The organism is Enterobacter cloacae complex sp. SHL018, assembly GCF_049237905.1.
Lineage (GTDB): Bacteria > Pseudomonadota > Gammaproteobacteria > Enterobacterales > Enterobacteriaceae > Enterobacter > Enterobacter hormaechei_C.
In genome coordinates this window covers 230013-345355 of the sequence record NZ_JBMKJE010000004.1, presented here as the reverse complement: position 1 = coordinate 345355, position 115343 = coordinate 230013, and the positions used below count along the sequence as shown (strand labels likewise).

The following is a 115343-nucleotide window of genomic DNA, read 5'->3' as shown; positions in this document are numbered from 1 at the left end:
TTCGCTGAGAACAACATCGTATTCACTCAGCATATGAGCTCCGGTAATTCGACCGACGCGGGTATTTTCGGCCTGTTCTATGGCATTTCACCGAGCTATATGGACGGCGTGCTGTCGGCCCGTATTCCGGCGGCATTGATTACCGGGCTTAATCAGCAGGGCTACCAGCTGGGGCTGTTCGCCTCTGATGGTTTCAACAGCTCGCTGTACCGCCAGGCGCTGCTGTCTGATTTCTCACTGCCAGCCGCGCAGAGCCAGTCTGACGATCGGACCGCTGACCAGTGGATAGACTGGCTGAAGCGCTATGCGCAGGAAGATAACCGCTGGTTCTCCTGGGTTGCGTTTAACGGCACAACGCTTGATGACAGCAATCAGAAAGGCTTCGCGCGCCGCTATAGCCGTGCGGCGGGCGATGTCGATGCGCAGATCGGCCGCGTGCTGACCGCCCTGCGCGACGCGGGCAAGCTGGATAATACGGTCGTGATTATCACGGCGGGGCATGGCGTGCCGCTCGGCGAAGAGGCGAAGGGCATGGAGTGGTCGCGTCCGAACCTGCATGTTCCCCTGGTGATCCACTGGCCGGGCACTCCCGCGCAGCGCATCAACATGCTCACCGACCATAAAGACGTCATGACCACGTTAATGCAACGGCTGCTGCACGTCAGCACACCGGCAATTGAGTACTCGCAGGGACAAGACCTCTTTAGCGCCACGCAGCGTCATAACTGGGTCACGGCTGCTGGCGGAAACACGCTGGTGGTGACCACGCCAACGTTGTCACTGGTGCTGAACAGCAATGGCAATTACCAGACGTATAACCTCGAAGGTGAGAAGCTGAAAGACCAGAAGCCGCAGCTCAGTTTGCTGTTGCAGGTGCTGACAGACGAGAAGCGCTTTATCGCTAACTGATTATTTATGAATCAGTTAGCGTTGCTTGCCCCTTGCATTCAAAAAGGAATCGAGTAGTATTCCTTTTATGCGTCGGCACGTAGCGCAGCCTGGTAGCGCACCGTCATGGGGTGTCGGGGGTCGGAGGTTCAAATCCTCTCGTGCCGACCAAAACTACACAAAAAAACCAGCCGCTTATGGCTGGTTTTTTATTGCCTGTCTCCGCATGCGCAATGCTTAGTGTTTTTCACGCCCACCGAGAAAGAAAATCCCCAGCGGAATCGCCAGCAGGACGGTGAACACCAGGCTGTAAACAAAGATCATCGCCGATTGCAGGACAAACATGCTGGTTGTCCAGGCAGAGAGCGGGATGTTGTACTGCTCAATCACACCGACAATGGTTGCTCGCCCCACGCATGCAGCAGCAATCATAAACACAACCAGTAACGCCAGCAGGAACTTGCGGCCTTCAGGTGTCTTCAGTTTTTCACGTACCATCTCCCCTCCCTTTACAGATGAATAACAATAATTAACGCGTAAAATAACACGATCGCCGCATCGACCCCAACACAGCATTAAACACCAATAAATGAACATAAAAGCAGTGCATTACTCCGTTTAAAATGAAAATATGAGTAAATTGCGCCAACTATTCACGTGCTATATGTTAGTCTTTCCAGGATCGTTTTAACAAAAAGGAATGACAGTGAAAAACGCACCTAAATTTGCCATCGCCCTCATCGCCGCTGCGTGCGCCAGCACCAGTGTTTTCGCCAGCGAAACCCGGAAAGAGCAGCCGCTGGAAAAAGTTGCTCCGTATCCGCAAGCGGACAAAGGGATGAAGCGCCAGGTTATTCAGCTCCCGGCTCAGCAGGATGAAGCAAATTTCAAAGTTGAGCTGTTAATCGGCCAGACGCTGGAAGTGGACTGCAACCAGCATCGCCTGGGCGGCCAGCTGGAAAGCAAAACGCTGGAAGGCTGGGGCTATGACTACTATGTCTTCGACAAAGTAACCTCGCCAGTCTCCACCATGATGGCGTGCCCGGACGGCAAGAAAGAGAAGAAATTTATTACCGCGTATCTGGGTGATAACAGTCTGCTGCGCTATAACAGCAAGCTGCCGATCGTCGTATACACGCCGGAAAACGTGGATGTGAAATATCGCGTATGGAAGGCGGATGAGACGGTAGGACAAGCGGTAGTTCGTTAATAATAAGTCGGGTGGCGCTCTCGCTTACCCGACCAGGAAAGGGTGCGTTCTGGTGCCCTCACCCCAACCCTCTCCCACCGGGAGAGGGAGAAAACACTAAAAACGGTAACGGATGTTACCGTTTTGCGTTTACCTTACAGCGCGATATCCGCTACCGGCTTGCTTTCCGCCTGAGGCTTCAGCTCTGCCTTTGGCGCAGCATCCGCAGCCTGCGGTTTGACGTATTGCAGTTGCAGAACGCGGCTGGTGTATTCCAGCTCTTGTTCCGTGGCTTCAACGTTACCGTTCAGCTTCGTACCGTAGGATGGAATAATGGTTTTCAGCTTCGCCTGCCATTCCGGGCTGGATACTTTGTCCTTAAACACTTTTTCCATCAGGTGCAGCATGATTGGCGCAGCGGTAGACGCCCCCGGAGATGCCCCCAGCAGCGCGGCAATGGTGCCATCCTTATCGCTTACCACTTCGGTACCCAGGCGCAGCACGCCGCCCTCTTTTGGATCGCGTTTGATAATCTGCACGCGCTGACCCGCCTGCCACAGACGCCAGTCTTCTTTCTTCGCCTGCGGATAGTACTCTTTCAGCGCCTCGAAGCGTTCTTCATCAGAGAGCATCACCTGGCTAATCAGGTATTTCACCAGATCGAAGTTATCCAGCCCCACGTCCATCATTGGCTTAACGTTTGACGTCGTGGTCGCGCTCAGCAGATCCCACAGGGAACCGTTTTTCAGGAATTTGGTGGAGAATGTGGCGAACGGCCCGAACAGCACTACGCGCTTACCGTCCAGCATGCGGGTGTCGATATGCGGAACGGACATCGGTGGTGCGCCCACAGAGGCCTGACCGTACACTTTAGCCAGATGACGGTTAACCACTTCCGGGTTTTCCGACACCAGGAACTGGCCGCCGACCGGGAAGCCCGCGTAGTCGTCCGCTTCCGGAATACCGGACTCCTGCAACAGTTTCAGCGCCGCGCCGCCCGCACCAATAAACACGAACTTCGCCTTAATCACATGCTCGGCTTCGTTGTTTTTCAGATCGGCAACGGTCACGCTCCAGCTGTTATCCGCGTTGCGCTTGAAACCACGCACTTCGGAGCTGAGTTGCAGGTTAAAGTTCTCTTTTTTCTTCAGAGAGGACACCAGCTGACGGGTGATTTCACCGTAGTTAACGTCAGTACCAATTTCAGTGCGGGTCGCCGCTACTTTCTGGTTCGGATCGCGGCCTTCCATGACCAGCGGTGCCCACTCTTTGATTTGAGCGTGATCTTCAGAGTATTTCATCCCGCGGAAAAGCGTGCTCTGTTGCAGGGCAGCGTAGCGCGCGCGCAGGAAGTTGACGTTTTGATCGCCCCACACAAAGCTCATGTGCGGTACGGTGTTGATGAAAGAGTGCGGATTGTGCAACACACCGCTGTTCACCTGGTGAGACCAGAACTGACGTGAGATCTGGAACGCTTCGTTGATCTCTACCGCCTTCTCGATACTAATGGAACCGTCCTTTTTCTGCGGCGTATAGTTCAGTTCCATGAGTGCCGAGTGCCCCGTCCCGGCGTTGTTCCAGCCGTTAGAGCTTTCCTGTGCCACGCCATCGAGGCGCTCGACCATGGTCATGGACCAGTTCGGCTCTAATTCCTGAAGGTACGTTCCCAGCGTGGCGCTCATGATGCCGCCACCAATTAAAAGGACATCCGTTTCCTGCTCTTTTGGTGCGTCAGCCTTCGCCGCCAGCGAGACGACGTTCAGCCCCACGGCCAGAGAAAAGAGCACGGCAGTCATTTTTTTCATCATTTATGCCTTAGTTGAATAGTGCTTGATGCGTGGAAATTACAGGTGAAACACGCTGCGGTGGCACGGTAGCAACTTTTAAATATTGTTTAAAGGTTACGAAATTATTGTAATTGTGAAATTTAATGATGGATTGTTTGTAGGGATTTGGCAGACAGGCTGGCACCCGACGATTTTCCTGGCTATCATGCTGCACTTTGTGATCGCGCGCACGGAAGCCTGCCCCTACCAGCGAATTGTTATGTCATTACCCCACTCGTCTGTACCTCAAGAAGGCCATGTCGCCACTGTTTTACGTTCGCCTCACCGTCTGATGCGCGAAACCCTGGCCGGTGTGATTACCGCGCTGGCGCTGGTCCCGGAAGTGATTTCGTTTTCCGTGGTCGCGGGCGTGGATCCGAAAGTGAGCCTTATCGCCTCCGTGGTGCTCTGTTTCGCCCTTTCCCTGCTCGGCGGGCGTCCGGCCATGGTGACGGCGGCGGCAGGTTCCGTCGCGCTGGTGATTGGGCCGATGGTCCATCAACACGGCGTACAGTACATTCTGCCCGCGGTGGTGATGGCAGGCATGATTCAGATCCTGTTCGGCGCGCTGGGTATGGCGCGGCTGATGCGCTTTATTCCCCAGTCGGTGATGACCGGGTTTGTTAACGCCCTTGGCATTTTGATTTTCTTTGCCCAGGTGCCCCATTTCTGGAGCCGAAGCCCGCTGATTGTGGGCCTGTTCGTGCTGACGCTGCTGATTGTGCTCTGGGTGCCACGCTATATCAAAAGCGTGCCCTCCCCGCTGATTGCCATTGTGCTGCTGACTTTGTTCACCGTCACCAGCGGGCAAATCCTGCCGACGGTAGGGGATGAAGGTTCCATGGGCGGCGGTTTGCCGGGCTTTACGCAACTGCTGGTGCCGCTCAATCTGGAAACCCTGAGCATCATCTGGCCGTGCGCGCTAAGTATCGCTTTCGTTGGCCTGCTGGAATCCTTGTTGACGGCAAAACTGGTGGACGAGCTGACCGCTACCCCCTCCAGTAAGCGCCGCGAGAGCATCGGGCTGGGCGTGGGCAATATTATGGCCGGGTTCTACGGCGGCATTGCGGGCTGCGCGATGATTGGGCAGACCATCGTTAACGTGGAGATGGGGAAAGGCAGAAGCCGTATCTCCCCCCTTGCGGCGGGCATCGTACTGCTGGTGCTGGTTACGGCGCTCAGCGAGGTGATGGCCAAAATCCCAATGGCGGTACTGGCGGGTATTATGGCCATTGTGGCCGTCAAGACCTTTAGCTGGCATAGCGTTCAGCCCGGAACGCTGAAAAACGCGCCGGTGGCTGAAACCGTCGTGATGCTGGTGACGGTTGTGGCAACGGTTTTCACCGGCAACCTGGCGATTGGCGTGCTGGGCGGGATTGTGATGATGTTCATCCTCCCTGCCCGACTTAAGCAAAAAGCGCTGGCTACAGAAGAAAAATCGTCGCCAGTCCAAGAAAAATAAAGAAACCGCCGGTATCGGTAATGGCGGTGATCATCACGCTCGATCCCACCGCGGGGTCGCGCCCCAGCCGGGTCATGGTCAACGGGATAATCACGCCCATCATCGCCGCCACCAGCAGATTCAGCACCATCGCCAGCATCATGACCCCGCCCAGCGCCATATCATCATACAGCCACCAGGTAATGCCGCCCATGATGCCGCCCCAGACCAGGCCATTAATAAGCGCGACGCCCATCTCCCTGAAAATCAGCCACGAGAAATTACCCGGCTGAATGTTTTCCAGCGCCAGGGCGCGAACGATCATGGTGATAGTCTGGTTACCGGTGTTCCCGCCGATCCCCGCCACAATCGGCATCAGCGACGCCAGGGCCACCAGCTGGGAAATGGTATGTTCAAAGCCGTCAATAACGCGGGACGCCACGAACGCGGTGCATAAATTGATGGCGAGCCACGCCCAGCGGGTTTTGACGGCCTTGCCGACGGAGGCATGAACGTCATCTTCGGCACTGATCCCGCCAAGGGCACGCAGGTCGTTATCGGTCTCTTCATAGACCACGTCAACGATCTCATCGATGGTCAGACGCCCCATCAGCTTGCCCACCGAATCCACCACCGCCGCGCTCACCAGGTCATCACGTTCGAAGGTACGCGCCGCTTTTTCGGCATCGTCTTCCGGCGAGAAGACCATCGGCTCGGTTTCCATGACCTCACTCACCCGCTGCTGAGTGCTGTTAAGCAGGATCGTTTTCAGCTCCAGCTCCCCGAGCAGGGTTTTATCCCGCGAGGTGACGAACAGTTTATCGGTGTTGTCCGGCATACTGCCCAGGCGACGAAGATAGCGCTGCACCGTACCCAGGGTAACGTCCGGACGCACGGTGATGACGCCAAACTCCATGATCGCGCCGACGCTGTTTTTCTCGTAGTGCATCACCTGACGCACGCGCGCCCGCTCTTCGGCTGGCAGGGAAGCCAGCAGGCGTCCGGTCAGGTTGCGCGGAAGATGCTGAACGAGGTAAATCTGCTCATCGATATCCAGCGTTTGCAGGGCGTCGAGAATGTCCCGGTCGCTCATCTCATCGATAAGGTCATCCCAGACGTTTTCCGAGGCTTCAAGCAGCACCTGACCGCGCTCGTGATCCTGCACCAGCCGCCACAGGGCGTGGCGCTCCTCGGAAGGCAATGCCTCCAGGGTGTCCGCCAGGTCCGGGGGCGGTAAATGTGCAACCAGCGCACCTACCTCAGCAATATCGTCGGCCAGCGTGCCGACATCATATTGCTCAGCCAGGGTTAGCTTACCCAATAACGTTGACGTGACCGCTTTATCGGTCGTCAGGAGCCAGATGAGCCGCGCACGCTCCTGGTCACGCTGCCTGGCGCTGTTTTTCTTTAATACCGACATCAATCATAAATCCATTAAATGAGTTGGCGTTAAGCATAGCGCGGGGATATGTAAATAAGAATAAACGGCGGGTCGGGATGGAGAAAAAAACGGCATATATGAAAAATTAGTGTGCCGGGCGCCACCCGGCACAATTGCAATCAGGCCGTACGCGCCACCGCGTCCCGTGAGGCCGCATCGCGCTCATCGCCGGTCAGCTCGCTCAGCTTGCCGTCGCGCATCTCCAGCAGACGATCGGCGTGAATGAAGTAGTGATCGTCATGGCTGATGGCAAAAATGGTTTTTCCCATCGCCTGCATCAGCGGCAGCAGGACCTGATAAAACTCGCGACGGAAGTGCGGGTCCTGATCGGCGGCCCACTCATCCAGCAGGATGATGTCGCGCTCTTCGGCCAGCGCCAGCAGCAGCGCCACGCGCTTCTTCTGCCCTTTCGACAGCTTGAGATTCAGGATTTTGCCATCCTGTAGCTCCAGCTTGTGCGACATTTGCAGGTGCGCAAGCCACTTTTCCACCAGCGCCGGATCCGCCTGCTGCCCTTCCGGTCCCAGCAGCCGGTCGAACAGCCAGACGTCGGTAAATACCGCCGAGAAGAGCTTGCGGTAGTCCTCCGGTTTCTCCGCGCTCAGCGCTTTACCATCCAGCAAAATTTCACCCGCCTGCGGCTGGTAGAGGCCCGTCAGCAGCATCGCCAGCGTAGATTTGCCGCTGCCGTTGCCGCCGATAAGGAACAGCAGTTCGCCGCGATGAATGGTCAGGTTTATCGGCCCTACGGAGAAGGCGTTATCCTGATAGCGGAAGGTAACGTTACGCAGCTCCAGCGTTTGCCAGTTCGGGAAGGCCTGCGGGCGCGGGAACTCAGCCTTAAACGGCGCAAGGTCGAATTTCTTCAGCTTGTTGAAGGCCACCTGAGCGCTCAGCAGCGTCGGCAGTGCGCCAACGGCCGACAGCAGCGGCGTGCGTAAAAACAGCAGCGTCAGGGAGTAGGTTGCCGCCACGTTGGTATCCGCCCACCCCAGGCTGTTCGCCATCCAGAACACCAGGCCAATCGCGCCCAGCATCATGATGTTGGACCAGTTCACGGCGCTCAGGTGGAACGTATCGGCGCGGATAATGTGATGACGATATTCGTGCGCATCCGGAATATAAAGATGGTTGAAGATATGCTCGGCACGCTCGCGGTTCAGCGTCAGCTCTTTGCGCCCTTCCAGCACCGTCTGATAATCGTTATAGAGCTTGTCTTCCGTTTCGCGCAGCACCGCCATGTGCTTATAGACGCGTGATACCAGCAGGAACCCGCCCCAGATGGTAATAACAATCCACAGCGCCGTCACCGCCAGCATTTTGCTGGAGAGCCAGGCGAGATAGGCTGCCGAGCCAAATGTCAGGATGATCCCCTGCACCAGCTCCGGCAGGCGCACAAAGGCGATGGTAATGGCGCGCACATCGCTGGTCAGCCCCGCCAGCAGAGAGGCACTTCCCAGCTGTTCGATGCGTTCCACCTGAGTATCAAGGATCCGTTTGATGAACTCACTGCGCAGACGGAAAACGAAATGGTGGCCGAGGGCGGTCAGCGCCAGCTGTGACCCGAGCGTGACTGCCATCAGCAGCAGCAGTAAACCCAGAAATTCCGGCAGGACTGAGAGTGACGTGTCGACCATTTCGATCAAACGCACGTTAATGAAGGCAATCAGGCCGATCCCCAGCGCCGCGCTGGCAAGGCTTAACGCCATCACCGCGATAAAAGGCCAGCGATACTGCCGCCAGACAAGAAGAAGTAGTTGCATGCAGAGCAATCCGGACAAGAAAAATCAGCCAGCAGTGTAAACTGCCTTTCACACACATCAAGAATAATTCTTATTTTTATTCTCTGTATGCCGCCTGACGGAACGTGAGGTTGTAGCGAAACGCCCCCGCCACCGGGTGATCGCCGGGTTTAAGCGGCTGAATACCGTGGTAAAAAAGCCGTGATTCACCGCCCCAGACCACCACATCACCATGCTCCAGCATCAGCCGTTTGAGCGGGTCGTTGCGCCGCAGGCCGCCAAACTGAAAGACAGCGGGCAGCCCAAGGGATACCGAGACGATCGGCGCGCGCAGGTCCGGCTCGTCCTTATCCTGATGCAAGGAGAGCTTTGCCCCAACGGCATAGCGGTTGATAAGACAGGCATCGGGTCGAAAATCAGGATAGCCGGCCGCCACGGCGGCGTCATGACACAGCGCCTGAAACGCCTCCGGCATCGGCGGCCACGGCTGATCCGTCAGCGGATCGTTCGCGGCATATACATAGCCCCGCTCATTCGTCGCCCATCCCAGTTCGCCGCAGTTGGTCATCGCCACGGACATGGTATACCCGCCCGGCGTAACCATATGGCGAAATGGCGAACAAGCGGAAACGGCATCAATACCGTCGAACAGCGCCGCCGCGCGGGAAAGCGCGAAGCATCTCAGGATCGTCGCCCCCGGCGCGAGCGGCTCGTGCCAGGGTTCAGCATCAGCAAAAAGATCGAGCATTATCCCTCCGGGTTGTTCGCCTCACGTTTCAACAATAGCATCTTACGCGCTGCTCCCCAGCGATAACCCGACAGCGCACCGTCGTTACGCACCACGCGGTGACAGGGGATGACTATCGCCAGTTTGTTGGCACCGCAGGCCCCCGCCACGGCACGTACGGCATTGGGTTTACCAATGGCCTTCGCCACCTGCTGATAGCTTGCCGTTTTACCGCAGGGGATATCCCGCAGCGCCTGCCAGACCTGCTGCTGGAAGGCGGTACCACGGATATCCAGCGGCAGCGTCAGCGGCGTCGCGCGGCTGTCGACAGAGGCAATAACCTGCCGAACACGCCCGGCAAACGCGCCTTCCATCGGTTCACGGACGGCAAGCGGAAACAGTGACAGCAGCTCAGCCGTCAGCCCGGCGTCGTCATCACCCAGCAGTATTGCGCAGATCCCGCGCTCGCTTTCCGCCACCAGACAGCGGCCCAGCGAGCAGTCACTGATGGCATAGCGGACCGCAGCCTCTCCGTTGCGGTACTGTTTTGCCGTCATGCCCAGCGCGCCGTTGGCTTTACGGTAGTAGCTGCTGCCGTCCGGAAAGCCAGCGGCCAGTACGGCGTCGGTGATTTTACCGCCCTGTGCAAGCAGGGTGCGCAGGCGTTGTTCACGCGCGGCCTGCTGCCATGCTTTAGGCGTCATGCCGGTGACGGATTTAAACAAGCGGTGGAAATGGAACGGACTCATGGCAACCTGCTGCGCCAGTGCCTCCAGGTTCAGCGCGGCATCCTGTTCAAGCAGTCGACAGGCCAGCGCAATGTTGGCCATTTTCTGCGCCATAGGGTCGACCTGGTCCGGCCTACAGCGCTTACAGGGGCGGAAACCCGCCTGCGCTGCCTGGTGAGCGTCAGGATAAAAGCAGACATTTTTACGCAGCGCGTGGCGGGCGCGGCAGGACGGACGACAATAAATGCCGGTCGTCTGCACGGCAAAGACAAACTGGTTATCCGCACGCGGATCGCGGGCCAGTACGGCCTGCCAGCGATCCTCATCGGTAAGATAGGTTGTGTTTTTCATTATCGGCTCCTCTTACAAGCATACGCTCAGCTTGCCTGAACGCCACCGAACAAAAACCCGCAACCTTGCTTTTTAATTTTTTTCGCTCACCAGGAAGCTGTTGAACTGCGGCGAACTCCAGGTTTTAAATCCGTCAGCCTCTTTGGTGATCATATAGACGGCCAGCCCTTCCTGACGCACCACCTCTTTGGCCTTCTCCGTGCCGAGCACCATCAATCCAGTATCCCAGGCATCCGCTTCCAGCGCGGTTGGGGCTATCACCGTCACGGACACCAGGTTGTGGGTAATCGGGCGTCCGGTTTGCGGATCAATCACGTGCGAGATACGTTTGCCATCCAGCTCGTAATAGTTGCGGTAGCTTCCGGAGGTGCTGATACCATGCCCGTTGATGTCGACAATCGCCTGCACCGCGTTCTGCTGATCGGTTGGTTTTTGGATGGCCACTCGCCACGGCCTGCCGCTGGCGTTCATGCCCCGGCTGACGAGCGCGCCCCCGACGGAAACCAGATAACGGGGAATGCCTTCCTGCGCCATCAGGGCCGCGAGATGATCCGCAGCATACCCCTCGCCTACCGTGGAGAGATCCACAAACAGGTCGGGAATATCTTTTTGCAGGTATTGCTGACCGTACTGGGAGATCACCGCCAGATGCTGTAACCCTGTACGGGCGCGGGCGTCGTCGATGGCGGCTTGATCGGGTGTAGTCACCGGCTGCTTGTTGGGGCCAAATCCCCACAGGTTCACCAGCGGCCCCACGGTCACATCCATTGCGCCGTTGGTTTTGTAGCCCACGCGCATCGATTCCGTGACGATATCGGCCATCGCTTCGCTCACCGGCCACAGCGAGGTGCTGCTGGAGCGATTGAAACGCATCAGCGCTGAGTCATTTTTATAGGTAGAGAGTAGCTGATCGTCGGCATCCAGCTGCGCCTGAATTTTACCGCGTAATTCTTCAGCGCGGGATTTATCAATATCCATCACGCTGACGCGCCAGAAGGTCCCCATGGTTTTCCCTTCCAGCACCGTCGCGGCGGGTGCGTCGATTTTTGCGGGCTGTGTGGAAGAGTCACACGCGGTCAGGAGTAAAAAAGTCGCCAGAACGCTGGCGCGTAAAAAAGTCATATCCATTGGTTATTATCCTCATGCCAGGGCGGCAAGAGTACACTAAAACAGCGTATTTGTAAGACCCTAAAAAAGCATGAAAAAAGGGGCCTGATGGCCCCTTTGTCGCTGTATGAGCAATTAGAACTGGTAAACCAGACCCAGCGCGACGATATCGTCAGTACCGATACCTGCTGCGCGAGTGAAGTCGTTCTCATCAACCAGGTTGATTTTGTAATCAACGTAGGTGGACATGTTTTTGTTGAAGTAGTAAGTCGCGCCAACATCAACATATTTCAGCAGATCCTGGTCGCCGTAGCCGTTTTCCAGGTCCTTACCTTTAGATTGCAGGTACGCCACGGATGGACGCAGACCGAAGTCGAACTGATACTGCGCAACCACTTCGAAGTTCTGCGCTTTGTTAGCCCAGCCCAGGTCGCCCGCACGGGTCGCGTTGTAAGTCTGAGTATACTGTGCAGCCAGGTAGATGTTGTTCGCGTCATATTTCAGACCACCGGTGTAGGTCTCAGCACGATCGCCGTTACCGTAGGCCATGGCGTTCTGGTCATCAGTACGTTTAGAGCTGGTGACCGCCGTACCGAGTGCGAAGCCTTCGCCCAGATCGTAGGTCAGAGAGCCACCGTAGCCATCACCGTTCTGACGCAGTGCCTCACGACCGTTGTTGGTCTGGCCTTCGCCGCTTGCGCTGCCGTTTTTACCCTGGTACTGCAACGCGAAGTTCAGACCATCAACCAGACCGAAGAAGTCCTGGTTACGGTAGGTCGCGAAGCCGTTACCACGCTGCTGCATGAAGTTGTCAGAACCGTAGGTATCGCCGCCGAATTCCGGCAGAACGTCGGTCCAGGAAGTCACATCGTAAACAACGCCGTAGTTACGACCGTAGTCGAATGAACCCGCATCAGCGAATTTCAGACCTGCGAACGCCACACGCGTCCATGAGTTGTTTTCGTTCTCACCAGAGTTACCCTGGATCTGGTATTCCCACTGGCCGTAACCGGTCAGCTGGTCGTTAACCTGAGTTTCACCTTTGAAGCCCAGACGCATGTAGGTCTGGTCGCCGTCTGCACTGTCGTCATCAGAGAAATAGTGCAGACCATCCACTTTACCGTACAGATCTAATTTGTTGCCGTCTTTGTTATAAATTTCAGCCGCATTTGCTGCGCCTGCCACCAGCAGAGCTGGTACCAGGAGGGACAGTACTTTAACTTTCATTTTATTAACCCTCTGTTATATGCCTTATTATTTACCACTGCTTACTGGTCAACCCTCTTAACCAGTCGGCAAGTTCATTCTCCTCAAAAATGCAGAATAATCCAACAGGAATATGATACGAAAACTTTGAAGATGTTTCACTTTACCATCAACATGTTTCAATTTGTAAATTTGAAGGAACTTTTACAGAGCATAAATAGTTTAAAAATATAGCACGGATAATCAAAACAAAAATATATTCTATTTAATACAAGTGATTAGCTTAAAAAACAGTACAGCACTGAATGACAAAAAAATTCCCTTCAACACCACTAAAATAACTCTCGCTATCATCATTAACTTTATTTATTACCGTCATTCAGTTCTGAATGTCTGTTTATCCCTAATTGAACCGGATGCTTCGCATTCGGTTTTTTTTTACCTTTCTTTACGTCAGCCTACATTTTATGTGCTACCCCTCAGAAATGATAACGACTATTAACTAAATCCAGCTTTCGGCTTTCGCTGAATTCTTTTTTATGCTATTGAAATTAATTTCTTGTTTATTCGTGCTATTTTCCTGCCGGTGCGATCGCGTATTTATACATTTCACGGGGTTTTGTACACCTTTCATCCGGGGACGTTGAAGCCGGTTACCCGGATAAAAAGTCAAGGTCATACCGTTAACGACGCTGGAAATTCAGTTATTACCCTTTATACTGCCCTATCCCATTACCGCGCGGCCATTACGGGTTAAACACATCGATGAGTCAGACTGAAACTACCGCCCCGAGCAAATTCTCCCTTCTACCGGGCAGCATCACCCGTTTCTTTCTTCTGTTGATCGTTGTGCTGTTAGTCACAATGGGGGTGATGGTTCAGAGCGCCGTTAATACCTGGCTTAAAGATAAAAGCTATCAAATCGTCGATATCACCCATGCGGTGCACAAGCGCATTGATACGTGGCGCTATGCGACCTGGCAAATCTACGACAATATCGCTGCCGCGCCTGCCACCTCGTCAGGCGAAGGGTTGCAGGAAACGCGCCTTAAGCAGGATGTGTATTACCTTGAAAAACCGCAGCGCAAGACGGAAGCCCTGATTTTCGGCTCGCACGACAGCGCAACGCTTGAGATGACGCAGCGGATCTCCTCGTATCTGGACACCCTGTGGGGCGCCGAGACCGTACCGTGGTCAATGTATTACCTGAACGGTCAGGACAACAGCATGATCCTGATCTCAACCCTGCCGCTTAAGGATCTCTCCTCCGGCTTTAAAGAGACCACCGTGGGCAGTATTGTGGATTCCCGTCGGGCAGAAATGCTGCAACAGGCCAACGCGCTGGACGAGCGAGAAAGTTTCTCGTCACTACGCCGTCTTGCCTGGCAGAATGGCCACTACTTTACGCTGCGAACCACCTTTAACCAGCCGGGCCATCTGGCGACCGTGGTTGCCTTCGACCTGCCGATTAACGATCTCATCCCACCGGATATGCCGCTGGACAGTTTCCGTCTGGAGCCAGACAACAGCACCCAAAATATGCGCACGCCGTCGGATAAAGAAGGCGCGGACAGCGTAGCGATCTCCTTTAATGGCTCAAAGATTGAGATTGCCTCATCGCTCAACTCAACCGGTATGCGTCTGGTGTGGCAGGTGCCTTTTGGCACCCTGATGCTTGATACTCTGCAAAACATTCTGCTGCCGCTGTTGCTGAATATTGGCCTGCTGGCGCTGGCGCTGTTTGGCTACAGCACCTTCCGTTTCCAGTCGGGCCGCCAGAGCGACTCGACGTCGGTATCAGCCGGGACCAGCAACGAGTTGCGCATTCTTCGTGCCCTGAATGAAGAGATTATTTCTGTGCTACCGCTTGGGGTGCTCGTTCACGACCAGGAGGCTAACCGCACGGTAATGAGCAATAAAATTGCCGATCACCTTCTGCCGCATCTTAACCTGCAAAATATTACGGCCATGGCGGACCAGCACCAGGGCGTTATTCAGGCCACCGTTAATAATGAACTGTATGAGATCCGCCAGTTCCGCAGTCAGGTCGCCTCGCGCACGCAAATCTTCATCATTCGCGATCAGGATCGCGAAGTGCTGGTGAATAAAAAGCTCAAGCAGGCGCAAAGGCTGTACGAGAAAAACCAACATGGCCGCGCGGCGTTTATGCAAAATATTGGCGATGCCTTTAAACAACCGTTAAAGTCACTCGCCACGCAGATTGCTGATCTGAGCACGCCGGAAAGCCGACAGCTCAGCAGCCAGGCCGACTCCCTGGTTCGTCTGGTGGACGAAATCCAGCTTGCGAACATGCTGGAGAATGACATCTGGAAGGGCACCCCTACGCTCTTTTCCATCCAGGACCTGATTGATGAGGTGGTGCCGGAAGTCCTGCCGGTGATCAAGCGCAAGGGACTCCAGCTGCTGATCAACAACCATTTACCGGCCAACGACGAACGTCACGGCGATCGCGATGCCCTGCGTCGCATCCTGATGATGTTGATACAGTATGCCGTCACCACGACGCAGATCGGCAAGATCACCCTTGAAGTCAGCACCGATGAGTCCACCGACGATCGTCTGACGTTCCGCATTCTGGATACGGGCGAAGGCGTCACAGTGAGCGAAATTGATAACCTGCACTTCCCGTTCCTGAACGATACCCAGCGCGACCACTACGGCAAGGCGAATGCCCTCACCTTCTGGCTCTGCGATCAGCTGGCGCGTAAGCTGGGCGGTCATCTGAACATCAAGGCGCGCGAATCCCTCGGCACCCGCTACTCTTTACACGTGAAAATGGCGGCGAATCCCCAGGAAGAGGATGAAGAGCGTCTGCTGGACGATGTGGTGGTGATGGTGGATGTGACCTCCAGTGAGATCCGTAATATCGTCGTTCGTCAGCTGGAAAACTGGGGGGCGTCCTGCATTACCCCGGACGAAAGGCTCGCGAGTCAAGAATTTGATCTATTTTTAACTGATAATCCGTCTAATCTTACTGCCTCAGGCTTGCTTTTAAGCGATGATGAGCCAGGCGTGCGGAAAATCGGCCCTGGGCAGCTGCGCGTCAACTTTAATATGAGCAATGCAATGCAGGAAGCTGTATTACAACTGATTGAAGAGAATCTGGCGCAGGAAGAGATCCTGGAGTCACCGTTAGGCGGCGATGAAAATGCCGAACTCCATGCCAGCGGATATTATTCGCTCTTCGTTGATACAGTACCAGATGATGTTAAGCGGTTGTATACTGAGTCCGCTGCGCAGGATTTTGCAGCGCTGGCACAGACAGCACACCGGCTTAAAGGGGTGTTTGCCATGCTTAATCTGGTTCCCGGCAAGCAGTTATGTGAAACGCTGGAACATCTAATTCGTGAGAAAGATGCCTCTGGCATTGAAAAATACATCAGCGACATTGACGCTTACGTCAAGAGCTTGCTGTAGCAAGGTAGCCTTATACATGAACAATATGAACGTAATTATTGCCGATGACCATCCGATTGTACTGTTCGGTATTCGCAAATCACTTGAACAGATCGAGTGGGTGAATGTAGTCGGTGAATTTGAAGATTCCACAGCCCTCATTAACAATCTGCCTAAACTTGATGCGCACGTGCTCATTACCGATCTCTCCATGCCTGGAGATAAGTACGGTGATGGGATCACGCTCATCAAATACATTAAACGCCACTTCCCGGACATTTCGATCATTGTTCTGACCATGAACAATAACCCGGCGATCCTGAGCGCCGTTCTGGATCTCGATATTGAAGGGATTGTGCTGAAACAAGGCGCACCTACCGATCTGCCAAAAGCGCTGGCGGCGCTACAGAAAGGGAAGAAATTCACTCCTGAGAGCGTCTCACGCCTGCTTGAAAAAATCAGCGCGGGTGGCTATGGCGACAAGCGTCTCTCGCCTAAAGAGAGTGAAGTTCTGCGTCTGTTCGCTGAAGGTTTCCTGGTCACTGAAATCGCCAAAAAGCTGAACCGCAGTATTAAAACCATCAGTAGCCAGAAAAAATCCGCAATGATGAAGCTGGGTGTGGATAACGATATCGCCCTGCTGAACTATCTCTCTTCCGTGACGCTGAGCGCAACGGACAAAGATTGATCTTCGCTGTCTACGCCGGGTGGCGCTCGCGCTTACCCGGCCTACAGCCGCCGGAGAAATAAAAAAGGCCCTTTCGGGCCTTTTTTATTGTCTCGCTTTTCGTACCCGCTCCGCATACACGGATAGCGTCTGCTTCAGTACATCCAGCGTGACCGGCTTCGACAGGCAGCTGTCCATTCCCGACTCCAGACAGCGCTGCTTCTCCTCCGCCAGCGCGTTGGCTGTCACCCCTACCACCGGCAGCGTCAGCCCCAGCTGTCGGATACGCTGCGTCAGACGGTAGCCGTCCATGTTAGGCATGTTCACATCGCTGAGCACAATATCAATATGGTTCTTACTTAAGACATTCAGGGCATCCACGCCATCATTGGCCGTTTTACACTGATAGCCCAGAGAGCCAAGCTGATCTGCGAGCAGACGACGGTTAATCGGATGATCGTCGACGACCAGAATCATCATATCGTCGTTCACCGACGCCAGCTCATCAGGGGAAGCCAGCACGGTGGCGCCGTCGCTGTCCTCAAGCTGCACGCTGTAAATACGCGCCAGCAAGCCCAGCAGCTCGTGCGGTGTCGCCACGCTGTGCACCCATACCCCAGGCGAACGCTCAAGCGGAATACCGATATGACGGCGGCAGAACATCACTACGCCCCGCCCCGCCCACGCCTGCTCCGGCTCAACGTCGGTGATCAGCATGTCATCCGCGTCCGGCGTCTGGCCTTCGTAGCGTGAAACCCGCACGCCGCTGCTGGTCAGCATCGAGGTCAGGAAATCATGTAAGGAGGCGTTGTGCACCGCCAGCCAGCAGTGCTTATCGCTCAGCCCGTCGACGGTGGTTTTCGCCGGATAGTGCGCCGAATAGAGCGGAATACGAATGGTGAACTGGCTGCCCATGCCTGGCTCTGTATCGACGGAGATATCTCCATCCATCATACTGATAAGCTTCTCGCAAATCGCCAGACCTAGCCCGGTCCCCTGGAAATTACGCTGGACGCCGGTTCCCACCTGGAAGAACGGATCGAACAGGCGAACGACCTCTTTCGCCGGAATGCCAACACCCGTGTCGCGCACGCGAATGGTCAGGTACTCCCCTGCCCGACAGACGTGCAGCACAATACAGCCGATATCGGTGAATTTGATGGCGTTGCTCAGCAGGTTTGAGATGACCTGTTGCAGACGCATCGGATCGCCATGCAGCGTCAGCGGCACATCCGGCTCGATAAAGCAGTACAGCCCAAGCTGTTTACGCACCACCAGCGGCAGGTAGTTAGCGCAGATATGGTTCATCACTTCGCGCGGGGAGAACTCGCGCGGCTCTATTTTCAACTGCTCGGATTCAATTTTAGAGAAATCGAGAATATCGCTGATGATTTTCAGCAGCAGGCTGGACGAGTTGTTCATGGCCGTCACCAGCCGGTCGACGCCTTTCGGCAGCTCTTTGGTCTGGAGCAGATCGAGGTTACCGATAATGCCGTACAGCGGCGTTCGCAGCTCATGGCTGACGGTCGCGAGGAACATCGATTTCGACTGACTGGCCTGCTCCGCCGCCTGCGCCATATCCTGCAATGACTCTTCCATTTTCACGCGCGCAGAGACGTCCACCAGCACGCAAATGGCCACGTTTTCATTGCGGTAGCGAGAATGGACGAAGCTGATTTGCAGGTTGGTGTGGGTGCTGGTCAGCACATCCACAAAGTTAACCTGCTGACCGCAGATGATCTGCGTTAACCGCTGGCGGTCTTCATGCGTGAGCATGTTCAGGTAGTTATGGGCAAGCTCGTTACTGAGGATATTTGTCCCGTCCTGAGTACGCAGGATGCAGATCCCTACCGGCGCCGAGGCGACAATTTTACGGTTAAACTGCTCATGCTCTTCCAGACGCTGAGCATCCGCTTCCGCCGGAATAAAGATCCGCCGCTCATACATTCTCGCCAGCATAAACAGCGCGACGCCTACCGCGATGTTCAGCAAAATGGCGTTAAGTATCAGGATGCGAATGCGCTCCAGGACCTTGTCCACCGGCAGCGAGTAGACAATGCTCAGCGACGATGGCGGTAAACTTTTCTTCAGCACCAGCTCGCGGAACCCGGAGGTATAGCCAAACCATGACCGCTCCTGCATCCAGCTGGGTTCAACCTTCAGGCGGTTTTCAGGCCCGGTAAGGGAGATGAGCGGATGGCCGTTTTCATCCAGAATGGTCACGCCCATCGGCAGACTGCCCGGCGTGAAGAAGTTTTCCATGCGGATGGTTTGTTCAATCCCCAGCAGCGCTTGCAGGCGGTTTCCGAGGTAAACCGGAGTCAGGGCATAGAAATAGCCGACGCCCATGCGCGGCCCCTGGCTTATCCAGAAGATGTTGTTCCCGCGCTCTTCCTGAGGCGCATTGCGGTATTTCACTATACGCTCATGCAGGCTTTTCAGCGCGTCTTCGCGTTCGACGGGCATATCCCGCAGGCCGAAATCCGCCATGCAGAGATTTTCGTTGCCAATCAGGTAGACGCGGTTCAGGTCGTAGGCGGCCGAGAAGTTATCGCGCCAGTAGCGCATAAACCATGACAGGGACTCCAGTGAACCACGCCAGGCTTTGCCCATGGCGGAACAATCGGAGTCCGGGAAGAGAGGTTCGAAATCAGGTACTTCGGTTTTTTCATCCCGACCGCGGATGGCAAGAATGCCGTTCTCCGCCGTGAGTCGATTCTCAGCAATATACTTAAGCTCTTTCATCACGTCAGAGGTGCGCTGGATATAGCGCTGGGCCTGATCCGAGCTTAAGTTAAACTCCTGGCGGATCTCCGCTTCTTTCTGGTGTAACGCGTTAACGATGTAAAACACCGAGAGCAGTGCCACCAGCAACCATAGCAGTAGCGCAAGCGCCCGAAACAGATAGCGAGAGACTTTTAACGTGGTACGAAAGGAGACGAGGTATTTCAAAGGGGCGAGGCTCCGCCGTCGGGGTCAAAAAGAATGTGGTTAAGGTAGCGGTAAACGCGGCTTGTCGCAACGTTCACTTGTCTGCTTGCGCAAAACAAAAGGGCCGGAAACCGGCCCTTAATGCGTCAGGAGACGTTACTCGTCAGCGTCATCCGCTACTTCATCATCGGTGTCCGCTTCCGGGGCGATTTCATCATCCCCTTCCGCAACGCTGCCGTCGATAGAGTCGAGCTCTTCGTCATCCACCGGCTCAGCAACGCGTTGCAGACCGACGACGTTTTCATCTTCCGCAGTGCGGATGAGGATTACGCCCTGGGTGTTACGACCCACCACGCTGATCTCAGACACGCGGGTACGCACCAGCGTACCGGCATCGGTGATCATCATGATCTGGTCCGCGTCGTCCACCTGCACCGCGCCAACAACGGAACCGTTGCGCTCGGTCACTTTGATGGAGATAACGCCCTGCGTGCCGCGAGACTTGGTCGGGTATTCGCTTTCCGCCGTACGTTTACCGTAGCCGTTCTGGGTGACGGTCAGGATTGCGCCTTCGCCACGAGGAACGATCAGGGAAACCACGCTGTCTTCACCCGCCAGCTTGATACCACGCACGCCGGTCGCCGTACGACCCATTGCGCGCACGGCGTTCTCTTTAAAGCGCACCACTTTACCGGCGGCAGAGAACAGCATGACTTCATCAGAACCGGAGGTCAGATCCACGCCGATCAGCTCATCGCCTTCGTTCAGGTTCACCGCGATGATCCCGGCAGAACGTGGACGGCTGAACTCGGTCAGCGCGGTTTTCTTCACGGTACCGCTCGCGGTCGCCATAAAGACGTTCACGCCCTCTTCGTACTCGCGTACCGGCAGAATAGCGGTGATACGTTCGTTCGCTTCCAGCGGCAGCAGGTTGACGATAGGACGACCCCGCGCGCCACGGCTCGCTTCCGGCAGCTGATAGACTTTCATCCAGTACAGACGGCCCCGGCTGGAGAAGCAGAGGATCGTGTCGTGGGTGTTGGCCACCAGCAGACGGTCAATGAAGTCTTCTTCTTTAATACGTGCCGCAGATTTGCCTTTACCGCCACGACGCTGTGCTTCGTAGTCGGTCAACGGCTGATACTTCACGTAGCCCTGGTGAGACAGCGTCACTACCACGTCTTCGCGGTTGATCAGATCTTCAATGTTGATATCAGAGCTATTGGCTGTGATTTCGGTGCGACGCTCGTCGCCGAACTGATCGCGAACCAGCTCCAGCTCTTCACGGATCACTTCCATCAGGCGCTCTGCGCTACCCAGGATATGCAGCAGCTCGGCAATCTGCTCCAGCAGCTCTTTGTACTCGTCGAGCAGTTTTTCATGCTCAAGGCCGGTCAGTTTCTGCAAACGCAGATCCAGAATCGCCTGGGCCTGCTGTTCAGTCAGGTAGTACTGACCGTCACGCACGCCGAATTCCGGTTCCAGCCACTCAGGACGCGCAGCGTCATCACCGGCACGTTCCAGCATTGCCGCCACGTTGCCCAGATCCCATGGACGCGCAACCAGCGACGCCTTCGCTTCTGCCGGCGTCGGCGCACGGCGGATCAGCTCGATGATCGGGTCGATGTTCGCCAGCGCAACGGCCAGTGCTTCAAGGATATGGGCACGGTCGCGCGCTTTGCGCAGTTCGAAGATGGTACGACGGGTCACCACTTCACGGCGGTGACGCACGAACGCGCTCAGGATCTCTTTCAGGTTCATGATCTTCGGCTGGCCATGATGCAGCGCAACCATGTTGATACCGAAGGAGACCTGAAGCTGAGTCTGGGAGTAAAGGTTGTTCAGCACAACTTCACCCACCGCGTCGCGCTTGATTTCAATCACGATGCGCATACCGTCTTTATCAGACTCGTCACGCAGCGCGCTGATGCCTTCAACGCGTTTTTCTTTTACCAGCTCGGCGATTTTTTCAATCAGTCGCGCTTTGTTCACCTGATACGGGATCTCGTGAACAATAATGGTTTCACGGCCGGTTTTAGCGTCCGCTTCCACTTCGGCGCGGGCACGGATGTAAATCTTGCCGCGACCGGTGCGGTACGCTTCTTCAATACCGCGACGGCCATTGATGATTGCCGCCGTCGGGAAGTCCGGGCCCGGGATGTGTTCCATCAGCCCTTCAATGCTGATGTCTTCATCGTCAATGTAGGCCAGGCAGCCGTTGATCACTTCCGTGATATTGTGCGGTGGAATGTTGGTTGCCATACCGACGGCGATACCGGACGAACCGTTCACCAGCAGGTTTGGGATCTTCGTTGGCATAACGTCAGGAATTTTTTCCGTGCCGTCGTAGTTATCAACGAAATCAACCGTCTCTTTTTCCAGGTCAGCCATCAGCTCATGGGCAATCTTCGCCAGACGGATTTCCGTATAACGCATTGCCGCGGCGGAGTCGCCGTCGATAGAACCAAAGTTACCCTGACCATCTACCAGCATGTAACGCAGCGAGAAGGGCTGCGCCATACGGACAATGGTGTCGTACACCGCGGAATCACCATGAGGATGGTATTTACCGATTACGTCACCAACGACACGGGCAGATTTTTTGTAGGCTTTATTCCAGTCATTGCCCAATACGTTCATGGCGTATAGTACGCGACGGTGTACCGGCTTCAGGCCATCGCGGACGTCCGGCAGCGCACGGCCAACAATGACCGACATCGCATAGTCCAGATAGGAGCTTTTCAGCTCTTCCTCGATGTTAACCGGTGTAATTTCTCTCGCAAGGTCGCTCATCTAACCGCTATCCCTCTACTGTATCCCGGATTCAAAGGTCGCAAATTATAACACAGCCGCGGTGATACAGGTAAACCTATACGCTTTATTCACAGGGATTGCCTGATATACTCATTTGTCTTGCTAAATAAGGAGTAAAAGCGCCCATGAATGCCGAAAAATCCCCGGTGGCTCACAACGTTGACCACGAAGAGATTGCCAAATTTGAAGCGGTGGCGTCCCGCTGGTGGGATCTCGAAGGTGAGTTCAAACCTCTGCATCGTATTAACCCGCTGCGTCTGGGCTATATCGCGGAGCGTTCCGGCGGTCTGTTCGGTAAGAAAGTGCTCGACGTCGGCTGCGGCGGCGGCATCCTGGCGGAAAGTATGGCGCGTGAAGGGGCCACCGTCACCGGTCTGGACATGGGCTTCGAACCTCTACAGGTTGCGCGTCTTCATGCGCTGGAGTCCGGCGTACAGGTAGAATATGTCCAGGAAACCGTGGAAGAGCACGCGGCAAAACATGCGCACCAGTATGACGTGGTGACCTGCATGGAGATGCTGGAGCACGTTCCCGATCCGCAGTCGGTGGTCAGCGCCTGTGCAAAACTGGTGAAACCGGGTGGACAGGTCTTCTTCTCGACCATCAACCGCAACGGCAAAGCCTGGCTGATGGCCGTGGTAGGCGCGGAATACGTGCTGCGCATGGTGCCGAAAGGGACGCACGACGTGAAGAAGTTCATCAAGCCTGCCGAACTGCTGGGCTGGGTTGACCAGACATGGCTTAAGGAGCAGCACATGACGGGCCTGCACTACAATCCGCTGACGGATAAATTCAAACTTGCCCCAGGTGTGGATGTTAACTATATGTTGCACACAACCGCCAAAAACGACTAACGTCATCCGTTATTCTTATAATGATTGCGCGACATCATGTTGCGCAATTCTGACCTCCCGTTGAAGAAATCAGCACTCGATCAAATTTTGAATTTTTTTTCTTAATTATTGACATCTCTTCCAGGCCTTACGGCACGAGGACTTAGCCTTTTTTACCCTTTCACAACCTCAATTTAACGTCAAAATCAACCCTTGTGCTGAAAAGATTCGATACTAGAATACTCACCATATAGCGTTCTTCTTATCGCAAAACCCCTATATGTAGTATTTATCCACAGAGTTAGTCACAAGACGGTTCTGTGGATAAGCGGGGGATATTTTTTTATTTCACGGACAGGTAAATACCCACATGAATCAGAGTCTGCTGGTGACAAAGCGCGACGGTACCACCGAGCGTATCAATCTGGACAAAATCCATCGAGTTCTCGACTGGGCAGCAGAAGGACTGAACAACGTATCTATCTCCCAGGTTGAACTGCGTTCTCACATTCAGTTCTACGACGGCATCAAAACGTCTGATATCCACGAAACCATTATCAAAGCCGCGGCAGATCTGATCTCCCGCGACGCACCGGATTATCAGTACCTCGCTGCGCGTCTGGCGATTTTCCACCTGCGTAAAAAAGCCTACGGCCAGTTCGAGCCGCCGAAGCTTTACGATCACGTAGTGAAAATGGTCGAGCTGGGCAAATACGACACGCATCTGCTGGAAGACTATACGGAAGAAGAGTTCGAGCAGATGAACGGGTTTATCGATCACTGGCGCGACATGAACTTCTCCTACGCGGCGGTGAAGCAGCTCGAAGGCAAATACCTGGTTCAGAACCGTGTGACGGGCGAAATCTACGAGAGCGCCCAGTTCCTCTATATTCTGGTGGCCGCCTGCCTGTTCTCTAATTACCCGCGTGAAACCCGTCTGGACTACGTGAAGCGTTTCTACGATGCGGTCTCTACGTTCAAGATTTCTCTGCCTACGCCAATCATGTCTGGCGTGCGTACCCCTACCCGTCAGTTCAGCTCCTGCGTACTGATCGAGTGTGGTGACAGCCTGGATTCCATCAACGCGACCTCCAGCGCCATCGTGAAATACGTCTCCCAGCGTGCCGGTATCGGCATCAACGCCGGTCGTATCCGTGCGCTGGGCAGCCCGATCCGCGGCGGTGAAGCGTTCCACACCGGCTGTATTCCGTTCTACAAACACTTCCAGACGGCAGTAAAATCCTGCTCTCAGGGCGGCGTGCGTGGTGGTGCAGCGACCCTGTTCTACCCAATGTGGCACCTGGAAGTGGAAAGCCTGCTGGTTCTGAAGAACAACCGCGGCGTGGAAGGCAACCGCGTGCGCCACATGGACTACGGCGTGCAGATCAACAAGCTGATGTACACCCGTCTGCTGAAAGGGGAAGACATCACCCTGTTCAGCCCGTCCGACGTCCCGGGTCTGTACGACGCGTTCTTCGCCGATCAGGACGAATTCGAGCGTCTGTACACCAAATATGAAAAAGACGACAGCATCCGCAAGCAGCGCGTGAAAGCGGTCGATCTGTTCTCCCTGATGATGCAGGAACGTGCTTCTACCGGCCGTATCTACATCCAGAACGTTGACCACTGCAACACCCACAGCCCGTTCGATCCGGTGGTTGCACCAGTGCGCCAGTCCAACCTGTGCCTGGAGATCGCCCTGCCGACCAAACCGCTGGAAGACGTGAACGACGAAAACGGTGAAATCGCGCTCTGTACGCTGTCCGCGTTCAACCTGGGTGCGATTAAGAGCCTGGACGAGCTGGAAGAGCTGGCGGTGCTGGCGGTTCGTGCGCTCGACGCCCTGCTGGATTACCAGGATTACCCAATCCCGGCGGCAAAACGCGGCGCAATGGGCCGTCGCACTTTAGGTATCGGCGTGATCAACTTCGCCTACTGGCTGGCGAAAAACGGCAAGCGTTACTCCGACGGCAGCGCCAACAATCTGACGCACCAGACGTTCGAAGCGATCCAGTACTACCTGATGAAAGCCTCTAACGAGCTGGCGAAAGAGCAAGGCGCGTGCCCGTGGTTCAACGAAACCACCTACGCAAAAGGCATTCTGCCGATCGACACCTACAAAAAAGACCTGGATGCGATCGTCAGCGAGCCGCTGCACCTCGACTGGGAAGGCCTGCGCGAGTCCATTAAAACGCACGGCCTGCGTAACTCCACGCTCTCTGCCCTGATGCCGTCCGAGACCTCTTCCCAGATCTCCAACGCCACCAACGGTATTGAGCCACCGCGCGGCCACGTCAGCATCAAAGCGTCGAAAGACGGCGTGCTGCGTCAGGTGGTGCCGGATTACGAAACGCTGGGTGACAACTACGAGCTGCTGTGGGAAATGCCAAACAACGACGGCTATCTGCAACTGGTGGGTATCATGCAGAAGTTTATCGACCAGTCGATCTCTGCCAATACCAACTACGACCCAACGCGCTTCCCGTCTGGCAAGGTTCCGATGCAGCAACTGCTGAAAGACCTGCTCACTGCCTACAAATTTGGCGTGAAAACGCTGTACTATCACAACACCCGTGATGGTGCGGAAGACGCCCAGGACGACCTGGTGCCGTCAATTCAGGACGATGGCTGCGAAAGCGGCGCATGTAAGATCTAAGCACTTCGCCGGGTGGCGCTACGCTTACCCGGCCTACGGTTTTGTAGGCCCGGCAAACGCAGTGCCGCCGGGCAATAAAATCTCAACAGGACTCACCGCAATGGCATATACCACCTTTTCACAGACGAAAAACGACCAGCTCAAAGAGCCGATGTTCTTCGGCCAGCCGGTCAACGTGGCACGCTACGATCAGCAAAAATATGACATCTTCGAAAAGCTGATTGAAAAGCAACTCTCCTTCTTCTGGCGTCCGGAAGAAGTTGACGTTTCCCGCGACCGTATCGATTTCCAGGCGCTGCCGGAACACGAAAAGCACATCTTCCTCAGCAACCTGAAGTACCAGACGCTACTGGACTCCATCCAGGGCCGTAGTCCGAACGTGGCGCTGCTGCCGCTGATCTCGATTCCTGAGCTGGAAACCTGGGTAGAGACCTGGGCGTTCTCCGAGACGATCCACTCCCGCTCTTACACCCACATCATCCGCAACATCGTGAACGATCCGGCGGTGGTGTTTGACGATATCGTCACCAACGAGCAGATCCAGAAGCGCGCGGAAGGCATTGCGCACTACTACGACGAGCTGATCGAGATGACCAGCTACTGGCATCTGCTGGGCGAAGGCACGCATAACGTGAACGGCAAAACCATTACCGTAAACCTGCGGGCCCTGAAAAAGCAGCTGTACCTGTGCCTGATGAGCGTTAACGCGCTGGAAGCGATCCGCTTCTACGTGAGCTTCGCCTGCTCCTTCGCCTTTGCCGAGCGCAAGCTGATGGAAGGCAACGCCAAAATCATCCGCCTGATCGCCCGTGACGAAGCCCTGCATCTGACCGGGACTCAGCACATGCTGAACCTGCTGCGCAGCGGCGCGGACGACCCGGAAATGGCTGCGATTGCCGAAGAGTGCAAGCAGGAATGCTACGATCTGTTCGTGCTGGCCGCCCAGCAGGAGAAAGAGTGGGCAGACTACCTGTTCCGCGACGGCTCCATGATTGGCCTGAACAAAGACATTCTGTGCCAGTACGTGGAGTACATCACTAACATCCGCATGCAGGCTGTGGGTCTCGATCTGCCATTCCAGACGCGCTCTAACCCGATTCCGTGGATCAACACCTGGCTGGTGTCCGATAACGTGCAGGTTGCGCCGCAGGAAGTGGAAGTGAGTTCTTATCTGGTCGGTCAGATTGATTCTGAAGTCAACACCGACGACCTGAGCGATTTCCAGCTCTGATGAGCCGCGTAACGCTGAGCCTTTCTGGTACAGAGGTGTTGTGCCAGGAAGAGCACCCTTCTCTGCTGGTGGCGCTTGAAGCGCATCAGGTAGAAGTAGAGTACCAGTGTCGTGAAGGCTACTGCGGCTCCTGCCGCTGCCGTCTGGTCGCAGGCCAGGTAGACTGGCTGACCGAACCGCTGGCCTTTATCAGTGAAGGGGAGATTTTGCCCTGCTGCTGCCGGGCAAAAGGCGATATTGAGATCGAGATGTAATTATGTCGGGTGGCGCTTCGCTGACCCGACCTACAAAACCGCAGTTCGTAGGCCGGGTAAGGCGCAGCCGCCACCCGGCAATTTCAGCGTTTATCCTTCAAAAAGCTCACCGCTTTATCCGGGAAATCCGTAAACAACCCGTCCACATCCGCCTGGTTATACAGCACGTCGTAAAGCTGATTCACGTCCGTCGCATACTCCGGCAGCTGGTCTGCGCGTACGGTATACGGATGCACCTGCATCTTGCTCGCATGCGCCTCTTTCACCATCGCCGTCAGCTTCACGTGACCCGGCGTTGAGCCTTCCACCACCAGCATGTGGTAATCCGGCCCGATGCCGTCGGCGTACTGCGCAATCTGCTTCATCGCGCCCGGCTTAAACATCCAGTCGTAGCTGTAGTTCACCCACTTCCCGTCCGGCTGTTTTTCCTGGGTTTCATTCCAGTCGGTATACGCAATCAGCTGCACCAGATTGAGATCCATCCCCATTTTCGGCTCCAGCTCGGTTTTGATGCGCTTCAGTTCCGCGGCGTCGAAACATTGCAGGAAAACCTTATCCTGCTTTCTGGTGTAGCCGTACATTTTCAGTACCTCCAGCGTCTTCGCGGCAATGTCCTTCCCTTCCTGATGGTGGAACCACGGCGCTTTGATTTCCGGGTAGATACCGATATTTTTTCCTGTCGAGTGGTTCAGCCCCTGAACAAACTCGATCTCCTCTTCGAAGGTGTGAATACGGAAGTCAGACTTGCCCATCGGGAAACGTCCCGGATAGACCTGTACCTTCTTACCGTTTTCAATCTCGAAGCCCTCGGTAAACTTCAGCGAGCGGATCTCCGCCAGCGTGAAGTCGATGGCGTAGTAGCGACCATCTTTACGGGCGCGATCCGGGAAACGTTCCGCCACGTCCGTCACGCGGTCAAGATAGTGGTCATGCAGAACGACCAGCTGGTCGTCCTTCGTCATCACCAGATCCTGCTCCAGATAATCCGCGCCCTGGGCATAGGCCATCGCTTTTGCCGGCAGCGTATGCTCCGGCAGATAACCGCTGGCGCCACGGTGGGCGATCACGATCTTATCCGCCGCCAGCGCGGAGCTTGTCATCAGGCCCGCCAGCAGCAGACCTGTCGCTAACTGAGTTAATTTCATCGCAATGCTCCTTATTGACGACGCGCCAGCACTTCGGCGTGGTGACGTTTTTCACCAATCATCACAACAACCAGCAGCAGAACAGCCAGCACGCTGCCGCCAATCATCACCATAAAGCCGCCGTCCCAGCCGAAGAAGTCGACGGTGTAACCGACGATGGCACTTGCCGCCACTGAACCGCCGAGGTAGCCAAACAGACCGGTAAAGCCTGCCGCCGTGCCTGCCGCTTTCTTCGGCGCCAGCTCCAGGGCATGCAGACCAATCAGCATAACCGGACCATAAATCAGGAAGCCGATGACGATCATACAGGCCATATCCACACCCGGATTACCCGGCGGGTTTAGCCAGTAAACGACCGTCGCGATGGTGACCAGCGTCATAAAGAACACGCCCGTCGCCCCACGGTTGCCCTTAAACACTTTGTCCGACATCCAGCCGCAGATCAGCGTGCCGGGAATGCCAGCGTATTCATACAGGAAATAGGCCCAGGAGGATTTATCCAGCGCGAAGTGCTTCACCTCTTTCAGGTAGGTTGGCGACCAGTCGAGGATGCCGTAGCGCAGCAGGTAGACAAATACGTTCGCCACCGCGATGTACCACAGCAGCTTGTTCGGCAGCACGTACTTCATGAAGATCTGCTTTGCCGTCAGCTCTTCTTCGTGCTTCTCGCTGTAATCATCCGGGTAGTCGTTTTTGTACTCTTCAATCGGCGGCAGGCCGCAGGACTGTGGGGTGTCGCGCATCAGAGCGAAGGCGATAATCGCCACCAGAATGGCGCCAAAGGCTGGCATATAGAGCGCGGCATGCCAGTCGTTGAACCAGGCCATCCCCAGCAGGAACAGCAGCGGCGGAAGCCCGCCCCCGACGTTATGCGCGCAGTTCCAGACCGATACAATGCCGCCACGCTCTTTCTGTGACCACCAGTGAACCATGGTGCGTCCGCATGGCGGCCATCCCATCCCCTGGAACCAGCCGCAGAGGAACAGCAGCACGAACATGATGGCAATGCTGGAGGTAGCCCACGGCACAAAGCCCATGAACAGCATCACCGCTGCCGCGAGGATCAGACCGGCGGGCAGGAACACGCGCGGATTCGAACGATCCGACACCGACCCCATAATGAACTTCGAAAAACCGTACGCGATGGAGATCCCCGACAGCGCAAATCCCAGATCGCCGCGTGAGAAGCCCTGCTCCACCAGGTACGGCATGGCGAGCGCAAAGTTTTTACGTACCAGATAGTACGCCGCATACCCGAAGAAGATCCCGAGGAAGATTTGCCAACGCAGACGGCGGTAGAGAGGATCAATCTCTGCCTCTGGCAGTCGCGCCCGATGTGGCGCAGGTTTAAAGATACTGAGCATAACAGCCTCCGTGGCCTTTCAAAAAATGACCGGGCATCTCGCGCCCGGCTACAGAGGCGGCGATGTTAAGAAATCACGGTGAATGTTACTGTGAATCAACGCACAGATTGTTACAGAAATATGACAGAATGCGCAAAAAAGCGCATGAAATCACGTTTCACTTTCGAATTTCGCGCGTTTATGTTCGAAATCAAACAAACCACACGATCAATGTGGCTAAATGCTAAAAAACGAACATAGAGGAAAGGCAATGACAATTCACGATCCGCGCTTCAGCGATGTGATTATCATTGGCGGTGGCGCGACGGGTGCCGGCATCGCACGCGACTGCGCCCTGCGGGGATTGAGCGTCACGCTTCTGGAACGCCACGATATCGCCACCGGCGCGACGGGACGTAACCACGGTCTGTTGCACAGCGGCGCCCGCTATGCGGTCACTGACGCTGAGTCAGCACGCGAGTGTATCGCTGAAAACCAGATCCTCAGGCGCATCGCCCGCCACTGCGTTGAACCGACCAACGGTCTTTTTATCACCCTTCCAGAAGATGACCTCGGCTTTCAGCAAACCTTTATCACCGCCTGCACGGCGGCAGGCATTCAGGCCGAGGCGATCGATCCTGCGCAGGCGCGCCGTCTTGAACCCTCGGTAAACCCGGCGTTACTGGGCGCGGTAAAAGTACCGGACGGAACCGTTGATCCTTTCCGCCTGACCGCCGCCAATATGCTCGACGCGCGGGAACATGGCGCCCAGATCCTGACCGGGCATCACGTCACCGGGCTTATTCGTGAAGGTAATACCGTGCGCGGAGTGCGCGTGTTTGATGCGCAGTACAACGAACACCGCGAGCTGTATGCCGCCGTCGTGGTCAACGCGGCGGGGATCTGGGGCCAGCGCATCGCGGAATACGCGGACCTGTCGGTGCGCATGTTCCCGGCGAAAGGCTCGCTGCTGATCCTCGACCACCGCATCAATAACCATGTCATCAACCGCTGCCGTAAACCGTCTGACGCCGATATCCTCGTGCCGGGGGACACCATTTCGTTAATCGGCACGACCTCAATGCATGTGGACTACAGCGAAATTGATTACAACCGCGTCACCGCTGAAGAGGTGGATATCCTGCTGCGCGAAGGGGAAAAGCTGGCCCCGGTGATGGCGCAGACGCGTATTCTGCGTGCCTACGCGGGCGTGCGTCCCCTTGTCGCCAGCGATAACGATCCGAGCGGGCGTAACGTCAGCCGCGGCATCGTGCTGCTCGATCACGCCGAACGCGACGGCATGGACGGGTTTATCACCATTACCGGCGGCAAGCTGATGACCTACCGGCTGATGGCCCAGTGGGCCACCGATGCCGTCTGCCGTAAGCTCGGCAACACCGCACCGTGCGTGACGGCGGAACAGGCTCTGCCCGGCTCGCAGCAATCGACAGAAAAAACGCTGCACAAAATCATTTCACTTCCTGCCCCGCTTCGCGGTTCAGCGATTTACCGCCACGGCGACCGCACCCCAACCTGGCTCGGTGAAGGGCGACTCAGCCGCAGCCTGGTGTGCGAATGCGAAGCCGTGACCGCAGGCGAGGTGCAGTATGCCGTGGAAAATCTGACGGTGAACAACCTGCTCGATTTACGCCGCCGCACGCGCGTCGGGATGGGCACCTGTCAGGGGGAGCTGTGCGCCTGCCGTGCCGCCGGGCTGCTGCAACGTTTTCACGCCACCACGTCAACCCAGTCGCTTGCCCAGCTCAGCGATTTTTTAAACGAGCGCTGGAAAGGCATTCAGCCCGTCGCCTGGGGCGATGCCCTGCGCGAAAGCGAGTTTACCCGCTGGGTCTATCAGGGGCTTTGCGGTCTGGAGAAGGAGCACAACCATGAAATTTGATACCGTGATTGTGGGTGGGGGACTGGCGGGCCTGCTGTGCGGCCTCAAACTGACGCAGCGGGGTCTGCGCTGCGCCATTGTCACTCGCGGTCAGAGTGCCCTGCACTTCTCTTCCGGCTCGCTGGATTTACTGGGCGCGCTATCGTTCGCCGATCTGCCGCCTGAACATCCCTACCGCCTGACGGGCGCAGAGAATATGGCCCGCTTTGCCAGCGAAACCGAACACCTGCTCACCACCTGCGGCGCACGCATGCAGGGTGACGCCGAGCAAAATCATCAGCGCGTCACGCCGCTCGGCACCCTGCGCGCCGCCTGGCTTAGCCCGGAAGAGGTGCCTGTCGCCCCCATCGCTGCCGAGCGCGTGCGGGTGGTGGGGATCAGCGGCTTCCTCGATTTCCAGCCGCATCTGGCCGCCGCGTCTCTCAGACAGCAGGGTGTTCAGGTGGATACGGCGGAGATTGATCTCCCCGAACTCGACGTGTTGCGCGAAAACCCCAGCGAGTTTCGTGCGGTGAACATTGCCCGCCTGCTGGATAATGAAAGTTACTGGCCGCAGCTGTACGCGGCGCTTCAACCGCTCGGCGAGACCTGCGACGCCCTGTTTATGCCCGCCTGTTTTGGCTTAACGGACAACCGGCTCTGGCGCTGGCTCTCGGCGCGCCTGCCCTGTACGCTCGGTTTACTGCCGACGCTCCCCCCTTCCGTGCCCGGCATTCGTCTGCACACCCAGCTTCAGCGTCAGTTTGTTGCCCAGGGTGGCGTCTGGATGGCAGGCGACGAGGTGAAAAAAATCATCCTGGCTGAGGGCGCGGTAAGCGAAATCTGGACCCGCAACCACGGCGACATCCCGCTTCGCGCACGCTTTACGGTGCTGGCAAGCGGCAGTTTCTTCAGTAACGGTCTGCTGAGCAGCCGGGATGGCGTGCGTGAGGCGATCCTCGGTCTGGACGTCCGGCAAAGCGCTTCCCGCGCGGACTGGTATCAAAGCGATTTCTTCACCCCGCAGCCCTGGCAGCAGTTCGGCGTGATCGTCGACAGCCAACTGCGCCCGCGGCTGGGCGGGGAACCGGTTGAAAATCTTTACGCCATCGGCTCGGTTCTGGGCGGGTACGATCCCGTGGCGCAGGGCTGCGGTGGCGGCGTCTGCGCCGTCACTGCGCTGCATGTCGCGGAGCAGATTATCCAGCGCAGGGAGGGAGCACAATGAACGACACCCGATTTGAAAGCTGTATCAAATGCACGGTCTGCACCACGGTTTGCCCGGTCAGCGGCGTCGATCCGCGCTATCCCGGCCCGAAACAGGCCGGTCCCGACGGGGAGCGTCTGCGCCTGAAGGATGGCGCGCTCTACGACGAGGCGCTGAAATACTGCATCAACTGCAAACGCTGCGAAGTTGCCTGCCCGTCGGACGTGAAAATAGGCGATATCATCCAGCGCGCCCGCGCCCGCTACAGTACGCAAAAACCGACGCTGCGTGACGCGATACTGAGCCACACCGATCTGATGGGTAGCCTCTCGACGCCTTTCGCGCCGGTCGTCAATGCCGCCACCGCCCTGAAGCCGGTGCGCAGGCTGCTGGATGCGACGCTCAAAATCGACCATCACCGCAGTCTGCCGAAATATTCTCACGGCACCTTCCGCCGCTGGTTTAAATCCGTGGCGGCAGAACAGGCGCAGTTCTCTGAGCAGGTCGCCTTCTTCCACGGCTGCTACGTGAACTACAACCATCCGCAGCTGGGGAAAGACCTGCTGAAAGTCCTGAACGCCATGGGAACGGGCGTTCAGCTGCTGAGCAAAGAAAAGTGCTGCGGCGTTCCGCTGATTGCCAACGGCTTCATCGACAAAGCGCGCAAGCAGGCGAGCAGCAACGTCACCTCTTTACGTGAGGCGATCGTCGACAAAGGGATACCGGTACTGGCGACGTCGTCAACCTGTACCTTCACGCTGCGCGATGAATATCCGCATCTGCTGGAGGTGGATAACACCGGCCTGCGCGAGCACATTGAGCTGGCGACCCGTTTTCTCTGGCGCAAACTGGACAGCGGGCAGACGTTACCGCTGGGCAAATTGCCGCTGAAGGTGGTGTATCACACGCCATGTCATATGGAGAAGATGGGCTGGTCGATCTATACGCTTGAGCTGCTGCGTCTGATCCCCGGGCTGGAGCTGACGGTGCTGGACTCACGCTGCTGCGGCATCGCAGGCACGTACGGCTTCAAGCGTGAAAACTACCCAACGTCACAGGCCATTGGCGCGCCGCTGTTCCGGCAGATTGAAGAGAGCGGCGCAGATATCGTGGTGACGGACTGCGAAACCTGCAAGTGGCAGATCGAGATGTCCACCAGCAAACGCTGTGAACATCCCATTACCTTGCTGGCAAAAGCGCTGGCGTAACCGTTGCCGGGGACACGGCCCCGGCACACTCTCACTCCACGAACAGCGATTCGACGACGTTGATCCAGCCGTGCTCGCTGGCGACCTCTTTCCCGTTCAGCCAGCGGCGCAGCATGTTCAGCGCCATCATCGCGCACACCTCCTGACGCACGGCCAGGCTGTGGCGGGTAATGCTCATCCTGACCCGCAGGGCGTGCGTCCCTTCCGGCGTTGCAAGGGCAAAGTTGAGATGCTCCTCATCCAGCCCGCCCACAAACAGCGCCAGCCCGGCGAAATGCTTCACTCTGCGCTCGGACGCCCAGCGCGCGGTCTGCGCCAGCGTCTCCTGCTGGAACGGCACCACTTCACTGGCCAGCAGCGGCGCACCCGCCCGGGTAAGCTGGAGCGCCAGAAGCCCACCGGTAAACTGCTCGCTTAACGTCACGCTCAACTGGCGGGACTGCAAATGCGCTGCGATCTGCGCCGGCAGCCCTTCCGTTCCTTCGAAAATCAGGCTTTCCCCGGCGACGCGCTGCACTTCCGGCCACAGCGCCAGCATGGCGGCTTTCTCTGACGCCGGTCCGGTCAGCTTCAGTTCAATAATCGGCATGGAGGAGCGATAGCCCATCGACACGCCAGGAGGCAGTTGCAGGTGATCGAGGCTCTGGGCCAGATCGCTTTCCGAGCAACCAAAGGTGGTCAGACGCAGGCACAGCGGCGGTTCAGGCAGCGTAAAGCGCGCGCGCAGGCGCGGCAGGATCTGCTGCTCGACCATCACTTTAAATTCCGACGGGACGCCCGGGGTGAAGAACATCAGGCAGCGGTTCAGCTGAACGGCAAACCCGCAGGCGGTGCCGACCGGGTTATCAATCAGTTCCGCGCTGGCGGGAATTTCAGCCTGCTTGCGGTTGCTGGGGGCCATCACGCGGCCACGCCCGGAGAAAAAGCGCTCCATCTGTGCCAGCCACGCCTCGTGCAGAACCAGGCCTTCGCCTTTGGCCGTGGCGGCGGCCAGCGCGCTGAGATCGTCGCTGGTGGGTCCCAGCCCGCCGTTCACAATCAGCACGTCGCAGCGTTCGCTGCGCTCGCGAAGAACGTTGACCAGCGACTCAAGATTGTCACCTACGGTGTTGCGGCGCGTTAACGGTAATCCTTGCTCAAAGAAGAGATCGGCGAGCCAGGCGGCATTGGTATCAATGATTTGCCCATGCAGCACTTCGTCGCCAGTGGATAACATTTCCACATTTATCATTGTGTTCTCCCATTTCAATGGTCAAAACACTATAGCGCAATCGAAGACCGGGGGAAGAGAGAAACTGGCGCGACTGAACGCCGCGCCGAGAGGATTAGAAACCGGCGCTCACGCCAATGTACGGGCCGTCTGCCAGGGCGTTGTCGCGGTTGCCGTCTTTACCGGCCAGGTTCAGATAGCGATAGCCCGCTTCGATGGTGATCGGACGCATGATGGTCCAGCGCGCGCCGGCATTAGCTTCCTGATAGCTGTCGATACCGCTGGAGAGGGAATCCGGGGAGTAGTAGTACTCACCGAACAGGCCAAAGCTGTCGCCAATTTTCCACTGCAAGCCGCCACCCACTGCCGCCGCGTAGCCTTCGTCGCCGTCGTTCGGGTTGGTGTAAATGCCTTTACCGCCGACGGTCGCCAGGAAGGGACCCAACGGCACGTTGAAGCCGAGGCCTAGGCTTGCCGCATCCCCATCGTCGTCGTTGTGCGTCCAGCCGCCGGTCATTGCCAGGCCTGCGCTATCCGTGCCAAGACCAAAGCCCAGATGGGTATAATCTTGTCCCGCCGAGCCGTTGAAGGAAATTGCGTTTGCCGCTGCTGAAACAAACATCAGGCCGCTTAAGCCCATTAATGCCACTTTTTTCATTGTCGTGATCCCGCACAATTTATTCAGAGATGTCCAAAAACCGCGAGATTTTAACCTGACTGCCTGTGTGATCAATGGACTCCGCGTGCGGCGGGCAATTAGTTTGTAACGATTTGATAATATCGGCATTTATACCAGCATCAGAAAGCGCATTTTCACGCTCAGCCCACCCAGATTTTCACTGGGCATCAGCTGAAGATGGCTGCGGTGCAGGCGGGCAATATCGTTAGCCAGCGCCAGGCCAATGCCGGACCCGGCGGCATCGCCCACGTTATCCAGCCGATGAAACGGCAGCATGGCCTGGGAGATCTGGTCTTCAGCAATGCCCGGTCCGCTGTCCTCCACGCTCAGCTCAACGGCATCGTTAGCCGTGCGCAGGTACACCGTCACGACGCCCTGCTCCGGTGTGTATTTGATCGCGTTCTCCAGCAGGTTGGCGCAAAGTTCGCCCAGCAACACGTCATCCCCCTCAATCATTACCGGCTGCTGTACGCCGTCATAACCGAGATCGATACCCTTGCTGCGCGCCTGCGCCAGCCGGGAAAAGCAGCAGTTTTGCACCACCTGTACCAGATCGACAGGCGCAAACTGTCGCTCCCCCTGCTCTTTTCGCTTCACCGCCGAAAGCTGCAACAGCCTTTCCGTCAGCACGATGGTGTTATCCAGCGTGACGTTCATCGCCCGTAAGCTCTCCTGCCACAGCGCCGGATCGTTACGCGTCAGGGCAACCGATACCTGGGTTTTCAGCACCGCCAGCGGCGTTTTGAGCTGGTGTGAGGCGTCAGCGTTAAAGCGCGCCTGCCGCGAAAGCACGCCACGTAACCTGTCGATATAGCGGTTAAATGCCACAATCAGCAGCCGCGTTTCCGACCAGGGCAATAACTCCGGCAGCGGAGCCAGCAGCCCCGGCTCACGGCGCACCATCAGGGACGAGAGCTGCCGCATCGGGCGCAGCACGCGACGCAGCAGCCAGGCGGTCAGGACCAGCGTCAGCAGCACCAGCAGCCCCTGCGACACGAGCGAGGAAAACAGCAGCTGAGTGGCCAGATAGCGCCGCGACTGCAACGTTTCGGCGACGTAGATTTCCGCCATGCCGAACACACTGTCCTCGTTAACCGGCTGGAGCAGCTTCGCCACGCGGATCGCCTGCCCGCGATACTCGGTATGATAAAACCACGCCAGCGCCGGATAGTGGGAGGTGCGCGACGTGGAGGGAGGCATATTCGGCAGATCGTCGTAGCCGGAGATCGTCCGCCCGTCAGGGTCCACGACCTTGTAGTAGAGGCGATCGTTCATGTTCAGCTCGAAGCTGTCGAGCACGACCCAGGGCACGTTCACCTGGAGTTTACCATTGTGCACCACCAGCCGCTCTGACACCGTGCGCGCCGAGGATAACAGCGTGCGGTCATAGGCCTGCGTCGCCGCCTGTAACGCGCTAACGTAGCTGTTAAAGGCTGACAGCCCCCATAACAGCAGCAGCGGCAAACCCAGAAAAAGCAAAAGTTGCAGGTAAAGCGACTGCGGCTTAACCCACTTCATCGCCGCACTCCAGCACGTAGCCCAGCCCCCGGAGGGTAATGATCCGCACCCCGCTGCCGGTCAGCTTCTTACGCAGGCGGTGAATATAGAGATCGATGCTCTCGGGGCTGACGTCGTCGTTCAGGCTGAATACCTGGTCGAAAAGCTGTTGCCGGGAGACGGGACGGGTCCGGCGGTGCATCAGCACCTTCAGCAAAGAGAGTTCGCGCGGCGTGAGGGAAAGGGGTTCATCGCGCAGCAGAAAAAAGCCTTCATCATCGTACTCCAGCTCTCCCAGCCGCTGGCGCTCCTGGGTTCGTCCTTCGCTGCGGCGCAGCAGCGCGCGCAGGCGGGCATCAAGCTCCTCCAGCTCGAACGGTTTCGGCAGGTAGTCATCCGCCCCGGCATTCAGCCCCTTCACCCTGTCTGCCACGTTGCTGCGGGCGGTAAGAAACAGCACCGGCAGCGTCTGCCCGCGCTTTCTCAGGCGATGCACCACCTCCAGCCCGTCGAAGCCGGGCATACCGATATCAAGGATCGCGACGGCATAGTTTTCTCCCTGCAAAAGATGATCGGCCGCCCGTCCATCGTTGACGCAATCCACGGCAAATCCGTTTTGTACCAGCGCTTTTTCCAGCCAGTGAGCCAGCTCACGATTATCTTCCGCCAGTAAGAGACGCATATCACATCCTGTAAAGTTGGTGTCGCAGTGAAAGGGAAATGAAAGGTTATTGTTTTAACAATCACGCAACGGAACCGCTACAAGGTGGTTCACATAATCAGAAAAAATACACCCGTACCCGTACTCCCGGTTCTCCGGCGTGAGGATAAACGATGAAAAAACAATTACTTTCTACCCTTGCTGCAAGCGTATTGCTGTTGAGTGCCTCTGTCGTCCAGGCGCAGGACGCGCCATCCCGTACCGAATGTATCGCCCCGGCCAAACCCGGCGGCGGCTTCGACCTGACCTGCAAGCTGATTCAGGTCAGCCTGCTGGAGACGAAGGCCATTGAAAAACCGATGCGCGTCACCTACATGCCCGGCGGCGTGGGCGCGGTAGCCTATAACGCCATCGTCGCGCAGCGCCCTGCCGAAGCGGGCACCGTGGTGGCCTTCTCCGGCGGTTCGCTGCTGAACCTGTCGCAGGGGAAATTTGGTCGTTATGACGTGAATGACGTGCGCTGGCTCGCCACCGTAGGCACTGATTACGGCATGATCGCCGTGCGCGCGGACTCCCCGTGGAAATCCCTGAAAGATCTGCTGACCGCCATGGAAAAAGATCCGAACAGCGTGGTCATTGGCGCGGGCGCCTCTATCGGCAGCCAGGACTGGATGAAAGCCGCGCTGCTGGCGCAGCAGGCCAAAGTGGATCCGCACAAGATGCGTTACGTGGCCTTTGAAGGCGGCGGCGAGCCGGTGACGGCGCTGATGGGCAATCACGTCCAGGCGGTATCGGGCGATCTCAGCGAAATGGTGCCCTACCTGAGCGGGGATAAGATCCGCGTGCTGGCGGTCTTCTCGGAAAACCGTCTGCCGGGCCAGCTGGCAGACGTCCCAACCGCCAAAGAGCAGGGTTATAACCTGGTCTGGCCGATCATCCGCGGCTTCTTCGTCGGGCCAAAAGTGACCGACGCCGAGTACCAGTGGTGGGTGGATACCTTCGCAAAACTTCAGCAAACCGAGGAGTTCAAAAAACAGCGCGATCTGCGCGGGCTGTTTGAGTTCAACCTGAACGGCAAGCAGCTGGACGAGTATGTCAAAAAACAGGTGAATGACTACCGAGAACAGGCGAAAGCCTTTGGTCTGGCGAAATAACCGGAGGCGCTATGAGCGATCGCATTTTTGCCGGGATATGGCTGCTGCTCTGCATTGGCGGCATGTTCGTCGCCTGGCAGATCCACAGCGAATACAGCTATGAACCCGTGGGGCCACGCCCCTTCCCCGTCGGCATTGTCGGCCTGATGCTGCTCTGCTCGGTGGCGCTGCTGCTGCGCCATCCGGATACCGTGGAGTGGCCGCCACGCCGTACGCTGCAACGTCTGCTGGTAATGGTAATTGTCCTGCTGATGTATGCGTGGGGCTTTGAGTGGCTCGGCTTCCCGATTGCCACCGCCCTGCTGACGATGGTGATTGGCATACTGTTTAACGCCTCGCTGCCTGCGGCGGGGATCTCCGGGGTCGTACTGGGCATTTTACTCTGGTACGCCTTCGACCGCCTGCTGGACGTGACCCTGCCGCTCGGCGCATGGTTTAACTAACGGAGCACGCTATGGATACCTGGATCTATCTCTCTCAGGGGTTCGCGGTAGCGATGACCCCGGAAAACCTGGTGATCGCCCTGATCGGCTGTTTCGTCGGGACCATCGTCGGCCTGCTGCCGGGCCTTGGCCCTATCAACGGCGTGGCGATTTTACTGCCGCTGGCCTTTGCGCTACACCTGCCTGCGGAATCGGCGCTGATCCTGCTGGCGACGGTCTATATCGGCTGCGAATACGGGGGGCGTATTTCCTCGATACTGCTTAACGTGCCCGGCGATGCCGCCGCCATTATGACCGCGCTGGATGGCTACCCGATGGCGCAGCAGGGACGCGGCGGCGTGGCGCTCTCTATTTCTGCCGTCAGCTCGTTCTTTGGCTCCCTGATCGCCATTGGCGGCATCATCCTCTTCGCCCCGGCGCTGGCCCAGTGGTCGCTGGCGTTTGGTCCGGCCGAGTATTTTGCCCTGATGGTGTTCGCCATCGCCTGTCTCGGCAGCATGATGGCGCAGAATCCGCTGAAGTCGTTTTTGTCTGCGTTGATTGGCCTCAGTCTGGCGACCGTCGGCGTGGATGCCAACACCGGGGTTTATCGTTTTACCTTCGACAGCGTTCATCTCTCCGACGGCGTGCAGTTTATCGTCGTGGTGATTGGTCTGTTCTCTGTCTCAGAAATCTTACTGATGCTGGAGCATACCAGCAGCGGGCAGACGCTGGTGCGTAAAACCGGACGTATGCTCTTTAATGCCAAAGAGGGGGCGCAGTGTATTGGCGCCACCCTGCGTTCGTCGGTGATCGGTTTCTTCGTCGGCATTCTGCCCGGCGCGGGGGCTACTATCGCCAGCGCTATCACCTACATGACCGAGAAAAAGCTGAGCGGTAACAGCGACAGCTTCGGCAAAGGCGATATCCGCGGCGTGGCGGCGCCGGAGGCGGCGAATAACGCCTCGGCCTGCGGCTCGTTTATCCCGATGCTGACCCTCGGCGTGCCGGGCTCCGGCACCACGGCGGTAATGATGGGCGCGCTGACGCTCTATAACATCACCCCGGGTCCGGCGATGTTTACCGAGCAGCCCGATATCGTCTGGGGTTTAATTGCCGCCCTGCTGATCGCCAACGTGATGTTGCTGGTAATGAACATCCCGCTGATCGGCCTGTTCACCCGCATGCTGACCATTCCCCTGTGGTTCCTGGTCCCGGCCATCGCCGCCGTCTCTGCGGTTGGGGTGTACGCGGTGCACAGCACCACCTTCGACCTGGTGTTGATGGTGCTGCTCGGCGTGCTGGGCTACATTCTGCGCAAGATGCACTTCCCGATGTCGCCGCTGATTTTAGGGTTTGTGCTGGGGGAAATGCTGGAGCAGAACCTGCGCCGCGCCCTCTCCATCAGCAATGGCAACATGGGGATCCTGTGGGAGAGCAGCGTGACGAAGATCCTGCTGGCAATGGCGATTATGGTGATTGTCGTGCCGCCGGTGCTGCGCTGGATCCGCCGACGCCAGCACAAACCGCAGCCGGATATCGGCTGATTAGCCCCTCAACAGGGCATTGACCCACTGCTTTAACGCCTGGCGGGAGATTTTAATCCCGCCATTTTTCAGTTCTGACGGCAGCGCCAGCCAGTGTACCGGCTGCTCAAAGCGCGCCAGCCTGCCCTGAACCCACTCCGGCAGCAGCGTAATATCCGTGCCCGGCTCGCATTCCACTACCGCCACCGGACGTTGCCCGTACTCGGCATCATCCAGCGGAACGACAAACGCCTGGCTTACCTGCGGATGCGTGGCGATAACGCGCTCCAGCGCTTCGGGCTGGATCCCTTCTCCGCCGCTGAAAAAGAGATTGTCCATTCGGCCCAGAATGGTCAGGCGTCCGTCATGCCACTCGCCGCGATCGCGGGTGGCAAACCAGCCCTGCTCATTGACCAGCGGCAATAATGCGCCGTCTCGCCAGTAGCCCGCCGCCATGCTTTCCGCCCGGAGCCAGACTTCACCGTTCACCACCTGAACGTCTCTGCCCGGCAGCGCGCTGCCCACGTCCGGCGCGCCGTCGGCCTCTTTGGCGCAGACGGTGGAGGCGAACTCGGTCAGACCGTAACCGCAGAACGTACGGATCCCCTGCTCGCGCGCCTGTTCGGTCAGCGCAACGGGGATTTCCGCCCCGCCGAGCAGCACGGCTTTCAGCGCGACGGGATGGTGTGAATTAAGCAGCCGCCACAGCTGCGTTGGCACCAGCGAGGCGTGGGTACAGCCCTGTAGCGCCTGCTCCAGCGGCTGTTTTTCACGCACGGTGAGACGGCCTCCGCCCTGCAACCAGCGCCACAAAATCCCCTGACCGGAGACGTGAAACAGCGGCAGAGAGAGCAGCCAGTCATCGCTACCGCCGTAAGGCATCAGCGCCAGCACGCCCTTTGCGCTGGCAAGGTGCGCGGCACAGGTGTGCACCGCCGCTTTCGGCAAGCCGGTGGAGCCAGAGGTGAGCGTCATTGAGGCCAGCCGTTCTGCCCGCCACGTCACGCCGCCCTGCCCCTCGCCCTCTCTTAATACCAGCCCGGGCAGACCGTCATACTCACCGTTAAGCACCAGCGCAAAACGCAGGGTCATCTGCGGCAGGAGGACGTCCAGCAGCGGACGGGGAAGCTGAGGGTTCACCGGCAAAATGCGGGCGCCGCACTGAAGCAGCGCCAGCCAGGCCAGCAGGGTCTGCGGGTGGTTGTGGGCGAGCAGCATGACGCCGTCACCGTCCGTAACGCCCTGAGACTGAAAACCGGCTGCGAGACGATCGATACGCTCGCCCAGCTGAGACCAGCTGAGCGTTATATCGTCTAAACGCAGCGCGGATTTATCGGCACGCCGGGTGCGCCAGTACCGCCACGGCCAGTCGGTAAAACTCATCGCAGTGGCTCCAGCGCCCCGACGTCGAGGCACGGCAAGGTGCTGCCAGGCCACTGGCGAATCAGCTGGGCCTGCATCAGGTTTAGCGTATCGAGACCGGGAACGGTGTCCGGCGTTAACCATGCAGCGATGCGCGCCAGCTGCGTCAGGCCGAGGCTGGATTCGATGGATGAACTGATCACCGCCGTCAGCCCTGCGGCATGGGCCGCCGCAACCTGCTCGCGCACCTTGTCGAGGCTGCCGGTCAGCGTTGGCTTAATCACCACGGCCCTGACGCCCGGCTCGGCGGCAAACGCGAAATCGGCTTCGCGCAGGCTCTCATCCCAGGCGATGGCAATGCCGGTTTCCCGGGCAAAGGCGCGCGAGTCGTCGCGCGTTTTGCACGGCTCTTCGAGAAACGCGATGCGGCTGCGGTACGCCGGGTTGACGTACTTCGCAAACTGCTGCGCCCTGAGCGGCGTCCAGGCGCGGTTGGCGTCCAGGCGCAGGTGCAGATCGGGAATGGCTTCCAGTAACAGGTTAACCACCATTCCGTCGCGCACCGCTTCGTACAGGCCGACCTTTATTTTCGCCACCTTTTCGCCAGGCATCGCGGAAAGGAGCGCGAAAAGTTCATCCGGATCGCCGGTACAGAGCGGCGCGGCGCGATAGTTCGCCGCATCCGGTAAACTGCCGTCCAGCTCTGCCAGCGCACAGCTGATGCCGAACGCGGCGGAAGGAACGTCCGGCAGCGCCGGGTCTGCTCCCTCACGCCATTCGTACGTCCAGGCCATCAGCGCAGCCTGCGCCTCGTCCGGCGTTTCCAGGCTAAAGCCCGGAAGCGGGGCGATTTCGCCCCACCCTTCCCGCTCGCCCTGCCGGAGATGCACGAAAAAGCCGTCACGGGTTTTTAACCGCCGTTCACGCAGCACCACGCCCGCGTCCATCGGTATCTGCCAGCGGTAAACCTGCGCGCAACGCATTACGGGTTCCGTTTGTATTTGCTGAAGTCCGGCTGGCGTTTTTCGTTGAACGCGTTGCGCCCTTCCTGACCCTCTTCGGTCATATAGAACAGCATGGTGGCGTTACCTGCCAGCTCCTGAAGGCCCGCCTGACCGTCACAGTCGGCGTTGAGGGCCGCTTTCAGGCAGCGCAGCGCCATTGGGCTGTTTTGCAGCATTTCGCGACACCAGCGCACGGTCTCTTTTTCCAGATCGGCGATCGGCACCACGGTGTTAACCAGCCCCATATCCAGCGCTTCCTGGGCGTTGTACTGACGGCACAGGAACCAGATTTCGCGGGCTTTTTTCTGACCGACAATGCGCGCCATATAGGACGCGCCCCAGCCGCCGTCGAAAGAGCCGACTTTCGGGCCAGTCTGACCGAAAATGGCATTTTCCGCCGCGATCGTCAGGTCACACATCATGTGCAGCACGTGACCGCCGCCGATGGAATACCCTGCCACCATCGCGACCACCGGTTTTGGACAGGTGCGGATCTGGCGCTGGAAATCCAGCACGTTCAGGTGGTGCGTGCCCGCATCATCCTGGTATCCGCCGTAGTCACCGCGGACTTTCTGATCGCCGCCGGAGCAGAAGGCTTTCTCCCCTTCCCCGGTGAGGATGATGACGCCGATAGTGTCATCGTAGCGGGCATCCGCCAGCGCCTGGATCATCTCTTTTACGGTCAGTGGACGAAACGCGTTGCGCACCTGTGGACGGTTGATGGTGATTTTGGCGATACCATCGGCGGATTTGTGGTAACGAATGTCGGTGTAGCCTTCGGAGCAGTCCTGCCATTCAACCGGCGCGTAAAGCATGTGTTCATCAGGATAGATCATAGCGTGTCCTTTGTTCGATAACGCAGTATCTGAGCCAGACTCGCGGCAACCGCGTCCGGGTTGTCCCGGTGGGCGTTGTGTCCGGCGTGAGGGATAGCATGACGCGTGGCGTTAAGTTCAGCGGCGATAGCTGCAAACTTCCCGTCACGTTCGCCATAGAGATAGTCAAAAGAAAAATCACGCGCGATGAGCGCGGGACGTAAATCAGGCTGAATGGCAAGCGAGGTGGCTTCCAGCATCTCTGCCAGCCTCGGGCCGTTGTTCCGGCTGCGCAGCGCGATCAGCGCCTTGCGCTGATCATCTGTAAGGGAGGCAAAGACCGGCTGTTGATACCAGTCGGCAAAGACGTCCTCCAGCGGCTCACTGCGAAACCGTGATGCCCAATGACGGTCAGAGGTCAGCCGGGCCTGGCGCGCATTGGCGTCTTGCAGGCCCGGGTGCCCACCTTCCACAATCACCCCGTCTAACCCCGCAGGATGCTGACAGGCATGGAACATCGCAGTGCGGCCGCCGAGGGAGTACCCCACGAGCCAGTATCTTAGTATGTTGTAACTAACAAGGGTATGCGAGAGCAATTCACTTACCTCTGCAAACCCCGTCACGCCCGTATCCGCTGAACCACCGTGCCCAGGCAGGTCAATGTAGAGCCGGGGGTAGTCATGCAGCGACGCCCCGACAGCCTGCCACTCGCGACAGTCGCCGGAAAAACCGTGCAGGAAAACCAGCCAGGGGTAGCCTGGTTTTCCTGGCTGGGAGACGCCTGCGAGGATCACAGGTGACTCACCTGCGCAAGCAGATGTTGCAGCTTCTGCGCGCCGTCAGCATCGTTTACCACCAGCTCAATCAGCGTCGCGCCAGGCTGCCGCCAGGCGGTGTTCAGCGCCGTCTCCAGCGCGTCCCAGTTTTCCGGGCGATGGTACTTCAGGCTGAACATGGCGGCGGCGTGTTCGAACTGCACGTTTTGCGGCATCAGATAGAAGCGCTCACGCTCGCTTTGCGGCGTCGGCAGCAACGAGAAAATCTGCCCGCCGTTATTGTTCACAACAATCAGCACGAACGGGGCCGACGCCTGACGCAGGAGCGCCAGCGCGTTGAGATCGTAGAGGGCTGAGAGATCCCCCACAATCGCCAGCGTGGATTTCGCGCTGGCCCGCTGTACGCCAGCGGCGGTGGAGATCAGGCCGTCAATGCCGCTCGCACCCCGGTTGCTGTACACCGGATAACCCGCCGGCAGCTGCGAAAAGGCGTCAATCAGGCGCACCACCAGGCTGTTACCGACAAAAAGTTGTCCCTGCTCGGGAAGATATTTGCGGATACGGTGCGCAAGCCCGGCTTCACTGAACGCCTCGCACTGCGTTTTGGTGAGTTCCCACGCCTGACGTGACAGCGCCGGGATCTCCACCGCCCAGGGTTTGCGTTTTTCCGCCGGATGCAATTCCAGCCAGCTGTCAATGTTGCTCACCAGGCGGCGGCCGCGATGGTGCGCCGGGTCAAGGCGTCCTTCGAGCGGATCCACCAGCCAGTACTCTTCTGGGGTACAGGTGGCCTGCCACTGGAGCAGACGCTTCCCCGTCAGGCTCGATCCCAGCTGGACGACAATCTGCGCCTGCGCCAGCTCGGTAACCGCTTTCGCGTTCCCCAGCCAGAGGTCGGCGCAGGGCAGCGGCTGGCCCGTCTGGGAAAGCACGTCACCAATCAGCGGCCAGCCAAGCGTTTGTGCCCACTCCGCCGCCAGCTTGCCTTCCGCCGCACTCATCCGCCCGGCAATCACCACGCCGCGCTTCTGGCGCCAGAAGAACCAGTCGCGCTGTTTTGCGCTTTCCAGATGCGTCTGCTCGCGCAGCCAGGGTTTTTCGCTCTCCCACCAGTCTCCCAGCTGCTGTTGCCAGACGAGGCCAGTATCGTTCATTTCACCGTACAGCGGCTCGGCAAACGGGCAGTTAATGTGCAGCCCGCCGCTGCGCAGTGCGTTCATGGCGTGGTCGAGGGTTGAGACCAGCCAGCTGGCGGGAATATCCTGGGTGGGGCGCGGCAACGAGACCGCCTGTGAAGGATGCGAGGCAAAAATGCCAGGCTGACGAATCGCCTGATTAGCACCGCAGTCAATAAGTTCCGGGGGACGGTCGGCAGTGAGTAAAATCAGCTTTTCGCCGGTTAATCCCGCTTCTATCAGCGCCGGATAGAGGTTCGCCACCGCCGTGCCGGAGGTGACTATCACCGCCACGGGCGCTTTGCTGACTTTCGCCAGCCCGAGCGCCAGATGGCCCAGACCCCGCTCATCAAAATGGGTGTGGTGAATAAAAGCCCGGTTTTCCGCGGCAGCAAGGGTGAGCGGCGTGGAGCGAGAGCCCGGGGCAATACACACATGCCTGACACCATGACGGGTCAGGGCTTCAAGGATCACCGCCGCCCAGCGTCGGTTAAAAGAACTTACTGACATGAGATTGTCCAGTATCAAGAATGCGACACAGTATAAATAATAGAAAAAGTCAGAATTTTGATATGAATCGGGATTGCACGAATCAGTATTAATCCCTTAGGAGAAGGGAACGCAGCCCGGCTGCCTTGTTTTCGATCTCCTGCCACTCCTGCTCCGGATCGGAGCCGCTGACGATGCCCGCCCCCGCATAAAGACGCAGCGCAGCGTCGTGAACGCGGGCGGAGCGTAATGCCACACAGAATTCGCTTTGATCGCGCGATAAATAGCCCGCCGACCCGGCGTACCACTCCCGGTCAAACGGCTCCACTTTCGCAATAAATTCTCGCGCCGCCTGTCGCGGCAGCCCGGCCACCGCCGCCGTCGGTTGCAGAATATGCAGGCACTGCTCGTCGTCAGGCTGTTTAAGTTCGGTCCAGATACAGCGACGTAAATGCTGCACCTTGCGCAGACGCAGCACCTGCGCAGGCAGGATCTCCAGCGTCCGGGTATGGTGCTGAAGACGCTGGCAGATATCTTCCACCACCAGCATATTTTCCCGCTGATTTTTGTCGTCATTCATCAGCCAGTCGCCCAGACGCTGGGCCTGCTTATCGTCAGAATGGCTGGCGACGGTGCCTGCCAGCGCTTCAGTGCGCAGCAGCGTGCCGCGTCGCCGCCACAGGCGTTCAGGCGTCGAGCCGAGGAACGCGTTGCTGGCGTCAAAGACCATACAAAAATGATAGCAGTTGAGGTTTAGCGCGCGGCTGGCAGCCATCAGCGCGATGGCGTTCACGGGCTGCTGGCAATGCACGTCTGTAGCACGTGCGAGGACCACTTTCTCAAAATCGCCGCGAGCAAGGGTATCCGTCGCCTGACGAATCAACGCCAGCCATTCCGGTTTTTCCGGATGATGGGTTTCCTGCACAATCTGCACGGACAACGGGCGGATCGGCGCGGCGTCGCGCAGGTTATCGACAAAATTCAGCGCCTCACGGGCATCTTCCCGCAGCGACGTTTCGCTCCACAGTTGCAGACGCAGCGTGGCGACCCCGCCAGACCGTCGCCAGAGAAGGCGCGGTAAAAACAGCTTGCCCTGCGCCGGGTTGAAGGCGTTCAGGCCGCAGATACGGGTGTCATTGGCTACGTCGTGGGTGTGCAAAAACCGCGAGGCCGAGGCCAGAGAATCAAAATGGGCGAGGCTTCCGAGCGCGGCAAGTTCTTCATCGCCGCTGCGCTGTTGCCAGTAAAACTGAGGATAGTATCGCTGCACACCGAGCCAGGCCAGCGGATCGAAGGCGTCGTTTAACGGGAAAGAGACATCGAAATGGCGTAAACCGGGTGTAGCTGGCAACGCTTGCGCAAGCTGAGTACGCAGGCTTTGCAGCGCGAGGAAAATCGAGTGCACGCGAACCTCTCCCTGTTAAAGCCTTATATTATACGGGGTACTGACGATAAATAGCAGTACCCACGTGTAGGGAGTGGTTTACCGGCTTAACGACGGGCTAACAGCAGACCCAGCACCAGCCCTACGGCCGCACCGACCCCAATGCCCTGCCACGGTTTTTCATGCACATAATCGTCGGCACGATAAACCGCCTGCTTGGCGCGGTAGTAGTAATTGTCGGATGCGTTACTGACGCGGTTTTTCACGTCATGCAGCGCCTGCTCGGCGCGGGCTTTGAGCTCAATGTACTTCTGATCGGCAGGATCGCCTGAAGAGCGCAGCACTTCTTCCAGCGTTTCGCTTAGCAGCGTCAGGTCGTCGTCGACTCGGGTATCCCAGGATTGAAATGACATATTTTTCTCCATGTTAGTACACCAGTCCGGTAACTATAGACAACGTATTGCTATTGCGCCTGTTTCGCTTCGCGTGCCATGCCGATGTGTGGGATGCCGTCTTCGTCGTAAATGTCCGTGACCGGGGTAAAACCAAAATGGCCATAGAATGATTGCAAATGCGCCTGCGCGCCCAGGTATAACGCCTTGTCCGGCCACTGTTTCTGGCATGCGTCCAGCGTTTTTTCCATCAGCTGATAGCCCAGCTTTTCACCGCGCGCGCGGCCGCTGATAATGACGCGGCCAATGACGACAGGGTCAAAATCCTCTTCGCTTTTCAGAATCCTCGCATACGCCACCAGCTCGTTATCGCGCCAGCCGAGGATGTGCCGGTTCTCGCCGATCAGGTCATCGCCGTCGATATCCTGATACGGGCAGGTTTGTTCAACCACAAAGACTTCGCAGCGCAGCTTGAGCAGGGCGTAGAGTGAATGCACGGTCAGTTCGCTGTGGTGTAGATCTTGCCACTGGATCATGTGTTTCTCCTTCCTGGTGTTCATCACGTTATACTAAACCCCTTCCCATTCGGCAAAGGGCTGATTGCGTTATGGAACTGATTTTTCTGGGTACGTCCGCCGGGGTGCCAACCCGCTCACGAAACGTGACGGCGATTCTGCTGGATCTTAAGCATCCTACCCGCGGTGGGCTGTGGCTGTTTGACTGCGGCGAGGGTACGCAACATCAGCTGCTGCATACCTCATACCACCCGGGGAAAGTGGATAAAATATTTATCACCCATCTGCACGGCGACCATCTGTTTGGCCTGCCGGGCCTGCTGTGCAGCCGTTCGATGGCCGGTAACGCTAACCCGCTGACCATTTATGGCCCCGCGGGTATTCAGGAATTTGTTGAAACCACGCTGCGCCTGAGCGGCTCGTGGACCGATTATCCGCTGGAGGTGTTAGAGATCGGCGAGGGTCTGGTGTTCGATGACGGAGATTACCTGGTGCGCGCTTACCCGCTTAACCATCCGGTGGAATGCTACGGCTATCGCGTTGAGGAGCATGACAAGCCCGGGGCGCTGAACGCCGCCGCGTTGCAGGCCGATGGGGTGAAACCAGGCCCGCTGTTCCAGCGTCTGAAGCACGGCGAGACCGTCACGCTGGAAGACGGGCGCGTCATCAACGGTCAGGATTACCTCGCCCCACCGCAGCCGGGCAAAAAACTGGCTATTTTTGGGGATACCGCCCCCTGCCCTTCGGCGCTCAGGCTTGCCAGAGGTGTAGATGTGATGGTGCATGAGGCGACGCTGGAAGCGGCGATGGAAGAAAAAGCCAACAGCCGGGGGCACAGCTCTACGCGTCAGGCGGCGCAGCTGGCACGTGAGGCTGGCGTCCGGAAACTGATTGTTACTCACGTCAGCTCACGCTATGACGTCCGCGGCGCTGAAAGCCTGCTGGCAGAGTGCCGGGAAGTATTTCCGGCATGCGAGCTGGCGGAAGATTTTGCTCAGGTCAGCGTTTAGTCCTTCATTTTTCCCTCAGCGTGCCGATAACGATTAAAAGGCCAGCATTTCTCTTGAGGGTAGAATGGATAATTTCCAGAAAGATATTGATGACAGGGCAAACCTGACCCTGTCCAACCGTTTTGAACTGTTGCTGTTCCGTCTTGGCACCTCTCTGAACGAAAATAAATCCGAGCTGTTCGGCATCAACGTGTTCAAATTGCGCGAAATTGTGCCGATGCCGACCTTCACCAAACCGGCGGGAATGAAGTCTCCGCTGATGGGGATGGTGAACATTCGTGACCAGGTGATCCCGGTGATCGATCTGGCCGCCGTCGCCGGCTGCAAACCAGCCACCGGGCTGAACATCCTGCTGATCACCGAATATGCCCGCAGCGTGCAGGCGTTTGCCGTAGAATCGGTGGAAAACATCATGCGTCTGGACTGGAAGCAGGTGCACGCCGCGGAAACCGCCGTCAGCGGTCGCTACATCACCAGCATTGCCTGTCTGAACGAGAAGACCGATACCAACGATCTGGCGATGGTGCTGGACGTGGAGCAGATCCTGTACGACATCACCCCGGCGAACCACGATCTGCACGCCACCCATCTGGAAACCACCAAATTCAACATCACGCCTGGCTCTGTCGCGATTGTTGCAGAAGATTCAAAAGTAGCGCGCTCAATGCTGGAGAAGGGATTGCAGGCGATGGAGATCCCGGCCCAGCTGCATATCACCGGCAAAGACGCGTGGGAGAAAATCACTCAGCTGGCCGCGCAGGCACAGGCCGAGGGCGTTCCCGTTACCGATAAGATTGCCCTGGTATTAACCGACCTCGAAATGCCGGAGATGGACGGATTTACGCTGACGCGAAAAATCAAATCCGACCCGGTACTGAAAGATATTCCGGTGGTGATCCACTCGTCTCTTTCCGGCAACGCGAACGAAGATCATATTCGCAAAGTGAAGGCGGACGGCTATGTGGCGAAGTTTGAGCTGAATGAGCTGTCGTCGGTGATTGAAGAGGTGCTGGACCGCTCGATGAAGAAGATTGACGGGCCGCTTATAAGCAGGAAGCAGTTAGCTTAGTCGGGTGACGCTTCGCTTACCCGACCTACAAAACCCGTAGGCCCTGCAAGCGTAGCGCCGCTGGGCAATAAAAAAGGCAACTTTCGTTGCCTTTTTGCTTTCACCTTACATTAGCGGCATCGCGCGCTGCACGATATCAATCAGCGGCTGCGGATAGATACCGAAGATCAGCACCAGCAGCGCGGAGATCAGCACCACGATACCGCCGGCGCTGTACTGCCAGTTGGACGGCGCATCGCGGTTGAGCTGCTGAGGCGCGCTCAGGTACAGGCTCACCGCTACGCGCAGGTAGTAGTAGAGACCAATCGCGGAGCCGATAACGACACCCGCCGTCAGCCACCACAGACCCGCCTGCACACCGACGGCCAGCACGTAGAACTTACCGATAAAGCCCAGCGTCATCGGGATACCCGCCAGAGAGAGCATCATCACGGTCATTACCGCAGACAGAATCGGACGGTGCCAGAACAGACCACGGTAGGAGAACAGGGAATCCGCATCCGGGCCACGGTACGGGCTGGACATCAGGCTCACCACGCCGAACGCGCCGAGGCTGCTAAACAGGTAACCGGCCAGATAGACGCCCACAGTTTCCATCGACATCTCACCGCTTTGCAGCGCAATCAGCGCCACCAGCAGGTAACCCAGATGGGAGATAGAGGAGTAGCCCAGCAGACGCTTGATGTTGGTCTGGCTCAGCGCCATCAGGTTACCGAAGATGATGGACACGAACGCGATAATGCCCAGCACCACGCGGACCGCTTCGCTGTCACCCACCGGGGCGTACAGGAACAGACGCATGACCACACCGAAGATAGCGATTTTGCTCGCCGTCGCCAGGAAGGTCGAGACCGGTGCAGGGGCACCCTGGTATACGTCTGGCGTCCACAGGTGGAACGGAACCAGTGAAAGTTTAAAGCCAAGGCCAACAATCATCATGCCCAGACCAGCCAGCAGCAGCGGCTCATGCATCATGCCGTCGCCGAGGCTCTTGCCGATGGCCATGAAGGAGAGATTACCCGTCTGTGCGTACAGCAGCGCGATACCAAACAGCAGGAACGACGACGCGGCAGCAGACAGGATCGTGTACTTGATTGCCGCTTCCAGAGAGCGCTTCTGGCGGAAAGCGTAACCAATCAGGCCGAACAGCGGGAGTGAGATCAGCTCAATACCGAGGAACAGCGCGGCCAGGTGGTTCGCGTTCGCCAGCAGAATACCGCCCAGTGCGGCAATCAGTACCAGCAGGTAAAACTCTTCTTTGTTGTCGTTGTAACCTTCGAGCCACGGGTACGCAAAGGTACAGGTTGCCAGGCTCGCCAGCAGCACCAGACCGGTGTAGAGCATGGCGTAACCGTCAACGCGCATCAGCGGCGTGACGTCCATCGCTCCCGCCTGGCCAACAAACCAGAGGGAAACTAACGCAGCGTTCAGACCCAGAACGGACAGGGTCGCATTCAGGAAGTGATTGCGTCGCCACGCAATGGAGAGCATCACAACCACCACCGTCAATCCGACGATCAGCAGCGGTAGCAGCGCGATCAGTTGTTGTGGAGTTATTGTCATGGCGAATTACGGCCTTGTAGTAGAAGCAGAATTAACAAACCACTGCTGGATGTTACCCATCGCGGAGTGCGAGGTATCCAGAATCGGCTGCGGATAGAAGCCCAACAGCACCAGCAGTACGACCAGCAGCAGGATGATGAACAGCTCACGCAGCGACATCCCCGGCAGTTCTTGTGCAGCAATTTCACTCTTCGCTTTACCGAAGTAAGCGCGGTGCAGCATCGCCAGCGAGTACACGGAGGCAAATACCAGACCAAAGGTGGAGATGATGGTGATCGTCGGTACCACGTTGAAGCTGCCGAACAGGATCATAAACTCGCCGACGAAGTTACCGGTACCCGGCATACCCAGGGTCGCCACCGCGAAGAACATGGAGAGCGCCGGCAGCCATTTCATTTTGCCCCACAGGCCGCCCATCATACGCATGTCGCGGGTATGCAGACGTTCGTACAGCTGACCACACAGGATGAAGAGACCGGCAGCGGACAGGCCGTGCGCAATCATCTGGATCACCGCGCCCTGGTACGCCAGCTGGCTGCCGGTGTAGATGGCAATCAGCACGAAGCCCATGTGGGAAACGGAGGTGTAAGCAATCAGACGTTTGATGTCGTACTGCGTGAAGGCCATCCATGCACCGTAGAAGATACCGATCACGCCAAGCCACATGGCAATCGGCGCGAACTCTGCGGAGGCGTTCGGGAACAGCGGCAGGGAGAAACGCAGCAGACCGTAGGCCGCCGTTTTCAGCAAGATACCCGCCAGGTCAACGGAACCCGCCGTTGGCGCCTGAGAGTGCGCGTCCGGCAGCCAGCCGTGCAGCGGTACGACCGGCATTTTCACCGCGAAGGCGATGAAGAAGCCGAGCATCAGCAGGTATTCCACACCGTGAGACATCGGGGTCTTCAGCAGGTCTTCGTAGTTGAAGGTCCAGACGCCGGTCGCATTGTAATGCACAAATACCAGCGCCAGGATGGCAATCAGCATCACCAGACCACTCGCCTGGGTATAGATGAAGAACTTGGTGGCCGCCGTGATACGCGTTTTACCGTCGGACGCCTTATGGCCCCACAGCGCGATCAGGAAGTACATCGGCACCAGCATCATCTCCCAGAAGAAGAAGAACAGGAACATGTCGATGGCCAGGAACACGCCGATCACGCCGCCCAGGATCCACATCAGGTTCAGGTGGAAGAAGCCCTGATATTTTTCGATTTCTCGCCAGGAGCAGAGTACCGCCAGAACGCCGAGCAGACCGGTCAGCACCACCATCAGCAGCGACAGACCGTCAATCGCGAGGTGGATCGTAATACCAAAACGTGGGATCCACGGCAGAATGAACTCAGACTGCCACTGCGGAAGGCCCGCAGACTGGGTCAGTGAGTAGCCACCCTGCAACCACAGTTGCAGGCCAAGCGCGAGCGTCAATCCCATGGTGATCAGCGCGATCCAGCGCGGCATCTTCACGCCAAAGCGTTCGGTCTGCCAGCACAGGAAGCCGCCGATGAAGGGAATTAATATTAGCCAGGGTAGTAACATGGCGATTTTTATTCCTTGTTAAAGTCCCTCAGGGACCGATTTTCAACGAATTCGACAAAATTCACGTTTGAGTGCGGGGCCTTTTGCCCGGTGGCGCTTCGCTTACCGGGCCTACGGTCCGTAGGTCGGGTAAGCGCTAGCGCCACCCGACAATCCCCGCTAACTCAAAATCAACGCAACACCATCAGCAGCGCCAGTATGACAACCGCACCGATGCTCATGGACGCCACATACCAGCGCAGATAACCGTTCTCGCTGAACAGCAGGCCTTTACCTGCAAAGCGAGAGAGGATCGCCGGGATATTCATCAGGCTGTTCAGTGGATCGCGCTTCAGCAGCCACGCAATGCCCAGGAACGGCTTCACGAAGATCATGTCGTACAGCCAGTCGAAGCCCCATGCGTTGTACCACCAGGTGCCCAGCAGACGGCCCGGCGCGCTGTTGGCAACGGCAGTCACCAGCGTGCGTTTGCCCAGCCACAGCCATGCGGCAATCAGGATGCCCGCGATAGCCACTACGCCGGAGGTGATTTCAAGCGTCAGAACGCGACCGTGCTCAAGCTCGGTTGTCGCCGGCAGTACGCCCTGCAACGGTGGCACAATCATCGCGCCAACGAAGGTGGACAGGACCAGCAGCACAATCAGCGGCAGGTGGTGGGTAATCCCCTTCCCTGCGTGAGCGTGAATTTGTTCTTTACCGTGGAAGACGATGAAAATCATACGGAAGGTGTACAGGGAGGTCATAAACGCACCGACCAGACCCGCAACCATCAGATTGATATGACCATTCGCCATGGCGCCCGCCAGGATTTCGTCCTTACTGAAGAAGCCTGCGGTAATCAGCGGCAGTGCCGCCAGCGCCGCGCCGCCTACCAGGAAGCAGACATACACCAGCGGGATAGACTTACGAAGTCCGCCCATTTTGAAGATGTTCTGCTCGTGGTGGCAGGCCAGAATCACCGAACCGGATGAGAGGAACAGCAGCGCTTTAAAGAACGCGTGCGTCATCAGGTGGAAAATGGCCGCGTCCCACGCCTGAACGCCCAGCGCCAGGAACATGTAACCAATCTGGCTCATGGTGGAGTACGCGAGAACGCGTTTGATGTCGGTCTGCACCAGCGCGGCAAAGCCAGCCAGCACCAGCGTAACCGCACCGACGATACCCACCAGATGCAGAATTTCCGGGGTCATCAGGAACAGGCCATGGGTACGCGCAATCAGGTAGACACCGGCGGTAACCATGGTTGCGGCGTGGATCAACGCGGAGACAGGGGTTGGACCCGCCATCGCGTCGGCCAGCCATGTCTGCAACGGCAGCTGCGCGGATTTACCCACAGCGCCACCCAGCAGCATCAGCGTTGCCCACCACAGCATGTTGTTGCCTGCTTCGAAGTGCGCCGGCGCCAGTTCCACCATTTCGCGGAAGTTTAGCGTGCCCAGTTCGTTGTAGAGAATGAACAGCGCGAAAGCGAGGAACACGTCACCCACACGGGTCACGACGAACGCTTTCATGGCCGCTGCGCCATTCTTCGGATCGGTGTAGTAGAAACCGATCAGCAGGTAAGAACACAGACCCACGCCTTCCCAGCCCAGATACATCAGCAGCAGGTTATCGGCCAGCACCAGAACCACCATGCTGGCGATAAACAGGTTGGTGTAGGCGAAGAAGCGGGAGTATCCCTCTTCACCGCGCATGTACCAGGAGGCGAACATGTGGATCAGGAAGCCGACGCCGGTAACTACGGAGAGCATGGTCAGAGACAGACCATCCAGCACCAGGTTGAAACCGATGTTGAAGTTACCGACCGACATCCAGTTCCACAGCGGTACGCTGTAGGCCTGACGTCCATTGTTAAAGAAGTCGATACCCGCATACGCTGTGACCAGCGCAGCCAGGCCGATAGAGCCAATGCCCACGGTGGCAGACAGATTCTCAGACCAGCGGCCGCGAGAAAACGCCAGCAGCACGAAGCCAATCAGCGGAAAAATAATGGTTAAGGCAAGCATGTTCATCCACGCAACTCACTTACTGAATCGATGTTCAGGTTCTGGCGGCGACGATGGAGCTGTAGCAACAGCGCCAGGCCAATACTCGCTTCAGCAGCCGCGAGGCTGATGGCGAGAATGTACATCACCTGACCATCGGTCTGGCCCCAGTAGCTACCGGCGACCACAAAGGCCAGCGCGGAAGCGTTGATCATGATTTCCAGACCGATCAGCATAAACAGCAGATTGCGGCGGATAACCAGACCGGTTAAGCCCAGAACGAATAAAATCGCAGCGAGGATCAGTCCATGTGTTAAGGGGATCATGCGCGTTCCTCCGTTTTTCTTTTCGCGCGGTCGTCAGTGCGGTTGCTCAGCACCTCGCCGACACGCTCTTCGCGGCCAACGTGGAAGGCCACAACCAGACCCGCCAGCAGCAGCATTGAGGCCAGCTCAACCGCCAGAACGTACGGACCAAACAGGGTGATACCCACGGCTTTCGCGCTGATTGGCGTCCCGTCGATACCCTGGTCGTTGACGCCCAGAATGGCGTAAACAATCACCGCCAGCATGATGGCCGACAAAATTGCCGGACCAATCCACACCTGCGGTTTTAACCACTGACGTTCCTGCTCAATTTCAGAGCCGCCCAGGTTCAGCATCATCACCACGAACACAAACAGCACCATGATGGCCCCGGCGTAGACGATGATTTCCAGCGCACCAGCGAAGTGCGCGCCCAGCGCAAAGAACACCCCGGAAATAGCCAGCAGCGAAATGATTAAATACAGCAGCGCATGCACCGGATTGGTGTGCGTGATCACTCGCAGCGTAGCCAGGATGGCGATAAGGCCACAGATATAAAAAGCGAATTCCATTGCCCTCTCCTTACGGTAACAGGCTCTTGACGTCGATAGGCTTAGCTTCGTTCTCTGCTTCGCCTTTATCTTTGCCGTCGATTGCCATACCCGCCATCCGGTAGAAGTTATATTCCGGGTATTTGCCCGGACCGGAAATCAGCAGATCCTCTTTCTCGTACACCAGATCCTGACGCTTGTACTCACCCAGCTCGAAGTCTGGAGTCAGCTGAATCGCCGTGGTTGGGCACGCTTCTTCACACAGACCGCAGAAAATGCAGCGTGAGAAGTTGATGCGGAAGAACTCAGGGTACCAGCGGCCGTCTACCGTCTCTGCTTTTTGCAGAGAGATACAGCCCACCGGACACGCTACCGCACACAGGTTACAGGCAACGCAACGCTCGGAACCGTCCGGGTCGCGCGTCAGCACGATACGTCCACGGTAGCGCGGCGGCAGATATACCGGCTCTTCCGGGTACATCCGGGTTTCGCGTTTGGCAAACGCATGCAGGCCGATCATCCAGATACTGCGTACCTGAGTGCCGAAACCTACCAATAATTCTTTTAAGGTCATGATCTCAAAGCCCCTTATGGCTGCTGCCAGAGAATGACAGCCGCCGTTACCAACAAGTTGACGAGCGTCAGCGGCAGGCACACTTTCCAGCCGAAGGACATTACCTGGTCATAACGCGGACGCGGTAACGCTGCGCGAATCAAAATGAACATCATCATGAAGAACGCGGTTTTCAGCGCGAACCAGATGAACGGCGGTAAGAACGGGCCATGCCAGCCACCAAAGAACAGCGTTACCATCAACGCGGAAATGGTGACGATACCGATGTACTCGCCCACAAAGAACAGACCGAACTTCATACCGGAATATTCAATGTGGTAACCGTCGGCCAGTTCCTGTTCGGCTTCTGGCTGGTCAAACGGGTGACGGTGACACACCGCCACGCCCGCGATGGCAAAGGTAATAAACCCAAAGAACTGCGGGATAACGTTCCAGATGTCGGCCTGGTTGTTGACGATGTCGGTCATGTTAAATGAACCGGCCTGCGCCACCACGCCCATCAGGGAGAGCCCCAGGAACACTTCGTAGCTCAGCGTCTGCGCGGAAGCACGCATCGCACCCAGCAGCGAGTACTTGTTGTTACTGGACCAGCCTGCGAACAGCACCGCGTAAACCGCGAGGCCTGCCATCATCAGGAAGAACAGAATGCCGATGTTCAGGTCAGCCACCACCCAGGTCGGGCTGACCGGAACGATAGCAAACGCCAGCAGCAGCGAGGTGAAGGCGATCATCGGCGCCAGCGTAAAGATCACGCGGTCCGAGAAGCGCGGAACCCAGTCCTCTTTAAAGAACATCTTGATCATGTCCGCGACCAGCTGGAGTGAACCACCCCAGCCCACGCGGTTCGGTCCGTAACGGTTCTGGAACAGACCGAGCAAACGACGTTCACCAAAGCTCATGAACGCGCCGCAGGTGACGACCACCAGCAGAATCACAACCGCTTTCAGAATGCTCAGCAGGATGTCGATAAGATCCGGCGTTAACCAACTCATGCTTTTGCCTCCTGAAGGTTATCAAGATGCGCACCCGCCAGGACCGGCGCGATGCCAGGCATACCCATCGGCAGACCCACCTGCCCTGCTGACAGGCGTTCAGAAATAATCAGCGGCAGGCTGATTGTCTGGCCGTCGTAGCTAAAGGCAATGTTCGCACCCGCGTTAACGCCAAGCTTCGCGGCATCCGCCGGGTTGAGCTTGATGTACGGCTGCGGCATACGCTGCTGGAATACCGGAGAACGCTGGGACAGCTCGTCGCTACCGAACAGATGGTAGTACGGTGCAATACGCCAGTGACCTTCCTGCGCCTGGAAGCTCGCCGGAACGGTGGTGAAGAAGTCCAGACCGGTTTCGGAGGCTTCAATCAGACGCACGCCCGGATCGCCGTGGCGCAGGTGACCGCCCACTTCAGCCTGGAACTTGTTCCATGCCTGCGGGGAGTTCCAGCCCGGTGCCCATGCAAACGGGATTTGCGAACGCGGCGCAGACGGCTGGTTGTTCCCTTCCATCGAGAAGGCAAACATGGTGTCTTTATCCTGCGGCTGACGCGGTTCGTGCACGCTGATGTTGGCGCGCATCGCGGTACGACCGCTGTAGCGGTGCGGCTCACGCGCCAGTTTCTGGCCGCGAATGCGGAAGCTTGCGTCAGGCGCGGCGTCTTTAATGCCCGCCAGCTGAGGCAGTTTCTCAACAACCGCGTCAATAACGTGGTCGAGCTGCGTCCAGTCCACTTCACGGCTCTGCACGGTGCTGTGCAGAGAGTGCAGCCAGCGCCAGCTTTCCAGCATCACGGTTTTGCTGTCGTAGTAGGCCGGGTCATAAACCTGGAAGAAACGCTGGGCGCGGCCTTCGTTGTTGATCACCGTCCCGTCGCTTTCTGCGAAGCTTGCCGCAGAGAGCACGAGGTGCGCTTTGTCCATGATCGCGGTGCGCTGATGGTCGATAACCATCACCAGCGGCGCTCTGGAGAGCGCGGCGTCAACGCGAGCGGCAGAAGCATGGCGATGCAGGTCGTTTTCCAGCACCACAACGGCGTCAGCGGCACCGGATTCCAGTTCGCTTAACGCGTCTTCCAGCGAGCCGCCGCCAATCATACCCAGACCGATGCTGTTCACCGCACGGGCAATCATGGTCACACCGACGTCAGCGCCACGGCCCTTCAGGGCTTTGGCAACGTTCGCTGCGGCCTGAATGATTTCAGCGCTACCGGCGTTGGTACCGGAAATAATCAGAGGTTTCTTCGCCCCCGCCAGTGCCTGAACAATCACGTCGACCTTGTTTTGCAGGTCGCGATCCAGTTCAACGGCCGGCGAGTTGCTGTCCAGCGCGTGGGCAATGGCAAAGCCGAGGCGCGCCTGATCTTCAACCGGCGCGCAGTAGGTCCACGCGGCGATATCGTCCAGACGAGTGTTGTCGACGTTAGTCACAAACAGAGGATGCTTCGCGCGCTGACCGATGTTGAGAATGGCCGCAATCTGCCAGTCAGCCACTTTCTGCGCCGCTGCCATTTCACGTGCTTTGCCTTTCACCGCCTGACGAACCGCCAGAGCAGCGCGTGCGCCGGTCTGCGTCAGGTCTTCACCCAGCACCAGAACCGCATCATAAGATTCGATTTCGCGCAGCGCAGGCGTATGAATGCCGCCTTCACGCAGCACTTTCAGCACCAGCTGGAGACGTTCCTGCTCGCCATGGGCGATACCGGTGTAGAAGTTTTCCGCCCCAACCAGCTCGCGCAGCGCGAAGTTGCTTTCGATGCTGGCGCGCGGGGAGCCGATGCCGATCACTTTCTTCGACTGACGCAGAATATCTGCCGCGCCCTGCATCGCCTGCTCGGCGTTGAGGGTAATGAAGTCGTCGCCACGGCGCTGAACCGGCTGACGCGGACGGTCTTTCAGGTTCACATAGCCATAGCCGAAACGACCGCGGTCGCAGAGGAAGTAGTGGTTAACGGTACCGTTGTAACGGTTTTCGATACGACGCAGTTCGCCGTAACGTTCACCCGGGCTGGTGTTACAGCCGAGGGAGCACTGCTGGCAGATGCTTGGCGCAAACTGCATGTCCCATTTACGGTTGTAACGTTCAGAGTGGGTTTTATCCGTGAATACGCCGGTCGGACAGATTTCTACCAGGTTACCGGAGAATTCGCTTTCCAGCGTACCGTCTTCCGGACGACCGAAGTAGACGTTGTCATGCGCGCCATATACGCCCAGATCCTGACCGTCTGCATAATCTTTGTAGTAACGCACGCAGCGGTAGCAGGCGATGCAGCGGTTCATTTCGTGAGAGATGAACGGCCCCAGATCCTGGTTACGGTGGGTACGCTTGGTAAAGCGATAGCGACGGAAGCTGTGACCGGTCATGACGGTCATATCCTGAAGGTGGCAGTTACCGCCCTCCTCACACACCGGACAGTCGTGCGGGTGGTTGGTCATCAACCACTCCACCACGCTTTCACGGAACTGTTTGGCTTCTTCGTCATCAATCGAAATAAAGGTGCCTTCGGCGGCTGGCGTCATACAGGACATCACCAGGCGACCACGCGTGTCTTCCGCGTTTTGATATTGCTTCACCGCACACTGGCGGCAAGCACCGACGCTGCCCAGCGCCGGATGCCAGCAAAAGTACGGAATATCGAGGCCAAGAGACAGACAAGCTTCCAGCAGGTTGTCCGCCCCGTTGACTTCGTATTCTTTGCCGTCTACATGAATCGTAGCCATTAGCATGCTTCCAGTTGGCTCGGCCGAAACCGAGCGTTAATCAAAATTCTGTTTTTACCAGCGCGCTTTCAGCAGGTTCGGCTGAATACCATTGATCGAATGGGTATTGCTGAACGGCTGCTTGATGCCTGCTTCGAATTCGTCGCGGAAATATTTAATCGCGCTTTGCAGCGGCTCGACGGCGCCCGGTGCGTGGGCACAGAAGGTTTTACCCGGCCCTAAGAATCGACACAGTTGCTCAAGTGTCTCGATATCGCCAGGCTGGCCTTCGCCACGTTCGATAGCACGCAGGATCTTCACGCTCCACGGCAGACCATCACGGCACGGTGTACACCAGCCGCAGGACTCGCGGGCGAAGAACTCTTCCAGGTTACGCACCAGGGATACCATGCCGATCTCGTGGTCGACGGCCATCGCCAGCGCGGTACCCAGACGGCTGCCTGCTTTACCAATGCTTTCGAACTCCATTGGCAGGTCAAGGTGGGCTTCGGTCAGGAAGTCCGTCCCTGCCCCACCCGGCTGCCAGGCTTTGAATTTCAGGCCATCGCGCATGCCGCCGGCGTAGTCTTCAAGAATTTCGCGTGCGGTGGTGCCGAACGGCAGCTCCCAGACGCCAGGGTTCTTCACGCGACCGGAGAAGCCCATCAGCTTGGTACCGGCATCTTTGCTTGAGGAGATGCCCTGATACCACTCCACGCCGTTCGCGAGGATCGCCGGGACGTTGCACAGGGTTTCGACGTTGTTGACGCAGGTCGGTTTACCCCACACGCCGGAGCTTGCCGGGAACGGTGGCTTGGAGCGCGGGTTCGCGCGGCGGCCTTCCAGGGAGTTAATCAGCGCGGTTTCTTCACCGCAGATATAACGTCCGGCACCGGTGTGCACGAACAGCTCGAAGTCAAACCCGGTGCCCAGGATGTTTTTACCCAGCAGACCGGCTTCAGTGGCTTCGGCAATCGCGCGACGCAGGTTTTCAGCCGCTTCGATGTATTCACCGCGCAGGAAGATATAGCCACGGTACGCTTTCAGCGCGAACGCGGAGATCAGCATGCCTTCAACCAGCAGGTGCGGCAGCTGTTCCATCAGCAGGCGGTCTTTATAGGTACCCGGCTCCATTTCATCGGCGTTACACAGCAGGTAACGGATGTTCATGGATTCATCTTTCGGCATCAGGCTCCACTTCAGACCGGTGGAGAAGCCCGCGCCGCCGCGGCCTTTCAGGCCAGACTCTTTCACCGCGTTAACGATGTCGTCCGGCGCCATGCCGCCAAGGGCTTTACGCGCGCCGGCATAGCCGTTTTTGCTTTCGTATTCTTCAAGCCATACCGGCTGTTTATCATCGCGCAGACGCCAGGTCAGCGGATGCGTCTCAGCAGTACGAATTACAGTTTTCATTTGTACTGCTCCAGCAGGTCAGGAATCGCTTCCGGCGTCAGATGGCTGTGAGTGTCCTCATCAATCATCATGGTCGGCCCCTTGTCGCAGTTACCCAGGCAGCAGGTTGGCAGCAGAGTAAAGCGTCCGTCGAAGGTGGTCTGGCCCGGCTTGATATTGAGTTTCTTCTCAATCGCAGCCTGAATGCCCTGATAACCGGTGATGTGGCAGACCACGCTGTCACAGTAGCGGATCACATGGCGGCCTACCGGCTGACGGAAGATCTGGCTGTAGAACGTGGCTACGCCTTCTACGTCACTCGCCGGAATACCCAGCACTTTTGCGATCTCGTAGATCGCCCCATCCGGCACCCAACCACGCTGTTTCTGTACGATTTTCAGCGCTTCAATGGACGCCGCACGTGGGTCTTCGTAGTGGTGCATCTCGTGCTCAATGGCGGCACGCTCTGCTTCACTCAGCTCAAAAGCCTCGGTTTGTGGTTGTTGATTCTCGTGCATAATTAGCGGTCCACATCTGACATAACAAAATCGATACTACCCAGATACACAATCAGGTCGGAGACCAGACTGCCGCGAATGGCGGCCGGGATCTGCTGCAAGTGCGCGAAGCTTGGCGTACGCACGCGGGTGCGGTAGCTCATGGTGCTGCCGTCGCTGGTGAGGTAGTAGCTGTTGATACCCTTGGTCGCTTCAATCATCTGGAAGGATTCCTGTGCCGGCATGACCGGGCCCCAGGAAACTTGCAGGAAGTGGGTGATCAGGGTTTCGATATGTTGCAGCGTGCGCTCTTTCGGTGGCGGCGTCGTCAGCGGGTGATCCGCCTTGAACGGGCCTTCCGGCATGTTGTTGAGGCACTGCTCAAGGATGCGCAGGCTCTGGCGCAGCTCTTCCACTTTCAGCATCACGCGGGTATAGCAGTCGGATACGCCGCCGCCAACCGGGACTTCAAAGTCGAAGTTCTCGTAACCAGAGTAAGGACGGGCTTTACGCACGTCGAAATCAATCCCGGTCGCACGCAGACCTGCACCTGTGGTTCCCCACTCCAGCGCTTCTTTCGCGCCGTAGGCAGCAACGCCCTGAGAACGGCCTTTCAGGATGGAGTTACGCAGCGCGGCTTTCTCGTAAGACGCCAGACGTTTCGGCATCCAGTCGAGGAATTCACGCAGCAGACGGTCCCAGCCGCGTGGCAGATCGTGCGCCACACCGCCGATGCGGAACCAGGCCGGGTGCATACGGAAACCGGTAATCGCTTCCACCAGATCGTAGATTTTCTGACGGTCGGTAAAGGCGAAGAAGACCGGCGTCATCGCGCCGACGTCCTGAATGAACGTGGAGATGTACAGCAGGTGGCTGTTAATACGGAACAGTTCAGACAGCATCACGCGAATCACGTTAACGCGATCCGGGACGGTGATGCCTGCCAGCTTCTCAACGGCCAGCACGTATGGCATTTCGTTCACGCAGCCGCCGAGGTATTCGATACGGTCGGTGTACGGAATGTAGCTGTGCCAGGACTGACGCTCGCCCATCTTCTCGGCACCACGGTGGTGGTAGCCGATGTCAGGGACGCAGTCGACAATTTCTTCACCGTCAAGCTGAAGGATAATACGGAATGCACCGTGCGCAGAGGGGTGGTTTGGACCGAGGTTGAGGAACATGAAGTCCTCGTTTTCGGTGCCGCGCTTCATGCCCCAGTCTTCCGGCTTGAAGGTCAGCGCTTCCATCTCCAGATCCTGCTTGGCTTTGGTCAGCTCAAACGGGTCAAATTCAGTGGCGCGTGCCGGGTAGTCTTTACGCAGCGGGTGGCCGGTCCAGGTCTGCGGCATCATGATGCGCGTCAGATGCGGGTGACCGTCAAAGGTCATGCCGAACATTTCCCAGGTTTCGCGCTCGTACCAGTTGGCGTTCGGGAAAAGTTTGGTGATCGTCGGCAGATGCATGTCGTTTTCAGACAATGCCACCTTGAGCATGATATCCGTGTTGCGGTCTATTGAGATCAGGTGGTAGAAAACGGAAAAATCCGCAGCAGGGAGACCCTGGCGGTGCGTTCTCAGACGTTCGTCCATGCCGTGTAAGTCAAACAGCATGACGTAAGGTTTTGGCAATTTCTTGAGGAAATCGACAACTTCCAGTAATTGCTCACGCTTCACCCAAACAACGGGTACCCCGGTGCGGGTGGCCTGAACAGTAAAGGCATCCGGCCCAAAACGGTTGCGCAGTTCGCCAATGACGGGGTCATCGAGATGATCCCGGGTCTGCCAGGCGGCTTCTTGCGCGGTTAAGTCGGTCATATTGTTCACCATTGCAAATGGTCCGTGGTGACTGTTAAGCCTGGCTTCGCGCTATTTGAGTAGTGATATGCGAAGGTGTTCTCCAGGCCCACAGGCGCAAATTAAATTTCGTCAGGCGTACGCAGGTTGGTGACGGCAATACGTTCACCACGTTTACGCTCGCGCTCAGACTGCATGTTCGCGCGATAGACACCCTGATCGCCAACAACCCATGAAAGCGGGCGGCGTTCTTTACCAATTGACTCCTGGAGCAGCATCAGCGCCTGCATATAGGCCTCTGGACGCGGCGGGCAGCCCGGGATGTACACATCCACCGGAATGAACTTATCAACGCCCTGCACAACGGAATAAATGTCGTACATACCGCCGGAGTTTGCACATGCGCCCATGGAGATAACCCATTTTGGCTCCAGCATCTGGTCATAAAGACGCTGAATAACCGGTGCCATCTTGGTAAAGCAGGTCCCGGCCACCACCATCAGGTCAGCCTGACGTGGAGAAGCACGCAGTACCTCGGCCCCAAAACGCGCAACGTCATGCACCGCAGTGAATGACGTCACCATTTCAACGTAGCAGCAAGAAAGGCCAAAGTTGTATGGCCAGATGGAGTTCTTACGACCCCAGTTGACCATGTCGTGCATGGCATGTTCGAGCTTGCCCATGTACACGCTTTTGTTGACTTCTTGCTCCAGGGGGTCGGTTACGATCTCCTGTTTTTGCAGGGGGTAACGGTCATTCTCACCGTTAGGATCTATGCGGGTGAGCGTATAATCCATCTTATTGCCTCGCTGTTACTGCTGACGATTAGAGATACTGTTTTCCGGGTTGATGTGTTCACGGCGTGAACGCACAGGTGTCCAGTCCAGCGCGCCAATACGCACCAGATAAACCAGACCGGCCAGTAACACTAAAATGAAAATTGCGGCCTCGACAAAGCCCACCCAACCACTTTCGCGAATGGAGGTAGACCACGCGAAGAGGTAAAGCGCTTCCACGTCAAAAATGACGAAGAACATGGCTACCAGGTAGAACTTGGCAGACAGGCGTAAGCGAGCGGTACCTACTGAATCAATACCTGATTCGAAAGGTGTGTTTTTGTGCCTTGCGCGGGCGCGACCGCCCAGGAACCAGCCGCCGACTAACATCAGGCAGCACAGGCCAATGGCTACAATAAGAAAGATTGCGAATGCCCAGTGATGAGCGATGACTTCTGTGGATGTTGACATACTCATTGCTTACTCATCAAAAGTGATACCGACGACACTGCTCTTGCTGGCAGATGGGCATCACATCGATTCATGGGGAGGAACAAAATAACCTTACACTAACTGTCAGAAATGAGACATAGACAGCAAAATGATGGGGTTTTTTACTCCTTTCTATAACCTTTTGTCAACTTTAACAAAGGTTTCTTCACATTAAATTACAACGTGCGATTCTCATTAACATTTGGTGCCCTTTAACCCTGGTGGGTACATGACTTTCCGTCAAATGCATCTTGTTGAATCGTGTCCGTTTTGGAAGTAAAAAAAATAACCCTCCTATTTTGACAGGATTTGCCAACGATTCCTCCCCCCAAATGGGAGTATTTTCTTGATCTGAGACACGCTTTTGTTAATTCAATCAAAAAAACAGCAACATATTTCCTGTTTTTTTAACATCGGCGGGGTATGAGGTAAGTTAGAACAGGTATTGTTTACATCTTAACCAAAAACATTTTCTGCATTGATAAATAAGCGGTATTTGCTCTATCCCTGCTCCGTTCACGGTTATGAATAGCAAAAAAAACCACTCGCAGGAAAAAATCATGCGAGTGGCTCTTTTTTGCACTTACATTTTGTTACGAGAATTTTGAGGGAATGATCACTCAAAATCCCCTTCCACGATCAGGGAGTCGTCCCCTCCTTCGGGAGTAACAGGCGCGTACTGCCATGGATTGTGGTAGTTTTCCATTGCCTCGAACACCACTTTTGCCAGCTCGTTGTTGCTGGCGGCGTTATGGCACAGCAGGTACTCCGTATCCGGCAACGACGGGAGTCCCTCGGATTGACCCAGCACACGCAGATCGGGGCTCATCATCTCCACCGGACGGGCCGTTACGCCAAGCCCGGCCTTCACCGCCGCTCGCACTGCGGGCAAGGTTGACGCCACGTACGCCAGGCGCCATGGAATACCGGCTTCGTTGAGCGCAGCCAGCACCATATCGCGGAACGGACTCGGATCGTCCAGCAGGACCAGGGGTATCGGCTCACCTTTCTGCAATACATACTCCGCGGCACAGTACCAGTGCGTTGGAGAAGTACGCAGCGTCAGGCTGTCAAACTGGCCAGGTCGATGCGTGGTGACCACCAGGTCAACCTCGTTTTCTTTCAGCATCTCAACCATGAAAGCATTGCGTTTAACGCTAACGTCCAGGGCAAGCTTCGGATAAACCGAGCTAATTCGGTTGAGAAGGAAGGGTAAAATGGTATCTGCTGATTCATCTGACGCCCCTAATGTTAACACTCCCTGAAGGTTGCTAAACATTAATGACATACAGGCTTCATCATTAAAGCGCAGTATCTTTCTGGCATAACCCAGAAGCTGAATACCATGTTCTGTTAAAAGCTTATTACGTCCATGACGCGCAAAAAGCTCTTTACCAACCAGTTGTTCCAGCCGCTGCATTTGCTGACTCACGGCGGACTGGGTACGGCAAACGGCGGCAGCAGCTGCTGCAAAAGTGTTGAGATCGGCGACCGCAACAAACGTTCTCAGCAGATCGAGGTCGAGATTCATTATCGGACGATTTGCATTTATCATATCTTTTCACTTTCAGGTTGCTCGTGCGGAGCTGCCCGGGTTGAAGCTGTGTGTAACAGTTAAGCAATTCCTTCTGAAGAGTTTCCCTCGCATCCCGGCCCGGCAGACTGCCTGACAGATAGTTATTGTACTGCGGTATATCACCAGTCAGAAATCACGTTTCATGACGTTATTTTTATTCTCTTGCGTCCAGGATATTTCGTTGTTTGCAGGTCGATGTTAATACCATAAAGAGTAAGACATGTTTTCTGCCATCTATATCGCAGCGTTGGCAACGTAGCAAGATGTGACTTACCCAATCAGCCAGAGATAACTTTAACAATAACAATCGATTAATACAGGAAAGCAGTATCCGATATACGTAACAGGCCTATCGCTATGCTGCATTCCCGAAACACATCTTAACCCAAATCCACTATATTTATAAGTCTTATTGCAATATTAAGGATTTACCGCCAATGATAAGCAACTACACTCTTTTTATTAAAATTAACGAAAGTTGCATTTTCGTCGTTAATAATAAATAAAGTTTAATTTAGATTCAGGCCATTCATTAATAACCCTTAACATTAATTTCACATGAGTAACTTTTAACCTGGCTTTGCTAATATGGCAATCGGTATCTCAGCATTCAGGTTTTACGAATGGTCACTCAGGGGGACTAATGCATCAGCCCGAATCGTCTTTTTATTTATCCCAGAATAATATTCATCTTTATATGAAATTTTTAGCACAAACAACCCAACACTCCTCTTTATCACGATAAATTCAGGCACAAAATCACTCCGTCGTTAGAGTAAGCGATCACCGCGGCATTGCCCGGTTGGACGAAATCTTCTTCTGTGCGCCCTTCAAAACGAAGCGCGGTGGGAGTACATTGTTCCGTGCTCACTTCCACGGCAGGAAGTTGCAATAATAGCGAAAAGGTTAAAGGTTCATGTCCCCTATCGAAAAATCCAGCAAGCTCGACAACGTCTGTTACGACATCCGTGGCCCGGTACTCAAAGAGGCAAAACGCCTTGAAGAGGAAGGCAATAAGGTTCTGAAACTCAACATCGGCAACCCCGCGCCATTTGGTTTTGAAGCGCCGGATGAGATCCTGGTGGATGTGATCCGTAACCTGCCCACTGCACAAGGCTACTGCGATTCAAAAGGGCTTTATTCCGCCCGTAAAGCCATCATGCAGCACTATCAGGCTCGCGGTATGCGCGACGTCACCGTTGAAGATATCTACATTGGCAACGGTGTCTCGGAGCTGATCGTTCAGGCGATGCAGGCGCTCCTGAACAGCGGCGATGAAATGCTGGTTCCTGCCCCGGATTATCCGCTGTGGACGGCTGCGGTGTCCCTGTCCAGCGGTAAAGCGGTGCACTACCTGTGCGACGAATCCTCTGACTGGTTCCCGGATCTGGATGATATTCGCGCCAAAATTACCCCGCGCACCCGGGGTATCGTGATCATTAACCCGAATAACCCGACGGGTGCGGTCTATTCAAAAGAGCTGCTGATGGAGATCGTCGAGATCGCCCGCCAGCACAACCTGATCATCTTTGCCGACGAGATTTACGACAAGATCCTGTACGACGCGGCGCAGCACCACTCTATCGCCGCGCTGGCACCCGATCTGCTGACGGTCACCTTTAACGGACTGTCTAAAACTTACCGCGTTGCCGGTTTCCGTCAGGGCTGGATGGTACTGAACGGTCCGAAAAAACATGCGAAAGGCTACATTGAAGGGCTGGAGATGCTGGCATCCATGCGTCTGTGCGCCAACGTACCGGCGCAACATGCGATCCAGACGGCGCTCGGTGGTTATCAGAGCATCAGCGAGTTCATCGTGCCTGGCGGCCGCCTGTATGAACAGCGCAACCGCGCATGGGAATTGATTAATGATATTCCGGGCGTCTCCTGCGTGAAGCCTAACGGCGCGCTGTACATGTTCCCGAAAATCGACGCGAAGCGCTTCAATATTCACGACGACCAGAAAATGGTGCTCGACTTCCTGTTGCAGGAAAAAGTGCTACTGGTTCAGGGGACGGCGTTTAACTGGCCGTGGCCGGATCACGTGCGTATCGTCACCTTGCCGCGCGAAGACGATCTCGAGATGGCCATCAGCCGCTTCGGGCGCTTCCTCTCCGGGTACCATCAGTAACGCTGACTTTTCGCCGGGTAGCGCTGCGCTTACCCGGCCTGCAACATCCGCAAATTTGCAACTTCCCTCCCCTCCCCGCACAATGAAGTCTGTCGCAGTGAAGACATAAGGTAACCTATGAGTCAGAGTCATTTCTTTGCCCACCTCTCCCGCCTGAAACTCATCAACCGCTGGCCGCTGATGCGCAATGTGCGTACTGAAAATGTGTCTGAGCACAGTTTGCAGGTTGCCATGGTCGCGCACGCGCTGGCCGCGATTAAAAACCGCAAATTCAACGGGCAGGTGAATGCCGAACGTATCGCCCTGCTGGCGATGTATCACGATGCATCGGAAGTGCTGACCGGGGATCTGCCTACGCCGGTGAAATATTTCAACTCGCAGATTGCCCAGGAATATAAGGCCATTGAGAAGATTGCCCAGCAGAAGCTGATCGACATGGTGCCTGAAGAGCTGCGCGATATCTTCGGGCCGCTGATCGATGAGCATCAGTATACGGAAGAGGAGAAATCCCTGGTTAAGCAGGCCGATGCGCTGTGCGCCTACCTGAAGTGTCTGGAAGAACTGTCCGCCGGGAATAACGAATTTTTACTGGCAAAAACGCGTCTGGAAAAAACGCTGGAATCCCGTCGCAGCGAAGAGATGGACTACTTTATGCGCGTGTTTGTGCCGAGCTTCCATTTGTCGCTGGATGAGATTAGCCAGGATTCGCCACTCTGATTTTCGCCCAGCGGCGCTGCGCTTGCAGGGCCTACGGGGTTGTAGGCCGGGTAAGGCGTAGCCGCCACCCGGCAAAATGCTCAGAACGGAAACAGGACCGGTATCAATACCACGCACACCACCATCACCAGCACGGTGAACGGCACACCCAGCTTCACGAAATCACTGAACCTATAATTCCCGGGCCCCAGCACCAGCGTATTGACCGGGGAAGAGACCGGCGTCATAAATGCCGCGGACGCCGCCATCGCAACCATCATCGCAAACGGATACGGCGAAACACCCATCGATTTTGCCATCGCCAGCGCAATGGGCGCCATCAGCACCGCCGTTGCGGTATTGGAGATGAACAAACCGATGGTGGCACACATGACGAACAGGCAAACCATCATCAGGTACGGACCATATCCCCCGCCCGCGTCCATTAAGCCTTTCACGATCAAATCCACCCCGCCGGTTTTCTGTAGCGCCAGGGCGAAGGGCATCATCCCGACGATGAGAATGATGCTCGGCCAGTGAATCGCTTTGTAAGCGCTTTCGGCGTCAATACAGCGGAATTTGCCCATTAACAGACAGGCGATTATCGCCGCCACCGGGTTAGGGATCTCGTCCGTCAGCATCAGCGCGACCATCAATACCAGGCAAAAAATCGCATGGGGCGCCTGGCTGTGCGCCGGTGATGCATCGTTCTCTTCAATCGGCATATTCAGCACCACAAAATCGCGGCCTTTCTGCCCGAGCTGGCTAATCAGTTTCCAGTTGCCGACCACGAGGAAGATATCCCCCAGCAGGATCGGCTCATCCACCACCGCCCCTTCAAGGGCTACGCCATCGCGCTTCAGGCCCACCACGTTGAGGCCATAGCGGGTACGAAAGCCGATTTCACGCACGGTTTTGCCCAATAACTCCGATTCCGGGATCAGCGACACCTCGGCCATTCCCACATCCAGCGCCTGGTCAGAGAAATACTCGCCGCGCAGGACCATCGGCTCCAGCAGCTGCTCGCTACAAAACTCCCGCAGATCCACGTCTGCGGTGGACATATCAATCAGCAGGACGTCACGCGCGCGAAACTCTGACACCCCGTTCACGTTAACGATCACCCGGCGAAAACGACGCCAGCGCTCAACCCCGATGACGTTCGCGCCATAGCGTTCGCGTAGCTTAAGGTCATCCAGCCGCTGCCCCACCATGGGCGATCCCGGGCGGATAGCCAGACGTCGGGCACGCCCGGTCAGACGATACTCTTTAATCAGATCGCGGAAAGAGCGCCGCTTCCAGCCCTCTTTGGCTTTATCCTGCTTCTCCCCTTTCAGCGCAAAACGGGTCAATAGCATATAGATAATGCCCATCACCAGTACCACCAGCCCGATCGGCGTAACGCTGAAAAAGCTAAACCCCTCAAGCCCCTCACGGATCAGTTCGCTGTTCACGACGAGGTTCGGCGGCGTCGCGACCAGCGTCATCATGCCGCTGATGAGCCCGGCGAAGCTCAACGGCATCATCAGCCGCGACGGGGAGATCTGCATCCTCATGCAGACGCTCAGCACGACCGGAATAAAGATGGCCACGACGCCCGTAGAGCTCATAAACGCGCCCAGCCCGGCGACCGTCAGCATCAGGTAAATCAGCATTTTGGTTTCGCTGCTGCCCGCCACCTTAACCAACCACGACCCCATCATCGTCGCCACGCCGGTGCGTACCAGCCCGTCGCCAATAATAAACAGGGCGGCAATCAAAATAACGTTGGGATCGCTAAACCCGGAAAAGGCTTCCGGCAGGGAAAGGGTACCGCTCAGAACGAATGCGACAATCACAAACAGGGCGACGGCATCCATGCGCACCTTGCCCGTGGCAAAAAGAATGATGGCGATTAACAGCAGGCTCAGGACCCAAATCAGTTCACCGTTCACAACATGTCCTTGTCAGTGGAGGAGAAGCAATTCTGCCATAAAAAAGCCCCGGTAATGCGGGGCTATATCATGGGATTACATTTTTAGCGAGACGGTTACAACTCCGTCTGACGCCTTCGAGACGTCGATGGCGGTCAGGGTGTTAAGCACGAAATCCGCCTCTTCCAGCCGGGGGGAACCCGCCGGGACGTTAACGGCAATGACGTGGCTTCCGGCGTTCAGCCCGGCCAGCACGCCTGCCGCCGCGTCTTCCACCACCACGCACTCCGCTGGCGCAAGGCCAAGCAGTTCTGCGCCGAGCAGAAACGCATCCGGTTCAGGCTTGCCGCGCTTCACGCGCTCAGCGGTAATGAAGACGTCCGGCGTCGGTAAACCTGCCGCCTTATGACGGGCATGCGCGACGGGAACCGAGCCGGAGGTGACGATAGCCCACGGGATCTGCGCTTCATTCAGGTGCTCAAGCAGTTCACGCGCACCGGGCAGCGCGGTGATGCCTTCGGTATCGGTAGCTTCAATCTGCTCAAGATAGCGGAACTCCGCCTGAATCTCTTCCTCAGAACGTCCCGCAAGGAAGTGCCGCAATGAGGTAATGGCCTGTTTGCCATGGATGAAATTCAGTACGTCCTGATGGTCGATGCCGTGCCGGTCGGCCCAGTGGCACCACGAGCGCTCCACCACCGGTAGCGAATCCACCAGCGTACCGTCCAGATCAAACAGAAAACCTTTACACTGCACACACACCTCCGTCAGGCATTAATGATTTGTTGAATTTCGTTGCTGCTTAAATGGTACTGACGCGGACAGGCGTGCCACGCGCTCAGCATACGTTGATACTTATCCCACATCGGGGTCTGGGCGTTGAAGCCGTGCGTACCCGCATCAAAATGGGTGTAACGCCCTTCGGTATTCACCATAAAGCGTACATAGCTCAGATAGCGCGCTTCCGTTGCAGCATCAAAGCCCAGGAACGTCACGCGGCGCTCGTCAATGGTCTGCTGGTCCTTCAGATTGGTCCAGGACACATGCAGCGCATGGTACATCTCCATGATGTCGATAACGATACGGCAGGTTTCCTCTTTCAGTTCGCCAAATTCGCGATCCAGTTCGCGCATCTGCAAGCCAAAACCACGTTCAACAATGGTTTGCAGGCGGCTGTAGCGCGCAGCGTTATCGGGATCAAGCATAGTCATCATCTTGTACTGGTTAGACAAAATCAGACGTTGAGCATGGGTCATTTCCATCTTTCGACTCCTGTAGCGCATTGCACTGTAAAAAAAAGACACGGTAACTGATTGTTACTGTGCCTTCTTTTGGTCGTCGTTTCGATGATCAATCACAAGTCATCGAGGAATGTTTTATCAAGCTGTTTAAACGCACGCTTGAGGGTATCCGCCAGCGCCTGATAGTCTGGCTTGCCTTCAACCGGTGCCAGCGCCTGGCCCGCCTCCTCCAGTTTTCCACGCACTTCATAAAACCAGTGTAAAACAGAAGGCGGAAGTGGCGTGACGGAACGTTTGCCTAACCACCATAGCCCCTGCATCGGCAGGCTTAACGCAAAAAGCGCCGTCGCGACGGCAGGGCCAAGCTGTCCACCTAACGCTATCTGCCAGCACAGGGTAAAAACGGCAATCGGGGGCATAAAGCGAATCGCATAGCGCGTGGCGCGAATAGTGCGATTTTCAATAAACATGGGCGCGAGGCGCTTTTCCATCGGCCATGTCTTTGCGTAATGCTGTCCCCGACGAAACAGACTAAAAAAGTTCACGGACGGGATTTCGGGTGTCGACATGGCTGTACCTCAACTTCACATATAAAAATTAAAATTTTCGTGCAAAACCACAACAGGCTATGACAACGTTCAAAATATTTTGTCATCGCTACCCCGTATCGGGTATCCTGTGCCAGCCTGATAGGGCCGTAGACGATAAGCGTTAACTCGTCAAATTATCGCATATTATGCCATTGTCTGAAAAATGTTCAAAATGGCTTAAAATCATAGGTATTTCTTCCATCCTGCCAGAATGTTTGTTTGGCATGATGTTAATCATAAATGTCTGGGTCAGCATGCGTTACGCTTTTAGACTCACTGACGTTTTTTTAGCCACGTATCAATAATAGGTACTTCCATGTCGAGTAAGTTAGTACTGGTTCTGAACTGCGGTAGCTCCTCACTGAAATTCGCCATCATCGATGCGCTCAACGGTGACGAGTACCTCTCTGGTTTGGCCGAATGTTTCCATCTGCCTGAAGCACGTATCAAGTGGAAGATGGACGGCAGCAAACAAGAAGCGGCTTTAGGTGCAGGCGCCGCTCACAGTGAAGCGCTGAACTTTATCGTTAACACTATTCTGGCACAAAAACCAGAACTGTCTGCTCAGCTGACCGCAATTGGTCACCGTATCGTCCACGGCGGCGAAAAATACACCAGTTCCGTGGTAATCGACGACTCCGTGATCCAGGGTATCAAAGACTCTGCGTCTTTCGCACCGCTGCATAACCCGGCTCACCTGATCGGTATCGCTGAAGCACTGAAATCCTTCCCGAGTCTGAAAGACAAAAACGTGGCCGTGTTTGATACCGCGTTCCATCAGACCATGCCGGAAGAGTCTTACCTCTATGCCCTGCCATACAGCCTGTACAAAGAGCACGGCGTTCGTCGTTACGGCGCACACGGCACCAGCCACTTCTATGTGACTCAGGAAGCCGCAAAAGTGCTGAACAAGCCGGTTGAAGAAGTCAACATCATCACCTGCCACCTGGGCAACGGTGGTTCTGTTTCCGCTATCCGCAACGGTAAGTGTGTTGACACCTCTATGGGTCTGACCCCGCTGGAAGGTCTGGTGATGGGTACCCGTTCCGGTGATATCGACCCGGCGATCATCTTCCACCTGCACGACACCCTGGGCATGAGCGTTGACGACATCAACAAAATGCTGACCAAAGAGTCTGGCCTGCTGGGCCTGACCGAGGTCACCAGCGACTGCCGTTACGTTGAAGACAACTACGCAGAAAAAGCTGACGCTAAACGTGCAATGGACGTTTATTGCCACCGTCTGGCGAAGTACATCGGTTCTTACACCGCGCTGATGGAAGGCCGTCTGGATGCTGTTATCTTCACCGGCGGTATCGGTGAGAACGCGGCAATGGTACGTGAACTGTCCCTGGGCAAACTGGGCGTTCTGGGCTTCGAAGTTGATCATGAGCGTAACCTGGCTGCCCGCTTCGGCAAGTCTGGCTTCATCAACAAAGAAGGCACCCGCCCTGCTATCGTTATCCCAACTAACGAAGAGCTGGTCATCGCGCAAGACGCGCACCGCCTGACTGCCTGATTCCACACCGCCAGCAATGCTGGCGGTGCTGTTTTGTAACCCGCCCAACGCGGCGGTAACGAAAGAGGATAAACCGTGTCCCGTACTATTATGCTGATCCCTACCGGAACCAGCGTCGGCCTGACCAGCGTCAGCCTCGGCGTGATCCGCGCTATGGAACGCAAAGGCGTTCGTCTGAGCGTCTTTAAGCCTATCGCCCAGCCACGTGCCGGTGGCGATGCGCCAGACCAGACCACCACCATCGTTCGCAAGAACTCCAATCTGCCAGCGGCTGAACCGCTGAAGATGAGCCACGTTGAATCTCTGCTCTCCAGCAACCAGAAAGACGTGCTGATGGAAGAGATCATTGCCAACTACCACGCAAACGCGCAGGACGCGGAAGTGGTGCTGGTTGAAGGCCTGGTCCCGACCCGTAAACACCAGTTTGCCCAGTCTCTGAACTTTGAAATCGCGAAAACCCTGAACGCAGAGATCGTTTTCGTGATGTCTCAGGGCACGGATACCCCAGAGCAGCTGAAAGAGCGTATCGAACTGACGCGCAGCAGCTTCGGCGGTGCGAAAAACACCAGCATCACCGGCGTGATTGTTAACAAGCTGAACGCGCCAGTAGATGAGCAGGGCCGTACGCGTCCTGACCTGTCCGAAATTTTTGACGACTCTTCCAAAGCGAAAGTCATCAAAGTTGACCCGGCTAAGTTGCAGGATTCCAGCCCGCTGCCTGTTCTGGGCGCGGTGCCATGGAGCTTCGATCTGATTGCCACCCGTGCAATCGATATGGCGCGTCACCTGAACGCCACCGTGATCAACGAAGGCGATATCAACACCCGCCGCGTGAAGTCCGTAACTTTCTGCGCACGTAGCATTCCACACATGCTGGAGCACTTCCGTGCAGGTTCCCTGCTGGTAACCTCCGCAGACCGTCCGGACGTGCTGGTTGCAGCCTGTCTGGCCGCGATGAACGGCGTGGAGATCGGCGCGATCCTGCTGACCGGCGCCTACGAGATGGACCCACGCGTAAGCAAGCTGTGCGAACGTGCGTTCGCCACTGGCCTGCCAGTCTTCATGGTGAACACCAACACCTGGCAGACCTCCCTGAGCCTGCAAAGCTTCAACCTCGAAGTGCCGGTTGATGACCACGAGCGTATCGAGAAAGTTCAGGAATACGTTGCGGGCTACATCAACGCAGACTGGATCGAATCCCTGACGGCGACCTCCGAGCGCAGCCGTCGTCTGTCTCCTCCAGCCTTCCGTTACCAGCTGACCGAGCTGGCGCGTAAAGCGGGCAAACGCGTGGTTCTGCCAGAAGGCGACGAACCACGTACCGTTAAAGCGGCGGCCATCTGTGCAGAGCGCGGTATCGCGACCTGTGTGCTGCTGGGTAACCCGGATGAGATCAACCGCGTTGCGGCGTCTCAGGGCGTTGAGCTCGGCGCGGGCATCGAAATCGTTGATCCTGACGTGGTCCGCGAAAGCTACGTTGCCCGTCTGGTTGAGCTGCGTAAGAACAAAGGCATGACCGAAGCCGTTGCGCGCGAGCAGCTGGAAGACAACGTGGTGCTGGGTACGCTGATGCTGGAGCAGGACGAAGTTGACGGTCTGGTTTCCGGTGCGGTTCACACCACCGCGAACACCATCCGTCCACCGTTGCAGCTGATCAAAACTGCACCGGGCAGCTCTCTGGTCTCCTCCGTGTTCTTCATGCTGCTGCCTGAACAGGTTTACGTTTACGGCGACTGTGCGATCAACCCGGACCCAACCGCAGAGCAGCTGGCAGAAATCGCTATCCAGTCTGCGGACTCCGCGATTGCCTTCGGTATCGAACCACGCGTCGCGATGCTCTCCTACTCCACCGGCACCTCTGGTGCAGGTAGTGACGTAGAGAAAGTCCGTGAAGCGACCCGCATTGCACAGGAAAAACGTCCGGATCTGATGATCGACGGCCCGCTCCAGTACGATGCCGCGGTAATGGCTGACGTGGCGAAATCCAAAGCGCCGAACTCGCCGGTTGCAGGTCGCGCTACCGTGTTCATCTTCCCGGATCTGAACACCGGTAACACCACCTATAAAGCGGTACAGCGTTCAGCAGACCTGATCTCCATCGGGCCAATGCTGCAAGGCATGCGCAAACCTGTGAACGACCTGTCCCGTGGTGCGCTGGTTGACGATATCGTCTACACCATCGCGCTGACGGCGATCCAGTCTTCGCAGCAGCAGTAAGCTAGCCCGGTGGCGCTAGCGCTTACCGGGCCTACGGTTTTATAGGCCGGATAAGCGAAGCGCCATCCGTCAAGAGAGGCGACCACAAATGGTCGCCTTTTTTATTACAGCAGCTCCCGCGCCGCCGACACAATGTCATGTGCCGTCAGGCCATACTCCTTCTGCAAGAAGTCCTGCGTACCCACCTGACCATACCGTTCCTTCACCCCCACCCGCCGCATAGGCACCGGACAGGTTTCCACCAGCACTTCCGCCACCGCCGACCCCAGCCCGTTGTGAATGCTGTGATTTTCGCAGGTCACAATACGCCCGGTTTTCTCGGCATAGTTTTTCACCAGCATCCGATCGATGGGCTTCAGGGTAAACATGTCGATGACCGCTGCGCTTACCCCCTCCTGCTCCAGCTGGCGCGCCGCCTCCAGCGCTTCCGCCACCATAATGCCGTTAGCAATCAGGGTAATATCGGTTCCCTCGCGCAGCACGTTGCCCTTGCCGATGGTGAAGGTTGACCCCGGGGCATACACGCTCGGCGCCTGTTTACGGATGGTCCTTACCCAGTAAAAGCCTTCCAGGTCGATGAGCTGACGCAGCACATCTTCGAACATCACCGCATCGGTCACCTCCAGCACCACTGAATGCGCCAGACCGCGCACGATGCCCATATCCTCAAACGACATATGCGTCCCGCCGTTGTGACAGGCCGTCACGCCCGCATCCGAGGCAATCACCTTCACGTTATTGCGCTGGTAGTCCAGGGACATAAACAGTTGGTCGAAGCAGCGACGGCTGGCAAAGGCGGTAAAGGTATGGACGAACGGCTTACGTCCGGTGAGCGACAGCCCGGCGGCCGTCCCAATCACGTTGGCCTCCATAATGCCGCAGTTGATGACGTGCTGTGGGTAATCACGCGCTACGCCGTCCATCGCCATCGAACTCATCAGATCCGCTTCGAGCGCAATGATCTCGCTCCCGGCCTCAATCTGTTTTGCCACAAAACCCGCGTAGACCTTACGCATCTCAACGGCATCTTTCTGTCCTGTCGGTGCAACCTTAATCATGTGAAGCCTCCAGTTGGCGAATCGTCTCGTTAAGCGCCGCTTTGCTCTCCTCGGTTAATCGCAGGTGATGCGAGTTGCTGAGCTGTTCAAGGTATGGCACCCCCTGCCCTTTAATGCTGTCGAGGATCACCACCCGCGGACGCGCATCAGCCTCAGGGATCGGCGCGGTCACCTCCAGCAGCGCCGGAATGTCATCCCCTTTCACCGTCACCACGTCAAAACCAAAGGCGCGGAATTTGCCTTCCAGGTCGAAGGCGCTGATGATTTCGTCCAGCTCGCCGTCGAGCTGCTGTTTGTTCCAGTCCACGAATACCGTCAGGTTGTTCAGTCGATGGTGAGCGATAAACTGGAAGGCTTCCCAGCACTGCCCTTCATTCAGTTCTCCGTCGCCAACGATGCAAAACACCCGGTTTGGCCTTCCTGCCAGCTTGTGCGACAGCGCCATGCCGCCAGCGATGGAGATCCCCTGCCCCAGTGAACCGGTGGTGGCATCCACGCCGCGTGTTTTCAGGCGATCCGGGTGACTTGGCAGACGCGTCCCGTTCTGGTTCAGCGTGCTCAGCTCTTCAATCGGGAAGTAGCCCTTAATCGCCAGCGTGCTGTACAGCGCCGGCCCCGCATGGCCTTTCGACAGCACAAAGTAATCGCGCTCTGGCCAGTCCGGATCGGCCGGGTCAATTTTCATCACCGCGCCGTACAGAACGGCCAGCGTTTCAACGACTGACATGCTGCCACCGTAGTGACCAAAACCCAGCTGCGTAAGGGATTTCAGCGTCTCAAGGCGGATCTGACGCGCCAGGTCGGTTATTTCATTCTCATTCATGATTTGGCTCCGGGGTTTTCCTGCGCGTTACCGCTGGCAGGTTTGTTTTTAGCGAAGACGTTGTAGGCCACCAGCAGCGCGAACAACACAACAACCAGTCCGGTGATGGCAAGCGGCGACAGGAAGCGTGCCAGGTTGCCCAGCACAATCCCGACCGCACCAAAATCAGCGTCCGAGAAGGTCGTATTCGCAAAGCCAATTGCGCCCAGAACAGGCAGCAGCAGGACCGGCAGGAAGGTGATCAGCAGGCCGTTAGCAAAGGCGCCAATCATTGCCCCGCGGCGTCCACCGGTGGCGTTACCGAACACGCCCGCCGTTGCGCCGGTGAAGAAGTGCGGCACAACGCCCGGGAGGATCAGCACCCAGCTAAACTGACCGCAGATGAACAACCCAACAATCCCGCCGAGGAAGCTAAACAGGAAGCCAATCAGCACCGCGTTTGGCGCATACGGGTAGACCACCGGGCAGTCCAGCGCAGGCCGCGCATTGGGCACCAGTTTTTCCGAGAAGCCGGTAAAGGCCGGGACGATTTCCGCCAGAATCAGGCGCACGCCCTGCAAGATGATGAACACGCCTGCCGCGAAGGTGATGGCCATAATGATGGCGTATACCAGGTAGTTTTGGCCGCCGCTGAAGGTGGCCTCCACGTACTCACGTCCGGCGCTCACCGCCATGATCAGGTAGATAATCATCATGGTCAGGGAGATGGAGATTGAACTGTCACGCAGGAAGCTAAGGTTCTTCGGCAGGTTCATCTCTTCGGTGGAGCGCGAGCCTTTCCCGACCTTGCTGCCAATCCAGCCGGACAGCACGTAGCCCAGCGTACCGAAATGACCGAAGGCGATCTCATCGTTGCCGGTAATACGCTTCATATAGCGCTGCGCAATCGCCGGGAAGAAGGCCATAATCAGGCCGAGGATCAAAGAACCGGTAAAGACCAGCCCGACCCCCTCGAAGCCTGCAACCGTCAGGATCACGCCGATCATGCATGCCATGTAGAAGGTGTGATGCCCGGTGAGGAAGATGTATTTCAGGCGGGTAAAGCGCGCAACAATAATATTCGCCACCATCCCGAAGGCCATAATGAGCGCGGTGGAAGCGCCATATTTCTCCAGGGCAATCGATACAATAGCTTCATTGTTGGGAATAATGCCCTGAATATTAAAGGCGTGCTCAAACATACCGCCGAGCGGATTTAAAGAGCCCACCAGCACAGTTGCGCCGCCGCCCAGTACAATAAAGCCGAGAATGGTTTTAATTGTGCCTTTTACCACATCCGAAAAGGCTTTTTTCTGCGCCACAAGACCAATCAGAGCAATTAACCCGACCAGCACTGAAGGGACTTTTAAAATATCAACAACGAAATTCAGCGTTTCAAGGATAAACATATCCACCTCGCCTTATCAGGATTATTGTCTTTCGAACCAGGCGCGCAGCTGCGCTTCGAGTTCGTTGATATCGATGATATTGTTGATTACCACCAGCTGGCTTTCCGGCACGCTGGCGCTGGCGGCAATGTCTTTCGCCATTACAAACAGGTCCGCCGCGCCCGGCGTGGCCGAGGAGAGATCGGAGTGTTCAACCTCGGCCTCAATTTCCAGTTTTTTGAGCACCTTTTTAATATTCATTTCGACCATAAAACTGCTGCCCAGGCCGGAGCCGCAAATAGCCATGATTTTCATTGTTATCCCCTTTTTTAAGTAGAGTACGTCCCATCACGCTGACGCGTAATGTTGAGATGAATCGGATTAAATAATTAAATCAGAAGCGATCGATAACGGTTTTTATCTCCTCCAGCGTATTCGCCCGATGTAATTCAGCCATATCTTCGTCGCTGGAAAATAATTCCGCTAAGGCTGAGATCATTTCGATATGGCTATGCTTGTCCGGTGCCGCCAGCATCACAATCACATCGACGGGGTCAAACTCACCGGCACCAAAAGAGACGCCCTGTTTTAGTTTTAATAATGACAGGCCAAGTCCTTTCGCCCCTTCTTCCGGTCGCGCATGTGGCATTGCCAGCCCTGGAGCCAGCACATAGTAGGGACCTAACGTCTGGTGCTGCTCGATGATAGCCGTGACATATTCCGGCGCAATGACTTGCAAATCCAGCAGCGGTTTCGCGCACAGTTCCAGCGCCTGGGGCCAGCTTTCAACGCTATCCTGTAGGATGATGGTTGTATCATATATCCACTTTTTGAGCATTTTTCACTCCCGCTAAAGACCAGACATGGGCAAACTCTATTCAACCCATCAATCAATGACTGCGATCGCGATCACAAAGATAGCGCTACCAACGACTAACATGCAGAACTGTGATAGCGCTATCAAATTGCTGTCATGGTGCGAAATCACAGCAAAAAAAGGGATTTAAGGCGTATACTGCCTGTCACGTAAAATGAAGGATGAAACTGAATCGCGTCCTGTCAGCAGGAAGATGTATGTCTTTAACCCGAAAACGGCGCAGTACCGGAAAAGTAACGCTCGCGGATGTCGCACAGCTTGCCGGCGTAGGCACGATGACTGTTTCCCGTGCCCTCCGCACGCCCGAACAGGTTTCCGATAAACTGCGTGAAAAAATTGAAGCCGCGGTGCAGGAGCTGGGTTATATGCCCAATCTTGCCGCCAGCGCACTGGCATCGGCGTCGTCATGGACGATCGCGATGGTAGTTCCCAACCTTTCCGAAGCTGGCTGTTCCGAGATGTTCGCCGGGCTACAGCAGGTGCTCCAGCCAGCCGGATACCAGATCATGCTGGCGGAATCTCAGCATCGTCTTGAACAGGAAGAGAAACTGCTCGAAACGCTGCTGGCCTCAAATATCGCCGCAGCGATACTGCTCAGCGTCGAGCACTCCGATACCGTACGCCACTGGCTGAAAAACGCCTCTATCCCGGTGATGGAAATGGGTGCAATGCGTGCCGATCCGATTGATATGAATATCGGGATTGATAACGTCGCCGCCATGTATGAACTTACCGAGATGGTGATTCAGCGTGGCTACCAGAATATCGGCCTGCTGTGCGCTAACCAGGAGCAGTGGATTTTTCAGCAGCATTTGCAGGGCTGGTACAAGGCGATGCTGCGCCACCACCTGTCGCCGAACAGAGTGATTAATGCCGCCATGCCGCCGAACTTCTCCACCGGCGCGGCACAACTGCCAGAGTTCCTGCTGGCGTGGCCGGAACTGGATGCGCTGGTGTGCGTATCAGATGAACTGGCCTGCGGCGCGCTGTATGAGTGCCAGCGTCGGCGCATCAAAGTGCCGGACGAATTAGCGGTCGTGGGCTTTGGCGACAGCGACGTCAGCCGCGTCTGCCAGCCGCCGCTGACAACGATGGCAGTACCGCATCGCAAGATTGGGATTGAAGCCGGGAAAGCGTTACTGGAACGTCTGAATGACGGAGACTGGCGCGATCATAAACCCATCGCGTCCAGCCTGTGTCTGCGGGAAAGCTGTTAAGGCTTACTCAGCCTCTTCCTCTTTTTCCGCCTTATTTTCCGGTTTAGCGGATTCGTTTTTGGCGTTGCGGGTCATCCACAGCGCCAGTGCTTTAAGGGAATCTGGCGTGAACTCGTCGCAACGCGCAGTGATCTCTTCCGGCGTCATCCAGCACACTTCGCTCACTTCCTCTTCCTGCAAGGCGAAAGGTCCGTGGGAAACGCAGCTGAACAGCCCGCCCCAGACGCGACAATGTTCATCTTCGAAATAAAATTGCCCGTGCTCGGCAAACGGCACGCCAGCGATACCTAACTCTTCTTCCGCTTCACGACGCGCGGAATCCAGCAATACTTCATCGGCCTGCACAACGCCACCCGCTGTGGCATCCAGCATACCAGGAAGAAAATCTTTGGTGTCGGTGCGACGCTGGACCAGAATCTTGCCCATGCCGTCATGAACAACGATGTACGTCGCGCGGTGACGCAGACGCTCCGCACGCATTTGTTCGCGGCTGGCCTGCGCGATCACTTCATTCTCTTCGCTGACAATGTCAACCCACTCAGTACTTGCCAAATGATTCTGCTCCACCATCGGGAAACCTTCTCGTCTAAGCGCTCTTTCGGCGCGTTTGCAGTTGTGGTGTAACTTACGGATTAATCGCTATCTGCGCAATAACTTGCTGATCATTAAGTGCGATAACGCTTAATGTCCCGTCTTCATACATGCCGTAGCTTGCCGGATTGCCGCCTTTAGGAATGCTGACAGACCCGGGATTAAAGTGATAAAACGCCCCGCGTTTTTCCGCCACCGGAATATGAGTATGACCATAAACCAGGACATCGCCAGCGGCGAGTGACGGCAGGTTATCCGGGCCGAACAGGTGCCCGTGGGTCAGGAACAAACGGCTGTTTTCCATCAACACCTGTTGCCAGGGAGCGGTGATGGGAAAATTCAGCAGCATCTGGTCAACTTCGCTGTCACAGTTGCCGCGAACGGCGATAATGCGCGAGGCAAAATGATTAAGTTTTTCCGCCACCTGCGCGGGAGCGTAGCCTTCCGGCAACGCATTGCGTGGGCCGTGGTTTAACACGTCGCCCAGGATCACCAGCCATTGCGCTCCGCTTTGGGCGAACAGAGAAAGCACGCGTTCGGTCGCGGGCAGCGATCCATGAATATCCGACGCAAACATCAGTTTCATCAGTTACTCCTTAGGAATTCAGACTGCCCCTATCATACCTCAAGCGCCCCGTCTTATCAGCCCGCGCGCTTAGCAGAGAGTGCCAGATAGCGCTGTACCGACGCGCGTTGCCACTGGAATGTGGCGTAATCCACCAGCAGCTGTGGGACGTCATCGCCATTGAGGATCAAGCGATTGAGCATCAGCGCCAGATCGGTGTCGGCAATACACCACTCGCCAAACAGGTTGGGGTTACCCTGCGCCAGCAGCGATGACGCAGTTTCGATCAGCTTCCGGGCGCTGGATAAGCCTTCCTCGCTGAGGGCGGGCTTTTTGACGCCAGCGAACACCACGTCCGTAGAGCGTTCTGTGCGAATCGGCACCAGGTCGCTACGCAGCCATGCCTGGATCTGGCGAGCGCGGGCGCGCTTTTGCAGATCGTGAGGATAGATGCGTTCCCACTCTGGCGGGGCAAAGCGGTCCTCAAGATACTCGTCAATCGCCGAGGATTCACTCAACTCAAAACCGTCGATCTCCAGCACAGGGACTCGGCGAGTGAGCGCGTAGCCCTGCCACTGGGGCTTCAGATGTTCGCCGCTGTCCAGGTCGACGGTTTTCAGACTAAAAGTAAGCCCCTTTTCTGCCAGCGCCACATAAACGCTCATGACATAAGGAGAAAAAAAGTTCGCATCGGACCACAACGTTATTACAGGCTGGCTCATAACATCCTCATCGGCTGATCGGTTTTCACTCAACATATAATCTCTTTGCCTCGCTGTCACTTGATGAAAACTCACGATTTACAACAAGCACCTATACTGATTTTTTATGGCAACACTATTCGCACTGACAGGAGTTGAGAATGATAGATCTCTATTATGCCCCCACCCCTAATGGCCATAAGATCACCCTCTTTCTCGAAGAAGCCGAAGTGGACTACCGGATCATTCGCGTGGATATCAGTAAAGGCGACCAGTTCCGCCCCGTTTTTCTGGCCATATCGCCCAACAATAAAATTCCGGCCATCATTGATAACCTGCCCTCCGACGGCGGCAAACCGTTAAGCCTGTTTGAGTCCGGAGAGATTTTGCTCTATCTGGCAGAGAAAACCGGCAAGCTCCTGAGCGGGGAGTTGCGCGAGCGTCATCACACGCTGCAATGGTTATTCTGGCAGTCGAGCGGCCTCGGGCCGATGCTGGGGCAGAATCATCACTTTACTGCCTATGCGCCGCAGACGATCCCTTACGCCATTGAGCGATATCAGGTCGAAACCCAGCGCCTGTACGGGGTCCTGAACCGTCGGCTGGAAAAATCACCGTGGCTGGGAGGTGAGCATTACAGCATCGCAGATATCGCCTGCTGGCCGTGGATCAACACCCATGAACGCCACCGGATCGATCTGGCCACTTATCCGGCGGTGAACAACTGGTTTGAGCGCATCCGGACCCGCCCGGCCACCGAACGCGCCATGCAAAAAATCCATCAGATTTGAGCCTGCGCCCCGTTGGGTGCAGGTGTTTTCCTCATGTATGATGAGGTGAAAATACTGACACGGAGAAGACCTGCAATGTCCCAGCATGACGCTATTATTCGTATAAAAAACTTACGCTTACGCACGTTCATTGGTATCAAAGAGGAGGAGATCGCGAATCGCCAGGATATCGTGGTGAATGTAGTGATCCACTACCCGGCAGACAAGGCGCGTGCCAGCGAGGACATCAATGACGCGCTGAACTATCGCACGATCACCAAAAGCATCATCCAGTACGTTGAGAACAACCGTTTTGCGCTACTGGAAAAATTAACTCAGGATGTGCTCGACATCGCACGCGAACACCACTGGGTCACTTATGCTGAAGTGGAGATCGATAAACTTCACGCCCTGCGCTACGCCGACTCCGTCTCCATGACGTTAAGCTGGCAGCGCCAGGCGTAAACCTGGAGGTTGTATGAAGATCCTGCTCACCGGCGGTACGGGCCTGATTGGTCGCCATCTCATTCCACGTTTGCAGGCGTTGCATCACGACATTACCGTGGTCACGCGCAGCCCGGAGAAAGCGCGCCAGGTGCTGGGCGCCGGCGTTGAGATCTGGAAAGGCCTGGCGGAAAGGCAGGATCTGAACGGCTTTGACGCCGTCATCAACCTTGCTGGCGAACCTATCGCCGATAAACGCTGGACCGAAGAGCAAAAACAGCGTTTATGCAGCAGCCGCTGGAACATGACCGAAAGGCTGGTTGAGCTGATTCGCAACAGCGAGACGCCGCCTTCGGTGCTGATTTCAGGCTCTGCTACAGGCTACTATGGCGATCTCGGTGAAGTGGTGGTGACAGAAGAGGAGCCGCCGCACAACGAGTTTACCCATAAACTCTGCGCCCAGTGGGAGCGCATCGCCTGCGCGGCGCAAAGCGATCGTACCCGCGTCTGCCTGCTGCGCACCGGTGTGGTACTTGCGCCGAAGGGCGGTATTCTCGGTAAAATGCTGCCGCCGTTTAAAATGGGGCTTGGCGGGCCCATCGGCAACGGTCGTCAGTATCTGGCGTGGATCCATATCGACGATATGGTCAACGGCATTCTCTGGCTGCTGGATAACGATCTGCGCGGGCCATTTAACATGATATCCCCTTACCCCGTACGTAATGAACAATTTGCTCACGCCCTGGGGCATGCCCTGCATCGCCCGGCGGTGCTGCGCGTGCCTGCAACGGCGATTCGTCTGTTGATGGGTGAGTCTTCGGTGCTGGTGCTGGGCGGGCAACGCGCGCTGCCAAAACGGCTGGAAGCGGCCGGGTTCACGTTCCGCTGGTATGACCTGGAAGAGGCGCTGGGGGATGTGGTGCAGTGAATATGTTAGAGTTATACGCCATGTCTGGATGAGATGGCGTAACTATGGCAACCATTACCACAACCCGGCTTCACCTCACCCCTTTCGAACCTTCTGACTGGGCGTTCTTCCGCTCTCTGCGTGAAGACCCCGCCATCATGCGCTATATGGCCGCTATCACGCCGGAAAAAGAGACGCGCCGCGTATTTGCCGCGCGCCTGATGGCGGAGCATGTCTTTGTGATCCGTCTGCATAACGACGTTACGCCGCTCGGGGATATCGGCCTGCAAATCAGTGCGGCGAACCGTGAAGAGGCGGATATTGGCTACACGGTTGTGCCTGCCGCGCAGGGAAAAGGCATTGCCAGCGAGGCGCTGCACGCGGTGTGCGAGTATGCATTTAACCAGACGGGCGTGAAGGCGATAAACGCGTACGTGCTGGCAGATAACGTTGGGTCGGTGCGGGTCCTTGAGAAAGCGGGTTTTGTGCGCACGCAGGTGCTGGAGAAGGCGTACGAGATTAAAGGCGTACGGTATGACGACTGGGTGTATCGGCTGGAGTGTTGAATGCCGGGCGGCACTGCGTTTGCCCGGCCTACGGGTTTTGTAGGCCCGGTAAGCGAAGCGCCACCGGGCAATTGGGCGGCTCTGCGGCCTGATGCCCTCACCCCGGCCCTCTCCCACAGGGAGAGGGAGAAAGGCCAAACCTACTTCAACGAGCCTTTCAGGAACTGCTGCAACCGCGGGCTTTGCGGGTTCGCCAGCACCTCATCCGGATGACCCTGCTCTTCAATTTTCCCCTGATGCAGGAAGATAACGTGGTTAGAAACGTTACGTGCGAAGCCCATCTCGTGCGTCACCACCACCATCGTTTTGCCCTCTTCCGCCAGCTTTTGCATGATGCGCAGTACTTCGCCAACGAGTTCAGGATCCAGCGCAGAAGTCGGTTCGTCAAACAGCAACACTTCCGGCTCCATCGCCAGCGCACGGGCGATAGAAACACGCTGCTGCTGCCCCCCTGACAGGTGCACCGGATATTTGATCTGCTGCCGCTCGTCGATACCCACTTTCGCCAGGTATTTGACCGCACGCTCGCGGGCTTCCTGCTTGCTTAAGCCGAGCACCTGAACCGGCGCTTCCATCACGTTCTCCAGCACCGTCATGTGGCTCCAGAGGTTGAAGTGCTGGAACACCATCGTCAGGCGTGTACGCAGCAGGCGCAGCTGGTTTTTATCCGCCACTTTAAGCTGGCCGTCTTTATCACGGACCATATTAATGTTCTGTCCGCTCACCACAATCGATCCTTCGCTCGGCTTCTCGAGGAAGTTGATGCAGCGCAGGAAGGTACTTTTACCCGAACCTGATGAGCCGATAATACTGATCACGTCGCCCGCGTTAGCCTCCAGCGACACCCCTTTCAGCACTTCATGTTCGCCGTAGCGCTTGTGCAAATCAATTACGTTTAATTTGTTCTCAGCCATCATAAATTCTCAGTGCGTCGACGGTTTTATATGCTGCAACCAGCGTTTTTCAGCCTTACGGAACAGACTGATCAGGACGTAAGAAATGATCAAATAGAGCACTGCCGCAATGCCAAACGCCGTAAACGGCTGGTAGGTGGCAGAGTTAATATCGCGGGCAATCTTTAACAGATCCGGTACCGTGGCGGTAAACGCCAGTGCCGTCGAATGCAGCATTAAAATCACTTCGTTGCTGTAGGCCGGCAGCGCAATACGCAGCGCCGAAGGCAGAATAATACAGCGGTAGAGCTTCACGGACGAGAAGCCGTACGCGCGCGCCGCCTCGATCTCACCGTGCGGCACAGAACGGATGGCCCCGGCGAAGATCTCGGTGGTATAGGCGCAGGTATTGAGGGTCAGCGCCAGCACCGTACAGTTCAGACCGCTGCGGAAGAACGCGTTCAGCATCTCGGTGCCTTTCACGATCTCCAGCGTGTACATCCCGGAATAGAACACCAGCAGCTGCACGTACAGCGGCGTACCGCGAAACACGTAGGTGAATAGCCAGATAGGGAACTGGATAAATTTATTGTTCGACACGCGGCCAATGGCAAGAAACACCGCCAGAATGCCGCCCATTACCACCGAGGAGATCAGCAGCCACAGCGTGATGGCCACGCCAGTAAAGCGGTAGCCATCCGTCCACAGCAGGGATTTCCAGTACTCCTGAATAATCTCAATCACAGGTCAGCCCTCTTCACACCCACGGAGTAGCGACGTTCGAGCAGAAGCAGCACACCATTGGAGACGGTCGTAAAGACCAGATAAATTACGCCGCAGACCACCGCAAAATAGAACGGTTCCCAGGTGCTTTTACCCGCCAGCTGCGTGGCCTTCACCACATCTTCCAGACCCAGCAGGGAGACCAGCGCCGTAGCCTTGAGAATAACCTGCCAGTTGTTACCGATGCCCGGCAGCGCGTAGCGCATCATGGCCGGGAACATGATCCGGCGAAACGTTTGTGAGGAGGTAAAACCGTAGGCGGTCGCCGCTTCAATATGCCCTTTCGGCACGGCCATGTAAGCGCCGCGGAAAGTCTCAGTGAAATAAGCGCCGTAGATAAAACCAAGGGTAATAATACCGGCCACCATCGGGTCGATATCGATCTGCTCCATGCCGATGGCATCCGTCACGCCGTTAAGTGCGATTTGCAGGCCGTAAAAGATCAGCAGCATCAGCACCAGGTCAGGCACGCCGCGAATCAGCGTGGTATAGCCTTCAAATATCAGCGCCAGCGGTCTGTTGGCGGATAATTTTGCCCCCGCGCCCGCCAGGCCTATCAGCACCGCCAGCACCACGGAGCTGATAGCCAGCTCAAGGGTGACAAGCGCGCCCTGTAAAATAACGCCAGAAAATCCGTACAGCATACCGCGTGCCCTGTCGTCTCGTGAGTGGTGGAACCGTGTCTTTTCCCCTCCCGCAACGGGAGGGGCCGCACGTTATCAGACGGGGCGATTAGCCGCCGTAAACGTTAAAATCGAAGTACTTTTTAGCCAGCTTGTCATAGGTGCCGTCCGCGCGCATCTCGGCGAACGCTTTATTCAGGGCTTCACGCAGTTCGTTGTCTTCTTTACGCAGGCCCATACCGGTACCGACGCCAAAGAGTTTTTCGTCCTTAATGGACGGACCGCCGAACTTGTAATCTTTACCCACAGGCTGTTTCAGGAAGCCTTCGCTTGCCGCCACTTCATCCTGGAATGCCGCGTCAATACGGCCTGCCGTGAGGTCTGCGTAGATGTTTTCCTGGCCCTGGTAAGAGACAATTTCAATCCCCTTTGGCGCCCAGTGCTCGTTGCCGTAGGTTTCCTGCGTCGTACCCTGCAACACGCCCACGCGTTTGCCTTTCAGAGATTCAAGGGTTGGCTGAATGTCAGAGGATTTCGCCACCACCAGACGTGAGTCCGCCGCATAGAGTTTGTCCGTGAAGGCAATCTCCTGCTGACGTTTTTCTGTGATGGACAGGGAGGACATGATCACGTCAATTTTCTTCGCTTTCAGGGACGGGATCAGCGCATCCAGCGGGTTTTCAACGTAGGTACATTGCACTTTAATGCGTTTGCACAGCTCGTTAGCCAGATCGATGTCAAAACCGACCAGTTCTCCCTTCGCATTCTTCGATTCGAAAGGTGCATAGGTTGGGTCAGTTCCAATACGAATTTTCTGCGGAATTGCTGCGAATGCCGCGGTGGCGCTGGAAAAAGCCAGTACCAGAGAAAGTGACAACACCAGTTTTTTCATATCTGTCCTCAACAAACTGTCTTAATACGAGATTTTTACGACGACGGGGTGTTGTTAATGTGCCATTAATCCCCTCATTCAGGCAAAGATTAATGCCTTTGAACGGGAATTTTTGCATTTTAAATGCTTAACTATGCACACAGCGATCCAGTATGGTGCATGTGTTGCACCATACTGGAACATAACCCCGTTAAGATGCACCACTTCAGTGCATCTTATTCAGGCATTAATCACCGTAGACGTTGAAATCGAAGTATTTCTTCGCCAGTTTGTCGTAGGTACCGTCTTTACGCAGCTCATTAAACGCTTTGTCGAAGGCGGCTTTCAGCTCGGTATCATCCTTACGCAGGCCAATACCGGTACCGTCGCCAAAGTATTTTTTGTCTTTTACCGACGGGCCAGCAAAGGCGTACTCTTTACCCGCAGGCTGTTTCAGGAAGCCTTCGCTCGCGGCGACTTCATCCTGAAACGCGGCATCCAGACGGCCTGCCGCCAGGTCAGAGTAGATCAGATCCTGGTTCTGGTAAGCCACAACATCGACGCCCTTCTCGCGCCAGTTAGCATTGGCGTAACCTTCCTGGGTCGAGCCCTGAAGCACGCCAACATGTTTGCCTTTCAGCGAGTCGATGGTCGGTTGGATTGGCGAGCCTTTCGCGGCAATCAGACGTGAGTCGGCAGCGTAGAGCTTCTCAGAGAAGGCGATCTCCTGCTGACGTTTTTCCGTGATGGAGAGAGAAGAGATAATGGCATCAATTTTCTTGGCTTTCAGCGACGGGATCAGTGCGTCAAAGTCACTGCCCACCCATGTGCATTTCACTTCCATGCGTTTGCACATCTCATTTCCCAGATCGATATCAAACCCCACGAAGTCGCCTTTCGCATCCTTGGAGGAGAATGGCGCGTAGGTTGCGTCTGTACCGATACGAACTGTCTGTGGAAGCGCTGCATAGCTACTTGCTGCTGCACTCAAGCCCACGAGCAAAGACAGAGCCAGAACCGTCTTCTTCATACATTTACCCTCAAGAACCGTGATTTTATTATGGTTTATGTTGTGTGTTGTGTTGCAGGCTGTTCTTGCAGGTCTTATGCCACATTATCGTCGGGTTAAAACTACGACGTTAAATATGTTAATAAAACGTTGCGATACTGCCTTAATGGTGAAAGATAGCAGGTCTGCCGAACGAACCGGAAAGAGAAAAAGGGAAAAAGCGAATTAAATGTCGAGGATATGATCGCGGTTGCAGTTTTGCCCTGAAACAGGGCAAATTGTCTTTTCATGCACCTTGTTTGTGCACAGCTTCACGCCCCCTGCCAGCGGGTAAAGAGATCTTCCGGCAGGTCGATATCGAACTGATCCAGTACGCGGTTAACGGTCTGGTTGATGACATCGTCCAGCGTTTGCGGACGATGATAGAACGCGGGGACCGGCGGCATAATCACGGCCCCCAGTTCGGCTGCCTGCGTCATTAAACGCAGATGTCCCAGGTGCAGCGGCGTTTCCCGCACGCAGAGCACCAGAGGACGACGCTCTTTCAGCACCACATCCGCTGCACGCGTCACCAGCGTGTCGGTATAGCTGTTTACAATGCCGGAAAGGGTTTTAATCGAACAGGGCAAAATAACCATGCCGGCCGTTTTAAACGAGCCCGAAGAGATGCTGGCGGCGATATCGCGGGCATCGTGGACAACGTCAGCCAGGGCCTGAACGTCGCGCAGAGAGAGATCGGTTTCAAGAGAGAGGGTCTGACGCGCCGCCTGGCTCATCACCAGATGGGTTTCTACGCCTGCAACGTCACGCAGCACCTGTAAAAGCCGGACGCCATAAATCGCGCCGCTGGCACCGCTGATCCCTACAATGAGTCGTTTCATGATTTTCGCCCTTGCTGATTTCAGGGCAGACTGTGCAGGATTTTACGGGGAGTTGCAAGTGAGGGCGAGCGCCCTCACCTGCATACGCATCAACCTTCGTTGTGCATCTCTAAGCTTTCGAGATCGTTTTGCAGCTGGACGGCTTTCGCATCGTCGTTACGCAGCGAATCCAGATAGTCGAGATACTGCTGGTCAACGTCTTTCGTTACGTAGATCCCATTGAATACCGAGCATTCGAACTGCTGAATATCCGGGTTCTCGGCGCGCACCGCGTCGATCAGATCGTTCAGATCCTGGAAAATCAGGCCGTCGGCACCGATGATCTGCCGAATTTCGTCTACTTCACGACCGTGAGCAATCAGCTCGTTAGCGGTTGGCATATCAATGCCATACACGTTCGGGAAGCGAATTTCCGGCGCTGCGGAGGCGAGATACACTTTCTTCGCCCCGGCCTCACGCGCCATCTCGATGATCTGCTCAGACGTCGTGCCGCGCACAATGGAGTCGTCCACCAGCAGCACGTTCTTGTCGCGGAACTCGGCACGGTTAGCGTTCAGCTTACGACGTACGGACTTACGACGCAGCTGCTGGCCCGGCATGATAAAAGTGCGGCCCACGTAGCGGTTTTTTACGAAGCCCTGACGGTACGGCTTGTCCAGAATACGGGCAATTTCCAGCGCGATATCACAGGAGGTTTCAGGGATTGGGATCACGACATCAATGTCGAGATCGTCCCACTCGCGGGCAATCTTCTCGCCCAGCTTCGTCCCCATGTTGACGCGCGCGCTGTAAACGGAAATCTTGTCGATGAACGAGTCCGGACGCGCGAAGTAAACGTATTCGAACAGGCACGGGTTGCTCACCGGGTTGTCGGCGCACTGACGGGTAAACAGCTGGCCCTTCTCAGTGATGTAGACCGCTTCGCCTGGCGCGACATCACGCAGGAATTCGAAGCCCAGAGTGTCCAGCGCCACGCTTTCGGAGGCAACCATGTACTCGGAACGGCCATCGCCGAGGTCACGTTTGCCGAGCACCAGCGGGCGAATGCCATTTGGATCGCGGAAGGCCACCATGCCATGACCGATGATCATCGCCACGCAAGCGTACGCGCCACGGATCAGGCGGTTAGTCGCGGCAACGGCGGCAAAAATGTTGTCTGCTTCCAGCGGATAATGGCGGAAGTTATCCAGTTCGCTGGCAAAGATATTGAGCAGGATTTCAGAATCAGAGGTGGTGTTAATGTGGCGACGTTTCTCTTCGAACAGCTTTTTACGCAGCTCGTGGGCGTTGGTCAGATTGCCATTGTGGGCAAGCGTGATGCCATACGGGGAGTTAACGTAAAAAGGCTGAGCCTCAGAGGCGCTGGAACTGCCAGCAGTAGGATAACGAACGTGACCGATCCCCATATTACCTTGCAGACGCTGCATATGGCGGGCTTCAAACACATCGTTTACCAGGCCATTCGCCTTGCGTAAACGGAAGCAGTTGTTTGCATCAATGGTGATGATACCCGCAGCATCCTGCCCACGGTGCTGAAGCACCGTTAACGCGTCATAAATCGACTGGTTTACCGGCATGAAACCGGCGATACCGACAATACCGCACATTCGTCTTTTCCTCGTTAAGCCACATCTCAGGGTTTATGCCCTGGGCAAGAAACTCGACGAGCTTTGCAGATAGTCAAAGAACCATCTGATAATGAAGCTGAACTCCGGAATGAGCTGCGATTTTTGCCAGTCTTCACTTTTGGAGAACCCGGTAAAGGTATCCAGGAAGAACAGGATCGCGGCCACAATGAGCACGCCTCGCAACGCGCCGAAACAGATGCCGAGTACCCTGTCCGTTCCTGACAGACCGGTTTTCTCGACCAGCTGACCTATCACGTAATTGACGATAGCGCCGACAATCAGCGTCGCGATAAACAGCACCGCGATGGCGATTCCGTTTCGGACCAGTTCATCTTCAAAGCCCGTGAACCAGACAGACAGGTAAGTGTAGTAATGACTGGCAACAAAGAAAGCACAACCCCAGGTTACCAGCGATAACGCTTCACGAACAAAGCCACGGATCAGGCTAACCAGACAGGAAAAACCAATCACCGCAATGATGGCGTAATCAATCCAGACCATATGTGTCCCACGATTAAACGCCCTGTCATCCAGTTCGGGGCGAATTCTAACAGAAAAAGAAAACGTTTGCGTAGGGATTTCCTTCCCACGCGTAAATAAAAAAGGCGCTGAAAAAATGCTCAACGCCACCGCACCTTTGACGTTTCTGTGAACGTCTGCCTCCCCCTCACCCCGGCCCTCTCCCTCAAGGGAGAGGGTTAGGGTGAGGGGGTAATTTCTATCAGTTTGCGCTGTAGTTCATCACCACACCGCTCAGGCCGGAGATTTGCTTCAGCTCGCCAAGCGAACCTTTGAGCTTATCTTTAGACGCATCCGGCCCGACGAGGATACGGGTAATTTTACCCTGTACCGGCGTGGTGGGTGAAGTATAAACACGGTATCCCGCGCCGCGCAGTTTACTCACGATCTCATTGACCTTATCTGCATTTTTCAACGCACCGAGCTGAACGACATAGGCTTTACCCGTAGGGGCGGCCTCCTGCTGGGTCTGTTTGGCCGGTGGCGGCGTTTCCGTTGCCGCAGCCAGCTGCTCGTCGGCTTTGTCACGCTGCGGTTTAGGCTGCGTTTTCTCTACCGGCTTCGGTTTTTCAACCGGTTTGGGTTGCTCTACCGGTACAGGATCGATTTCAACGTTGTTATTCGCGGCCAGACGCGACGGATCAAGAGACGGCGCGGCTGCATCACCTGCGCGCACCTCTTCCGCTGCACCTTCTGGCGGCTGGGCAGGCAGCGCCTGCGTTGCCGCTGGCAGCATATCGGGCTCGTCGCGATCGCCCGGTTTGGGTACCAGCGGAATGGCCGCAAATTCATCCTGGTAATGCTTTTTTTGCCCGTCGAGCAGTCCCGGGAGAATAATCACCCCGAGCGCGACCAGCACAATGGTTCCTGTTAAACGGTTCTGAAACTTACTCGCCACCGGTTCTCCCCGCGTCCATCACTTCCATGACATGTGCCACCGTGTGGAATGACCCACACACCAGCACGGTATCTTCTGGTTTAGCCTCCGCCATCGCGGCACGCCAGGCCGAAACCACACTGCTGTAGATTTCGCCTTTACCGAGATGTTCCATCAACTGCTCAGCAGTCGCGCCGCGCGGCCCTTCCAGAGGAGCACAATACCAGCTATCGACCACACTCTCCATGCAGGCCAGCGTGCCGCCGATATCTTTATCATGAAGCATACCGATAACCGCCAGCACGCGCCCGGTTTTTGGTAACGATTTGAGACGTCCTGCGAGGTACGCCGCCGCATGCGGGTTATGTGCAACATCCAGAATCAGACGCGGTGACTCACTCACAATCTGAAAACGTCCCGGTAACAGTGCGTTCTGAATGCCGTCGCGGATCGCCTGCTCACTTACCGCTAAGCCGCTGGCGCGCAGGGCTGCCAGCGCAGTCGCCGCGTTAGGCTGTGGCACCTGCGGCAGCGGCAGATTCTCCAGCACGCCCTGCGCATCGCTGAAGCGCCAGCCGTTGTCCTGCACCTCATACTGCCAGTCCACGCCGCGACGCAGCAGACGAGCGCCCTTCTCTTTCGCTACCTCAGCAATGGTGTGCGGCATGTCCGGTTCGCCTACCACGGCAGGCTTATTGGCCCGGAAAATACCGGCCTTCTCACGGCCAATGCTCTCGCGGTCCGGGCCCAGCCAGTCGGTGTGATCCAGCGCGATGCTGGTGACGACGGCGACATCCGCATCCACCATATTGGTGGCATCCAGACGCCCGCCCAATCCCACTTCCAGGATCACCACGTCCAGCTGCGCCTGCTTAAACAGCCACAGCGCCGACAGGGTGCCGTATTCGAAATAGGTTAATGAGGTTTCGCCGCGCGCAGCTTCGATAGCGGCAAACGACGCCGTATGGGCGGATTCCGCCAGCTCGGTGTTTTGCACGCGCACGCGCTCGGTATAACGCACCAGATGCGGCGAGCTGTAAACGCCAACCTTGTACCCCGCCGCCATCAGGACAGATTCCAGCGTGCGGCAGGTGGTGCCTTTACCGTTAGTGCCGGCCACGGTAAATACGAAAGGCGCGGGTTTCAACACGTCAAGACGCGCGGCAACCTGGCTTACGCGCTCAAGGCCCATGTCGATAGTTTTACTGTGCAGGTTTTCCAGATAAGAAAGCCACGCGGCCAGGGGCGACGTGGCTTGAGGAATGCTTTTATTTTCCATGATGCCCGGTTGTCATTAACGGTTTAGAAAGCAAAAGGGCAGCGCCATTCGGCCCTGCCCTTTTCAGTTATCAGGCCTCGGGTTCCTGATCCGGTACCACCACGCCTTCGCGCGGCTCGTCCGGGTTCGGCGCCGGCAGATTCATCAGCTTCGCCAGGACGCTTGCCAGTTTCAGGCGCATTTCCGGACGGCGGACGATCATGTCGATGGCGCCCTTCTCAATGAGGAACTCACTGCGCTGGAAGCCCGGCGGCAGTTTCTCACGTACGGTCTGCTCGATAACGCGAGGACCCGCAAAGCCGATCAGCGCTTTTGGCTCAGCGATGTTCAGGTCGCCCAGCATCGCGAAGCTTGCAGAAACGCCGCCCATGGTTGGATCGGTCAGTACCGAGATGTACGGCAGACCGCGCTCCTGCATTTTCGCCAGCGCCGCAGAGGTTTTCGCCATCTGCATCAGGGACATCAGCGCTTCCTGCATACGTGCGCCACCGGAGGCGGAGAAGCAGATCAGCGGGCAGTTGTCTTCCAGCGCCTGCTCAACGGCACGCACGAAGCGCGCGCCAACCACAGAGCCCATTGAGCCGCCCATAAAGGAGAACTCAAACGCGGCGGCAACCACCGGCATCTCGTGCAGGGTGCCTTTCATAACGATCAGCGCGTCTTTCTCGCCGGTCTCTTTCTGCGCAGAGGCCAGACGATCTTTGTATTTTTTGGAGTCGCGGAACTTAAGCACATCTTTTGGCTCCAGTTCGCTGCCCAGTTCTACCAGAGAACCTTCGTCCAGCAGGCTATGCAGGCGGTTGCGCGCCGACATACGCATATGGTGGTCACACTTCGGACACACCTCGAGATTGCGTTCCAGCTCTGCGCGATACAGAACCTGGCCGCAGCTATCACACTTCGTCCATACCCCTTCAGGAATGCTCGCTTTACGCGTTGGGGTAATGTTGCTTTTAATTCGTTCAATCCAGCTCATTGATAACCTTTCTGCCTGAACCTGGTCGTATGCCAGTTTTGCTGTAAGAGGCGAATAATGCCATTTTTGCCTCCAACAGACCATGAATGTTGCACATTAAAACATAACAGCCCGAAACTTTGGATAAAAAAGTGGTCGAACCGCCAGCGTGCATTTACTTCGCTTGCTTTGCCGCCGCGCGTTTGTGACGGATAATTTCGATGACGCCAGGCAGTACGGAAAGCACAATAATCGCTACAATCAGTAACTTAAGGTTTTCCTGAACCACCGGCAGATCGCCAAACAGGTAGCCTGCATAGGTGAACAGCAGCACCCACAGCAGCGCGCCCACCACGTTGTACATGGCAAAATGACGATAGGACATGTGACCCATTCCCGCCACAAACGGTGCAAATGTACGCACAATAGGCACAAAACGGGCAAGGATAATGGTCTTACCGCCATGGCGCTCATAGAACGCATGGGTCTTATCTAAATAACTGCGGCGGAAAATCTTCGAGTCCGGATTACTGAACAACCGCTCGCCAAACACCCGCCCGATGGTGTAATTGACCGCATCACCAACAATCGCGGCGATGATCATCAGGACCACCATCAGATGGACATTCAGGTCATTCGTTGGCAGTGCGGATAACGCGCCCGCCACGAACAGCAGTGAATCTCCCGGCAGGAACGGCGTAACCACAAGGCCGGTTTCACAGAACAGAATGAGGAACAGAATGGCGTACACCCAGACGCCGTACTGCGCGACCAGCTCCGCCAGGTGAACATCAATATGCAGGATGAAATCAATCAGAAAACGTATTACGTCCATATTGTCTAAGCCCTAATTGCACCTTTGTTTAGTCCGCTAAAAACAGCGGGCCCATTGGCGGTTTTGGCAGGTCGAACCGGTCCGGATAATCCACCGAAACCAGATACAGCCCTTCCGCTTTCGCCGTTGCTGCCGCAAGCGTTCTGTCCTTCGCTGCCAGCAGTTCTGCAATCCAGCTCTCCGGCTGGTGTCCGGCGCCCACTTCCATCAGGCTGCCTACAATATTCCGCACCATATGATGTACAAAGGCATTGGCTTTGATATCCACCACCACATACGCGCCATAACGACTGACGTTAATGTGCATGACGTTACGCCACGGCGTACGGGACTGACACTGCACCGCACGAAACGACGTAAAGTCATTCTCTCCAATCAGACACTGCGCCGCACGCTGCATACGTTCTGCATCCAGCGGTTCATAAAAATGCGTCACGCCCTGGCTTAACACCGCCGGGCGCAGGCGCTGGTTATAGATGACATAACGGTAGCGCCGCGCCGTCGCGCTGAAACGCGCGTGAAAATCATCCGGCACAGCTTTCACCCAACGCACGGCAATGTCACCAGGCAAATTCGCATTTACACCCAGCGTCCAGGCCGCGTCTTTGCGCACGGCGGTGGTGTCAAAATGCACCACCTGCCCCGTGCCGTGAACGCCGGCATCGGTGCGGCCCGCACAGAAGACGCTTATCGGTTCATTCGCCACCTGAGAGAGCGCTTTCTCCAGCTTCTCCTGGACGCTGCGCACCTCATTCTGCCGCTGCCAGCCATAGTATTTACTGCCATCGTATTCAATGCCGAGGGCAATTCTGTGGACCGGCTTTTGTTCCACATCTGACATCAGTACAGATACTCCTGCACCAGTTTTTCCGCGATTTTGACCGCCATCAGCGCGCCGCCAAAACGCACGTTGTCGGCAACGGACCAGAACTGCACCTGCTCCGGCATACCGTAATCGTTACGCACGCAGCCCACAGAGAGATGCGCGCTGCCGGTGGCGTCGCCCACCTGCGTCGGGAATTCGCTCTCTTCGGACAGGACAATGTCCTCACCGCGGCCAAACGCGTCGCGGGCTTCTTCAGCCGCCAGCGGACGCAGGGCTTCAAACCCGACCATCTGCGCGTGGCCGTAAAAGACCGGAGACTGCACGACATTCGCGGAGATCATCAGCCCGTCATCCTGCAAAATTTTGCGTGCTTCATCGACGATACGACGCTCTTCCCGCACCGAACCTTCACGATCCGGCAGCAGCGGCAGCATGTTGAACGCCAGCTGGCGGCCAAAGAAATCATCTTCGTCGATCGGGATACCGTTCAGCAGCTTCGCGCTCTGCCCTGCCAGTGCGTCTACGGCTTTTTTACCGTTAGCGGAGGCTGAAAGCAGGCTGGTCACGGAAATACGCGACAGGCCACCGTCGTCGATCAGCGGCTTCAGCGCGGTCAGCAACTGGCTGGTGAGACTGTTCGGTACTGCAATGATGTTGCGGTTGCGGTAGTCAGCCAGCACAAACGGGTTGACGTCCGGCACCACCAGCGGCACATCCGGCTCCAGGGAGAACAGGCCGCTCAGGTCGATCACCAGACAGCCTGAATTTGTCGCTTCTTCAATGTAAGACGCCGTGGCTTCCGCACCTGCGGCAAAAAACGCCAGCTGAGCCTGCGTCCAGTCAAACGCGGCGGCATCCTGCACCATCACGGATTTGCCGCCGAAACGCAGATGTTCTCCTGCGCTGTCGGTACGCGCCAGTGCGTAAATCTCACCCACCGGGAACTGACGCTCAGCAAGGGTTTCAAGCAGGGCTTCGCCCACGGCGCCAGTGGCACCCAAAATGGCAATGTTCCAGCCTTCAGACATGGTGGTTTACTCCAGAAATAAAAAGCGTCCCTGCCGGATCATCCGACAGGGAGCATTAAGAAGACATTAACGTGCCGGGTGGTGAACGGCGTTAAATCCCAGTTTATGCAGCAGCCCCGCCGCTGACGCGTCATCGCACATGACATACAGGGAAGACCACTCGCGGCGCTCAAGGTAATTTTTGCGCAGCTTGTCAAACTCACCCGGAATACCCGCCACGTTACGCAGCAGCGCGTCATCGCGGCGCACATCATACACCAAATGCACCAGTCTTTTCAGCGTTGCCTCATCCAGCGGGCCATGAAGGGTAATGCGGCCAAATTCCGGGGCGGGCAGCAGCGTATCCAGCGCCACCTGCTGCGGATGGCCGATAAAGGCGCTGTAAGCCTCAAACACCTGGGTTGTGCCACGCGCTTTGCCTTCAAGGGTATAACCCGCGATATGCGCGGTACCCACGTCCACCTTATTCAGCAAGGCGACGTTGAGATCCGGCTCTGGTTCCCAGACGTCCAGCACGACGCTAAGCTCTTGTCCTTCGTCGAGACATGCCAGCAGCGCCGCGTTATCCACCACCGGTCCCCGGCAGGCATTTATCAGAATAGTGCCAGCCTTCAGACGGCGGATCAGCTTTTCGTCGGCCAGGTGCAGAGTCTTGTACGGCCCCTCTTTAAAGAGCGGCGTATGGAAGGTGATGACGTCGCACTCGTCGACCAGCTCATCCAGCGTGCGGAAGTCGCCTTCATCGCCGTTATCCTTACGCGGCGGATCGCACAGCAGGGTGCGGATACCCCAGGCTTCCAGACGCTTTTGCAGACGTCCGCCCACGTTGCCCACCCCCACAATCCCGACGGTGCGGTCTTTCAGCGCAAAACCATCGCGCTCGGCCAGCATCAATAGCGAGGAGAAAACATATTCCACGACGGCAATGGCGTTACAGCCTGGCGCCGCGGAAAAACCAATCCCCGCCTGCTTAAGCCACTGGTCATCCACATGATCGGTCCCGGCCGTTGCCGTCCCGACAAATTTAACCCCTTTGCCGGTGAGCAGTGCCTCATTTACTTTGGTCACCGAGCGCACCATCAGGGCGTCTGCATCGTCCAGTTCGCTGACCGGAATCGGGCGACCAGGGACAGCCTTAACCTCACCCAGGCGGCTGAACAGCTCACGGGCGTAAGGCATATTTTCATCAACGAGGATTTTCACGTCTGAGTACCTGTTTGAGAGGAAGTAAACCTGCCAAGTGTGCCATAATCTCGCCGCCGGGCATATATCTCCGCCCGGTTACGCAGAGTTTGACTTTAAGGATTTTTGACGATGCAGCCCATTTCAGGTACGCCTCCGCGCCCTCCGGGTGAAGGCCCCGTAACGCCCAACACGCCAGGCGAACAACCGCTCTCCACGCAGCAACGCACCGTACTGGAGCGTCTGATCACGCGTCTTATTGCGTTAACCTCACAGCAAAACGCAGAGGTATGGGCCGGCGTTAAGCACGATTTGGGCGTCAGAAACGATGCGCCGCTACAGTCGCGCCATTTCCCTGCCGCCGAACAAAACCTTAACCAGCGTCTTACCAGCGCACAGCAGCAACATACTACCCGCCAGATTATCTCGCAGCTGACCGAGCTATTGGGCCAGGGGAATAATCGCCAGGCGGTGAGTGATTTTATCCGTCAACAGTACGGTCATACCGCCCTGAGCCAGCTTTCGCAAGAACAGCTGAAAACCGTGTTGACCCTGCTACAAAGCAATCAGCTTTCTATCCCGCAGCCGCAACAGCGCCCGTCTACAGAGCGGCCATTGCAGCCTGCGGAGCATAATACGCTCAAGCAGATGGTCACTAAGCTGGCTGCCGCTACCGGCGAACCCACAAAGCTTATCTGGCAATCCATGCTGGAACTTTCCGGTGTGAAAGCGGGCGAGATGATCCCGGCAAAACAGTTTACCCATCTGGTCACCTGGCTCCAGGCGCGTCAGACGCTCAGCACCCAGAGCGCCCCGACCCTGCACAGCGTACAGGCGGCGCTGAAACAACCGCTGGAACCGCACGAGTTCGATACGATCCGGGATTACGCTCAGCAGAGCTGGCAGGCTACGCCGCAAACGGTGCTGACCACCGCGCAGGTGCAGGATGTGCTCAATCAGATCTTCGTTCGCCGCGCCGAGCGGGAAGGCGGCGTGCCGGAGGTAAGAAACATTCAGCCGATCTACAACCCGCTGTTTGCCCCCGTAGTTGATACGTTCAAAACGCTTTCTGCCCGTCCGGGATTGATGTTTATCGCGTTGGTGATTGCGCTGGCGATTTTCTGGCTGGTTGCGTGAGGATTTGCCCGGTGGCGCTTCGCTTACCGGGCCTACAACGGCTCGAACAGTAGGCCGGGTAAGGCGAAGCCGCCACCCGGCAACATACTACCGCTTGCGAAACGCCACCAGCGTCACCACAATTCCCACCACCGCTGACACCGCACCGGCCAGGAAGACGGAAGGATAGCCAAACGACGTTGCAAGCAGCCCCGCCAGCGGCCCGGTGACCCCGTATGAGATATCCTGAAACGCCGCATAGCCGCCCAGCGCCGTGCCGCGCACCTGCGGAGCCACGCGCTTCACCACTTCAACGCCCAGCGCCGGGAAGATCAGCGAGCAGCCGCAGCCGGTTAACGCCGCACCCAGCAGCGCAACGGATGCAGAGGGCGCCTGCCAGAGCAGTACCAGACCCACGGTCTCAATGACAAGTGACGCCACGGCCACCTTCACGCCGCCAAAGCGATCCGGCATCCAGCCAAACAGCACGCGCATCAATACAAACGCGCCGCCAAAGGCCGTCAGCGTAAAGCCCGCCATCGCCCAGCCGCGGCTCATGAAATAGAGGGAGACAAAGGTACCAATAACCGCGAAGCCCACCCCCTGAAGCGCCAGCCCAAGCCCCGGCTGCCAGATTTGCCCCACCACGCTCCACAGCGAAGGACGCTCGCCTTTATGGGCGGGCACCTTACGCACCGAACCGTTAAACGCCCACGCCAGCAGCGGCAATACCATGGTGGTGCCTGCCAGCGCCGCAAAACCAAACTGGCTGTGGATCAGCAGCCCCAGCGGTGCGCCTGCCGCCAGCGCGCCGTAAATCGCCATCCCGTTCCAGGACATCACTTTTCCGGAACGCGCAGGCCCCACCAGCCCCATTCCCCAGGTAAGGGTGCCGGTCAGCAGCTGGCTTTCGCCAAAGCCGAGGATCAGACGCCCTGCCACCAGCAGCGCGAATTTATACGCTGCATCTATCGGCAACAGCGCCGCCAGCAGCCAGGCTCCCCCCGCAAGCCCGCAGGCAAACATGCCCTGCAACGCCGAGCGTTTTGCGCCGTACTGATCCGCCAGGCGACCAGCGTAGCCCCGGGTTAATACCGTCGCTAAAAACTGAATGCCCACCGCAATGCCGACCATGGTGTTGCCATAGCCCAGCTCCTGGTGAACGAACAAGGGGATCACCGGCAGCGGTAGGCCAACGGTCATATAGGTCAGAAACACCGCAAAGGCGATGCGGAAAAGGGAAAGGTTCCCGGAAGGAGCGCTCTTCCCAGGGGTAACAGCCTTCATGCATAACTCCGTGTTCAGGCATAAAAAAAGGGAGCCGCGCGGCTCCCTTCTACTATACCTTCAAACGCTTACGCTTTCAGCTTACGCATCACCAGCGTGGCGTTGGTGCCGCCGAAACCGAAGCTGTTGGACATAACGGTCGTCAGCTCACGTTCGGTGGTTTCGGTCACGATGTTCAGGCCAGCCGCCTGCTCGTCCATCTCTTCGATGTTGATGCTTGGCGCGATAAAGCCGTTTTCCAGCATCAGCAGAGAGTAGATCGCTTCCTGCACGCCCGCCGCTCCCAGAGAGTGACCGGTCATGGCTTTGGTTGCAGAGATAGCCGGGCTATTGTCGCCGAACACTTCACGGATCGCACCCAGCTCTTTCACGTCGCCTACCGGCGTTGAGGTGCCGTGGGAGTTCAGGTAGTCGATTGGAGTATCAACACCGTGCATCGCCATCTTCATGCAGCGCACCGCGCCTTCACCGGATGGAGCAACCATGTCAGCGCCGTCAGACGTTGCGCCGTAGCCCACGATCTCAGCATAGATGTGCGCGCCACGCGCCAGCGCGTGTTCCAGCTCTTCAACCACAACCATACCGCCGCCGCCAGCGATAACAAAACCGTCGCGGTGTGCGTCATAAGTACGGGACGCTTTGTCTGGCGTTTCGTTGTATTTGGTGGACAGTGCGCCCATTGCGTCAAACTCACAGGCCATTTCCCAGCCCAGCTCTTCGCCGCCGCCAGCAAATACGATGTCCTGTTTGCCCAGCTGGATCTGCTCAACCGCATTACCGATACAGTGTGCGGAGGTCGCACATGCGGAGCTGATGGAGTAGTTCACACCGTGGATTTTGAACGGCGTTGCCAGGCACGCGGAAACCGCTGAACCCATGGCTTTGGTCACAACATATGGACCGACCGCTTTCAGGCCGCGCGGGCTGCGCATGGCGTCAGCACCGAACACCTGAGCTTTAGAGGAACCGCCGGAGCCTGCAATCAGGCCCACGCGTGGGTTGTTCTGGTAAGCGTCTTCGCTCAGACCAGAATCCTTGATCGCTTCCTGCATGGAAAGATAGGCGTAGATAGAGGCATCGTTCATGAAACGAACCACTTTACGGTCAATTAAACCGGTGGTGTCCAGTTTAACGTTACCCCATACGTGGCTACGCATTCCAGAATCTTTAAACTCTTCAGAGAAAGTGATCCCGGAGCGTCCTTCACGCAGAGATGCCAGGACTTCCTGCTGGTTATTACCGATGCTGGAAACGATGCCCAGGCCAGTAATCACTGCACGTTTCATTCAATACCTCTGTAAGTCGCACTATAAAAAGTTTCGAGTCGCACAATAGCGTACACTTGTACGCCGAACAAGTCCGATCAGCCATTTTCTGTGGAAATTTGCACCGATGGGCTCACATCGCTAAGATCGTGCCACTGCCTGTCGGACGAGTAACTTACGTGAAACAAAACGCCATACAACCTGCCAACCTCGAATTCAACGCTGAGGGTACACCTGTTTCCCGAGATTTTGATGACGTCTACTTTTCTAATGATAACGGACTGGAAGAGACGCGCTATGTCTTCCTCGAAGGAAATCATCTCAGCACCCGCTTCCCTGAGCATCCGCGCAGCCTGTTTGTCGTAGCGGAGAGCGGTTTCGGCACCGGGCTGAATTTTCTGACCCTCTGGCAGGCGTTCGACCAGTTTCGCGCTGCACACCCCGAGGCTACCTTACAAAGATTACATTTCATCAGTTTCGAAAAATTTCCGCTTACCGCGCACGATCTGCGGCTTGCCCATCAGCGCTGGCCGGAGCTTACCCACTGGGCGGAACAGCTTCAGGCCCAGTGGCCTCCGGCTATCGGTGGCTGTCATCGTCTGATTCTGGACGACGGACGCGTCACGCTCGACCTGTGGCTTGGCGACATTAACGACCTGACCGATAAGCTCGATGACTCAATGAATCAGAAGGTGGACGCCTGGTTCCTGGATGGTTTTGCGCCCGCCAAAAACCCGGACATGTGGAGCCCGCACCTGTTCAGTGCCATGGCACGTCTGGCGCGCCCGGGCGCGACGCTTGCCACCTTCACCTCGGCGGGATTTGTTCGCCGTGGGTTGCAGGAGGCGGGGTTTACCATGCGGAAAACCAAAGGCTTTGGCCGCAAACGCGACATGCTGGTCGGGGTGATGGAACAGGATCTGGCGATCCCGGCGCAGGCCCCCTGGTTTGCCCGTCGCGCCAGCACCTCGCGTGAGGTCGCCATTGTAGGAGGGGGTATTGCCAGCGCCCTGCTCTCGCTGGCGCTGCTGCACCGTGGCTGGCAGGTGACGCTCTACTGCGCTGACGAGGCGCCGGCGACGGGCGCATCAGGCAACCGCCAGGGCGCGCTTTATCCCTTATTAAGTTCACACGATCCGGCACTGTTCCAGTTCTTCCCGGCGGCGTTTACGTTTGCACGCCGCCTTTACGATAGCCTGCCGGTTGCGTTCGACCATGACTGGTGCGGCGTGACGCAGCTCGGCTGGGACGAGAAGAGCCAGCAGAAAATCACACAAATGCTGTCGCTGGGCCTGCCGGAAACCATCGCCCATGCCGTGACGGCACAGCAGGTTACTGAGACCGCTGGCGTCGACACCGGCTGCGGGGGTATTCAGTATCCACTCGGCGGCTGGCTGTGTCCGGCTGAACTGACTTCTGCGGCGATAGCCCTCGGGCAGTCGCGTGGGTTGACAGTGCATTATGCCCATAAGGTTCAATCGCTAAGCCGCACTGCGCACTGGAAACTGCGTTTCGCTGACGGCAAAGAGGTCCAGCATGCCAGCGTTGTGCTGGCCAACGGACATCATATCAGCCAGTTTACCCAGACAGCATCATTGCCGGTTTATCCGGTCGGCGGCCAGGTGAGCCATATTCCTGCCGCCCCCCAACTGAGCAAACTGCGTCAGGTGCTGTGTTACGACGGCTACCTGACGCCGCAAAATCCGTCCAACGGCCATCACTGCATCGGTGCCAGCTACCATCGCGGTGAAACAGATATGCAGTACAGCGAAGCGGATCAGCAGCAAAACCGCCAGCGCCTGCTCGACTGTTTCCCGGATGCGTCGTGGGCAAAAGAGGTGAATGTCGGTGAGGGTCAGGCGCGCTGCGGCGTACGCTGCGCGACCCGCGATCACCTGCCGATGGCGGGAAACGTGCCGGACTATGACGCCACGCTTGAAGTCTATCAGGATCTTGCTGACAACAAAGAAACGGCGGTAAGCGCGCCCGTTCATCCCGAGCTGTTTATGCTGGGTGGCTTAGGCTCGCGGGGATTGTGCTCCGCGCCGCTGCTGGCTGAAGCGTTAGCCGCGCAAATGAGCGACGAGCCGGTTCCGCTGGACAGGGTTACGCTCGCGGGGCTGAATCCAAACCGACTGTGGGTGCGGAAATTGCTGAAGGGGAAAATGGTCAAGTAGGGTGCGGTCTGGTGCCCTCACCCCGGCCCTCTCCCTGTGGGAGAGGGCGGTGATACACTTACTTCGCTTTCGCCTGCTGGAACAAATTGTCCCACATGCCCAGCACTAAAGACTGGTCGCGCGGAGAGAGTTCCCCGGCCAGAATGGCTTTTTCCAGGCTGCGAGTGACTTCCGCGTGAACGGCGTCGGCAGAGTGATCGTCCCCGGCTTCCAGCGCGGCTACCGCCAGCGTCAGGTGACCACGCAGATAACCGCTGGCGAACAGCTCATCATCACTGGCGTGTTCCACCATGTCATCAATTAACGCCAGAATGCGTGATTCAAATTCTGCGATCATCTTCTTTCCTCTGTTAAAGATCTTCCGGCCAAGGGAAGCATTCCGCCGTGATCTCCGGCGTGTGGTAATAATTCTGTAAAGCCTCGATCAGGCGTGCCGGACGTGCCGGGATGCCTTTCTCAAGATATTCCATCACCTGCGCATGAACGCGGCGCTGGAAGACGATACGGTCTGGCTCGAAGTCGCCTTCGAGGTTGTCACAACTTACGTTGAACGGGAAACCCGCCGCTACGCAGAACAGCCATTCGAGCGCCTGAGGTTTCACCTCCACATCTTCGAACTGCCCCTGGGTGGCGGCGTCGCGCCCGTCCGGGCAGTACCAGTAACCAAAGTCCACCAGCTCGCGACGCGCTTTCCCGGCGATACACCAGTGTGAAATTTCGTGCAAACCGCTGGCGTAAAAGCCGTGGGCAAAGATGATGCGGTTATACGGAACCTCGTCATCAGCAGGAAGATAGATCGGTTCGTCGTCGCCTTTAATCAGACGGGTATTAAAATCATCAGCAAAACAGCTATCGAAGATCTCAATCAGCTGTTCGTAGTTATGCGTACTGTTCATTAGTTCATCCCCAACCAGGTGAGGATCTCCTGTCCATGGCTGTCATAAAGAAGTTTGGCGCTCATCACCGCCGAGACGACAACAATCATCGGGCGGATCAGCTTTTGTCCTTTGCTTAATACCAGACGCGAGCCTGCGCGCGCGCCCAAAAACTGCCCTGCCATCATCACAAACCCGGTTGCCCAGATAACCTTGCCGCCAATGATAAACAGCAGCAGACCGCCAACGTTGGAGGTCGCGTTGAGGACTTTGGCGTGGGCGGTGGATTTGGCGAGGTTGAATCCGGCCAGCGTCACGAATGCCAGCGCATAAAACGAACCTGCCCCCGGGCCAAAGAAGCCATCGTAAAAACCGACGCAGCCACCGGCAATCAGCGCAAACGGCAGGCCGTGAAGACGACGCTGTCGATCTTCTTCCCCGAGCTTTGGCATCAGCAGGAAATAGAGGCCGATACAGATAACCAGCAGCGGCAGGATCTGGCGCAGAATGTCGGACTGTACGTGCTGGACCAGCAGCGCACCCGCCGTTGAGCCAATAAACGTCATCAGGATATTGAGCTTCTGATCGGCGAGATTCACCACTTTGCGCCGGATGAAATAGAGCGACGAGGAGAGCGAACCGCCGCATGCCTGGAGTTTGTTGGTGGCAAGCGCCTGGGCAGGGCTCATGCCTGCCGCCAGCAGCGCCGGAACGGTGAGCAACCCGCCGCCGCCCGCCAGGGCATCGATAAATCCGGCTAACATCGCAACAAAAAAGAGCACCGCCAGCAGCAGCGGTGACACCATGAATAGATCGACGAAATTATCCATTAAAGTACATGCTCATCCAGTAGCGCCTGGCAGGAAGGCGGCAACGGAGGCGGTGTCTTCTTCTCAGGCTTAGAGGTTCCAGGCTTGGCTGGTTCAAACCAGCTTTGCAGTTCGTAACCACAACCATCGCCAGGCGGTGGCAGCGGCTGATCTTCACATTCCAGGCTGTTCGCCGGACAGCGCAGGCGAACATGCATATGCGCCCGGTGCTGGAACCACGGGCGCACTTTACGCAACCAGTCGCGATCCGTTCCCGCATCCAGGCAAAGCTGCTGCTTGATGGCCGGATTAACAAAGATCCGCGTGACGTCGTTATCCTCTGCCGCCAGCTTAATCATGCTGGAAATTTCCGGCGACCAGCGCGAGGCGACGACCCGTTTACCGTCGGCCGAGACCAGATCCAGCGCCTGCGGTTTCAGCAGCTGCGCTGAGCTCCAGCGCGTTTTCGGCAATTGCAGGAAGATATCCACATCCAGTCCGGTCTGGTGGCTGGCGTGACCGCCGTTGAAGCGACCACCGGCAGGCATCCCCATATCGCCAATCAGCACCGTCCCCAGCCCCAGGTTATGCACCTGGTTGCCAAGACGCTGAATAAACAGCAGCAGGTCAGGATGGCCGAAATAACGGCGCTGATCGGTACGCATCACCTGATAAGTATCCGACTGCAACGGCAGCGCCTGCGCACCGACGATACACCCGTTGGAGAAAGCGCCAATGGACTGCGCACTCCCCGCTACCGGGTGGGTGATTTTCTGCCACGGCGTAGCGGCCAGGCTTGCTCCACTGGCCAGCAGCGCCAGCAGAGCGATTGCGGTTTTTTTCATAGTTACCAGCGTGGAATGGTGGTCGTCACATCCGCATTCTGCGCGCGCTGGCGCAGGAAGTGATCCATCAGCACGATCGCCAGCATCGCTTCTGCGATCGGCACCGCGCGGATCCCCACGCACGGATCGTGACGCCCTTTGGTGATCATCTCAACTTCATCGCCAGCGCGGTTAATCGTGTGGCCCGGGACGGTAATGCTGGACGTTGGCTTCAGCGCAATATTGGCAATAATTTGCTGCCCGCTGCTGATGCCACCCAGAATGCCGCCCGCATGGTTGCTCTGGAAACCCGCCTTCGTGATTTCGTCGCGGTTCTGGCTGCCGCGAAGCTTGACCACGTCAAAACCGTCGCCGATTTCAACGCCTTTCACCGCGTTGATGCTCATCAGCGCGTGGGCGATATCGGCGTCAAGGCGGTCAAATACCGGCTCGCCCCAGCCAGCCGGCACGCCGTCGGCCACCACGGTGACTTTCGCACCAATGGAGTCGCCCTCTTTTTTCAGGCCACGCATCAGCTCATCCAGCGCGTCCAGCTTGTCGGCATCGGCGCAGAAGAACGGGTTGAGCTCTACCTGATCCCAGTCTTTGATTGCCAGCGGAATGTCGCCCATCTGGGACAGACAGCCGCGGATAACGATGCCGAATTTCTGCTGGAGATATTTTTTGGCAATTGCCCCTGCCGCCACGCGCATCGCGGTTTCACGCGCGGAAGAACGTCCGCCGCCGCGATAGTCGCGAAAGCCATATTTTTGTTCGTAGGTATAGTCGGCGTGACCAGGACGGAAAACGTCCTTAATCGCGCCGTAGTCCTGAGAACGCTGATCGGTGTTTTCAATCAGCAGGCCAATGCTGGTTCCTGTGGTACGGCCTTCAAATACGCCGGAGAGAATTTTGACCTGGTCCGGCTCGCGACGCTGCGTGGTGTAGCGAGAGGTACCCGGACGACGACGGTCAAGGTCATGCTGTAAATCGGCTTCGGTCAGTTCGATGCCTGGCGGGACGCCATCAACGATACAACCCAGTGCCAGACCGTGCGACTCGCCAAAGGTGGTCACACGGAATACCTGTCCAATACTGTTTCCTGCCATCACGGCTCCGATGTTGTTGTTTGTGTTTGAGCGTTGTGAAACGGGCCGAAGCCCGCTGGATTAATCTTTGTAAATGCTGAAGTATTCGCGTGCATCAAGCAGTTGCGCCTTGGTCAGCATAAAGACGCCGTCACCGCCGTTGTCGAACTCAAGCCAGGTGAACGGCACATCCGGGTACTGCTCTATCAGATGTACCATGCTGTTGCCTACTTCACAAATCAGAACGCCGTCGTCGGTCAGATAATCCGGCGCGCACGCCAGGATGCGGCGGGTCAGCTTCAGCCCGTCAGAACCTGACGCCAGGCCCAGCTCCGGCTCGTGACGATACTCGTTCGGCAGGTCGGACATATCTTCTGCATCCACGTACGGCGGATTGGTGACGATCAGGTCGTATTGCAGCGTCGGCAGGTCGCGGAACAGGTCAGAGCGGATAGGCGTGACGTGATGAATCAGCCCGTGCTCTTCAATGTTGTGTTCGGTGACGGCCAGCGCGTCGGTGGAGATATCGACGGCGTCCACTTCCGCTTCCGGGAAGGCGTACGCGCAGGCAATGGCTATGCAGCCGCTGCCGGTGCACATATCAAGAATGTGCTGCGGGTGATGGTTAATCAGGCCGTCAAAATGGTTGTTGATCAGCTCGCCAATCGGCGAACGCGGCACCAGCACGCGCTCATCAACATAGAATTCGTGGCCGCAGAACCAGGCTTTGTTGGTCAGGTAAGCCACCGGAATGCGCTCGTTTACGCGACGGATCACGCGCTCAACGATGCGGTGTTTTTCACTGGAGGTCAGGCGCGCGGTGCGCATGTCTTCCGGAATATCCAGCGGCAGGTAGAGAGACGGCAGCACCAGCTGCACGGCCTCATCCCACGGGTTGTCGGTACCGTGTCCGTACCAGATATTGGCGGCGCTGAAGCGGCTAACCGACCAGCGCAACATGTCCTGTATGGTATGCAGCTCGTTTACTGCTTCATCGACAAAAATTTTATCCACTCTTTCCTCCAGGGCATGCTCGCATAATTTTCGGCGGCTAGTTTGCCATGAAGACGGCGATAAATCAGCAATGACGCGTACCGCTTGAGGTTAAAAAATGCGTTTAGTCGGGTACACTATCGGAAATACGAGATGAGAATGACGAATGAAAAAGAAAACATCGCTCAGCGAGGAGGATCAGGCTCTATTCCGCCAGCTGATGACCGGGACGCGTCAAATCACGCACGACACCATTGTCCATCGCCCGCAGCGTAAAAAAGTCAGCGAGGTACCGGTCAAACGGTTGCTCCAGGAGCAGGCCGATAACAGCCACTATTTTTCAGATGAGTTTCAGCCGCTGCTAAATACCCAGGGTGCGGTGAAATACGTGCGCGAAGACGTCAGCCATTTTGAACTGAAAAAATTACGCCGGGGAGATTACTCGCCGGAGCTGTTCCTCGATCTGCATGGGTTGACCCAGATGCAGGCGAAACAGGAGCTGGGGGCGTTGATCGCGGCATGTCGTCGCGAGCATGTTTTTTGCGCCTGCGTGATGCACGGCCACGGCAAACATATTCTTAAGCAACAGACACCGCTGTGGCTGGCTCAGCATCCACACGTGATGGCTTTTCATCAGGCGCCAAAAGAGTACGGCGGAGATGCCGCATTGCTGGTATTGATTGAGGTGGAGGAGTGGCAGCCGCCAGAATTGCCCTGACAGGATGGCGGGAGGCACGCTGCACCCCGCCATATCGCACGTCACGTCAGATGGCTTTTGCCATCTTCAGGTTGCACGGACTCATTTGCCAGTTAAAGACCCCTTTGCCGGTTTCGTCGAGGGTGACGTTGGCAATGGCGGACGTTGTGAACATCGGTGGCGTTTCGCCCGGGCACAGCTCAGATACCAGATAGCCGACCAGCGGCAGGTGGGAAATGACCAGTGCGGAAGCGACACCTTCATTGCACAGCGCCTGAAGGTAAGCACTGACAAGGCCAACATCGCCACACGGCGTGAGTTCAGGGAGAACATCCACACTGGATGGCAGGTTCATACACTCCCCTACCACATCCAGCGTCTGTTCTGCCCGCAGGAACGGACTCACCAGAACGCGTTCAATGTCCACTTTTTGACCTTTAAGCCATGTCGCCATCTGACGGGATTCGTCGCAGCCACAGACGGTTAAAGGACGTACTGAGTCACTGGCGGCATCGAGTGCCGCGTCGCCGTGACGCATGATAAAAACTTGCATATTGCACCGCTTTTGTTAACCAGAATCACCGGCGTTAACTACCCGCGATTAATGCTCTGAGGTAGAAAACCCGATGGCCGGGCATTGTGCCTGATCCATTCGGTGAATGAAACGCTGTTTTTTACCTCAATGGCGTAAGTATAGTCAATCTCTGTTTACAATTTCGCCAGAACAGGTTCCATCACCTCAGGATTTACCCTTCTTTGACTTCAGTTTACGCAATCAGTTTCCCTTGCGGGCCAGAATGTCTGACCCCGTTCCGCCATCTGCAATAATTCGTCACAAGGTGTAAATCGTGGACCATATTGCGAGGCCAGACGTTGCAGGATCGCAACCACTTCACCCGCCCCGAGGGTATCCATATACCGGAACGGACCGCCAAGGAATGGCGGAAAACCGATACCAAACACGGCGCCGATGTCGCCGTCGCGCGCGCTTTTGATCACCTGCTCACCAAAGCAGCGCGCCGCTTCATTGAGCATCATCATCACGCAGCGCTCAGCACACTGAACCGCCGACAGTTTTCCCTGACCCGTGACAGGAATAAGCGCATAAACCGAAGGGTCGACCTGTTTCTTGCTTTTACGCCCTTTCGCGGCGTAAAGATAGAAACCGCGTTCATTTTTTCTGCCTTTGCGATCGTCCTTCAAAATTGCAGAAACAAAGTTTGCAGGCGGCGCAAAACGATCGCCATAAGCCGCTTCCAGCACAGGGATAATTTTAGTCCCCGTATCAATTCCTACCTCATCCAAAAGTTGGATTGGGCCGACGGGGAAACCAAACTTCACCAGGGCGTCATCGACGTGCTCAATTTTCTCCCCTTCCGTCAGCAACCGCATCGCTTCGTTAATGTACGGCGCCAGAATGCGGTTGACGTAGAAGCCAGCTTTGTCCGCGACCACAATGGGGGTTTTGCCCTGTTTTTTCGCCAGCTTCACCACGGTGGCAATAGTCTGCGGGCTGGTTGTGGCATGCGGGATAACCTCCACCAGCGGCATTTTTTCGACAGGGCTGAAATAGTGCAGCCCTATCACCTGCTCCGGGCGCACGGCTTTCGCCGCGATGTCGCCGATCGGCAAAGACGAGGTGTTTGACGCGAAAATGGTGTGCGGCGCGCAATGCTGTTCAACGTCCGCCACCATCTGCTGCTTAAGGGCGAGATCTTCGAACACGGC

The 115343-nt window shown here is 56.7% G+C and carries 104 protein-coding genes and 1 tRNA gene (2 of these 105 cut by a window edge); 30 read left to right on the top strand and 75 right to left on the bottom strand.

The genetic code is table 11. The features are described 5' to 3' along the window. Together yejM and ACOTY5_RS17200 are read left to right on the top strand one after the other, a co-directional pair. Nucleotides 1-909: the 3' portion of an LPS biosynthesis-modulating metalloenzyme YejM gene (yejM, locus tag ACOTY5_RS17205; RefSeq protein ID WP_045141699.1), read on the top strand. 852 nt of this gene lie to the left of the window's left edge; the window shows 909 of its 1761 coding nt (coding positions 853-1761); its start codon lies off the left edge, out of view; the stop codon is at nucleotides 907-909. Between the two features lie 73 nt (nucleotides 910-982). Then, nucleotides 983-1059 (top strand) — tRNA-Pro (locus ACOTY5_RS17200). Between the two features lie 66 nt (nucleotides 1060-1125). Here ACOTY5_RS17200 and ACOTY5_RS17195 read toward each other — a convergent pair. Beyond that, a complete protein-coding gene (locus ACOTY5_RS17195; RefSeq protein WP_006811332.1) occupies nucleotides 1126-1386 on the bottom strand; it encodes a DUF2534 family protein in 261 nt (86 codons plus the stop codon). Between the two features lie 202 nt (nucleotides 1387-1588). Here ACOTY5_RS17195 and eco point away from each other — a divergent pair, with 202 nt between their 5' ends. After that, on the top strand, nucleotides 1589-2098 hold the full coding sequence (gene eco, locus ACOTY5_RS17190; protein ID WP_045141700.1) for a serine protease inhibitor ecotin: 510 nt from the start codon (nucleotides 1589-1591) through the stop codon (nucleotides 2096-2098). 134 nt (nucleotides 2099-2232) lie between these two features. Here eco and mqo read toward each other — a convergent pair whose 3' ends face one another. Then, on the bottom strand, nucleotides 2233-3882 hold the full coding sequence (gene mqo / locus ACOTY5_RS17185; protein ID WP_032619315.1) for a malate dehydrogenase (quinone): 1650 nt from the start codon (nucleotides 3880-3882) through the stop codon (nucleotides 2233-2235). A gap of 187 nt (nucleotides 3883-4069) precedes the next feature. Between mqo and ACOTY5_RS17180 the strand changes: the two genes are divergently transcribed. Continuing rightward, nucleotides 4070-5365 (top strand): SulP family inorganic anion transporter, encoded by a 1296-nt coding sequence (locus tag ACOTY5_RS17180; protein WP_421631983.1) that lies wholly within the window; start codon nucleotides 4070-4072, stop codon nucleotides 5363-5365. Here ACOTY5_RS17180 and mgtE read toward each other — a convergent pair. The 6 genes from mgtE to ACOTY5_RS17150 form a co-directional block, all read right to left on the bottom strand. Further along, nucleotides 5328-6764, bottom strand: coding sequence for a magnesium transporter (mgtE, locus tag ACOTY5_RS17175; RefSeq protein WP_006811337.1), 1437 nt, complete (start codon nucleotides 6762-6764; stop codon nucleotides 5328-5330). The two genes, ACOTY5_RS17180 and mgtE, sit on opposite strands and share 38 nt — an antisense overlap. 140 nt (nucleotides 6765-6904) lie before the next feature. Beyond that, nucleotides 6905-8548 (bottom strand): multidrug ABC transporter permease/ATP-binding protein, encoded by a 1644-nt coding sequence (locus ACOTY5_RS17170; protein WP_017383408.1) that lies wholly within the window; start codon nucleotides 8546-8548, stop codon nucleotides 6905-6907. Between the two features lie 76 nt (nucleotides 8549-8624). After that, complete coding sequence (gene alkB, locus ACOTY5_RS17165; protein WP_045141701.1) at nucleotides 8625-9275, bottom strand: DNA oxidative demethylase AlkB; 651 nt, start codon at nucleotides 9273-9275, stop codon at nucleotides 8625-8627. Then, complete coding sequence (gene ada / locus ACOTY5_RS17160; protein WP_062934028.1) at nucleotides 9275-10333, bottom strand: bifunctional DNA-binding transcriptional regulator/O6-methylguanine-DNA methyltransferase Ada; 1059 nt, start codon at nucleotides 10331-10333, stop codon at nucleotides 9275-9277. Before ada ends, alkB begins: the two co-directional genes overlap by 1 nt. 72 nt (nucleotides 10334-10405) lie before the next feature. Further along, nucleotides 10406-11461: an FAD:protein FMN transferase ApbE gene (gene apbE / locus ACOTY5_RS17155; RefSeq protein WP_015572290.1), complete on the bottom strand. Its 1056-nt coding sequence runs from the start codon at nucleotides 11459-11461 to the stop codon at nucleotides 10406-10408. Between the two features lie 114 nt (nucleotides 11462-11575). Next, complete coding sequence (locus tag ACOTY5_RS17150; RefSeq protein WP_045141703.1) at nucleotides 11576-12667, bottom strand: porin OmpC; 1092 nt, start codon at nucleotides 12665-12667, stop codon at nucleotides 11576-11578. A 744-nt stretch (nucleotides 12668-13411) separates the two neighbouring features. On the opposite strand from ACOTY5_RS17150, the gene rcsD reads away from it, so the two are divergent. Both rcsD and rcsB read left to right on the top strand, forming a co-directional pair. Continuing rightward, nucleotides 13412-16084 carry a phosphotransferase RcsD gene (gene rcsD, locus ACOTY5_RS17145; RefSeq protein ID WP_017383411.1) on the top strand — a complete coding sequence of 891 codons (2673 nt, stop codon included), beginning with the start codon at nucleotides 13412-13414 and terminating at the stop codon, nucleotides 16082-16084. Between the two features lie 16 nt (nucleotides 16085-16100). Then, nucleotides 16101-16751, top strand: a complete 651-nt coding sequence (rcsB, locus tag ACOTY5_RS17140) for a response regulator transcription factor RcsB (protein WP_003859405.1) — start codon at nucleotides 16101-16103, stop codon at nucleotides 16749-16751. An 84-nt stretch (nucleotides 16752-16835) separates the two neighbouring features. On the opposite strand, the gene rcsC is transcribed toward rcsB, so the two are convergent. Both rcsC and gyrA read right to left on the bottom strand, forming a co-directional pair. Beyond that, nucleotides 16836-19682: a two-component system sensor histidine kinase RcsC gene (gene rcsC, locus ACOTY5_RS17135; RefSeq protein ID WP_017383412.1), complete on the bottom strand. Its 2847-nt coding sequence runs from the start codon at nucleotides 19680-19682 to the stop codon at nucleotides 16836-16838. 135 nt (nucleotides 19683-19817) lie between these two features. Then, nucleotides 19818-22454 (bottom strand): DNA topoisomerase (ATP-hydrolyzing) subunit A, encoded by a 2637-nt coding sequence (gene gyrA, locus ACOTY5_RS17130; protein ID WP_017693022.1) that lies wholly within the window; start codon nucleotides 22452-22454, stop codon nucleotides 19818-19820. A 146-nt stretch (nucleotides 22455-22600) separates the two neighbouring features. On the opposite strand from gyrA, the gene ubiG reads away from it, so the two are divergent. The 4 genes from ubiG to yfaE all read left to right on the top strand — a co-directional run bounded on the left by ubiG (nucleotide 22601) and on the right by yfaE (nucleotide 27449). Further along, nucleotides 22601-23329, top strand: a complete 729-nt coding sequence (ubiG, locus tag ACOTY5_RS17125; RefSeq protein ID WP_006811346.1) for a bifunctional 2-polyprenyl-6-hydroxyphenol methylase/3-demethylubiquinol 3-O-methyltransferase UbiG — start codon at nucleotides 22601-22603, stop codon at nucleotides 23327-23329. Nucleotides 23330-23678: 349 nt separating this feature from the next. Then, the gene (gene nrdA, locus ACOTY5_RS17120; RefSeq protein WP_023295072.1) at nucleotides 23679-25964 is read left to right on the top strand and encodes a class 1a ribonucleoside-diphosphate reductase subunit alpha; all 2286 of its coding nucleotides are present in this window, start codon (nucleotides 23679-23681) and stop codon (nucleotides 25962-25964) included. 100 nt (nucleotides 25965-26064) lie between these two features. Then, nucleotides 26065-27195, top strand: coding sequence for a class Ia ribonucleoside-diphosphate reductase subunit beta (gene nrdB, locus ACOTY5_RS17115; protein WP_026080618.1), 1131 nt, complete (start codon nucleotides 26065-26067; stop codon nucleotides 27193-27195). Beyond that, complete coding sequence (gene yfaE, locus ACOTY5_RS17110) at nucleotides 27195-27449, top strand: class I ribonucleotide reductase maintenance protein YfaE (RefSeq protein WP_003859419.1); 255 nt, start codon at nucleotides 27195-27197, stop codon at nucleotides 27447-27449. The genes nrdB and yfaE overlap by 1 nt, the downstream gene beginning before the upstream one ends. An 83-nt stretch (nucleotides 27450-27532) precedes the next feature. Here yfaE and glpQ read toward each other — a convergent pair whose 3' ends face one another. Both glpQ and glpT read right to left on the bottom strand, forming a co-directional pair. Beyond that, nucleotides 27533-28594 carry a glycerophosphodiester phosphodiesterase gene (glpQ, locus tag ACOTY5_RS17105; protein WP_045141704.1) on the bottom strand — a complete coding sequence of 354 codons (1062 nt, stop codon included), beginning with the start codon at nucleotides 28592-28594 and terminating at the stop codon, nucleotides 27533-27535. Between the two features lie 11 nt (nucleotides 28595-28605). Further along, nucleotides 28606-29958: a glycerol-3-phosphate transporter gene (gene glpT / locus ACOTY5_RS17100; protein ID WP_003859423.1), complete on the bottom strand. Its 1353-nt coding sequence runs from the start codon at nucleotides 29956-29958 to the stop codon at nucleotides 28606-28608. A gap of 250 nt (nucleotides 29959-30208) precedes the next feature. Between glpT and glpA the strand changes: the two genes are divergently transcribed. Genes glpA through glpC form a run of 3 tightly spaced genes read left to right on the top strand, consistent with a single transcriptional unit; the run spans nucleotide 30209 to nucleotide 34231 of the window. Then, nucleotides 30209-31837 carry an anaerobic glycerol-3-phosphate dehydrogenase subunit A gene (gene glpA, locus ACOTY5_RS17095; protein ID WP_015572285.1) on the top strand — a complete coding sequence of 543 codons (1629 nt, stop codon included), beginning with the start codon at nucleotides 30209-30211 and terminating at the stop codon, nucleotides 31835-31837. Then, entirely contained in the window at nucleotides 31827-33044 is a 1218-nt protein-coding gene (gene glpB / locus ACOTY5_RS17090) for a glycerol-3-phosphate dehydrogenase subunit GlpB (protein WP_045141705.1), read from the top strand. The genes glpA and glpB overlap by 11 nt, the downstream gene beginning before the upstream one ends. Continuing rightward, nucleotides 33041-34231: an anaerobic glycerol-3-phosphate dehydrogenase subunit GlpC gene (glpC, locus tag ACOTY5_RS17085; protein WP_045141706.1), complete on the top strand. Its 1191-nt coding sequence runs from the start codon at nucleotides 33041-33043 to the stop codon at nucleotides 34229-34231. Before glpB ends, glpC begins: the two co-directional genes overlap by 4 nt. A 31-nt stretch (nucleotides 34232-34262) precedes the next feature. Here the strand turns inward: glpC and ACOTY5_RS17080 are convergent, their stop codons facing one another. The 4 genes from ACOTY5_RS17080 to tctD form a co-directional block, all read right to left on the bottom strand. After that, nucleotides 34263-35462 carry a nicotinamide mononucleotide deamidase-related protein YfaY gene (locus ACOTY5_RS17080; protein WP_045141707.1) on the bottom strand — a complete coding sequence of 400 codons (1200 nt, stop codon included), beginning with the start codon at nucleotides 35460-35462 and terminating at the stop codon, nucleotides 34263-34265. A gap of 94 nt (nucleotides 35463-35556) precedes the next feature. After that, complete coding sequence (locus ACOTY5_RS17075; protein WP_017383419.1) at nucleotides 35557-36099, bottom strand: YfaZ family outer membrane protein; 543 nt, start codon at nucleotides 36097-36099, stop codon at nucleotides 35557-35559. Between the two features lie 129 nt (nucleotides 36100-36228). After that, nucleotides 36229-37638, bottom strand: coding sequence for a sensor histidine kinase (locus tag ACOTY5_RS17070; RefSeq protein ID WP_045141708.1), 1410 nt, complete (start codon nucleotides 37636-37638; stop codon nucleotides 36229-36231). Next, on the bottom strand, nucleotides 37625-38299 hold the full coding sequence (gene tctD / locus ACOTY5_RS17065; protein WP_006811361.1) for a transcriptional regulator TctD: 675 nt from the start codon (nucleotides 38297-38299) through the stop codon (nucleotides 37625-37627). The genes ACOTY5_RS17070 and tctD overlap by 14 nt, the downstream gene beginning before the upstream one ends. Nucleotides 38300-38451: 152 nt before the next feature. On the opposite strand from tctD, the gene ACOTY5_RS17060 reads away from it, so the two are divergent. Genes ACOTY5_RS17060 through ACOTY5_RS17050 form a run of 3 tightly spaced genes read left to right on the top strand, consistent with a single transcriptional unit; the run spans nucleotide 38452 to nucleotide 41401 of the window. Further along, nucleotides 38452-39432, top strand: coding sequence for a Bug family tripartite tricarboxylate transporter substrate binding protein (locus ACOTY5_RS17060; protein WP_006811363.1), 981 nt, complete (start codon nucleotides 38452-38454; stop codon nucleotides 39430-39432). A gap of 11 nt (nucleotides 39433-39443) precedes the next feature. Continuing rightward, on the top strand, nucleotides 39444-39875 hold the full coding sequence (locus ACOTY5_RS17055) for a tripartite tricarboxylate transporter TctB family protein (protein ID WP_003859443.1): 432 nt from the start codon (nucleotides 39444-39446) through the stop codon (nucleotides 39873-39875). An 11-nt stretch (nucleotides 39876-39886) separates the two neighbouring features. Continuing rightward, entirely contained in the window at nucleotides 39887-41401 is a 1515-nt protein-coding gene (locus ACOTY5_RS17050; protein WP_045141709.1) for a tripartite tricarboxylate transporter permease, read from the top strand. Here the strand turns inward: ACOTY5_RS17050 and menE are convergent, their stop codons facing one another. From menE to ACOTY5_RS17010, 8 genes are all read right to left on the bottom strand, one after another. After that, the gene (menE, locus tag ACOTY5_RS17045; protein WP_017693011.1) at nucleotides 41402-42763 is read right to left on the bottom strand and encodes an o-succinylbenzoate--CoA ligase; all 1362 of its coding nucleotides are present in this window, start codon (nucleotides 42761-42763) and stop codon (nucleotides 41402-41404) included. It abuts the gene before it with no gap. Beyond that, nucleotides 42760-43725, bottom strand: a complete 966-nt coding sequence (menC, locus tag ACOTY5_RS17040) for an o-succinylbenzoate synthase (RefSeq protein ID WP_045141710.1) — start codon at nucleotides 43723-43725, stop codon at nucleotides 42760-42762. Before menC ends, menE begins: the two co-directional genes overlap by 4 nt. After that, nucleotides 43725-44582, bottom strand: a complete 858-nt coding sequence (gene menB, locus ACOTY5_RS17035; RefSeq protein ID WP_003859452.1) for a 1,4-dihydroxy-2-naphthoyl-CoA synthase — start codon at nucleotides 44580-44582, stop codon at nucleotides 43725-43727. Before menB ends, menC begins: the two co-directional genes overlap by 1 nt. Continuing rightward, nucleotides 44579-45355 (bottom strand): 2-succinyl-6-hydroxy-2,4-cyclohexadiene-1-carboxylate synthase, encoded by a 777-nt coding sequence (gene menH / locus ACOTY5_RS17030; RefSeq protein WP_045141711.1) that lies wholly within the window; start codon nucleotides 45353-45355, stop codon nucleotides 44579-44581. The genes menB and menH overlap by 4 nt, the downstream gene beginning before the upstream one ends. Next, entirely contained in the window at nucleotides 45352-47022 is a 1671-nt protein-coding gene (gene menD / locus ACOTY5_RS17025) for a 2-succinyl-5-enolpyruvyl-6-hydroxy-3-cyclohexene-1-carboxylic-acid synthase (protein WP_062934027.1), read from the bottom strand. Before menD ends, menH begins: the two co-directional genes overlap by 4 nt. Nucleotides 47023-47110: 88 nt before the next feature. Then, nucleotides 47111-48406 carry an isochorismate synthase MenF gene (gene menF / locus ACOTY5_RS17020; protein WP_045141713.1) on the bottom strand — a complete coding sequence of 432 codons (1296 nt, stop codon included), beginning with the start codon at nucleotides 48404-48406 and terminating at the stop codon, nucleotides 47111-47113. A gap of 86 nt (nucleotides 48407-48492) precedes the next feature. Beyond that, nucleotides 48493-48798, bottom strand: coding sequence for a stress response protein ElaB (gene elaB, locus ACOTY5_RS17015; protein WP_017693006.1), 306 nt, complete (start codon nucleotides 48796-48798; stop codon nucleotides 48493-48495). Nucleotides 48799-48848: 50 nt separating this feature from the next. After that, nucleotides 48849-49313, bottom strand: coding sequence for a GNAT family N-acetyltransferase (locus ACOTY5_RS17010; RefSeq protein ID WP_023295084.1), 465 nt, complete (start codon nucleotides 49311-49313; stop codon nucleotides 48849-48851). A 71-nt stretch (nucleotides 49314-49384) separates the two neighbouring features. Here ACOTY5_RS17010 and rbn point away from each other — a divergent pair, with 71 nt between their 5' ends. Together rbn and ACOTY5_RS17000 are read left to right on the top strand one after the other, a co-directional pair. Beyond that, complete coding sequence (gene rbn, locus ACOTY5_RS17005; RefSeq protein ID WP_015572275.1) at nucleotides 49385-50302, top strand: ribonuclease BN; 918 nt, start codon at nucleotides 49385-49387, stop codon at nucleotides 50300-50302. 64 nt (nucleotides 50303-50366) lie between these two features. Next, nucleotides 50367-51371: a chemotaxis protein gene (locus ACOTY5_RS17000; protein ID WP_045141714.1), complete on the top strand. Its 1005-nt coding sequence runs from the start codon at nucleotides 50367-50369 to the stop codon at nucleotides 51369-51371. Nucleotides 51372-51476: 105 nt separating this feature from the next. On the opposite strand, the gene nuoN is transcribed toward ACOTY5_RS17000, so the two are convergent. From nuoN to lrhA, 14 genes are all read right to left on the bottom strand, one after another. Then, entirely contained in the window at nucleotides 51477-52934 is a 1458-nt protein-coding gene (gene nuoN, locus ACOTY5_RS16995; protein ID WP_045141715.1) for an NADH-quinone oxidoreductase subunit NuoN, read from the bottom strand. A 6-nt stretch (nucleotides 52935-52940) separates the two neighbouring features. After that, nucleotides 52941-54470, bottom strand: coding sequence for an NADH-quinone oxidoreductase subunit M (nuoM, locus tag ACOTY5_RS16990; RefSeq protein WP_017383429.1), 1530 nt, complete (start codon nucleotides 54468-54470; stop codon nucleotides 52941-52943). A 170-nt stretch (nucleotides 54471-54640) separates the two neighbouring features. Continuing rightward, nucleotides 54641-56482 carry an NADH-quinone oxidoreductase subunit L gene (gene nuoL / locus ACOTY5_RS16985; protein ID WP_015572272.1) on the bottom strand — a complete coding sequence of 614 codons (1842 nt, stop codon included), beginning with the start codon at nucleotides 56480-56482 and terminating at the stop codon, nucleotides 54641-54643. Further along, on the bottom strand, nucleotides 56479-56781 hold the full coding sequence (gene nuoK / locus ACOTY5_RS16980; protein WP_003861496.1) for an NADH-quinone oxidoreductase subunit NuoK: 303 nt from the start codon (nucleotides 56779-56781) through the stop codon (nucleotides 56479-56481). Before nuoK ends, nuoL begins: the two co-directional genes overlap by 4 nt. Next, nucleotides 56778-57332, bottom strand: coding sequence for an NADH-quinone oxidoreductase subunit J (nuoJ, locus tag ACOTY5_RS16975; protein WP_003861493.1), 555 nt, complete (start codon nucleotides 57330-57332; stop codon nucleotides 56778-56780). Before nuoJ ends, nuoK begins: the two co-directional genes overlap by 4 nt. Nucleotides 57333-57342: 10 nt before the next feature. Beyond that, nucleotides 57343-57885: an NADH-quinone oxidoreductase subunit NuoI gene (gene nuoI, locus ACOTY5_RS16970; RefSeq protein ID WP_003861491.1), complete on the bottom strand. Its 543-nt coding sequence runs from the start codon at nucleotides 57883-57885 to the stop codon at nucleotides 57343-57345. A 14-nt stretch (nucleotides 57886-57899) separates the two neighbouring features. Beyond that, nucleotides 57900-58877 (bottom strand): NADH-quinone oxidoreductase subunit NuoH, encoded by a 978-nt coding sequence (gene nuoH, locus ACOTY5_RS16965; protein WP_003861490.1) that lies wholly within the window; start codon nucleotides 58875-58877, stop codon nucleotides 57900-57902. Then, on the bottom strand, nucleotides 58874-61597 hold the full coding sequence (nuoG, locus tag ACOTY5_RS16960) for an NADH-quinone oxidoreductase subunit NuoG (protein WP_045141716.1): 2724 nt from the start codon (nucleotides 61595-61597) through the stop codon (nucleotides 58874-58876). Before nuoG ends, nuoH begins: the two co-directional genes overlap by 4 nt. A 54-nt stretch (nucleotides 61598-61651) precedes the next feature. Further along, nucleotides 61652-62989, bottom strand: a complete 1338-nt coding sequence (gene nuoF, locus ACOTY5_RS16955) for an NADH-quinone oxidoreductase subunit NuoF (RefSeq protein ID WP_045141717.1) — start codon at nucleotides 62987-62989, stop codon at nucleotides 61652-61654. Then, entirely contained in the window at nucleotides 62986-63486 is a 501-nt protein-coding gene (nuoE, locus tag ACOTY5_RS16950; RefSeq protein ID WP_006176513.1) for an NADH-quinone oxidoreductase subunit NuoE, read from the bottom strand. Before nuoE ends, nuoF begins: the two co-directional genes overlap by 4 nt. Nucleotides 63487-63488: 2 nt before the next feature. Next, complete coding sequence (gene nuoC / locus ACOTY5_RS16945) at nucleotides 63489-65291, bottom strand: NADH-quinone oxidoreductase subunit C/D (protein ID WP_003861484.1); 1803 nt, start codon at nucleotides 65289-65291, stop codon at nucleotides 63489-63491. A gap of 89 nt (nucleotides 65292-65380) precedes the next feature. Next, entirely contained in the window at nucleotides 65381-66055 is a 675-nt protein-coding gene (gene nuoB, locus ACOTY5_RS16940; protein WP_003861482.1) for an NADH-quinone oxidoreductase subunit NuoB, read from the bottom strand. A 15-nt stretch (nucleotides 66056-66070) separates the two neighbouring features. Further along, complete coding sequence (gene nuoA / locus ACOTY5_RS16935) at nucleotides 66071-66511, bottom strand: NADH-quinone oxidoreductase subunit NuoA (RefSeq protein ID WP_003861475.1); 441 nt, start codon at nucleotides 66509-66511, stop codon at nucleotides 66071-66073. Between the two features lie 631 nt (nucleotides 66512-67142). Then, entirely contained in the window at nucleotides 67143-68081 is a 939-nt protein-coding gene (lrhA, locus tag ACOTY5_RS16930; protein WP_017693002.1) for a transcriptional regulator LrhA, read from the bottom strand. Between the two features lie 937 nt (nucleotides 68082-69018). On the opposite strand from lrhA, the gene alaA reads away from it, so the two are divergent. Beyond that, a complete protein-coding gene (gene alaA, locus ACOTY5_RS16925; protein WP_003861471.1) occupies nucleotides 69019-70233 on the top strand; it encodes an alanine transaminase AlaA in 1215 nt (404 codons plus the stop codon). A gap of 117 nt (nucleotides 70234-70350) precedes the next feature. Beyond that, complete coding sequence (gene yfbR / locus ACOTY5_RS16920) at nucleotides 70351-70950, top strand: 5'-deoxynucleotidase (protein WP_003861468.1); 600 nt, start codon at nucleotides 70351-70353, stop codon at nucleotides 70948-70950. A gap of 80 nt (nucleotides 70951-71030) precedes the next feature. On the opposite strand, the gene ACOTY5_RS16915 is transcribed toward yfbR, so the two are convergent. The 4 genes from ACOTY5_RS16915 to yfbV all read right to left on the bottom strand — a co-directional run bounded on the left by ACOTY5_RS16915 (nucleotide 71031) and on the right by yfbV (nucleotide 74652). Then, nucleotides 71031-72863, bottom strand: a complete 1833-nt coding sequence (locus ACOTY5_RS16915) for an SLC13 family permease (protein WP_017693001.1) — start codon at nucleotides 72861-72863, stop codon at nucleotides 71031-71033. Between the two features lie 75 nt (nucleotides 72864-72938). Then, on the bottom strand, nucleotides 72939-73598 hold the full coding sequence (locus tag ACOTY5_RS16910) for a sugar phosphatase (protein ID WP_003861463.1): 660 nt from the start codon (nucleotides 73596-73598) through the stop codon (nucleotides 72939-72941). An 11-nt stretch (nucleotides 73599-73609) separates the two neighbouring features. Then, the gene (locus tag ACOTY5_RS16905; RefSeq protein WP_003861461.1) at nucleotides 73610-74104 is read right to left on the bottom strand and encodes a YfbU family protein; all 495 of its coding nucleotides are present in this window, start codon (nucleotides 74102-74104) and stop codon (nucleotides 73610-73612) included. Nucleotides 74105-74196: 92 nt separating this feature from the next. Further along, on the bottom strand, nucleotides 74197-74652 hold the full coding sequence (gene yfbV, locus ACOTY5_RS16900) for a terminus macrodomain insulation protein YfbV (RefSeq protein ID WP_017383434.1): 456 nt from the start codon (nucleotides 74650-74652) through the stop codon (nucleotides 74197-74199). Between the two features lie 337 nt (nucleotides 74653-74989). Between yfbV and ackA the strand changes: the two genes are divergently transcribed. Together ackA and pta are read left to right on the top strand one after the other, a co-directional pair. Further along, the gene (gene ackA / locus ACOTY5_RS16895; RefSeq protein ID WP_015572267.1) at nucleotides 74990-76192 is read left to right on the top strand and encodes an acetate kinase; all 1203 of its coding nucleotides are present in this window, start codon (nucleotides 74990-74992) and stop codon (nucleotides 76190-76192) included. 75 nt (nucleotides 76193-76267) lie between these two features. Next, a complete protein-coding gene (gene pta / locus ACOTY5_RS16890) occupies nucleotides 76268-78409 on the top strand; it encodes a phosphate acetyltransferase (protein ID WP_017383435.1) in 2142 nt (713 codons plus the stop codon). A 104-nt stretch (nucleotides 78410-78513) separates the two neighbouring features. Here the strand turns inward: pta and ACOTY5_RS16885 are convergent, their stop codons facing one another. The 5 genes from ACOTY5_RS16885 to ACOTY5_RS16865 all read right to left on the bottom strand — a co-directional run bounded on the left by ACOTY5_RS16885 (nucleotide 78514) and on the right by ACOTY5_RS16865 (nucleotide 82495). After that, nucleotides 78514-79467: a transketolase family protein gene (locus ACOTY5_RS16885; protein ID WP_015572265.1), complete on the bottom strand. Its 954-nt coding sequence runs from the start codon at nucleotides 79465-79467 to the stop codon at nucleotides 78514-78516. Continuing rightward, complete coding sequence (locus ACOTY5_RS16880; protein ID WP_015572264.1) at nucleotides 79460-80290, bottom strand: transketolase; 831 nt, start codon at nucleotides 80288-80290, stop codon at nucleotides 79460-79462. The genes ACOTY5_RS16885 and ACOTY5_RS16880 overlap by 8 nt, the downstream gene beginning before the upstream one ends. Continuing rightward, a complete protein-coding gene (locus tag ACOTY5_RS16875) occupies nucleotides 80287-81678 on the bottom strand; it encodes a PTS ascorbate transporter subunit IIC (RefSeq protein ID WP_017383437.1) in 1392 nt (463 codons plus the stop codon). The genes ACOTY5_RS16880 and ACOTY5_RS16875 overlap by 4 nt, the downstream gene beginning before the upstream one ends. Before the next feature lie 21 nt (nucleotides 81679-81699). Continuing rightward, nucleotides 81700-81972 carry a PTS sugar transporter subunit IIB gene (locus tag ACOTY5_RS16870; protein WP_003861447.1) on the bottom strand — a complete coding sequence of 91 codons (273 nt, stop codon included), beginning with the start codon at nucleotides 81970-81972 and terminating at the stop codon, nucleotides 81700-81702. A 79-nt stretch (nucleotides 81973-82051) separates the two neighbouring features. After that, nucleotides 82052-82495, bottom strand: a complete 444-nt coding sequence (locus tag ACOTY5_RS16865; protein WP_017383438.1) for a PTS sugar transporter subunit IIA — start codon at nucleotides 82493-82495, stop codon at nucleotides 82052-82054. A gap of 236 nt (nucleotides 82496-82731) precedes the next feature. On the opposite strand from ACOTY5_RS16865, the gene ACOTY5_RS16860 reads away from it, so the two are divergent. Beyond that, complete coding sequence (locus ACOTY5_RS16860; RefSeq protein WP_045141718.1) at nucleotides 82732-83751, top strand: LacI family DNA-binding transcriptional regulator; 1020 nt, start codon at nucleotides 82732-82734, stop codon at nucleotides 83749-83751. A gap of 3 nt (nucleotides 83752-83754) precedes the next feature. Here the strand turns inward: ACOTY5_RS16860 and yfcD are convergent, their stop codons facing one another. Genes yfcD through yfcF form a run of 3 tightly spaced genes read right to left on the bottom strand, consistent with a single transcriptional unit; the run spans nucleotide 83755 to nucleotide 85629 of the window. Beyond that, the gene (gene yfcD / locus ACOTY5_RS16855) at nucleotides 83755-84321 is read right to left on the bottom strand and encodes an NUDIX hydrolase YfcD (protein WP_006811396.1); all 567 of its coding nucleotides are present in this window, start codon (nucleotides 84319-84321) and stop codon (nucleotides 83755-83757) included. A gap of 55 nt (nucleotides 84322-84376) precedes the next feature. After that, entirely contained in the window at nucleotides 84377-84928 is a 552-nt protein-coding gene (gene yfcE / locus ACOTY5_RS16850; RefSeq protein ID WP_003861437.1) for a phosphodiesterase, read from the bottom strand. Between the two features lie 56 nt (nucleotides 84929-84984). Then, nucleotides 84985-85629 (bottom strand): glutathione transferase, encoded by a 645-nt coding sequence (gene yfcF / locus ACOTY5_RS16845; protein WP_017692996.1) that lies wholly within the window; start codon nucleotides 85627-85629, stop codon nucleotides 84985-84987. 140 nt (nucleotides 85630-85769) lie between these two features. On the opposite strand from yfcF, the gene yfcG reads away from it, so the two are divergent. The 4 genes from yfcG (at nucleotide 85770) to ACOTY5_RS16825 (ending at nucleotide 88295) form a co-directional block, all read left to right on the top strand. Further along, complete coding sequence (gene yfcG / locus ACOTY5_RS16840; RefSeq protein ID WP_003861434.1) at nucleotides 85770-86399, top strand: GSH-dependent disulfide bond oxidoreductase; 630 nt, start codon at nucleotides 85770-85772, stop codon at nucleotides 86397-86399. Nucleotides 86400-86474: 75 nt separating this feature from the next. Then, nucleotides 86475-86843, top strand: a complete 369-nt coding sequence (folX, locus tag ACOTY5_RS16835) for a dihydroneopterin triphosphate 2'-epimerase (RefSeq protein WP_003861432.1) — start codon at nucleotides 86475-86477, stop codon at nucleotides 86841-86843. A 13-nt stretch (nucleotides 86844-86856) separates the two neighbouring features. Next, nucleotides 86857-87750: a TIGR01777 family oxidoreductase gene (locus tag ACOTY5_RS16830; RefSeq protein ID WP_062934026.1), complete on the top strand. Its 894-nt coding sequence runs from the start codon at nucleotides 86857-86859 to the stop codon at nucleotides 87748-87750. 44 nt (nucleotides 87751-87794) lie between these two features. Continuing rightward, nucleotides 87795-88295, top strand: a complete 501-nt coding sequence (locus ACOTY5_RS16825; RefSeq protein ID WP_017383443.1) for a GNAT family N-acetyltransferase — start codon at nucleotides 87795-87797, stop codon at nucleotides 88293-88295. A 140-nt stretch (nucleotides 88296-88435) separates the two neighbouring features. Here ACOTY5_RS16825 and hisP read toward each other — a convergent pair whose 3' ends face one another. From hisP to pdxB, 15 genes are all read right to left on the bottom strand, one after another. Continuing rightward, nucleotides 88436-89209, bottom strand: a complete 774-nt coding sequence (hisP, locus tag ACOTY5_RS16820; protein ID WP_003861426.1) for a histidine ABC transporter ATP-binding protein HisP — start codon at nucleotides 89207-89209, stop codon at nucleotides 88436-88438. Between the two features lie 9 nt (nucleotides 89210-89218). Then, entirely contained in the window at nucleotides 89219-89932 is a 714-nt protein-coding gene (locus tag ACOTY5_RS16815; RefSeq protein ID WP_003861424.1) for an ABC transporter permease, read from the bottom strand. After that, entirely contained in the window at nucleotides 89929-90615 is a 687-nt protein-coding gene (locus tag ACOTY5_RS16810) for a histidine ABC transporter permease HisQ (protein WP_015572256.1), read from the bottom strand. The genes ACOTY5_RS16815 and ACOTY5_RS16810 overlap by 4 nt, the downstream gene beginning before the upstream one ends. Before the next feature lie 88 nt (nucleotides 90616-90703). Next, complete coding sequence (hisJ, locus tag ACOTY5_RS16805) at nucleotides 90704-91486, bottom strand: histidine ABC transporter substrate-binding protein HisJ (RefSeq protein WP_023295090.1); 783 nt, start codon at nucleotides 91484-91486, stop codon at nucleotides 90704-90706. 226 nt (nucleotides 91487-91712) lie between these two features. Continuing rightward, nucleotides 91713-92495, bottom strand: a complete 783-nt coding sequence (argT, locus tag ACOTY5_RS16800; protein ID WP_015572255.1) for a lysine/arginine/ornithine ABC transporter substrate-binding protein ArgT — start codon at nucleotides 92493-92495, stop codon at nucleotides 91713-91715. A 290-nt stretch (nucleotides 92496-92785) separates the two neighbouring features. Beyond that, the gene (locus ACOTY5_RS16795) at nucleotides 92786-93355 is read right to left on the bottom strand and encodes a UbiX family flavin prenyltransferase (protein ID WP_015572254.1); all 570 of its coding nucleotides are present in this window, start codon (nucleotides 93353-93355) and stop codon (nucleotides 92786-92788) included. Nucleotides 93356-93444: 89 nt separating this feature from the next. Continuing rightward, nucleotides 93445-94962: an amidophosphoribosyltransferase gene (gene purF / locus ACOTY5_RS16790; RefSeq protein ID WP_006811407.1), complete on the bottom strand. Its 1518-nt coding sequence runs from the start codon at nucleotides 94960-94962 to the stop codon at nucleotides 93445-93447. A gap of 33 nt (nucleotides 94963-94995) precedes the next feature. Then, on the bottom strand, nucleotides 94996-95484 hold the full coding sequence (gene cvpA / locus ACOTY5_RS16785) for a colicin V production protein (protein WP_000262116.1): 489 nt from the start codon (nucleotides 95482-95484) through the stop codon (nucleotides 94996-94998). 220 nt (nucleotides 95485-95704) lie between these two features. Beyond that, nucleotides 95705-96400, bottom strand: coding sequence for a cell division protein DedD (dedD, locus tag ACOTY5_RS16780; RefSeq protein WP_017383444.1), 696 nt, complete (start codon nucleotides 96398-96400; stop codon nucleotides 95705-95707). Then, nucleotides 96390-97658, bottom strand: a complete 1269-nt coding sequence (folC, locus tag ACOTY5_RS16775; protein ID WP_017383445.1) for a bifunctional tetrahydrofolate synthase/dihydrofolate synthase — start codon at nucleotides 97656-97658, stop codon at nucleotides 96390-96392. Before folC ends, dedD begins: the two co-directional genes overlap by 11 nt. A 70-nt stretch (nucleotides 97659-97728) precedes the next feature. Continuing rightward, entirely contained in the window at nucleotides 97729-98634 is a 906-nt protein-coding gene (gene accD, locus ACOTY5_RS16770; protein ID WP_014884667.1) for an acetyl-CoA carboxylase, carboxyltransferase subunit beta, read from the bottom strand. 154 nt (nucleotides 98635-98788) lie between these two features. Beyond that, a complete protein-coding gene (locus tag ACOTY5_RS16765; protein WP_003861406.1) occupies nucleotides 98789-99448 on the bottom strand; it encodes a DedA family protein in 660 nt (219 codons plus the stop codon). A gap of 28 nt (nucleotides 99449-99476) precedes the next feature. Next, nucleotides 99477-100289, bottom strand: coding sequence for a tRNA pseudouridine(38-40) synthase TruA (truA, locus tag ACOTY5_RS16760; protein WP_001286071.1), 813 nt, complete (start codon nucleotides 100287-100289; stop codon nucleotides 99477-99479). Then, nucleotides 100289-101302: an aspartate-semialdehyde dehydrogenase gene (locus ACOTY5_RS16755; protein WP_015572252.1), complete on the bottom strand. Its 1014-nt coding sequence runs from the start codon at nucleotides 101300-101302 to the stop codon at nucleotides 100289-100291. Before ACOTY5_RS16755 ends, truA begins: the two co-directional genes overlap by 1 nt. A 66-nt stretch (nucleotides 101303-101368) precedes the next feature. Further along, nucleotides 101369-102505 (bottom strand): 4-phosphoerythronate dehydrogenase PdxB, encoded by a 1137-nt coding sequence (pdxB, locus tag ACOTY5_RS16750; protein ID WP_045141720.1) that lies wholly within the window; start codon nucleotides 102503-102505, stop codon nucleotides 101369-101371. Nucleotides 102506-102616: 111 nt separating this feature from the next. On the opposite strand from pdxB, the gene flk reads away from it, so the two are divergent. Further along, complete coding sequence (flk, locus tag ACOTY5_RS16745; RefSeq protein WP_045141721.1) at nucleotides 102617-103621, top strand: flagella biosynthesis regulator Flk; 1005 nt, start codon at nucleotides 102617-102619, stop codon at nucleotides 103619-103621. 87 nt (nucleotides 103622-103708) lie between these two features. Here flk and ACOTY5_RS16740 read toward each other — a convergent pair whose 3' ends face one another. Next, the gene (locus ACOTY5_RS16740; RefSeq protein WP_062934025.1) at nucleotides 103709-104887 is read right to left on the bottom strand and encodes an MFS transporter; all 1179 of its coding nucleotides are present in this window, start codon (nucleotides 104885-104887) and stop codon (nucleotides 103709-103711) included. Between the two features lie 68 nt (nucleotides 104888-104955). Continuing rightward, the gene (gene fabB / locus ACOTY5_RS16735) at nucleotides 104956-106173 is read right to left on the bottom strand and encodes a beta-ketoacyl-ACP synthase I (protein WP_017383449.1); all 1218 of its coding nucleotides are present in this window, start codon (nucleotides 106171-106173) and stop codon (nucleotides 104956-104958) included. 158 nt (nucleotides 106174-106331) lie between these two features. On the opposite strand from fabB, the gene mnmC reads away from it, so the two are divergent. Next, nucleotides 106332-108329, top strand: coding sequence for a bifunctional tRNA (5-methylaminomethyl-2-thiouridine)(34)-methyltransferase MnmD/FAD-dependent 5-carboxymethylaminomethyl-2-thiouridine(34) oxidoreductase MnmC (gene mnmC, locus ACOTY5_RS16730; protein ID WP_045141723.1), 1998 nt, complete (start codon nucleotides 106332-106334; stop codon nucleotides 108327-108329). A 58-nt stretch (nucleotides 108330-108387) separates the two neighbouring features. Here the strand turns inward: mnmC and ACOTY5_RS16725 are convergent, their stop codons facing one another. From ACOTY5_RS16725 to prmB, 6 genes are read right to left on the bottom strand one after another with little or no spacing between them, the layout of a single operon-like run. Beyond that, complete coding sequence (locus tag ACOTY5_RS16725; protein ID WP_017383451.1) at nucleotides 108388-108666, bottom strand: YfcL family protein; 279 nt, start codon at nucleotides 108664-108666, stop codon at nucleotides 108388-108390. Nucleotides 108667-108679: 13 nt separating this feature from the next. Further along, nucleotides 108680-109225 carry an elongation factor P hydroxylase gene (locus ACOTY5_RS16720; RefSeq protein WP_003861390.1) on the bottom strand — a complete coding sequence of 182 codons (546 nt, stop codon included), beginning with the start codon at nucleotides 109223-109225 and terminating at the stop codon, nucleotides 108680-108682. After that, entirely contained in the window at nucleotides 109225-110034 is an 810-nt protein-coding gene (locus tag ACOTY5_RS16715; protein ID WP_003861386.1) for a sulfite exporter TauE/SafE family protein, read from the bottom strand. Before ACOTY5_RS16715 ends, ACOTY5_RS16720 begins: the two co-directional genes overlap by 1 nt. Then, nucleotides 110034-110858 (bottom strand): penicillin-insensitive murein endopeptidase, encoded by an 825-nt coding sequence (mepA, locus tag ACOTY5_RS16710; protein WP_015572248.1) that lies wholly within the window; start codon nucleotides 110856-110858, stop codon nucleotides 110034-110036. The genes ACOTY5_RS16715 and mepA overlap by 1 nt, the downstream gene beginning before the upstream one ends. 2 nt (nucleotides 110859-110860) lie before the next feature. Next, nucleotides 110861-111946: a chorismate synthase gene (gene aroC, locus ACOTY5_RS16705; RefSeq protein ID WP_015572247.1), complete on the bottom strand. Its 1086-nt coding sequence runs from the start codon at nucleotides 111944-111946 to the stop codon at nucleotides 110861-110863. Between the two features lie 60 nt (nucleotides 111947-112006). Then, the gene (gene prmB / locus ACOTY5_RS16700; protein WP_045141724.1) at nucleotides 112007-112939 is read right to left on the bottom strand and encodes a 50S ribosomal protein L3 N(5)-glutamine methyltransferase; all 933 of its coding nucleotides are present in this window, start codon (nucleotides 112937-112939) and stop codon (nucleotides 112007-112009) included. Nucleotides 112940-113084: 145 nt separating this feature from the next. On the opposite strand from prmB, the gene smrB reads away from it, so the two are divergent. Continuing rightward, on the top strand, nucleotides 113085-113636 hold the full coding sequence (gene smrB, locus ACOTY5_RS16695) for an endonuclease SmrB (protein WP_015572246.1): 552 nt from the start codon (nucleotides 113085-113087) through the stop codon (nucleotides 113634-113636). Nucleotides 113637-113682: 46 nt separating this feature from the next. Here the strand turns inward: smrB and sixA are convergent, their stop codons facing one another. Both sixA and fadJ read right to left on the bottom strand, forming a co-directional pair. Continuing rightward, nucleotides 113683-114168: a phosphohistidine phosphatase SixA gene (gene sixA, locus ACOTY5_RS16690; RefSeq protein ID WP_003861375.1), complete on the bottom strand. Its 486-nt coding sequence runs from the start codon at nucleotides 114166-114168 to the stop codon at nucleotides 113683-113685. A gap of 209 nt (nucleotides 114169-114377) precedes the next feature. Continuing rightward, on the bottom strand, nucleotides 114378-115343 hold the 3' end of the coding sequence (gene fadJ, locus ACOTY5_RS16685; protein ID WP_023295098.1) for a fatty acid oxidation complex subunit alpha FadJ. It continues 1182 nt past the right edge of the window; only the last 966 of its 2148 coding nucleotides appear in the window; the start codon falls outside the window, past its right edge; it ends in the stop codon at nucleotides 114378-114380.

Bases quoted from the DNA above. Each gene is read 5' to 3' on its own strand.
- ACOTY5_RS17195 (WP_006811332.1), bottom strand. From the start codon at position 1,386: ATGGTACGTGAAAAACTGAAGACACCTGAAGGCCGCAAGTTCCTGCTG.
- eco (WP_045141700.1), top strand. From the start codon at position 1,589: ATGACAGTGAAAAACGCACCTAAATTTGCCATCGCCCTCATCGCCGCT.
- mqo (WP_032619315.1), bottom strand. From the start codon at position 3,882: ATGAAAAAAATGACTGCCGTGCTCTTTTCTCTGGCCGTGGGGCTGAAC.
- ACOTY5_RS17180 (WP_421631983.1), top strand. From the start codon at position 4,070: ATGCTGCACTTTGTGATCGCGCGCACGGAAGCCTGCCCCTACCAGCGA.
- mgtE (WP_006811337.1), bottom strand. From the start codon at position 6,764: ATGTCGGTATTAAAGAAAAACAGCGCCAGGCAGCGTGACCAGGAGCGT.
- ACOTY5_RS17170 (WP_017383408.1), bottom strand. From the start codon at position 8,548: ATGCAACTACTTCTTCTTGTCTGGCGGCAGTATCGCTGGCCTTTTATC.
- alkB (WP_045141701.1), bottom strand. From the start codon at position 9,275: ATGCTCGATCTTTTTGCTGATGCTGAACCCTGGCACGAGCCGCTCGCG.
- ada (WP_062934028.1), bottom strand. From the start codon at position 10,333: ATGAAAAACACAACCTATCTTACCGATGAGGATCGCTGGCAGGCCGTA.
- apbE (WP_015572290.1), bottom strand. From the start codon at position 11,461: ATGGATATGACTTTTTTACGCGCCAGCGTTCTGGCGACTTTTTTACTC.
- ACOTY5_RS17150 (WP_045141703.1), bottom strand. From the start codon at position 12,667: ATGAAAGTTAAAGTACTGTCCCTCCTGGTACCAGCTCTGCTGGTGGCA.
- rcsD (WP_017383411.1), top strand. From the start codon at position 13,412: ATGAGTCAGACTGAAACTACCGCCCCGAGCAAATTCTCCCTTCTACCG.
- rcsB (WP_003859405.1), top strand. From the start codon at position 16,101: ATGAACAATATGAACGTAATTATTGCCGATGACCATCCGATTGTACTG.
- gyrA (WP_017693022.1), bottom strand. From the start codon at position 22,454: ATGAGCGACCTTGCGAGAGAAATTACACCGGTTAACATCGAGGAAGAG.
- ubiG (WP_006811346.1), top strand. From the start codon at position 22,601: ATGAATGCCGAAAAATCCCCGGTGGCTCACAACGTTGACCACGAAGAG.
- nrdA (WP_023295072.1), top strand. From the start codon at position 23,679: ATGAATCAGAGTCTGCTGGTGACAAAGCGCGACGGTACCACCGAGCGT.
- nrdB (WP_026080618.1), top strand. From the start codon at position 26,065: ATGGCATATACCACCTTTTCACAGACGAAAAACGACCAGCTCAAAGAG.
- yfaE (WP_003859419.1), top strand. From the start codon at position 27,195: ATGAGCCGCGTAACGCTGAGCCTTTCTGGTACAGAGGTGTTGTGCCAG.
- glpQ (WP_045141704.1), bottom strand. From the start codon at position 28,594: ATGAAATTAACTCAGTTAGCGACAGGTCTGCTGCTGGCGGGCCTGATG.
- glpT (WP_003859423.1), bottom strand. From the start codon at position 29,958: ATGCTCAGTATCTTTAAACCTGCGCCACATCGGGCGCGACTGCCAGAG.
- glpA (WP_015572285.1), top strand. From the start codon at position 30,209: ATGACAATTCACGATCCGCGCTTCAGCGATGTGATTATCATTGGCGGT.
- glpB (WP_045141705.1), top strand. From the start codon at position 31,827: ATGAAATTTGATACCGTGATTGTGGGTGGGGGACTGGCGGGCCTGCTG.
- glpC (WP_045141706.1), top strand. From the start codon at position 33,041: ATGAACGACACCCGATTTGAAAGCTGTATCAAATGCACGGTCTGCACC.
- ACOTY5_RS17080 (WP_045141707.1), bottom strand. From the start codon at position 35,462: ATGATAAATGTGGAAATGTTATCCACTGGCGACGAAGTGCTGCATGGG.
- ACOTY5_RS17075 (WP_017383419.1), bottom strand. From the start codon at position 36,099: ATGAAAAAAGTGGCATTAATGGGCTTAAGCGGCCTGATGTTTGTTTCA.
- ACOTY5_RS17070 (WP_045141708.1), bottom strand. From the start codon at position 37,638: ATGAAGTGGGTTAAGCCGCAGTCGCTTTACCTGCAACTTTTGCTTTTT.
- tctD (WP_006811361.1), bottom strand. From the start codon at position 38,299: ATGCGTCTCTTACTGGCGGAAGATAATCGTGAGCTGGCTCACTGGCTG.
- ACOTY5_RS17060 (WP_006811363.1), top strand. From the start codon at position 38,452: ATGAAAAAACAATTACTTTCTACCCTTGCTGCAAGCGTATTGCTGTTG.
- ACOTY5_RS17055 (WP_003859443.1), top strand. From the start codon at position 39,444: ATGAGCGATCGCATTTTTGCCGGGATATGGCTGCTGCTCTGCATTGGC.
- ACOTY5_RS17050 (WP_045141709.1), top strand. From the start codon at position 39,887: ATGGATACCTGGATCTATCTCTCTCAGGGGTTCGCGGTAGCGATGACC.
- menE (WP_017693011.1), bottom strand. From the start codon at position 42,763: ATGAGTTTTACCGACTGGCCGTGGCGGTACTGGCGCACCCGGCGTGCC.
- menC (WP_045141710.1), bottom strand. From the start codon at position 43,725: ATGCGTTGCGCGCAGGTTTACCGCTGGCAGATACCGATGGACGCGGGC.
- menB (WP_003859452.1), bottom strand. From the start codon at position 44,582: ATGATCTATCCTGATGAACACATGCTTTACGCGCCGGTTGAATGGCAG.
- menD (WP_062934027.1), bottom strand. From the start codon at position 47,022: ATGTCAGTAAGTTCTTTTAACCGACGCTGGGCGGCGGTGATCCTTGAA.
- elaB (WP_017693006.1), bottom strand. From the start codon at position 48,798: ATGTCATTTCAATCCTGGGATACCCGAGTCGACGACGACCTGACGCTG.
- ACOTY5_RS17010 (WP_023295084.1), bottom strand. From the start codon at position 49,313: ATGATCCAGTGGCAAGATCTACACCACAGCGAACTGACCGTGCATTCA.
- rbn (WP_015572275.1), top strand. From the start codon at position 49,385: ATGGAACTGATTTTTCTGGGTACGTCCGCCGGGGTGCCAACCCGCTCA.
- ACOTY5_RS17000 (WP_045141714.1), top strand. From the start codon at position 50,367: ATGGATAATTTCCAGAAAGATATTGATGACAGGGCAAACCTGACCCTG.
- nuoN (WP_045141715.1), bottom strand. From the start codon at position 52,934: ATGACAATAACTCCACAACAACTGATCGCGCTGCTACCGCTGCTGATC.
- nuoM (WP_017383429.1), bottom strand. From the start codon at position 54,470: ATGTTACTACCCTGGCTAATATTAATTCCCTTCATCGGCGGCTTCCTG.
- nuoL (WP_015572272.1), bottom strand. From the start codon at position 56,482: ATGAACATGCTTGCCTTAACCATTATTTTTCCGCTGATTGGCTTCGTG.
- nuoK (WP_003861496.1), bottom strand. From the start codon at position 56,781: ATGATCCCCTTAACACATGGACTGATCCTCGCTGCGATTTTATTCGTT.
- nuoJ (WP_003861493.1), bottom strand. From the start codon at position 57,332: ATGGAATTCGCTTTTTATATCTGTGGCCTTATCGCCATCCTGGCTACG.
- nuoI (WP_003861491.1), bottom strand. From the start codon at position 57,885: ATGACCTTAAAAGAATTATTGGTAGGTTTCGGCACTCAGGTACGCAGT.
- nuoH (WP_003861490.1), bottom strand. From the start codon at position 58,877: ATGAGTTGGTTAACGCCGGATCTTATCGACATCCTGCTGAGCATTCTG.
- nuoG (WP_045141716.1), bottom strand. From the start codon at position 61,597: ATGGCTACGATTCATGTAGACGGCAAAGAATACGAAGTCAACGGGGCG.
- nuoF (WP_045141717.1), bottom strand. From the start codon at position 62,989: ATGAAAACTGTAATTCGTACTGCTGAGACGCATCCGCTGACCTGGCGT.
- nuoE (WP_006176513.1), bottom strand. From the start codon at position 63,486: ATGCACGAGAATCAACAACCACAAACCGAGGCTTTTGAGCTGAGTGAA.
- nuoC (WP_003861484.1), bottom strand. From the start codon at position 65,291: ATGGTGAACAATATGACCGACTTAACCGCGCAAGAAGCCGCCTGGCAG.
- nuoB (WP_003861482.1), bottom strand. From the start codon at position 66,055: ATGGATTATACGCTCACCCGCATAGATCCTAACGGTGAGAATGACCGT.
- nuoA (WP_003861475.1), bottom strand. From the start codon at position 66,511: ATGAGTATGTCAACATCCACAGAAGTCATCGCTCATCACTGGGCATTC.
- lrhA (WP_017693002.1), bottom strand. From the start codon at position 68,081: ATGATAAATGCAAATCGTCCGATAATGAATCTCGACCTCGATCTGCTG.
- alaA (WP_003861471.1), top strand. From the start codon at position 69,019: ATGTCCCCTATCGAAAAATCCAGCAAGCTCGACAACGTCTGTTACGAC.
- yfbR (WP_003861468.1), top strand. From the start codon at position 70,351: ATGAGTCAGAGTCATTTCTTTGCCCACCTCTCCCGCCTGAAACTCATC.
- ACOTY5_RS16905 (WP_003861461.1), bottom strand. From the start codon at position 74,104: ATGGAAATGACCCATGCTCAACGTCTGATTTTGTCTAACCAGTACAAG.
- yfbV (WP_017383434.1), bottom strand. From the start codon at position 74,652: ATGTCGACACCCGAAATCCCGTCCGTGAACTTTTTTAGTCTGTTTCGT.
- ackA (WP_015572267.1), top strand. From the start codon at position 74,990: ATGTCGAGTAAGTTAGTACTGGTTCTGAACTGCGGTAGCTCCTCACTG.
- ACOTY5_RS16885 (WP_015572265.1), bottom strand. From the start codon at position 79,467: ATGATTAAGGTTGCACCGACAGGACAGAAAGATGCCGTTGAGATGCGT.
- ACOTY5_RS16880 (WP_015572264.1), bottom strand. From the start codon at position 80,290: ATGAATGAGAATGAAATAACCGACCTGGCGCGTCAGATCCGCCTTGAG.
- ACOTY5_RS16875 (WP_017383437.1), bottom strand. From the start codon at position 81,678: ATGTTTATCCTTGAAACGCTGAATTTCGTTGTTGATATTTTAAAAGTC.
- ACOTY5_RS16870 (WP_003861447.1), bottom strand. From the start codon at position 81,972: ATGAAAATCATGGCTATTTGCGGCTCCGGCCTGGGCAGCAGTTTTATG.
- ACOTY5_RS16865 (WP_017383438.1), bottom strand. From the start codon at position 82,495: ATGCTCAAAAAGTGGATATATGATACAACCATCATCCTACAGGATAGC.
- ACOTY5_RS16860 (WP_045141718.1), top strand. From the start codon at position 82,732: ATGTCTTTAACCCGAAAACGGCGCAGTACCGGAAAAGTAACGCTCGCG.
- yfcD (WP_006811396.1), bottom strand. From the start codon at position 84,321: ATGGTGGAGCAGAATCATTTGGCAAGTACTGAGTGGGTTGACATTGTC.
- yfcE (WP_003861437.1), bottom strand. From the start codon at position 84,928: ATGAAACTGATGTTTGCGTCGGATATTCATGGATCGCTGCCCGCGACC.
- yfcF (WP_017692996.1), bottom strand. From the start codon at position 85,629: ATGAGCCAGCCTGTAATAACGTTGTGGTCCGATGCGAACTTTTTTTCT.
- yfcG (WP_003861434.1), top strand. From the start codon at position 85,770: ATGATAGATCTCTATTATGCCCCCACCCCTAATGGCCATAAGATCACC.
- folX (WP_003861432.1), top strand. From the start codon at position 86,475: ATGTCCCAGCATGACGCTATTATTCGTATAAAAAACTTACGCTTACGC.
- ACOTY5_RS16830 (WP_062934026.1), top strand. From the start codon at position 86,857: ATGAAGATCCTGCTCACCGGCGGTACGGGCCTGATTGGTCGCCATCTC.
- ACOTY5_RS16825 (WP_017383443.1), top strand. From the start codon at position 87,795: ATGGCAACCATTACCACAACCCGGCTTCACCTCACCCCTTTCGAACCT.
- hisP (WP_003861426.1), bottom strand. From the start codon at position 89,209: ATGGCTGAGAACAAATTAAACGTAATTGATTTGCACAAGCGCTACGGC.
- ACOTY5_RS16810 (WP_015572256.1), bottom strand. From the start codon at position 90,615: ATGCTGTACGGATTTTCTGGCGTTATTTTACAGGGCGCGCTTGTCACC.
- hisJ (WP_023295090.1), bottom strand. From the start codon at position 91,486: ATGAAAAAACTGGTGTTGTCACTTTCTCTGGTACTGGCTTTTTCCAGC.
- argT (WP_015572255.1), bottom strand. From the start codon at position 92,495: ATGAAGAAGACGGTTCTGGCTCTGTCTTTGCTCGTGGGCTTGAGTGCA.
- ACOTY5_RS16795 (WP_015572254.1), bottom strand. From the start codon at position 93,355: ATGAAACGACTCATTGTAGGGATCAGCGGTGCCAGCGGCGCGATTTAT.
- purF (WP_006811407.1), bottom strand. From the start codon at position 94,962: ATGTGCGGTATTGTCGGTATCGCCGGTTTCATGCCGGTAAACCAGTCG.
- cvpA (WP_000262116.1), bottom strand. From the start codon at position 95,484: ATGGTCTGGATTGATTACGCCATCATTGCGGTGATTGGTTTTTCCTGT.
- folC (WP_017383445.1), bottom strand. From the start codon at position 97,658: ATGGAAAATAAAAGCATTCCTCAAGCCACGTCGCCCCTGGCCGCGTGG.
- accD (WP_014884667.1), bottom strand. From the start codon at position 98,634: ATGAGCTGGATTGAACGAATTAAAAGCAACATTACCCCAACGCGTAAA.
- ACOTY5_RS16765 (WP_003861406.1), bottom strand. From the start codon at position 99,448: ATGGACGTAATACGTTTTCTGATTGATTTCATCCTGCATATTGATGTT.
- truA (WP_001286071.1), bottom strand. From the start codon at position 100,289: ATGTCAGATGTGGAACAAAAGCCGGTCCACAGAATTGCCCTCGGCATT.
- ACOTY5_RS16755 (WP_015572252.1), bottom strand. From the start codon at position 101,302: ATGTCTGAAGGCTGGAACATTGCCATTTTGGGTGCCACTGGCGCCGTG.
- flk (WP_045141721.1), top strand. From the start codon at position 102,617: ATGCAGCCCATTTCAGGTACGCCTCCGCGCCCTCCGGGTGAAGGCCCC.
- ACOTY5_RS16740 (WP_062934025.1), bottom strand. From the start codon at position 104,887: ATGAAGGCTGTTACCCCTGGGAAGAGCGCTCCTTCCGGGAACCTTTCC.
- fabB (WP_017383449.1), bottom strand. From the start codon at position 106,173: ATGAAACGTGCAGTGATTACTGGCCTGGGCATCGTTTCCAGCATCGGT.
- ACOTY5_RS16725 (WP_017383451.1), bottom strand. From the start codon at position 108,666: ATGATCGCAGAATTTGAATCACGCATTCTGGCGTTAATTGATGACATG.
- ACOTY5_RS16720 (WP_003861390.1), bottom strand. From the start codon at position 109,225: ATGAACAGTACGCATAACTACGAACAGCTGATTGAGATCTTCGATAGC.
- ACOTY5_RS16715 (WP_003861386.1), bottom strand. From the start codon at position 110,034: ATGGATAATTTCGTCGATCTATTCATGGTGTCACCGCTGCTGCTGGCG.
- mepA (WP_015572248.1), bottom strand. From the start codon at position 110,858: ATGAAAAAAACCGCAATCGCTCTGCTGGCGCTGCTGGCCAGTGGAGCA.
- aroC (WP_015572247.1), bottom strand. From the start codon at position 111,946: ATGGCAGGAAACAGTATTGGACAGGTATTCCGTGTGACCACCTTTGGC.
- smrB (WP_015572246.1), top strand. From the start codon at position 113,085: ATGAAAAAGAAAACATCGCTCAGCGAGGAGGATCAGGCTCTATTCCGC.
- sixA (WP_003861375.1), bottom strand. From the start codon at position 114,168: ATGCAAGTTTTTATCATGCGTCACGGCGACGCGGCACTCGATGCCGCC.